Source organism: Paenibacillus sp. FSL M8-0212, from assembly GCF_038004645.1.
In the GTDB taxonomy this organism is placed as follows: Bacteria; Bacillota; Bacilli; order Paenibacillales; family Paenibacillaceae; genus Paenibacillus.
Genome location: NZ_JBBORP010000001.1, coordinates 230,686 through 346,028, shown reverse-complemented (window position 1 = coordinate 346,028; position 115,343 = coordinate 230,686). Strand labels below are relative to the sequence as shown.

Sequence of the window (115,343 nt, the reverse complement as noted above, 5' to 3'; positions counted from 1 at the left end):
TCCTTCGGCGTATCTGCGTCAGCTGTGCGAAGAAGGAATGGAGGAGCGTTACAAGCAGTCCACACGTTGGACAGACGCGGAGCTTCGAGCTGAACTTGAACAACGACTGGCGTATGAACTCGGTGTAATCGACAGCATGGGGTTCTCGGATTATTTCCTGATTGTTTGGGATTTTATCGCCTATGCGCATAAACAAGGCATTGTTACTGGACCGGGCCGGGGCTCCTCGGCAGGTAGTCTGGTAGCGTACACGTTGCACATTACCGATGTTGACCCGATGAAATATAATCTGCTCTTCGAACGATTCCTGAATCCCGAGCGGATCTCCATGCCGGATATAGATATTGACTTCAGCGATGAGCGGCGGGATGAGGTCATTGATTATGTCGCGCATAAATATGGCAAAGCCCATGTTGCCCAGATTATTACGTTTGGAACGATGGCTGCCCGTGCAGCCGTGCGTGATGTTGGACGGGCACTGAATGTGCCTTATGGCGAAGTGGACAAGGCTGCAAAGCTGATTCCGGCACAGCTCGGCATTAACATCGAGCGAGCCATGGAAGCTACACCTGAGCTGAAGACGCTGTATGAAACCAAACCCAAAACGCGTGAACTGCTGGATATGGCGATGAAGGTCGAAGGTATGCCACGTCATGCTTCAACACATGCGGCGGGAGTGGTCATCTCCCGTGACCCGCTGACTGATGCGGTGCCACTTCAGGAGGGCAGTGAAGGAACAGCGTTAACCCAGTATTCCATGGAAAACCTGGAGTCTATTGGGCTGCTTAAGATGGACTTTCTTGGTTTGCGTACCCTCTCAATCATTGAGCGGTGTATACGCTGGATTGGGGAACATGGAGAAATTCCGGATTTCCGCCTTATTCCCGATGATGATCCGTTAACGTACGAGATGCTTGGGAAAGGGGACACGATGGGCATATTCCAACTGGAATCTGCCGGGGTACGCCGTGTGCTGAAAGAGATGAAGCCAAGTAGTTTTGAAGATGTAATCTCGGTACTTGCCTTATACCGTCCGGGTCCGATGGAGTTCATATCCAAATACATTCAGGGCAAGCATGGACAGATTGAAGTGGATTACCCCCATGTGGATCTGGAGCCTATCCTGAAAGATACGTACGGGATCATCGTGTATCAGGAACAAATCATGCAGATTGCCTCCCGGATGGCGGGTTTCTCGCTGGGTGAGGCAGATTTGCTCCGCAGAGCGGTCTCCAAGAAGAAACGGGAAGTGCTGGATCTGGAGCGCGGACATTTTGTACAAGGCAGTCTGAAACAAGGGTATAGCGAGGAAGAGGCAGACCTGGTCTATGATATGATCGTCAAGTTTGCCAACTATGGCTTCCCGCGTGCTCATGCCGCGGCATACGGTGTGCTTGCATTCCAGACGGCTTATCTGAAGGCACATTATCCGGTTCATTTTATGGCATCCATGTTAACAGCCGTAATGGGCAGTCATCGGAAAGTGGCAGAGTACGTGGTGGAATGTCGACGTATGGACATGGAGGTGCTTCCGCCGGATGTGAATGAGAGCGGTATTCTGTTTACACCTGTATTTGTGCCGTCCGGCAGCGCAGGAGCCGGGGATCAGAGCAATGCATCGCAGCAGACTGCGGGAGCAGATGCAGAGAGTGACGCTGGAAGCCCGGCCGAAGAACATGCCGCGAACGGTAACGGGAGTTCCTTCAGGGAAGATCGCGTTCATGAGCATGATGGGCATTCGGGACAAGCCGAATATGGTGAAGCACCTCTGCCGGATGATCCTGGTCCTGAACCGGAAGAGGACAATGGCGGATATGAGTGGCAAGCAGCGACATCGATGCCTGAGGCATCCGACAACCGGAAGGAACCGGGATTGGTGACGGCTGTTTCAATGGAAAATGGTAATAAACAAGGGCAAGAAGCGTCTTCTTCGCGCGCGGAGCAAGGTGAACTGTCCTCTGTGAAGAAAAACGATGCAGTGTCTAATGCAAATGCGGATGAAGATAAGGAAAAATTAACGGGTGCAATACGATTTGGTCTTGCCGCTGTGAAAAATGTCGGTACCCAAGCAATGGAAAGCATTATGATCGTAAGGCAGGAGAGACCGTTCGACAGTCTGCTCGATTTTTGTCGTCGTGTGGATCTGCGTGTATGCAACAAACGGGTGATTGAATCGCTGATCCAGGCCGGAGCTTTTGATACATTACCTGGTCACCGGGCCCAATTGCTGGCGATGCTGGATGAAACTGTTGAGGCGGCGTTGAAATGGCGCAAGGAACGCGAGGATCTGCAGATTCAATTGTTCGACTTTGTTGAGACGCCAAACTGGGAGATTGAATACCCGGAAATTCCTCCTTATTCCTCAGGGCAGCAACTGGAGCTAGAGCGTGAGTTGTTAGGTTTGTATCTCTCCGGGCATCCGCTGGATGACTATGAAGATGTGTTGGAATCGAGTGGGGCTGACCGGATCATGGAGCTGACCGAGGCGGCAGACGACACGATGACCGTCGCCGCGGGTATGGTTGTGTCTGTGAAGTCGATCACGACGAAACAGGGCAAGGCTATGGCGTTCATGGAGCTGGAAGACCAGATCGAACGCTGTGAAGTCGTTCTCTTTCCCGAGGTATGGCGGCGTAGCCAGCAACATGTCGGGAAAGGTGAACTGCTCGTCGTGCGTGCCAAAGTACAGCAGCAGGACGAAGGGTTTAAGCTGCTGGCTGAGGAAGTGGTGCCGTTGTCACCGGCGGCACTGGAGCAGCAGCTGCGCAGCCGTGACCGGCGCGGCAAGCCCGGCAGCGGCAGCTCTTCACGCCCGGCGCAGGCGGCTTCGCCGCGGCGGCCAGCGGGCGCAGGAGCCGAAGCGCAGCGCAGCAGCGCAGGCGGGGATGCTTCCGGTGCGCGTAGCAGCGGGAGCCAAGGCTCGGCGGCGACGCGCAGCGATGCGGCGGGTACGGGCGCAGCCACGGCGGCGGCTTCCCGGCCTGGCGGTGCCGCTGAGGCGGCTGGCAGCCCGGCGCAGAGCCGCGAACCGCGGGCCGTGGAGCAGCGGGTGTTCGTGAAGATTGCCCCGCATGCGGAGAAGCCTGAGCTTCTGGCACGTTTGAAGCAGCTGCTTCAGGAGCATCCCGGACCTGTGGCGACAGTGCTCTTCTATGAGCAGCAGCAGAAGTTGCTTGCGCTGAGTGATACCTACCGGATTAAGCCATCACCAACCTTGTTCTCCGAGATGGAGAAAATGCTGGGTGAAGGCACGGTCAAAATTAAATAAGAGGCTGTCCCGTAAGTGATAGCACTTATCCATATTATGAAACCTGTTTGGCTCAATGCTGAACAGGTTTTTTGTGATTATTTCAGCGCGGTTTCCTGACGACAGGGTTTAAACAAACGAATTGCAGACTTGTTAGGGCCGCCGGAGCCTGAATGTACAATCCTGCAACATGTCCATGGTGTAATTGGTCTCAACCATCCGCACATTTTATGAACATTTTAACAGGTTGCTGCATACACTTGAGAACACCGAAGGACCTCGCGGTCCTCGGGGGATTGATGCGGGAGGTCGAGATATGTCATATGAAATCGTAGAAGCCATGCTGGCCCGGCGGGGTGTACGGATTGATGCAATCGCAGCAATTGTATACCGTCTGCAAAAAGGGTACCACCCCGAACTGACCTTGGACGACTGTGTAACCAGCGTGAAATCCGTTCTACAGAAACGAGAGGTGCAATATACGCTCTATACCGGTATTGCTCTCGACGAACTTGCGGAGAAAAAACTCTTGCCCCAACCGTTACAGGCTATTATGGAAGCGGATGAATCCCTGTATGGAGTGGACGAGACTCTGGCCCTCGGCATTACTCATGTGTATGGTATGATCGGCTTAACCAGCTTTGGTTATCTGGATAAAGAAAAAATAGGTGTAATTCATGATTTGAACGAACACACAACAGCCATTCATGTCTTTTTGGATGATCTGGTCGCAGGGGTGGCGGCTGCCGCATCTGCCCGGATTGCACACAAAAATATTAAAGCCAAAAAATACCCCTCAGACCTGTAACCCCCTGTATTTCCATGCTTATATGCTGTTGTCACTCCAATGGCTCGTATGAAGTCATCAAGGGCGGCCAAGGCTGCCCTGATAGGCTTGATGCTGCTTATCGATGGGTATCAACAAGAAGATTTCGTCAACCATATGAGTTATTCGTGGGGGACAAACGTCCCTCATGATCCCGAATTCTCCCCAAAGGTCCCGAACCCTTTCTTGCAGAAAAAAAGTGAGGTATGTTATCATTAGTCCAATATACGGGCTCTGAACATTAGCTTAGGGGGCGGACAAGGCATGTGGACGGTGATTTACATTGCGCCGACAGCAAAGGTTGCGGACAAGATCAAGACCAAGCTTTCGGAAGAAGGTTTTCTGGTACAGACCCGTCCCATCAGTTTATCCAAGCAGCAATTTGAGATTCGCGTCCCTTCTGGGGAATTGGAAGAGGTTCAGGAAGTGCTGAATTCCATTCTGCATTCCTGATTCGTTCGACATCGACGTGCCTTGGCAGATGAAGAAGTACCATCGGTACATAAGGGACTAATCGCGTAAGCGGAGAGAGGAATCGACTTGCATGTATTGTATGCTGCTGTCCTTCCTTCTTTTTTTGTTAGGACAAGGACCGATCTGGTTGCTCCCGGAGACCCTACCAAGATAGATTCAAACATCGGCGCAACAATCTTTCGGTTTTGCAGGTAACATCAATCGTGCTGACAGAAGCCGCTGATCCTTGCCCTGTACCGGCGGATTTTTTTGTTGTGAATGCTGGACAAGGCCCATGGCAGCGTGTGGGTCGTAAGCGGTTTACCGTAGCACGCGGATGAAGCTGCCACAAGCAGCGCTCTGCAGGTTGCGGCCATCAAATCAACGGCTGGAGAGGTGTAGTTGTGTTCAAAGATATATTCCAGAAGAAACGGAAGTACGCTACCATACCTTCCGAGCGTGCACTTCCCGGCGAAGGCCAGGAAGTCCTAGAACGCCCAAAACGTGAAATACCTGAAGGGCTTATGAACAAGTGCAGCAAATGCGGCACCATTCAATATAGCAAGGAATTGGAGAAAAATCTGAAAGTATGTCCTGCCTGCGGTTACCATATGCGTCTTAACGCTATGGAACGCATTGCTATGGTACTTGATGATCAAGGATTTGTTGAGTTTGACGCTGATATGATATCGGTTGATCCACTTGGCTTTCCTGGATATAGCAACAAATTGGAGCAACAACGTCTGAAATCGGGCCTTAAGGAAGCGGTAATTACAGGGGAAGGAACCATTGAGGGCCTGCCTGTAGTTGTGGCTGTCATGAGCTTTGATTTCTTCACAGGCAGCATGGGTTCTGTTGTAGGGGAGAAAATTACCCGTGCCATTGAGCATGCAACAGAGAAGCGCTTGCCAATGATTATTTTCTCCACATCAGGTGGTGCCCGGATGCAGGAGAGTATTCTCAGCCTCATGCAAATGGCCAAAACAAGCGCAGCTTTATCCCGTTTGGATGAACAGGGCGGGCTGTACATTTCGGTCATTACGGACCCAACGACAGGTGGAGTCTCGGCAAGTTTTGCGAGTCTGGGCGATATTAATATTGCCGAACCTGGCGCTGTATTTGGTTTTGCCGGCAGAATCGTTATCGAACAGACGATCCGTCAGAAGTTACCTGATGATTTCCAGACGGCTGAATTTAATATGCAGCATGGTCAGTTGGACATGGTTGTGCACCGGAAAGAACTTCGGGCCACTCTTGGCAAGCTTTTGGATATGCATAGTGAAAAAGGAGGGGTCTAAATGGCGGGTGAGTTGCCATATGAAGCGCCTCTGGTTGAGATGCGCAAAAAGATTGATGAACTCGTACAGTTTGGACAGGAAAAAGGCATCGACTTCACGGACGAGATTGCCCGCCTGGAAGAACGTTACCATAGACTTGAAGAAGAGATCTACACTGGCATAACAGCAGCTCAGAAGATGCATCTGGCGCGTCATCAGCAGCGCCCAACAGCGCTGGACCTGATCCAGCTGATCTTTACAGACTTCATTGAGCTGCATGGTGACCGCATGTTCGGAGACGATCTTGCGGTTGTTGGCGGACTTGCCAAGTTGAATGGAAAGACAGTAACGGTAATCGGACAACAGCGGGGGAAAGACACGAAGGATAATATCGCCCGCTTTTTCGGCAGCGCTCATCCAGAAGGTTTCCGAAAAGGACTTCGTCTGATGAAACAAGCGAACAAATTTGGCCGTCCTATTATTACGTTTATTGATACTAAAGGGGCGTATCCGGGTAATACTGCAGAAGAGAGAGGTCAATCGGAAGCGATTGCTCGCAACCTGATGGAAATGGCGAAGCTATCGGTTCCTGTTATTGTTGTGGTCATCGGCGAAGGTGGAAGCGGCGGTGCCCTCGCTATGGCTGTGGGTAATCGTGTGTTGATGCTGGAACATGCGATCTATTCGGCAATCTCTCCGAACGGCGCTGCTTCGATTCTCTGGAAGGATGCATCCAAGGCAGATCAGGCGGCTGAAGCGATGAAAATAACAGCCAAAGACCTGCTGGAGATGGAAGTCATTGAAGAGATCGTCCCTGAGCCACGCGGCGGTGCTCATCGAGATTATGAAGCGTCTGCTGCTTTCATCAGTGAAGCTTTGGTACGTCATCTCGACGAGATGAAGGGTTGGAGCGGGGATCAGCTGAAGCAAGATCGTTATGAGAAATTCCGTAAAATTGGATCGGTCACGTTTGAACCTCAAGCATCCATTGAAGCTCCTCAAGAGCTTGTAGAAGTCGATGTAGCGAGTAATTTGTCGGGAAATGCTGAATAATGTGACGAATTTCCTATACAAATGAGCAAAAGTATAGTAAATTTAATAGTTGGAAAAAGAAAAATAGATAAAGAGTAATACCTTTAAAATCGGAGGAAACCCAAAATGCGCAAAACGAAAATTGTATGTACCATTGGTCCATCCAGTGAATCTCTGGAGAACACCAAAAAATTGATTATGGCCGGTATGAATGTGGCCCGTCTGAACTTCTCCCACGGTGATTTCGATGAGCACGGCGGACGGATCATTGCGATTCGCCAAGCATGCGAAGAGTTGAACAAAACAGTAGCGATCCTGCTGGACACCAAAGGACCGGAAATTCGGACAGGTAAACTCGAAGTTGAACCGATCGAATTGGTTCAAGACGAGTACATCACTTTGACAACAGAAGAAATTCTGGGCACCAAAGAACGTCTTTCCATTACGTATACAGATCTTCCGAATGATGTTGAACCGGGATCTACAATTCTGATCGACGACGGTCTGATCGGACTGACTGTGGTGGAAGTGCAAGGCACCGAGATCAAATGCCGTATCGTTAACGGCGGATCGATCAAAAGCAAAAAAGGTGTTAACGTTCCGGGCGTTGCCATTTCTCTGCCGGGTATCACCGAAAAAGACGCTAACGATATCGTATTTGGTATCGAACAAGGTGTCGATTTCATCGCGGCTTCTTTTGTACGTAAAGCAAGTGACGTACTTGAGATTCGTGAATTGCTTGAAAAACACAATGCTGGACATATTCAAATCATCTCCAAAATCGAAAACCAACAAGGTGTCGATAACCTCGACGAAATCCTTGAAGTGTCTGACGGCCTGATGGTTGCTCGTGGAGACCTGGGTGTTGAGATTCCTGCGGAAGAAGTACCATTGGTACAAAAACGCATGATCCAAAAATGTAACGTTGCAGGTAAACCGGTTATCACAGCTACACAAATGCTGGATTCCATGCAGCGTAACCCGCGTCCAACACGTGCGGAAGCAAGTGACGTGGCGAATGCGATCTTCGACGGTACGGACGCAATCATGTTGTCCGGTGAGACAGCTGCGGGTAAATACCCAGTTGAATCTGTTCTGACCATGTCCCGTATTGCTGAAAAAGCAGAATCTGCTCTGCCTTACCAAGAGTTGTACCTGAAACAACGTGTTGCTCAACAAACAACAGTTACAGAAGCAATCAGCCAATCGGTTGCTCTTCAAGCTCAAGATTTGAACGCAAAAGCGATCATTACTTCGACTGAATCAGGACATACTGCACGCATGATTTCCAAGTATCGTCCAGAATCTCCAATCATCGCTGTGACAACGGAAGACAGAACTTCCCGTCGTTTGGCTCTGGCTTGGGGTGTAACTCCTGTCAAAGGAAGACTGGTTGATTCCACGGATGCTTTGTTCGAAAATGCAATTGAAGGCGGCGTAAAATCCGGACTTGTTAAAGAAGGAGACCTGGTTGTGATCACAGCAGGTGTACCTTTGGGTCGTTCCGGTTCTACCAACCTGATTAAAGTAAGCCAAATTCCAAACAACGCTTAATAGCGTCTTGGATGGAGAAGCAACAGGAAAGAAGCAATGGGGCTTTATTGTCCCGTTGCTTTTTTTCCATCTTATTGACACTTTACAGCGATGTGCCACGTATGAATGTTAGAGCGAAGGAGGCCGATAACGTGCGAGAACAGATCAACGGTAGCTGGTATGCGGCACGTCTTCGTGTACGCTATCAAGAAAGTGACCAGATGGGCGTGGTCTACCACGCGAACTATTTGAATTGGTTTGAAATCGGTCGAACTGAGATGATTCGCCAAATGGGGTATACATATCGTAAAATGGAGGAACAGGGGTTACTGCTTCCCGTAACCGGACTGGATGTGAAGTATCACAAGCCTGCCCGATATGATGATGAGATTATCATTTTCACCCGTATTGCTGCATTTAGTGGTCTGCGACTGAACTATGAGTATGACGTAAGACGCATGTCTGAAGAACCTGATGAGCACATGGCGATTGGAGAACGGGTATGGTCCACTGATGAATCACTCCCCGGTGAACGGCTAGTTACAGGTTCTACCCAGCATGTATGGGTGAATGGGGACTGGAAACCAGTTCGGCTGGATAAGGCAGCCTCTGAGTTATACAGCGCGCTTGAAAAGGTGTGGCTTTCGGGAAAGGGGTAATACGTCAATGCGAAAATGGATGTGGGCTTTACTCTTAATCATTCCGGTGATTGAATTATTTGGTTTTATTCTGATGAGTGACTGGATCGGAGCCGGAAAGACATTGCTTCTCATGATTCTCACGTCCTTGATTGGTATAGCAATGTTGCAGTTTGAAGGGCGAAAAGTACTTGTGGATGCCAAATCCGAGATGGAGCGTGGCAAGGTACCTGGAAGAAAAATGGTCGATGGTCTTTTTATTTTTGTCGGTGGTTTCCTGCTTTTGATTCCAGGTTTTGTAACGGATCTGATCGGGTTTACACTGGTATTTCCATTAACACGTCCGGTGTACCGTCTGTTCTTCCTGGGGTGGCTGGAGAAAAAAATGAAAAGTGGCAAAATTACGTTTTATCGCCGTCCGAAATGAAACACCAGTTGTTATGCATAATGGAAAAGGCTCCGCTCAGCAGATGATTTCTGTTGAACGAAGCCTTTTTCTATTTTACCTGTGTGCTCATAAGATGATGCCTCATCGGACACGTCCGTTAATGATATACGTTCTAAGGTCGCGTAATACGTTAGCCCGATTGAACGCATCGAGAATCACGAGACTTACAGGGCCAATAATTAAGCCCAGCACACCGAACAACTTCAAACCCACAAACATGCCAACCAGCGTGGCGAGTGGGTCGAGCCCTACACTGCTTGCGAGCACCTTCGGTTCAATAATCTGACGGGCGATCAGCAAAATAAGATAAATAACACTAATCCCAATCCCTAAATACAGATCTCCGTTCATAAAGAGGTATGCTGCCCAAGGCACCATGACCAGACCAACACCCAGATAAGGAAGCAGATCGACCAAACCAATCATCAGAGCGATGGTGAAGGCTGAATTGACTTGCAATATAAGCAGTCCAATCATGACGAATAGTGCTGTAATCGAGATCATGATCAATTGTGCTCTTGCGTATCCAAACAGTGCCTTCTTAAGGTCGGTCCATATGTCGGAGATCGGCTTGCGAATGGAAGAGGGTACCCATCCAGATACGGTGATGTTGTGCCTGGTCCAGCTTTTGCTAATAAAGAATGTAGACAACAGAACAACGATTAATACCGCGCCCATGTTCGGCAGGGAAGTCAGCAGACTCAGAATCATGTTGAAAAATCCGGTGACCAGATCGGTCACGGCTGTACCCACCGTTTCGGTCGTTTTACTGATATTGCTGTTGATGGTTTCCTGGTAGTTGGGATTCTCCTTGTAAAATTCATTGATCTGCGCAGTCAAACTCTGAATGGTGTCATTCTGGGTCCAGCGCACAAACGTGTCCTTGATCTCATCAACATGAAGATCAAAACTTGTCGTCAGTGAAATGACCTCTTTTACCATGCGGGTAATCGCCGCAGACAACACCACTGCAATGGCTCCAAAATAAAGGATCAATGAAAGAGTCACAGCCAGCCAGCGGGGGAATCGTGCTCGATGCTGAAGCAGTTTCACTAATGGATTCATGGCATAGGCGATAATCCAGGCAATCGCAAAAGGGTACAAAAGCGGGAACAGCAAGTATATGGAAACGGCGATCAGAACGGCCGCAATGATAACCCATAAGCCACGGAGCAGGCGTTTCATTATTATTCTATCCAAGCATCAACTCTCCTTAGTTCAATTAAGCCGACCTATGTATGATCCATGAAGCAGTATTAGAAATAGATGGCTATCTTAATTAATATAGAGCATTTACAAGGTTTTGAAACGCCGGGATGTTACCAGATCTTGTTCAAGAGCGGACTTTTGAACAAGATCTACGGGGATTCTTTCTTTTGCCTAGAGTATGCCTTAGTATTACAGAATATAGCAATAGAAAGTTCTTCATACGACAGGATTGGTTAAAAAACATTAAATGTCAACCTTGTTTTTGTAAAGGCTTTCAAAAATGCTTTATCGGTCCGATAAAGAAGTTTGATGTGCGAATGAACTCTCATCATGTTCACATAAACGACAAAATCCAGTATGATGTTATAAGTAAATACCGATTGACAGATAGGAAAACCGTAGTTTGAAATATTTGTTAATTTTAAAATGAAAATGTTTACAAAAAGAGAATAGGTGCATTTTGGCACTTATATGACACTCTGGAATGGTTCCTGATTTCGCTTATTAAAGGAGAGATGTAATATGACAGCTACCAAAGGTCTGGAAGGCATCGTTGCGACAACCTCTTCGATCAGTTCTATTGTAGACGGTGTGCTCACATACCGTGGTTACGATATCGACGATTTGGCTGAACATGCCAGCTTTGAAGAAGTTGCCTATTTGTTGTGGTTTGGTAAATTGCCAACAACGGATGAACTGAAATCCCTTCGTAAAAGCCTGAGCGATTACGCGCCGATTCCGAGCGAGTTGATTGCACAAATCCAATTGTATCCGAAAAACGTCAGTACCATGGCAGCACTTCGTTCCGCTGTCTCTGCACTTGCACTGTACGACGAGCAAGCAGATGAGATGACAACGGAAGCGAATGAGAACAAAGCGGTTAAGTTGCAAGCACAGTTGCCAACGATTGTGGCAGCCATCGCCCGTATCCGTCAGGGCAAAGAACCTGTGGCTCCAAAAGAAGGCGCTTCCATCGCAGAGAACTTTTTATATATGATGACTGGTGAAGAACCATCCGAGACCGCAGTGAAAGCATTGGATCAAGCTCTTGTCCTGCATGCGGATCATGAGTTAAACGCGTCGACATTTGCAGCCCGTGTAACGGTTGCTACGCTGTCAGATATCTATTCCGGTGTAACTTCCGCCATTGGCGCACTGAAGGGACCACTGCATGGCGGTGCTAATGAAGCCGTTATGAAAATGTTGAATGAGATCGGTACGCCTGATCGTCTTGAAGCGGCAATTCAGGAAAAACTGAATAATCGTGAAAAGATCATGGGCTTTGGACATCGGGTGTACAAAAACGGTGATCCACGCGCCAAACATCTACAGAAGATGTCCAAGGAACTTGGCGAGATGAACAATGATACGCGTTTGTATGATATGTCTGTGAAGATCGAGGAACTGGTAACAGGACAAAAAGGACTGAAGCCTAACGTAGACTTCTATTCTGCTTCTGTATACACCCAACTGGAGATTGAACAGGAATTGTTCACTCCGATCTTTGCCATCAGCCGGGTGTCTGGATGGACAGCGCATATTTTGGAACAACTTGCGGACAATCGCATCATTCGTCCACGTGCGGAGTACACTGGCCCTACAGAACAGAAATACGTTTCTATTGAACTTCGCTAATAGCCGCAAAAACAGTATAATAATATGGACGAGGTGAAGGGTTGGAAAGCAGAGGCTTATTGGCTTAAGCTCTCAGGACCCTTCTCTCAACAAGACTAGTGGTATGATGAATACTGCATATACGAAACCTAGGAGGAATTTTAACTATGAAATTAGAAAAATTTGCTCACCCAACTGAAGGCGAAAAAATCCAAATTGATAACGGTACACTTCAAGTACCTAGTAATCCGATCATTCCATTTATCGAAGGTGACGGTACAGGCCGTGATATCTGGAAAGCTTCCAAACGTGTATTGGATGCAGCTGTTGAAAAAGCTTATGATGGCAACAAAAAAATCGCATGGTATGAAGTGTTTGCTGGACAAAAAGCATTCGATACATACGGTGAGTGGTTGCCGAATGATACACTGGAAGCCATTCGTGAGTATATCGTAGCGATCAAAGGACCATTGACTACGCCAATCGGTGGCGGTATCCGTTCCCTGAACGTTGCCCTGCGTCAAGAGCTTGACCTGTACACTTGCTTGCGTCCTGTTCGTTATTTCGACGGTGTACCTTCTCCAGTTAAACGTCCTGAGTTGGTAGACATGGTCATTTTCCGTGAGAATACGGAAGATATCTATGCAGGAATCGAGTATGCTGAAGGTTCTGAAGAAGTGAAAAAAGTGATCCAGTTCTTGCAACAAGAGATGGGTGCTAACAAAATTCGTTTCCCTGAAACTTCCGGTATTGGTATCAAACCAGTATCTTCTGAAGGTTCGAAACGTTTGGTACGTGCAGCAATTCAATACGCAATTGATCATAACCGTAAGAGTGTTACCTTGGTACACAAAGGTAATATCATGAAATTTACCGAAGGTGCCTTCAAAAACTGGGGATACGAAGTGGCTGAAGAAGAATTCGCTGACAAAGTATTCACTTGGGCACAATATGATATCATCAAAGATAACGAAGGTACAGATGCAGCGAATGCAGCACAAAAAGCCGCTGAAGATGCTGGTAAAATCATCGTAAAAGATGCGATTGCCGATATCGCTCTGCAACAAGTATTGACTCGTCCAGGCGAATTTGATGTTATCGCAACATTGAACCTGAACGGTGACTATCTGTCCGATGCACTTGCAGCGCAAGTGGGCGGAATTGGTATCGCTCCTGGAGCAAACATCAACTATGTAACAGGACATGCCATCTTCGAAGCAACTCACGGTACTGCACCTAAATACGCGGACAAAGATGTCGTGAACCCTGGTTCCGTAATTCTGTCCGGAGTAATGTTGCTTGAGCACTTGGGATGGCAAGAAGCAGCTAACCTGATCTACAAAGGTATGGAAACATCCATTAACAATAAAACAGTAACGTATGACTTTGCACGTCTGATGGACGGCGCTACTGAAGTGAAATGTTCTGAATTCGCGGATCAAATCATTAAAAACCTGTAAGGGGAGATGTGAATCTTGACTATTCAGCGCAAAAAAATCACAGTAGTCGGCGCCGGTTTTACCGGTGCTACGACCGCATTAATGCTTGCCCAAAAAGAACTCGGGGATGTTGTGCTGGTTGATATTCCTCAACTGGAGAACCCGACGAAGGGGAAAGCACTCGATATGATGGAAGCAAGTCCTGTACAAGGATTTGACAGTCATATCGTCGGTACTTCCAACTACGAAGATACTGCAGGTTCTGAGATTGTAATTATCACGGCTGGTATCGCCCGTAAACCGGGTATGAGTCGCGACGATCTGGTCAATACGAATGCGGGTATCGTGAAGTCCGTTTGTGAAAATGTGAAAAAATATTGCCCTGATTCCATCGTCATTATTCTAAGCAACCCGGTGGATGCGATGACTTATGCTGCTTATCAGACCCTTGGTTTTCCTAAAAACCGTGTTATCGGTCAGTCAGGTGTTCTGGATACAGCACGTTATTGTACCTTCATTGCGCAAGAGTTGAACGTATCTGTTGAAGATGTTCGTGGATTCGTTCTTGGTGGTCACGGAGACGATATGGTGCCCCTCGTTCGTTATTCGAGCGTGGGAGGCATTCCGATCGATACGCTGATTCCGGCTGACCGGATCGAATCCATCGTTCAGCGTACACGTGTTGGCGGTGGTGAGATTGTGAATCTGCTTGGTAACGGCAGTGCATATTACGCACCGGCGGCTTCACTTGTTCAGATGACCGAAGCGATTTTGAAGGACAAGAAACGTATCATTCCAGTGATCGCTTATCTTGAAGGTGAATATGGCTATAATGATCTGTTCCTCGGTGTACCAACCATTTTGGGTGGTAACGGCATTGAGAAAATATTCGAACTTGACCTGACTGCGGAAGAAAAAGCAGGATTGGACAAATCTGCTGATTCGGTTCGCAACGTCATTTCGGTAGTAAACCTGTAAGTTTGAAAACTTTTTGAACAGAAGCTAAAAGAAAACCTCCGGTAAACCCGGAGGTTTTCTTTTCTTTGGATAAGTTCCCCAGTATAATGGGATGTGATGTATAGCACACCGAAAATGTTGAGGAGGATGAAAATTTTGACAATGATTATGTATCTGCTCCATATTGTTGGAGCACTGGCGATGGGATTCTATTTGATTCTGCCATTCGTGGTCGGTAAAATCCGTACCTTGAATGCTGCAGCACAAGAGGGAGCCTTTGCGTCGCTTCGTTCTTTGAACAAAGTTGCGCAGTATGGACTTGTAATCCAACTTCTTACTGGTGGTTACCTGATGACCAAAGGCGAGTATTCTCATGTCTGGATGGCTGTCGTTGTTGTTCTGCTCTTGGCTATTGCGGCTATTGGAGGAATTATGGGTAAACCGCTGCGACTCGCTGCAGAAGGTGTGAAGAACAAACGTGATGTGGGTCCTGAGCAAAGCAAGATCCGTATGTTCAGTACACTTCTGGCTGTATTCTTGCTAATCATGGTGTACCTGATGGTGAATAATCAGGTGATCTAAGTGCGTTGTGGACGGTTAACCCACCTTACTAAGATGTATTGTTAGTCGTTGGTTAAGCGTTTGCAGACGGAATTAGGACAAGCCGGATGATATGTAAGATGGTGTTTCGTTGAAACAAATGAAAAATAGACAGCCTCATTGGCTGTCTATTTTTTGTTTTTACCAAGATAAAAACAGCAGTCCTCAGTTTATTTGAACTGGAAGTATAGGGAGCACTACCATACATAACATCATGCATATTCCATCAGACACGGTCTACACTGATTAGGTTGTACTCACAGTATATGCACGCACTGCATTTCGACCATTGCGCTTGGAATCGTACAAGGCAGTATCAGCGTCGCGTAACAAGGACTCCAGTGAATCCGACCCTCCATTGTACTGGGCGATACCAAAGCTTGAGGTCAGCGTAATAGGTATTCCCTTAACATCCAGGGGGTCATTCAACAAGGCAACTCTAAGTTGTTCGGCAAGTTTCTCTGCTTCTTGAAGCGAGGTATTCGGAAGAGCGATGACAAACTCTTCTCCTCCATAACGGGCAAACAACATCTCAGGGCTTAAATATCGATTACAAACAGAGACCACATGAATGATGGCCTGATCGCCAACATCATGCCCGTAGGTATCGTTGATGCGTTTAAAGTGATCAATATCAAATAAAATAAATGATACAGGTTGCGTTTTAAGCTTAGCTTCACTCAAAATCTCCCGTCCTCTATGCAAAAATTGAGTGCGATTATAGATTTTGGTCAGACCATCGAAATAAGCCAGTTGTTTCAGCTGTTCTTGCAAGAAGCGTTGTTCCGTAATATCGATTAACATAATTAGACTGCCCACAGTCTGTGCATCCTTGTTATACACGTAAGATGTCCTGACCTGATAACAGACGGTCTCTCTATTTAACTGCCAGTACAGATCGGTTTGCAATCCTTCTCTTCCGTATTCAACGGGAAACGTCTTTCCAGCAAGATTAAGCCAGATATCATCCAAGGGTTGGCCAATCATGGTTGTATTAAGCTCTGGCAACATGTCACGTAGAGATCTGTTGTAATCGACCAGTCGATTGAAACTATCCAGTACAATAACACCTTCACGCATGCTCTCAAAAATACTGTCTTTGGCGATGGGGACGATGGTCAGTAGACGTGAGGATAGAATCGCCCAGATATACATGGCAGATGTGATACACATGAGTACGGGTACGGGGTCCATCCCGCCGGGAGTCAAACCAAGCAAATACAGAAAAGCTGCGACCATAGGAATAATCTGTGAAGTAATGAGAGTAAGTAATTGACGACGATACATCTTCTTGGTGTGTCTCCATTGTCCAATCAGAATGAGGCAGGCACATAACAGACAGGAGAAGGTGAATGCACCGTGTACAACATACCATTGACCCACTGCGATATCCATCAGAGGAACGGGACTATCTTCTCTCAGCCATACTTTTTTATAAAATAGATGATGAAAGTCATTGGTTGCAACCATACCTAGTGTAATGGAAGGGATTACAAACAAAGAGGCAGTTACCTTTTTGGATAACGTTTTTCCTGTGTACTTTATCATCAACATGAGGCCAAGAGATGCGGAGAAGGGCATGCCTATATACTCCACGGTGGTCCAAAACTTCATCTGTTCCAGCGTGTTGCTGGCCAGCTCAATCGCATAACCAAAAGTGTATATGGAGAGTGCAGCTGTGTAGAGAATGAATATTTTGGAACTGGGGATCTCGGATCTTCTGAAATAGGTATATAAACACAAAAAGACATTCAGCACGGCTGAAGTAGCTACGAGTGTTATATATGTATTAATATGCGATTCCATTGTCAGGTCTCCATGTTAGGTTAGAATGATTAAACCAATAAAAATGAGAGTTAAAGCACATCAGTATACTGTACATTGTACATCAGCCCAAGCAGCATAGGAATACACTTTGTATCATGAAACAGTCTAATTTCGAATAAATTTCGAATTTTGGCAAACCAGGCATTGAAGCAAATCGATTGTTTGATATCCAAAGAGAGTGGTAAATAACGATTAGAGACAGCGCGCTGAGGCTTAAGTTGCTGTTCATCGCAGAAGAATAATCTGAACTGTTCATGCCATCCTACAGAATGAGACTTTTTCAGAGAACGAAAGACAAGGAAGATTGCAGTTAGAGTCCATGTCTTCTGTAATCCAAACATGTTCACATTTTGAGAGGAGAATGTTAGATGTCAACCAATACACAACAAAATCAAAAAACAATGCCAGCACAGCATCAGGATCAACGCCCCGGTATTGAATCGGAGATGCATCCCAGACCGGAATTTGAGAAGCCTGAATACAAGGCAGCAGGTAAACTGACGGGTAAGGTGGCGCTTATTACAGGGGGTGACAGCGGAATTGGACGTGCTGTTGCTGTTACGTATGCCAAGGAAGGCGCGGATGTCGCGATTGTATACCTGAGTGAGCACGAAGATGCCAAGGAAACGAAGCGTCAGGTCGAACAAGAAGGACGCAAGTGCATCTTGATTGCAGGTGACATTGGTGATGATGCCTTTGCGAAGAAATCGGTTCAGCAGACAGTAGATGAACTGAGCAAACTGGACATTGTCGTGAATAACGCAGCAGAACAGCATCCACAGCAGAATCTGGAGGATATTACGCCAGAACAGCTGGAGCGTACATTCCGCACCAACATCTTTGGTATGTTCTATGTGACGCAGGCAGCCCTGCCACATCTGAAGAAGGGCAGTACGATTATTAATACAACCTCCATCACAGCCTATCGCGGAAGCCCGACCCTGCTTGACTATTCATCTACCAAAGGAGCAATCACTTCGTTCACTCGTTCGCTATCGATGAATGTGATTGAGAAGGGAATTCGTGTTAATGCCGTTGCACCAGGGCCGATCTGGACACCACTCATTCCATCCACATTTGATGAGAAAAAAGTAAGTGAGTTCGGCGCAACGCAGCCAATGAAGCGGCCAGGACAACCGGATGAACTGGCTCCCGCTTACGTATACCTTGCTTCGGATGACTCTTCGTATGTGAGCGGACAGGTGATGCATGTGAATGGTGGCGAAGTGGTGAACGGATAATACGTTAAGAACGTTTAGATTCAGGATAAGATTGATTATATAGAGAGACGTATCGCTTTCAGCATGGCTGAGCGGTGCGTCTTTTTTATATCAGGTGAATATGTATGTCAAAGATGCGGTTAGCACCTGTTTACAAAAGTCGGCATCTCTGTTGATACAATTATGATAATTTATTAATAGCCATGTCTGACTGGAAACTCCCTAATCTGTGATATGATAGATCGAGCAATTATACTCGGAGGGACAAGTCATATGAAAATGAGCAAACAGAATGCAGCACATTATATATGGGGTGCACAGTGCGACGGTTGGCATCTCGTTCAAAATGAAACACTCAGCATTATTCATGAGCGAATGCCCGCAGGAACGGCTGAAATACGACATGTTCATTCGGTAAGCCGTCAGTTTTTTTTCATCCTCAGCGGTGAAGCATGTATGGAACTTAATGGAGAGACGTTTGTGCTGGAAACTCATGAAGGAATAGAGATTGCACCCGGAATGCCGCATCAGATGATGAATCGGAGCGACGAAGAAGTGGAGTTTCTTGTGATTTCCAATCCGGGTACCCGTGGGGACCGAATTGAACTGGATTCAAAGTAGAGCAATTCATTAAATATTAATCTGATCATAAAGGAAGAGATAGATGAGACCGTTCCGAATTCGCCTTGCCATCATTATGATGGTGCTGATCGGCGTATCCGTCATTGTGGCTGGATATACGATGGGCAGAGTGTTTAAGACTACGCATATATCCGCATTGGAGCAAACCATGGTGCGCGAGATTAATTTGCTCAAAGCAACTTTTCCATTCCATGATGCAAGTGATCCAACTTCGGAAGCCACACGAAAGTATTATTCCGATCGGGCGCTCGAACTGGATCGTCTGACGGATTCCCGGGTAACCTTCATCAATAAAGACGGCATGGTCATTGGAGATTCCGAGAGTGATCCGGCATCGATGGATAATCACTTGAACCGTGAGGAGATTAAGGGTGCCGTCGGAGATGGATACGGGCAATCCATACGTTACAGTGAAACATTGGGACAGGACATGCTGTATGTAGCACTACCTGTGAATTCGGATCAAAGTGACATGATTGAGATACCTAGCGGCAAATTTGATGGCTACATTCGCCTTTCCATGAGTCTGCATGCGGTTGATCAGGGTCTTCAGCGTGGTTGGATGATTATGTTTGCTGCACTTGGGCTATTGTTCTTAATTGTCGCGTTTGTCAGTTATCGGGTTGCACGCGGATTAACCTCCCCGATTGAGCATATTACAAAAGTGGCCCATCGGATCACCAAGCTGGAATACGATGCGAGAGTTGATGTAACGCGAAGAGATGAGATCGGACAGCTGGGACTTGCGATAAACGGAATGGCAGACAGCTTGCAGTCCCAACTGAAGACGATTCGTGACAATGAAGCGTTGTTACAGAGTGTCCTCGCGAACATGACCGGAGGAATTGTCATGATCGACGCAGGGCAATCCATTGCACTGGTCAATCGCGAAGCGGAGCGTATGCTTGGTATTCAGGCAGGAAAGGTTACGAGTAAGCCTTATACTGAATTGAAAAGACACTACGAATTAACTCGTACCATTGAAGAGAGTGTTGCACTGAAAGAACGGATGCACGAAGAAGTGAGTGTGTTTAACCCGGAGGAAAAACTGATCCGTCTTGATGGAGTACCGATGTCCGAAGATGATGGTGGATATCGAGGCATGTTGTTCCTGTTGCAGGACGTGACGGCGATTCGCCGATTGGAGTCAATGCGCAGTGAGTTTGTTGCAAATGTCTCTCATGAGCTCAAGACACCAGTTGCTGCGGTCAAAGGCTTTGCCGAAACGTTGCTCAGTGGCGGGGTACAGGATAAGGAGACAGAGCGATCATTCCTGAAAATCATCTACGATGAAGGAGATCGACTGAACCGATTAATCGGGGATATTCTGGAGTTATCCAAAATTGAATCGAAACGCGCACCATTGCAATGCTCACCTGTTCATGTACACTCTTTCTTTGAAATGGTGCTGGGCACCTTGTCCAAGGTGGCGGAGAAAAAGCAGATTCGTCTGGAAATGCATGTTCCGGAGGAACTGTACATTGAAGCAGATGAGGACAAGATGAAGCAGATATTCATCAATCTGTTATCCAATGGTATCAACTATACCCCGGATGGTGGACGAGTGAAGTTACAGGTGACGATGGATAACGATGAAGAAGTGGTCTTTGCGGTGTCAGATACAGGCATTGGCATACCGAAAAAAGATTTGCCGCGAATCTTCGAACGGTTCTATCGTGTTGATAAAGGCAGATCCCGTAATTCAGGGGGCACAGGCCTTGGACTTTCCATCGTTAAACATCTGGTGGAATTGCATCATGGCAAATTGTCTGTAGAGAGTGAACTGGGCATGGGGACAACGTTCCGTGTGATCCTTCCATTCATTCAGGAAGAAGAGATGTAGGCGTCTGGTTAGGGCATGTCTCAAAATTCGCTGAAGTGCATCTTTTACCGCCTTTTCGCCCCCTGCTGCGTCACTTTCCCTTGACGTGCCCCGGCACGCCTGCGGAAAACTTCCTGGCTTGGAACGAAAATTCGGAAAAATCTGCTTCCTTCAGAATTTTCAGACACGCCCTATCAAAATGTAAAAAGTGTGTATTGTTTTACACCGCGTTAACAAATTAGTGCTATGATATAAAAAGTGTTGTGGCAACAGACAACCTATGAAGAGAGAAGGGGTATCATGGCACAGCGTTTACTAGTTATTGAAGATGAACCTACATTATCAAGATTACTCACGTATAACCTGACACAGGAAGGTTACGACGTTACGGCAGAGGATCATGGATCTGCAGGATATGATCGGGCCTTGTCCCAGGAATTTGATCTCATTTTGCTGGATTTGATGCTTCCGGGCATGAATGGTCTGGACATTCTGAACAAATTAAGAATACAGGGTGTCAGTACACCGGTTATCATTCTGACGGCCAAGAACGGTGAAGCCGAGGTTGTACAGGGACTGAAATCGGGTGCCGATGATTATATTACCAAACCATTTGGTGTATCTGAGTTATTAGCCCGAGTGGATGCGGTATTAAGACGTTATTCCAATGGCGAAGATTTACCACAGCTTGAGGACAAAGATGGCTCACGAATTATTCTGGGAGAGCTGGAGATCTATCCTTTGAAATATGAAGTGACACTGGGCGGACAATCCATCAGCCTTCGTCCAAAAGAGTTCGAAGTACTTCTATATTTGGCCAAAAAGCCGGGTGTGGTACTAACAAGGGATGATCTGATGAACGCTGTGTGGGGCTTTGATTATATTGGAGGTCAACGAACGGTGGACGTACACGTCAGCTCATTACGTAAAAAGCTGGAGCTGGACCCGGAATCGGTTCACATTGATTCCATTCGTGGTGTAGGTTATAAATTGGTTGTCAAAAGAAAAACTCCCCATCATTCAAGTTAGCAATGATCGGGGAGTTTTATTTTACGTTCGTTTAACATAAAGGAGGATTTTACCTTACGTAGAGGGAGTAGCATGGACTTATCTGGGTGATACTTTATACCTACATAATCTATCTCAAGACGGAGCTAATACGTAAAGGAGATTGCGCATTTATGCCCATGTTGCTCGAAGTGAAACCTGACCAGCCTCATGTTGTTTTACATAGTGAAGAATTAATAACATCCGAAATGAAGCATAGTGAAGTAACGGTTGTTGCTGAAGAACCAGTAATCCATTTGCAAGACTATTATCGTCAGGTACCTGTCGCGGGGGTCCATACGACCTGTGGAGAAGCTGCGACGATGATGAATCAAGATCAGGAGCACCCATGTATTGTACTGTGTGATGAGCAGATGAAACCTACTGGATTGTTAATGCGAGAGACGTTATATCGCATGTTAAATGGCCGTTTTGCCGCAGATCTATTCTACCGTAAGCCAGTCATACAAGTAGTGAATACATCTCCCGTTATAGCAGATATTCATATGGAAGCCTCAACGATTATTGATATCGCACTTGGACGGAATGAACAGCATTTTTACGATTGTCTGCTGGTTACGGACCAAGGCAGACTGCTTGGTGTGCTGACGATGCGTGATGTGATGTCCCTCTCCCGCAGATTGCAACAGGCTTCTTCAGCAGAACGGGTTCGTACGGTATCCGAGAGCAGACAGGAGATATCAAGAATCAATGATGCAGTCACCAAGCTGGTACATGCAGCAAATCAGACCGTTCATGAGGCCCGTGAGATCATGGCATTGTCCAAGCAGGGTGAAGAGAGTTTGAAACACGTTGATGCTTCCTATAACCGGGTACATCTGCATATGGGGAGTCAAGGACAACATGCGGATCACATGCTGAATTCGATCAAAACAGGTTCAGGCATGGCACATTCCATTCGCTCCCTGGCAGATCAAAGCGGTCTCCTCGCCCTGAATGCTTCCATCGAAGCAGCTCATGCCGGTGAATATGGACGAGGTTTTCAGATTGTTGCAGGCGAGATTCGAGCGCTCGCGAAACAGACCCGTGAGGTTGCAGGTAACATGTCTTCATTGCTAGAGAATATTGGTGAATTGACCCTTCAGACTGTTGAACTGGTTAAGGCAAGCGGAGCGGAGATTGACGACAGTTCGGTACATGTCACCGCAGGGGGAGCAACGTTCCGACAACTGAACAGTGCGGTGAGAGATTTGTCTCGTATAGCAGAGGAGATCGCCATGGAAGGCGGGAAAGCTGGAGAAGTGGCAGAGCACATTCGTACGAAGCTGGATGAGATGGTTTCGAATAGTGAGTAATATAAAGTAGTCAATAAGGCAGACATCAGGAATCAGATTGATCCATTAAGCAGATCATGAAGGTTAAGGATGTCTTTTTTACATTCCGTTAACATGAAAGTGATACTGTTTTTACAATGAAAGGGTAGGATATTAAAGATGGCCGAGCAGCGATAACAGATTATCAGTATCGGTCTCAACGTAAAGGGAGTTTCCGTGTCCCTGCAGCGAAGGAGAAGTGAACATCCATGAAGGACCTCATTCACATTGAAAATCTTAATTTATACTATGATACGCATCACGCGCTTAAAAATATATCGATGGATCTGCCGGAAAAAACCGTTACTGCGTTCATCGGGCCGTCAGGTTGTGGTAAATCGACATTGCTTCGAACGTTAAACCGGATGAATGACATGATTCCGGGTGTTCGTGTGGAAGGACAGGTTATGCTGAATGGCTCTGACATTTACAGTAATGAGATTGAAGTGGAGACACTGCGCAAACGAGTGGGCATGGTGTTCCAACAACCGAATCCTTTTCCAAAATCCATATACGATAACGTCGCTTATGGACCGCGCTTGCACGGGGTAACCCAAAAGGCTGAACTGGACCAGTTGGTGGAACAAAGTCTTGTCCATGCTGCACTGTGGGATGAAGTGAAGGATGTATTGAAAAAGTCGGCACTTAGTTTGTCCGGCGGACAACAACAGCGTCTCTGTATTGCACGGGCGCTGGCTGTACAGCCTGACGTTCTGCTGATGGATGAAGCAACGTCTGCACTCGACCCAATCTCCACATTGAAGATTGAGGAGTTAGTGAAGGAATTGCATCACAAGTACACGATCGTTATGGTTACCCACAATATGCACCAAGCGGCACGGGTATCTGGACGCACGGTATTTTTCCTGAATGGTGAAGTGGTGGAGGCAGCTGATACGGAGACGTTATTCTCCACACCGCAAGATTCCCGGACCGAGGATTATATATCTGGAAGGTTCGGTTAAGCGAGCTGAATTGGAATGACCCCGGCATACCCGGAGAAGATGGATAAGGAGGACATGAAATCTATGATTCGCAGAAAAGAATTTGATCAGGAGCTTGAAGAGCTGCGTACCTTGCTCAAACAAATGGGTGAACATGTAGGAGCAGCATTGGATGGTGCTATTGAGAGTTTACAAACGATGAACGCGGAGAAAGCTCAGGTCATCATCAAGAATGATGCGAATCTGAATGCCCTTGAAGACAAAATTATGGAACTTGGCTCCAAACTGATCATCACACAACAGCCGGTGGCAAAGGATCTCAGACGTATTATCGTGGCATTCAAAATCTCCAGTGATCTGGAGCGTATGGGAGATCTTGCGCTCGACGTGGCGAAGGTGACACTCCGGATGGATGGACAGAAACTGATTAAACCTCTGGTGGATATCCCGCAAATGGCAGAAATCGTGAAATCCATGATTGATGAATCCATCGAATCTTTCCTGAAAGAAAACACAGATCTGGCCTATAAAATGGCTCAAACTGACGATCAGGTCGATCAACTGTATAGCCACATGATCAGTGATCTCTACACGTTAATGACAGAGCACCCGAATCAGGCTTCTCAGGCTATGCTGTTAATGATGGTTGGACGTTACATTGAACGGATTGGCGATCATGCAACCAACATTGGTGAGAGCACGGTATACCTGGTGACAGGTAAACGTCCGGATCTGAATCAATAGGAAGAGTATTGATTTGGGGAATTGGGGAATCAGTACTGATTAAGTAATGCAATCATATGAATGGAAAAGGACTTTCTCTCAGGTAGGCTGTGTACAGCTGTCTGTGGAGAAGGTTCTTTTTTGCGATTAAATGTGAAGTGAAAGAGGCTATTCTTTTTGATGTGACAGGTGGGTATGGTATCATGAGAGTAGATGTAATTTGAAGAGGTTGACCATATAATACGCGAGGTGCTGGAATGGACAAGTTTATTCTCATAGATGGAAATAGCATTATTTACAGGGCGTTTTTTGCAATGCCGCCTCTGACCAACTCGAAAGGTCTGCATACCAATGCGGTATATGGCTTCACTACGATGCTGCTGAGACTGCTTGAAGAGCATAAGCCTACACATGTTATGGTTGCATTTGATGCAGGCAAAATCACGTTCCGCCACGAAGGGTACCAGGAATACAAGGGCGGACGGGAGAAAACACCACCAGAGTTGTCAGAGCAATTCCCTTTGCTCAAAGAACTGCTGAAAGGACTTGGCATCGCTCAGTTTGAGCTGGCTGGATTTGAAGCGGATGACATCATCGGAACGTTAACCAAACGCGCAGATGAAGCGGGCAGACAGGTGCTTGTTGTATCGGGTGACAAAGATATGCTCCAGCTCGCCTCCGAACATGTACATATCGGGCTGACGCGTAAAGGGGTAACCGATATTGAGCTGTATGATCCTGCTCAGATTAAAGAGCGTTATGGTCTGACGCCGCTGCAAATCATTGATCTCAAGGGTCTGATGGGTGATGCGTCCGATAACATTTCAGGGATTCCCGGGGTTGGAGAGAAGACAGCGTTAAAGCTGCTGCACCAGTTCGGATCGGTAGAGGATGTGCTGAACGGCACAAGTGAGCTGAAAGGCAAGATGAAGGAAAAGATTGAGGCCCATGCCGAAGATGCCCGGATGAGCAAACAACTCGCGACGATTCACCGGGAAGTTCCGCTGGAGCAGACGTGGGAGGATATGCAATTCGCTGGATTAAAAGAAGAACATGCTGGCCCTGCATTGGCGAAGCTGGAATTCAAATCCTTGCTCGAACGTCTGTCGTTCAGTGGCAGCATCGGTTCTGAACAGGAAGCGGTCCCTGCTGCCGAGGTGGAGTCTTCCATTGCAACAGAAGACAACATCAGTGAGCTGTTCAGTTCACTGGATTCCATTGATGTCCTCCACGTGGAGACACATGGGGATAACCCGCACCAAGCGAAATTGGTTGGACTAGCTCTAGGTTCCGCTGGAACGTATACGTTCATATCTCCCGAATTGCTTCATTCCGATGCTGCGGCTCCAGTGCGGGCATGGCTTGGTAATTCAGAGCAGCCCAAGCGCGGGTATGATCTTCATCGTGTAGATCTGGCCCTGCATGCGCATGGCATTGAATTCGCTGGTGCGTCATTTGATGTACAACTGGCAGCTTATTTGCTTGATCCAACGGAATCCAACCAGACGATTAGTGGACTCACGACCAAGTATGGTCTGCCATCACTTGTGGAGGATGACACGGTTATGGGCAAAGGGGCCAAGTACAAGGTGCCGGAAGTAGAGATCTTGGGTGATTTCCTATGCCGCAAAGCTGCTGCTGTCGCAGCCATTATTCCACTTCAGGAGCAGGTGTTGGAAACGGATGAGATGAATTCGCTGTTCCATGAACTGGAGATGCCGTTGTCACGCATATTGGCGGACATGGAGAAACAGGGCATCAAGGCCAATACAGCCGATCTTCAGGCTTTGGGTAGTGAGTTTGAAGAACAGATCAGCAGGTTGATGGCTGAGATCTACAAACTGTCAGGAACGGAATTTAATCTGAATTCACCGAAGCAACTGGGTGAGATTTTATTTGATAGACTGGGCTTGCCGGTAGTGAAGAAAACCAAAACGGGTTATTCCACAGATGCGGAAGTATTGGAGAAATTGGCTCCTTATAATGATGTGGTCAAGCATATTCTGCAATATCGTCAGCTTGCCAAGCTGCAATCCACTTATGTGGAAGGATTACTGAAAGAGATATCCGATCGGGATGGCAAGGTGCATACGTATTATCGTCAGACCATTGCTGCAACGGGACGACTTAGCAGTCAATTCCCGAACTTGCAGAACATTCCGATTCGGATGGAGGAAGGTCGCAAAATCCGGAAGGTATTTGTTCCTTCGGAACCCGGGTGGTCCATTTTGGCAGCAGACTATTCCCAGATTGAACTGCGTGTACTGGCACACATTTCGGACGATGAGCGCTTGAAGGAAGCGTTTGTCAACGATATGGATATTCATACAAAGACCGCTTCGGATGTATTTGGCGTGAAGCCTGAGGATGTGGATGGGGATATGCGTCGTTCCGCCAAGGCAGTTAACTTTGGTATCGTGTATGGCATAAGTGATTATGGTTTATCACAGAACCTGCACATTACACGTAAAGAGGCCGCGCAGTTTATTGATCAGTATTTTGAAGTGTTCCAGGGTGTCCGCCGATATATGGATGACATTGTGAAGGAAGCTCGTCAGGATGGTTACGTCAAAACGCTGTTGGAGCGACGTCGCTACCTGCCAGAGATTAATGCCAGTAACTTCAATCTGCGTTCCTTCGCAGAGCGTACGGCGATGAATACACCGATTCAGGGAACTGCGGCAGATATCATTAAGCTGGCCATGGTACAGATGGATGAAGCGCTGCGGGAACGCAAGTTGAAGAGCCGTATGTTGCTTCAGGTGCACGATGAACTTGTATTCGAAGTGCCTGCGGATGAATTGGAATTGATGAAGGAATTAGTGCCTTCTGTCATGGAAAAAGCATTGGAACTGTCGGTTCCGCTGAAAGCAGAAGTCAGCTTTGGTGATAACTGGTACGAAGCGAAATAAATCAAGTGTTGCGCGGTTTTTCCGGTATTTTACAATAGGCCCTTCCATGTTTGAGATATAAGAAAAGGGTCCCGCTGAGCGCCATCTTCCGTTATAATATAGGGGAGGTGAGAACATCATGCCGGAATTGCCGGAAGTCGAAACAGTCAGAAGAACATTGAATCAACTTATTGTGGGCAAAACGATTGATCATGTTACCGTTAGCTTGCCGCGGATTATTCAGCGGCCGGACGACATAGATGCATTTGCAATGGAACTCGCGGGACATACCGTCATTGGGGTGGAGCGCCGCGGCAAGTTTTTGCGTATTTTGCTGGACGGGCTGGTGCTTGTCTCCCATCTGCGGATGGAAGGAAGGTACGGTGTGTACGAGCAGCATGAAGATGTAGAGAAACATACACATGTGATCTTCCATTTTAATGATGGTACGGAATTGCGTTATAAGGACGTGCGTCAGTTCGGTACGATGCATTTGTTTAATGCAGGTGAGGAACTGGTGTCCAAACCTTTGCTGAAGCTGGGACTGGAGCCGCTTGATCCAGCCTTTACGGTAACTGCATTCCGCGAGGCGGTTGGCAAGCGTACAACCAAAATCAAGGCTGTGCTTTTAAATCAGGCATATGTGGTTGGTATCGGGAATATTTATGTGGACGAGGCTCTATTTCGCGCAGGTATCCATCCCGAGACCATCGCCAAGACACTGACCGAAGCTCAGTTAACGGTGCTGCATGAAGCGATTGTGGCTACGTTGCAAGATGCAGTGAATGCAGGTGGATCTTCCATCAAGTCCTATGTGAATGGACAGGGTGAGATGGGGATGTTCCAGCATCAACTGAAAATCTATGGACGCAAATCAGAACCTTGTACAACTTGTGGTACGTTAATTGAAAAAACGGTGGTTGGTGGCCGTGGCACGCATTTTTGTCCGAACTGTCAGCTGCTGTAACATGAACTGAATGAACGAAATGATGAAATCATAGCACCCTTGGATTCCTCCCTCCATATACTGATATGGCAGAAATAAGCGGGCGTATACCCATACTGGCATCTTCAGTTGGCACGAGTACCGCACAGAGGAGGAGTCCGGGGTGCTGCATCATTTTATTTCATTGCTGGCGCTTGCTTTGGCGCTTAGTTTAGATGGTTTTGGAGTCGGGATTACATATGGGTTACGGAGGACTAAGATTCCCCTGTTATCTATCGCTGTTATTTCGATCTGTTCGGGATTGGTTATTGCCTTGTCGATGCAAGTAGGTGTGTTGTTGTCCCATGTGGTGTCACCGGATATCGCTTCGATCGTGGGAGCCGTTATATTGATAGGTATTGGTGCATGGTCACTGTTGCAACTAATTCGAAAGCAAGGCAAAGAACAGCTGGAAACAGACACTGGAATGGGTGAGGCAGCAGAAGCAACGGTAACTGGAGTGGGAGAAGCACAAGAGAGACTGTCGGATTCAAAGGGCAGAAATCAGGTGCTTGCACTGGATTTGGAGCAGTCGGCTTCAAATGGATCACTGGAACGAATGGTATTTACACTGGAGCTGCGCAAGCTGGGCGTTGTCATTCAGATTCTTCGCAGTCCCTCCAAGGCGGATATGGATAACTCGGGGAGTATTTCTGCTCAAGAAGCGATGTGGCTAGGTATTGCCCTGTCTCTGGATGCGTTTGGAGCAGGTTTGGGAGCGGCACTTCTGGGATTCCCTACACTATGGACAGCACTCATTATTGCACTGTTTAGTGGGGCTTTTCTGTCACTCGGCATGAAGGTGGGATTACGATTCTCAGCTCTGCGCTGGATGCGAAGACTGTCTGTATTGCCAGCGCTATTGTTAATGATTATGGGAATAATGAAGTTGTTATGAGGTGAAACGATGAATATAGGCTTAACCGGCGGGATCGCGACAGGCAAAAGCAGTGTTTCCGCCTATCTCGCCAGTAAGGGAGCGTTGCTCATCGATGCAGACGTTATTGCCCGGGAAGTTATGATGCCCGGGCATCCCGTGTTGGCCGCCGCTGTTAAGCGGTTTGGACAAGCCATACTGAACGAAGATGGAACACTGGATCGGAAAAAGCTCGGAAGCATTGTTTTTCAACAACCTGAGGAACGAAAGGCATTGGAGGCTATTACACATCCGGCGATCCGAAGAGAGATGCGCGAACGGGCTGCTGCATACGAATTGCAACATCCGGATAAACTTGTGGTGTCTGATATTCCATTGCTCTACGAATCAGGTCTGGAGGACGGTTTCGAGGAAGTCATGGTCGTATATGTCCCGAGATCGGTGCAACGAGATCGCTTGATGAGTCGGGATGGAATGACTGCAGCACAGGCTGAGGCTCGAATGGATGTACAGATGGATATTGAGCGCAAAAAACAGCTGGCAGACATTGTCATCGATAACAGCGGCTTATGGTCTGCGACGGAGCAGCAAATTGACTCATATCTACAGCGTAAGGGTTTGTTATGAGAATATTGCGCAAGAAACGTGTACTGCTGTTGATGTTTGTGTCCTTTGTACTGGTGTTATTTCTGAATACAAACTGGATGGCATGGTTCTATCCCATTCATTATAAGGAAGAGATTCGTGCCCAATCTCAGAGTTATGAGGTTGATCCGTTTCTGATTGCTTCCATTATCAAGGTGGAGACCAATTTTAAGACAAGCAAAGAATCCAAACGAGGTGCCATTGGGCTCATGCAACTGATGCCGGACACGGCGAATTGGATACTGGAACAAGCCAAAATTCCCGACACTTCGCTGGAGGAATTAAAGCACGAGCCTGAACGAAATATTCAATTAGGCACATGGTATCTGCGGAATCTGTCCGATCAATTCGATGGCAATGAAGCAGTTATGATCGCTGCCTATAATGCGGGACCAGGCAAAGTAAACAGTTGGCTTAGAGATGGTGTATGGGATGGCTCGTTTGATACAGTGAAAGATATTCCGTTTGGTGAGACGCGTCACTATGTACAAAGAGTCATTTACTATTATAATCAGTATGTAAAGATCTATAATACGTTCTAAGTATATAAGTAGAAGCACAGAGCAGGCCGGTTGTTCACCGGCCGCTCCATGCTCCTCTGTGTAGCGTATTACGATGCAGATATTATTGGTATTGACCTGCCAATTGCTGTTCTGCAATTGTTACCAGACGCTTCGTGATGTATCCACCGATCGAACCGTTCTCGTAAGAAGTCATGTTACCTTGGTATCCGTCTTGTGGGATGCTGATTCCGAGTTCTTGAGCAACTTCATATTTCATTTGCTCGAGTGCTGCGGAAGCTTTAGTTACCACCAAGTTGTTGGAGTTACCATTGCTTTGTGCCATTGCTGTTCACCTCCTCGCGGGTTGGTAAAAGTATTATGTGTCGGCAATGCGTTTTTCATTACAAAATCAGTACAGGGAATATGTGGTAAAAAGTAAAACGTGGGAAGTGATCTGATTTGAAGTGTCCTTATTGCGGTTATATGGGTACCAAAGTGCTTGATTCGCGTCCGGCCAACGAAGCAAAATCCATTCGTCGTCGCCGTGAGTGTGAGCAGTGTGCCCGAAGATTTACAACGTTTGAGATGATTGAAGAGACTCCATTGATTGTCATCAAGAAAGATGGCAGCCGGGAAGAGTTTAGCCGGGACAAGATTCTTCGCGGGCTTATTCGTGCCTGTGAGAAACGTCCAGTCTCCGTTGAGACGCTGGAGATGATGGTATCTGAAGTGGAGAAATCTCTGCGTAATACAGCTGATGCTGAAGTTGAGAGTCGCCAGATTGGTGAGCTATTGATGGAACAGTTGTTTCCAGTTGATGAAGTGGCGTATGTCCGTTTTGCGTCGGTGTATCGTCAGTTCAAAGATATCAATATGTTCATGAAAGAACTGAAATCCCTGTTGTCCAAAGACAATCTGGAGGATTAGTGAAGTGGGGAAAGGGAGAAGAGCAGTCTGGAGTTCCAGTCCGTGTGTACCAGAGAAATCGGTTGTTCTTCTCCAATCACTTTGGATCTTAAAAAGTGATTGACAGCGAAAGCTGGATTTTATATGATATAGGAGTCGCCTGTGGAACGTTGCAGTGTTGGACTAGTTATCTATTTCATATCCTGGGGCCTTAGCTCAGCTGGGAGAGCGCATCGCTGGCAGCGATGAGGTCAGGGGTTCGATCCCCCTAGGCTCCATACCTTAAAATCGTTGAAACCCTTGTATAGCAAGGGTTTTTTTTGTTGCTTTATTAATCAGAAATTGTACTCTTCGAGCAGAATTTTTTGAACTTGGGAACGAAGTCTTAATTAATAAATTTCCATTCAATATTATATTACTGAACCTACACATGATAGGTTGTTCTCGCAAGAGTCGAATGAAATTGATGAGCATTCGACTCTTTTCTTTTTCCAAAATTAAATCAGGAAGATTCGTAACCATGCACCTAGGCGATGACCTCTCCTCCCTTGAATCGTGAAGTTTAAAGTTTTCTTTACATTTCATCTATGAGATAGCTTTTTTGATAAAATATAATGATGAATGTTGACGTAATTTTATCCTACAACAGACGAATTGGATCGGAAAAAGGCTTATTAAGGGTTATAGAGAGGACTCATTTAAAGCCGTATGACGCGATCAAAATTGCAGCATTTATGAGTCTTCGTTGGGATTACTGACAAGTCGGAGGTGGCGGTTAAAGATATAGATTCGAATATTTACAGTTTACTAGAATTTATTGTGCTCGTTTAATCGTTACTAGTTTTTTATTAATGGAGGGTGTTAGAGATGAGAGATACAAGACCCAATACCCAAGCATGGCGATTTAGTTCAATAAGCCAGATAGCAGCATGGAAGTTGTTCGTTCGGATATTATTAATTGTAACGTTGATCGTATCAATGCTTCCGTCGGCAGCATCGACCGTATCGGCGAGTACAGGGGTAACGTATTTAGACGAGAACGGCGTAGAACAAACGCAAGCTGATGTAACGATCATCGACAGCAACAATTTTGAGGATTATTCTACCCTTTCAAGCGGCTGGTATTTGTTCCGTGGTTCATGGACTAAGTCTAGCCCGATTATGGTAGGGGGCGGTGCCCATATTATCCTTGAAGATAACAGCGATGTAACGGTGTCCGGGACTGACTACGATGCCGGAATTTATGTTTCTGTTGGCAGCTTGAAGATTTTTGCACAATCTACTGGAGCAAGCATGGGCAAGCTGGAGGCTAATGGTAATCTGTATAGCGCGGGTATCGGAGGTAGTAGTGGGACGATTACGATAAATGGCGGCGTTATAACAGCCACTGGTGGTCAGAGTGGTGGCGCGGGTATCGGAGGAGGTAGTAGTGAGACGATTACGATAAATGGCGGCGTTATAACAGCCACTGGTGGTCTGTATAGTGCGGGTATCGGAGGTAGTAATGGGACGATTACGATAAATGGCGGTGTTATAACTGCCACTGGTAGTCAGGGTGGCGCAGGTATCGGCGGGACGATCATTGTGAGTGGAACTTACGAATATTGGACGAATACTGAAAATAGCGCGCCTAGTGCGATAACGGGGCGCGGCAGTTTCGACGGAGATACTAGCACATTCGTAGGATTTGCATACGTCAAATTACGTTCAGTCGAATTAATTAACAGCGCAACGATTACGGTGACAGCCCCTGTGACAGGAGCTATGCCAAGCCTGGCAGCAGATGTCGGCACAGCGAACTTTACGTCGGAAACTGTAGCGTGGAGTCCAGCTGCGACGACATTCGGCGGAAATACGTCCTACACGGCTTCCGTAACATTGACGGCGGAAAGTGGATATACATTTGCCACCACGCTAACGACGGCAACGATCAATGGCAACACGGCTACAGTGACGAATAACACAGGCACGACGGTGACCCTATCGTATGCATTTGCAGCAACAGCAGCGGAGATTAACAGCGCAGCGATTACGGTCACTGCACCTGTGACTGGAGCTACACCGAGTACGACAGCAAATGTAGGAACGGCGAAATTTACGGCTGGAACTGTAGCATGGAGTCCAGCTGCGACGACATTCGGCGGAAATACGTCCTACACGGCTTCCGTAACATTGACGGCGGAGAGTGGATATACATTTGCCACCACGCTAACGACGGCAACGATCAATGGCAACACGGCTACAGTGACGAATAACACAGGCACGACGGTGACCCTATCGTATGCATTTGCAGCGAAGGCAACTCCTGGCGGTGGAGGCACATGGGTACCACCTTTACCCCCTAAGGACTCATCATCGCAGCCTGAACCGAAGCCTGAACCTCAGCCTAAACCGACGACGGTAGATGTATTTAACAGCAACATTTTGAATAGCGCTAGCCTGGTCGAAAAACTTGATGCCCTAGCTGCAGCAGCAGAGAAAGAGAATACGATGGCGGATTTTGCGGATACTCATGGGCACTGGGCAAAACCAACGATCGATACTTTTTTGAAATTGCAGTTGATTCAAGGCTATGAGGATGGCACATTTAGACCTAATGCAACGATTACACGCGCAGAATTCACTACGATGCTGAGTCGCGCATTCAACATCCAAACTGATATCAGCGGTAATGTGGCGTTCAAAGACCTCGACAAACACTGGGCGAAAGATACGATCGTAAGTCTTGCCGCGTTAGGGGTAATCACAGGCTATGAGGATGGTACATTCATGCCAGAGCAGACGATTACACGTGAAGAAATGATTATCATGTTGTCTCGTATCATTAACCTGAATAACGTGGCGAAAGACACATCCAAAGGCTATTTCACTGATCTGAATCAGTCCTACGTAGCAAGTGAAATTAGAACAACAGCGCAAGCGGGCATCGTCAACGGCAAAGAAAAGGATCGCTTCGATCCTAAAGGCATGGCGACTCGTGCAGAAGCGCTCCAGATCATTTTGAACGCACTGAGACTTGATCCGCAGGTGAAGTCGTTGTTGGATTCACTAACTTAATGGATTGCAGTATGTCATACTCCGTTAGTGTGAATAGATCGGAAATGAAATGGAAAAAACCTAGTCAGGACAAGGCTTCCACGGTTTTAATCGAACCACGTCGGACAGCCGTTCCATTGCTGGCAGGGATGAGGTCAGGGGGTTCTATTTCCTTAGGCTCAATAAGAGTGTGACAAAAAAACGGCAGAGATGCCGTTTTTTTTGTTGGAATCAAATGTTTCTGATGTCACAGCAGGAAAATTTGTTTCTGTTTCTCTGTGGCTAATAACGAATGTAGGTAATTGACGCACAATGTTCTAGTGGAGTACCTATCATAGCCGAGACAGGTCGCTTTCACTTAGCCGAATATTCGACGAATCTTACAAAGATCGTGGCTACTTCGGCGCGGGTGGCGGTGGCTTTGGGAGCAAAAAAGTTGTCCGGCTTGCCTACTACAATGCCGATGTCCCGCAGTGTCTGAACGGCCTCCAACGCCCAGGAGCTGATCTCACTCTCGTCCGTGAAGGATTTAGAGTGGCTTTCAGGTATCTCATAGCCTTTGTACTTCATGTAGTTGTACAGTATTACCAGCATCTGCTCGCGCGTCATCGGTGAATTGGGGTCAAACAGGTCTGCGTTTGTACCGTTGATTATGCCTTTTTCGGCCGCCCACTCGGCTGCCGCGGTGTACCATTGTCCGTCCGTCACGTCGCTAAAGCGGGAACTCGTGTAGCTGGAGAGGTTTACGTTCTCAAGATTGGCCAGTACCTGCACGAACATTGCACGCGTCATTGCGTTGCCCGGTGAGAACGTTGTGGACGTCGTGCCGTTGAAAAGATCGTATGTGTAGGCGAAATTTATATCGTTGTAGAACCAGTCGTCCATGTTGACATCCCTGAAAGGATTGCCCGATATCACGAGGAAGCCCAGTGGGATGGCGTCATCAAACGCCAGCTCCGTACCCTCACGGATGTTCAGCGACATGCCGTTGTCTAAGCCAACTCTTGCGCCGCTTGATCCTACCACAACCGTTCCGCCGCTCCGTATCTTCGATCCGCCGTGGATAAGCACCTGGTTGCCGTTTGGCAGGTTCACATGCGCGTCTTTGCCGACTACTGTGATTGTACCGTCGCTCGCGATCGTCGAGCCGCCAGAAATGGTCACCGTGCTGTTGCTGGCGGGTAGTGTCACTTCGGCGCTCTTGTCTGCCGGAATGGTTACCTTACCGTTTGAGTCTATCGATGTGCCTTCGGGCACCTTGATCTCCGTCCCTCCCTTGGTCGTAATCGTGCCGCCGCCGGGCAGGGTGGTGTTGCCATTTTTGTCTGTGATAGCGGGTTTATCCTTCGGTGTATTCAATGTGTAGGTCGATTTCGACATTCCAGCGTCTGTCCCGGTGTTCGTATTGTTAGTGTTGTGTGTATTACCACTGTTGCTTGTATTACCGTTGTTGCCCGTAGTACCACCAGAACCAGGTACGGTAGGAGTCGTCGTCTTCATCGGCATGGCCGTCACACTGATCTCCGCGCCGTCGCCCTTCGCGTTCACTGCGATGATGGTGAAGTTGTAGTCTTGGCCGTTTGTCAGGTTCTTAAAGGTATATTGGGTCTCCGTCGCATCCAGTGTGACCGGCGTCACGTTGCCATACCTTACCTTGTAGCCTAATATCGGACTGCCACCGTCGTCAGCAGGGGCGGTCCAGCTCAATGTGACCTGTCCGTTACCGGCTGTCGCCTTGAAGCCGCTCGGTGCACCGGGTACGACCGGTTTTCTCTGCGCGAACATCCAATCAAAGACATCTGTGTAGTCATTGTTCCAAGCCGGCAAGTTAGAGGACTGCGCCGTAGGAACTATACTCCAAGTTCCCATAGTGATCTGATTGTAAAGAACCGCTGCTTCCACTTCATGCGCTATATAATCAGCCAGAACAGGTGTATTGGCAGGATTAGGCCTCAGATTCGGCTGATCAAATTGATTGTAGGGCCACGTAAGAGCCTCATTACTCTCAAAGCGTGAAGCCCTTGCGTTGATCATTTTCGGCATATTGTTATTGATGAAGTTATTGAGGTTAGTCTGGTAGCCTCCAACATTATGAGCATTTAAAAACATCCAATAGGCCAGGTTGTTGTGAGCGTCATTGTCCTTAGCGTTCGGTGATCCGCTTACCGGGGCCATAGGTGCAGCGGCAGCGAAGAAGCCAGGATAGCTGTTAACTAAGTTGTTTGTATACTGGCCGCCCCAGGAGAAGCCCGCCGCGTAAACACGATTAGGATCTACTTCACCGCTGGCAATCAGGGCGTCTATGACCTTCTTAACATTTTCTGTTGAGGGAACAGATACGCCATTATAGGAAATATTCAGTACATGACTGGCGTACTTATCGGGATTTTGCTCCATCTTTTTCATTAGAGCGACCGAGCCGTTGGCGGATTTCATGGCCGCTTTTTGGTCTGTCGCAGCATTTGTGCCGCCGCGTGACATGCCGTGAGTATAAACATACAGCGGCAATCCTTTGATCACTTTACCGTCTTCATCCTTGTGAAGGTAGAGCGAGCGATTGACCGAATTGTCCGTGAATGTTGTAAACTTGTCAAGGATCGGATTCACAACTTTTTCCTGTTCAAAAACCACGTTGCGAAGTGGACTCCCCTCTGTCAGTACGATTTCACCTTTTTGGACAATGGTGTAAACCTGCTTTGTCGAGTTACTGCTGCCATCCAGCGTTGTGTTGCCGCCGCTCTCTGAATAAAACTCGGACTCAACAACGATGTAACGACCGCTCGCCAGTCCGTCCTGATAATCTGGTGAATTGCTAACCTGCCCCACATAGCCGCGTACCTTTGGCTCGTCATTAGCGTATACCCTTGTGATCTTGCGCGTCCCTTCAAAGGTCACTGCTTCGCCGTTCAGGGTCGTGTTCCTAGCTGATAAGGCAAACAAGTCCGGATTAAGCGCGGAGCCTAACGCCGACTTCCCCTCGCCTAAATCAATGATAACAGCCGTTGTGTACTCGCCACTGGCGAAGTTGTCATTCCACACGATAAAGGGAAGTATCCCCGCGTCCGGATCATTTTTGAATGTCACATGAATGGTATGGTTAGCCTCAATATTCGAAAAGGTATACGTGCCAGCAGAGAGAGTCACGGTCTCGCCGTCTACTGTTACAGTATCTACAATTTTGCCGTAATCAGGGGTAAACGTAATGTCTTTGTTAGAGCCCCGATCAACTCTGAGAACATCGCCGGGTGGGTTGGACATGATAGAGCCGCCCGGTCCCGCAGTGGCGGTGATTGAAAATCTGGTGTCGACTTCATTGGCTGAAATGAGCTGCAGGCTGTCTGTAAATGAATCAGAGCTGGTATAAGCCGCGTCGGGAATTCCAAAAGAGGAAACGACTTCATAGCGATCAGCGCCTTGTTCTGTCGAGTTATTGATATAGACCTCAAAGGTAAGCATTCCCTCCTGTAAGATCAAATTTCTTTTGGGTATTCTCATCTCCACGATATATCCTGTTTCCGTGATCTGGGTCCATGCAGCTCTGCCTGGAGCGGCCTGCCCTGAAAACACACCCGTCGAGCTGACGCGCCATTGGTTAGAGCCGCTGGTTCCGGTGCCGACATAAAACTCTAGACTGTCATACCGGTGATCTGCGCCAGCTCCCTGATATAGATTACTGTCATTCACAACTACGCGGGCATATATGTAGTCATGATCCCAGAGGATTCTGGCTGTGCCCGTGGCATGGGGCCTTGGGTCGCTGGGCACAGTGCTTTTGTTGATGTGATGTTCCATGGTTTGGCTCCAGAGTGGGTCGTTTGACCCGAGTTCGGGAGTGCCAAAAATGGCAGTCGGTGATTCATTCGTTACTGCTGCGATCTCGATGTCTTCATTGTCGGCAGCATAGCTCGTAGGCATTAGCGACGCTGCCATTATGAAGCAACAGAGGAACGCGAGCATTCTACTAAATCGTTTTGGCATAAATGAAAATCCTCCTTATTTTTTGGTCGGTGCGCTCATGGTTTCACCTGCACCATATTTGGAAGCGTTTTACAAGCGCCCAACTATATATATTATGTTCGTCAGGGGTTCAATCCTTTAATTTAAACCTAGCGTATATTTACAAATGAAAACGATTACTTCGAAGTATAGGGATAGCGTTGCAGTCTGCATTAATTCAAATTGCAATAAAAAAGTGCACGTTATTGACAAGATAGTACATTGAATTGAAAGTCTTGAATACGTAATATGAGAAGAAATGTAAGCGCATTCTTTTTAAGGCGCTTCTCTATTTCCTTGAGCGAGGTGGTCTAGTTTTAAAGGTGAGAAGGGGTTGTATGCTTCTGAATATTAACCGAAGGGGAGAATGCTATGCGGAAGCGAATTTCAATCATAATGTTAGCTTTTCTTTTGACCTTTAGTAGCTGTTTTAGTCTTGTCCTGCCATTTAACAATCAAGCTTCAGCGGACACAATAACACCAACGATGTTGGCACATTATCCATTGCTTGAGGATGTACAGGATATATCAGGTAATGAAAAGCATGGAACGGCCGTAGGAAATATTACGTACACCGATGGTCTCACTCTACCTGGGGGAACAGATAGTAATACGAATTACGTGCAGCTTCCTACGGGCTTGTTTGATCATCAAGAAAATACAACGATTTCTGTATGGATCAAGAGTAACACGGGGAGTGGGAACTACTCTGCATTATTCTACGGTACGCCAGCAGCTGGCAATAACTTGCCAACAAATTACTGGATGTTGAATCCATCGAATCCAAGTGGTGATTTTAAGTCAGTATTTACGAATAGCAATAATGTTGACCAGCCTTGGACGACTGAGGTAGGGGTATCAGGCACTTCTACGTCACAGTACAAAGGTCAATGGGTTCACTATACAACGGTTATTACAGAACGCTCTATTACAGGTTACATTAACGGTGTAAGTATAGGCACGACCGCCAAAGAGAAAACAACAGCAAGTTTTGGTACGGATTTGCAAGCTTACATCGGTCGCTCCAATTATTTGGGGGATCCTACTTTTGCGGGCAGCTTTCAAGATTTAAGAATTTATGGAGAAGCACTCAATAGTGAGGATATCGCTGTAGTATATGAACAATCATTGAATGAAAAGCAAATACAACAAAGCAAAATAGAGCTAACGTTAGGTGATATATCGGCAGTTACTGAATCTCTTGAACTTCCTTCTACAGATAAGTATGGTGCATTGATATCATGGACTTCCAGTGATGAAAGTGCGATAAGTCCAACCGGGGAAGTTTTTTTACGAGAGATGGAGCAACAAGTGACGCTAACTGCAACCATTTCTTTGGGTGGAAGCCAAGCAACGAAGGAGTTCATTGTTACCTTACTACCTAAGGGTGACTCTATTGAGCAGATTACCGTTCAAGAAAAGATGCTAAAAGATGATCTTATTCTTCATTACAACATGAAAACGACCGAAGAAGTAGACGGTCAACTCGTACTGAAGGATGTTGCCAATAAGGCAGTTACATTTGACGGAATATTTAGAAATCCAAACAATGGACAATTCATTTCAAACAGTGAGGTTGGCTTTGTTTCCTTCAATGGTGGAAGCTCTACATCTAATAGTGGGCATGTTGAGATTCCTAAGGGCTCAAATGGACTAGATCTACTACACGGTCTGAATGAGATTACAGTATCTTCAATCGTGAACTGGACGAATGATGGTACGAATCGCTGGATCTTCGGTTTGGGTACGGTATTAACACCAGAAACGAACAAATATTTCTTCGTAACACCACGTCACGGTAGTGGATCAGGTAATATGATTGCTACAGGTATCTCCAAAAATGGCTGGCCAAACGAAGCATTAGTTACAGGTAGCGCAAACTCAAACCTGATCGGTGGGCAGTGGAAGCATGTAACGGTGTCCTTGTCCGAAGCTAGCAATAGGATAACGTTATTCGTGGATGGAGTTAAGGTTGCTTCAGGTAATGCGAAGGGACTAAAGCTGTCAGAAATTATTAACTCGGATGCTCCGTTCTCTGGTTTTATCGGTAAGTCAATCTTCTCAAACGATCCGTATCTTCAAGGTAGCGTAGCTGATTTTCGAGTATATGATCGCGCGTTGACGGAGCAAGAAGTAGGCGAGTTATATCAACAAGAGGGAGCAACTCACATCTCAAAAATACGTCAGCTCACTGTTGATGATGCAGCGAATCAACTTGACATCAGTCGTTACTTAGGTGAAGGCGATAAGAGCGCTGATATGATAACAAGAAACGTTACATTACCGACAAGCGGTAAAAACGGCGTGAGCATTACTTGGAGTTCTAGTCATCCTGATGTCATTTCTAACAGTGGCACTGTACAACGTCCAGCTGTTCAGGAAGGTAATGTTCAAGCAAAGCTTACGGCCACTTTAACGTATCAAGGCGTATCGACTACAGCTATATTCCCTGTTACGATCTTAAAGCAATTCGATGATCAGCAGAAGGTTGATCTGGACGCTGAACAAATAGAGATCTACAATGCGGACAACGTTAAAGGTAACTTACGTCTTGTCACTACAGGTGAACAAGGCTCCACAATTACATGGGTATCTAGCAGACCGGCAGTTGTTAAAGGAACGGCTGAAGCGGCTGGTAACGTTACACAGCTAGGCTGGGTAAGCCGTCAAGCTGCGGATACGCCCGTTACGCTAATAGCTACAATTACGAATGGTGCAGCTTCTAAACAGCTTACGTTTAACGTTACGATTAAACAAGCAATTGCGCCAGTTCAGCTTGATGCTTACTTCTTTGCGTACTTTACAGGTGAATATGAGGGTGGTGAAGAGATTTCCTTCGCTACAGCTGAAGATCCATTGTTCTGGAAAGCGCTGAATAATGGTAAGTCGATCCTTCAATCCGATATGGGTGAAAAAGGACTTCGTGATCCATTCGTTATTCGGTCACCAGAAGGTGATAAATTCTATATGCTGGCAACCGATTTGAAAATGGGTGAAAGTACAAATTTCGACCAAGCTCAAATTACGGGTAGTCATTACATGATGATTTGGGAGTCGGAGGATCTCGTTCATTGGAGCGAGCAGCGTATGATCGAGGTTGCTCCTAAGACTGGAGGAAATACATGGGCACCAGAAGCAATCTATGATCCAGTAACTGGAGAGTATATCGTATTCTGGGCATCATCGATGAAAAACACAGAGACATATGGTGACTATAACGGAAGACCGGAAGGTCAGTACAATGTGATGTACTACGCAACAACAAGAGACTTCTACAACTTCTCTGAGCCAAAGGTCATGATTGATGAGTCACTTCCGACCATTGATACAACGTTTATTGAGCATAATCAGATGTTGTACCGATTCACCAAATCAGAAGTGAATACCAAAGTGTATGTGGAGAAAGCATCAACTTTTTACTATGACAAGGACAATATTGCAGCAAACGGCCTTCAATACAACGCTGTTCCGGGTACACGTGATAATAAACTTGGCTTGATCGGAAATAATGGAAACAACGAAGGGCAAACGATTTTTAAGGATAATAATAAAGACAAATGGTATCTGTTCCTTGATTCATGGCCATATCATGTGCGATATACAACAGATCTGGATAGTAGCACGCAATATATGAACAATGTATTAAGTAGTGATCAATATGCACTTCCGCCAGGACCACGACACGGAACGGTAATTCCAATCTCACGTGCAGAGTATAATGCTTTGCAAGAGAAGTATGCATGGAAAGGTCCAGCACCATCAACAGACCCGGTTGTACATTACTCATTCGATGCAAATACAGTGAATGGTACAACGTTGAATGACATTTCTGGTAATGGTCATCACGCAACACTCGTAGGTGGAGCAACGATTAATGAAGAGGATCGTATCGGTAAAGCTGGTGGTGCACTAGAACTTAATGGATCAACAGGATATGTGAAGCTACCAGATAACTTGATTCAATCCTTGAATCTTGAGAAGGCTACGTTCTCTACATGGGTTCAAATGGACAGAAATCAAGCAAATCAAAGAATATTTGATTTTGCTTCCGAAACAGGCAGACAGGTTAACCGCAACACCATGTACTTGAGCACACAAGGGGATACAGGTAGTCTGGAGTTTGCTGTCGTAACACCTTTTACAGAGAAATTTAGCAGTGACAGCACGCGACTGGGATCAGAATATAAATATGCGGTGAGAAATTCCGGGCTATTACCAACAAAGACTTGGCAGCATGTTGCAATTACAATGGATGAATTTGATGCCGTATTGTATGTGAATGGTCAAGAGGTTAAACGTAGCTCGACATTTAACGTTGAGCCGAGAATGTTACTGGAAACAACGATGAATTATATTGGTAAATCGAGAAACAGCTCTCATAGTTTATTTGATGGTAAATTTGATGATTTCCATATTTATAATCGTGCATTATCCGTTGAAGAGATTGCAACATTAGCTGATGAAGACGTTACTCCTCCAGTAGAGCAGCCATCTGGGGCAGAGCTCATTCTTCACTACGATATGAATGATATCGATGGTGCGACGGTTATTGACCAAACAGGAAACTTCAACGGAAAATGGATGAATCCGTCTAAAGCAGAATGGATTCGTACACAAGATGCTGGTGTACTAAGCTTTACTGGTGGCACAACTAACTCTTATGTAGAACTGCCACAAGGAGTACTTGATGGATTAACGGATATGACCGTTTCATCCATTGTGAACTGGAGCGGTAAAAACGCTGCCGAGTGGTTATATGCATTAGGAAGACCAAACAATAATACGCACTATACGTACTTCACACCACGTTATAACGCTAACGGTCTAGCTCGCCTTGGTATCGCGACGAATGCTTGGAATAATGAGTCTTCAACTTCTACCACAGGCTTAAAGAATAATGAATGGAAAGTAGTTACGACTGTTGTTTCAGGCACGGATGGTACACTAACGCTTTATATTGATGGTGTTGCTGTTGCATCAGGCTCAACGAATGGAATGACACTAGAACAAATAAAAAATACCTTAGGTAGTAGTGGGTACATCGGTAAGTCATTCTATACAGCTGATCCATACTTCGGCGGTATGATTGCAGACTTCCAAATCTATGATGGTGCTATGACTGCGGCAGATATTACATCACTTAAGGCTCATGCAGATCAGAAGATTGCTTTGATGGAGGGCATGCTTGTATCAGCTGCGACAGAGAAATTAACGATTAATGATCTTCTTGCTTCTAATACATCAAAAGATGCGATTATAAGCAATGTCACATTGCCAACATCGGGTGCTTATGGCACAACAATAAGCTGGACTTCAGATAAGGGGAATGTCATCTCAACTACAGGTGCCGTAACCAGACCAGCTAACGCAAAAGGTGATCAAGTTGTAACGTTAACAGCAGTATTTACAGATGGTACAGAGACAGTTAACAAAACTTTTCAGTTGACGGTTAAGGCATTGCCAAACGATGTCACTTCTGTAGATGAAGCAAAAGCAACACTAGTCGTTCATAACATTAATGATGTAAGAGGTCATATAACACTACCAGCATCTGGACTATACGGAACAACAATTACTTGGGCTTCTGCTCAACCAAACGTCGTTTCAGTTACTGGAGAAGTAAAACGTCCGGCGCACGGCAGTGGAGATGTAGATGTGAAGCTTACAGCTACGATTAAGTTGAATTCAGCATCCACTACGAAGGAATTCATTGCAAAGGTGAAGGAACTGCCTGCTGATGAAAAATATGCGGGATACTTTTTCACATATTTCACTGGAGAAGGTACTGCAACAGGCGAGCAAGTTTACTTTGCACTAAGTAACGGCAATGATCCATTGAACTGGCGAGAATTGAATGACGGTAAACCTGTATTGACCTCTACCTTAGGGGAGAAAGGGGTACGTGATCCGTTCATTATTCGTTCGCCTGAAGGTGACAAGTTCTACATGATCGCTACCGATCTGAAAATTAACGGCAATGGTAACTGGGGCAGAGCACAGACATGGGGCAGTCGTTCCATTATGATTTGGGAATCGAATGATCTAGTCAACTGGACAGATCAACGCATGGTAGAGGTTGCACCGGAAGAAGCGGGTAATACATGGGCACCAGAAATTATGTACGACAAGACAACGGGTGAATATATCGTATTTTGGGCATCAAGAATGTTTGATGATGCATCCCATACAGGCAGTGCTTATCAAAAAATGATGTATAGCAAGACAAGAGATTTCTATACGTTTACGGAACCGCAAGTATATTTGGATTATGGATATTCCATCATTGACACAACGATGATTGAACATGAAGGAAAAGTGTATCGCTTTACGAAGGATGAGCAGGACAACGGAGCTGCTGCTCCATTTGGCAAGATGGTCTTCCAAGAGGTGGGTAACTCGATCTTAGATCCAACCTTCAAGATGATTAATCAAGGCGTTGGTAACATCAAATGGGTTGAGGGTCCAACGATCTTCAAATCAAATACAGATGAAAAATGGTATTTATTCGTAGATGAGTTTGGTGGAAGAGGTTATATTCCATTCGAGACAACCAATCTTGCATCAGGTGTCTGGACATTATCTTCTAACTACAATTTACCCGCGAGTCCGCGTCACGGAACGGTAATTCCCATTACACAACGTGAGTATGATGCACTTAGTGGGAAGAACGTACCCGTTAGAGGAATTAGCCTGGACCAAACGACGTTGTCCATCGTAGAAGGTAAATCAGGGCAATTGACAGCTACCGTATTACCAGCTAATGCAACGAAAAAAGCAGTAACATGGAGCTCTAGCAATCCAGCTGTAGCCACTGTAAGTGCGACGGGTCGAGTAACAGCGGTGGCAGCAGGAACAGCAAGTATTACAGTCACTACAGTAGATGGTGGGTTTTCATCCAGCGCTACAGTAACGGTAACACCATTGGTTGATGGAACACCACAAGCACCAGGCAGTGGTAATGGAAATGGTGGCGGTGACGGTAACATCCCTGCACCTACAGTACCAACAGCTCCAGGTGGAAGTGAGCCAGTGGTCATGGACAACGGCCAAATAAACATTAAACCAGTTGTAAATGAGAGCGGTACTTCTGAAGTGAAGTTAAGTGCGGATACAATGAAGCGTGCGCTTGATCAAACGACAGGCGGTAAGCTACACATGCGAGTTGAAGCTGATGCAAGCTTGAACGGGCTAACGATTGAATTAGCAGTAGATGCGCGTTTAACAAGTGGATCTTCTACGGTAGATCGCATCGAGATCAACACAGGCTCTGCAGTTGTAACCGTGGCAACCGAACTGCTTGGAACAGGAACAAGTGCGGGGAAAACGTTAGGATTGTCGATTAAGAAAATCGCAGCTAATCAACTGCCAGCTGGCGCACAAGCTCAGCTGAACGGTGAAGTCGTATACGATATCGAGCTAACGATGGATGGTAAGAAACTTACAGAGTTTGATGGCATAGATGATCTCGTGATTGCATTGCCATTTACACTAAAGGCTGGCGAAAATCCAAACAACGTCGTCGTATACGATGTGAAGGACAACAGAGCGCTAAGAGTGGTGACGAATGGTAAATACAATGCAGCGACAGGAAAAGTAGAGTTCAAGCCAACGTATCTAAGCAAGTATACGGTAGCGTATGTTGCAACGAGCTTTAAGGATGTGACCCAAGACTGGGCGAAGGATGCAATCTCAGCATTGGGAGCAAGAGGCATTGTGAAGGGTGTAGGCGACGGCGAGTTTAATCCGAATGGTCAAGTGACAAGAGCAGAATTCATCACCATGCTGATGAATATGTTTGAGCTATCGGATGAGAGCGCAACGACAAGTTTTAATGATGTGAAGCAAGGAGAATGGTACCATGGACATATCGCAACCGCGCAGAAGCTGGGGATTGTGAATGGGAAAGCAGATGGACGATTCGGAGTTCATGAGAACATTACACGAGAAGATATGGCGGTTATGGTATACAAGGCGATCCAGATGAAGCAACTTGCGTTAGCAAGTGTTGAAGCTACAGCCTTCAAGGATGAAGCACACATCGCAAGTTATGCAAAGCAAGCGGTAGAGGCAATACAGAGAGCAGGCATCATAAACGGTGTAGGTAATGATGAGTTTGCACCGAAGAAGAATGCTAGCCGTGCAGAAGCAGCAGTGATGATCTTTAATTTGTTGGGCTTGATGTAGACACGTTAAGTATGAGGTAGTTGCTATTGATTCACTCTGATAATAAAGTAGGGCGGAAGAACTTTTTCCGTCCACTTTATTGTCTGTTTAATCAGCGAGTAGGAAAAGCCGTTAGATCCTGGCTTAATGAAGTAGTTGTTAACTTTACCTTAATACGGGCTCAATTCTTCCCCTAAGATTATCGGTATAGGCCAGTTTTCCATCGGTCGTGATGACAGCCGCCTCAATATGTTTCATTGCATTTACTCTATGAATAATGGAGACAGCGTCGCACCCAAACAATTCTGTAGTATATATATCACAGTCAAGCGATTTATCCGCAATAATCGTTAAAGAAGCGATATTACTTTCGATTGGATAGCCTGTTCTGCTGTTAAATATATGATGGTACTGACTCCCTTCCTTTTCTAAAACTCTCTCGTATATTCCTGATGTAACAACGGATTGCTCGCGTATACTAACGAGTGCTGCTGCATTTCCTCTAGGTAAAAAGGGATTTTGGATTCCAACCTTCCAGTGACTGGACCCGGTGGGAGAATCGCCATGAACCAAAACATTGCCGCCCATATCGACCATAGCTGATGCAGCTCCGTTTTTTTTGAAAAATGACATAACTTGATCGGCAAAATAACCTTTAGCAATCGCTCCAAGGTCAATTTCCATGCCCTTTTTGAATAAATGAACCGTTTGCTGCTCATCGTCAAGCTGTATATGCTCCGGATTCAAGAGCTCCAGCACCGCTTTAATCTCTGTATCCTCCGGCACATGTGCCTCGCGGAAACCAATTCTCCACAATTTGATCAAAGGCCCTATCGCAATATTCAGAAAAGAATCCTTATTCAGGCTGTGTTCTTTGCCTATCTTAATAAGATCATACAGTTCCTTGTCTACTCTAAGCGGATGTGATGCGGCTTCTTTTTTTAGCATGGCAAGCTGCGATTGCTCACTGTTGGCACTAAACACTTGTTCATAACGGACGAGCATATTCACGGCTTCCTCGGCAAGCTCTTCAGCGTCTGTCCCCTCGATATAGAGGGATATGTTCGTTCCCATAAGCGGTATCGTTCTCGTAAAAGGTTTCATGATAGCCTCCTATATTGCACATTGTTGTCCGTGATTGAGAAAAGTATGGATGAGGTCATGATCCACGCTATTCAGCTTTTTTTCTCCATGATGGGCTATAAAATAATCCAGACTCATCTTCTCTATAGGGATTGGATAGATGTTGTATTCCGAAGGGCACTCCTTGATGTGGATACTTTCAGGCACAAAGGTCAGACCTAAATTATGCTTTGCCAGCTTCAGTACCGTGTAAATTTCTTTGCTCTCCATCACGATATTAGGCTGTATCTTGTAAACACTGAGCAATTGATCAATCTGTTTTCGGATTGCCGAACCCTTGGACGTTAGAATAAGCTGTTGATTCAAAATGGTGCTGATCTCAATCGTGCCCTCCGGGATGATTGCAACATTCTCTTGGTATAATTCGCAGCAACGCGGAATGATGGCCTGGTAACTATGCCTACCCCAGTTAAACGAGTTCAAGTTAGGGGAGATACTGCTTGAATTTTGCCCAATCCAGAAGTCCAACTCATTATTTTGGAGACGTTTCTCATTTTTTTCAGGTAAATCCTCGACAAGATTAATTTTATAAGCAGGATGAAGCTCCAGAAAAGCTGGTAAAAAAAGAGGCGTTAAGTACGCACCGAGGCTCGGAAGAATGCCGATCCGTAACACTTTATTGTCGAGATCCGATACATATGAGATTTCCCTCATAAGCTTGGCGTAGCTATGTTCGAGTGACGTTAGGTATTGATAATATATTTTCCCCTGCTCGGTTAATCGGTACGGAAGTTTGTTGCGACTGATTAGCTCACAGCCCAACTCACTTTCGATTTTCTTGATAACCTTAGTGAGGTAGGGCTGAGATATGTAAAGGGATTGGGCAGCTCTGCTATAGTTACTGTATTTCAATAGGCTGTCAATGTAACACAAGATATCTTGAGATTCTAACTTAGACATGTTTCTCACCCCTTGTGAAAAAAGTAACAAACTTTGAATTTGAGGTGATTATAACAAATTAGTTATCAAACTGCAATGAATAACTATTAGATCATTTGAGCTTTGAATGTTAGAGTTATGCCGAAAGAACGAGTCTGACATTTACGAACATCATCTCGAATGACAGAGAGGGGATTATGATGAACTATTTAGCTATCGTGGGCACAAATTCGGATGTGTCAACCAACCGGACGTTACTTCAATTTATGCAAAAGCATTTTGCTAGTGAAGCCCAGATTGACTTGTTTGAAATTAAGGATTTGCCTGCTTTTATTGAAAAAGATGAATTAGAGGATGCTGAAGTTGATATTCCTGTGAAGGTACAAGACTTATTAGATCAAATCTCTAAAGCGGAAGGTGTCATTATCGCTACTTCTGAGTATGACCATGCGATTCCTGCCGTTCTGAAAAGTGCGCTGGAATGGATCAGTTATACCAGTCAAACCTTGAAAGACAAGCCGGTTCTGATTGTGGGTGCTTCACATGGTGCACTCGGTTCTTCCAGGGCACAAGCGCACCTTAGACAAATCCTGGATTCGCCTGAGCTTGGTGCGAGAATGATGCCTAGCAGCGAGTTTCTTTTGGGAAAATCACAGAGTGCATTTGATAGTAGTGGTAATCTCATTGACGCTGACAAAGTAGCGGAGCTTGACGAAATCTTCAATGAGTTTGTTTTGTTTACGGAGATCACTACGGAACTGTTATCAAAAAGGACGTTGAAGAAAAAAACGAAAAAATTTTCCTGGCAAGAGTAGGGGGCTAATCACAATGAAAATCATAGCGATCGTTGGCACAAATGCAAAGAAATCGTATAATCGCAAGCTGCTTCAGTTCATACAAAAGCATTTTGAGTCCAGAGCAGCCATTGAGATCCTCGATATTACAGATGTTCCGATGTTTAATCAGTCTGATAACCAAACAAACAGTGCCATTATACAATCGTTTAATGAAAAAATTATGGCAAGTGATGGTGTCATTATTGCGACTCCAGAATATAACCATTCCATCCCTTCTTCCCTTAAAAGCCTGCTGGAATGGTTGAGCTTTGAAATCCATCCGCTGGCTGGCAAACCCGTGATGATCATAGGTGCGTCACAGGGAACACAAGGTTCCTCGCGTGCACAACTGCATCTTCGTCAAATCCTGGATGCACCGGGTGTCGAAGCTAATGTGATGCCAGGATATGAGTTTTTGCTTGGAACTGCACATAAAGCATTTGACGAATCAGGTAACCTGAACAATGAAGGAACGATCGATTTCCTGGAAACATGTTTCTTGCGGTTCCTTCGGTTTGCCAAAATTTCAAATCAGTTGAACGAAGAAGAAGAATTCACTTATCATCCCGGTGTGTATGAGGTCAATGCCATAGGTCATAGTGGCAATCTGCCGATGAAGGTATCCTTTAGTGAAAATCGGATCGAAAGCATCGATATTGATTCCACGGGAGAAACCGAAGGTATCGCGGATGTTGTTTTTGTAAGAATCCCGAATAAAATTATCGAGGGACAGACGCTGAATGTGGATGCTCTCTCCGGTGCTTCTGAAACGAGTAACGCTGTGATTAACGGTGTATCCAAAGCGGTTAAACTTGCCGGAGTTAACCCGGATATTCTGAAAAGACGTCCAAAACCTGCCAGCAGTCAGATGAAGAATGATGAGGAATATATTTGTGATGTAGTCGTTGTAGGAGGCGGCGGCGCTGGACTCAGTGCGGCTGCTACAGCTTTACAGTATGGAGCAAGTGCGATTGTGCTTGAGAAATATCCTGCTGTTGGGGGAAACACGATCCGCTCAGGTGGTCCTGTTAATGCTGCAGATCCTGTATGGCAACAACAGTTCACTGAGAATCCAGGGGAAAGACAGACGATTGAGAATTTATTAAGTACCGATGAGAGCTTGATCCATCCGGAATATATCGATGATTTTCATGCACTCAAAGAAGAGTTTACTGCGTATCAGGAACAGTTCGGCACAGAAAAGGCTTATTTATTTGATTCCCCGCTGCTTCACAGAATGCAAACGTATTTCGGGGGCAAACGAACGGACCTGAATGGAAACACGATCTATGGACAGTACGATCTGGTTAAAGTACTTACAGACCATGCCTTGGAAAGTGTGCAATGGCTTGAGGATATCGGTGTTGAATACGATAAGAGAATCGTGTTTGCTCCAGTGGGTGCCCTTTGGCGCCGTGGTCATAAACCTGTCAAAAGTTATGGCTCTGCCTTTATCATTGCACTTAGCAAATATGTAGAAGAGCATTCAGGAAAAATTATTACAGATAGCCCGGTCAAACAACTGATCATCGAAGATGGAAAAATAACAGGTGTTATCGCAACCGGAGTTAACGGACAGAAAATTACCATTCATGCAAAAGCAGTTGTTCTTGCTAGTGGTGGTTTTGGTGCAAATACACAGATGCTCAAGGAATATAACACGTACTGGAGCCATATTGACGATGATATCAAAACAACAAATTCCTATGCGATGACTGGTGATGGAATATCGCTTGGTAAGAGTGCAGGAGCAGCACTGACAGGCATGGGCTTCACTCAAATGATGCCGGTAGCCGATCCGGAAACGGGCGAACTCTTCAGTGGACTGCAAGTACCGCCTGAGAACTTTGTCATTGTGAACAAAAAGGGAGAACGATTTGTTAATGAATTCTCTGGACGAGATGTCTTAACAAAAGCGGCTATCGAGCAGGGAAGTTTATTTTACCTGATTGCGGATGACGAGATTAAGAAAACCGCAGCGAATACAAGCCAGGAAAAGATAGACCGTCAAGTCGAAGCAGGTACCTTGTTCAGAGCCGATACCATAGAAGAACTGGCAGTGAAAATCAATATGGAACCTGAAGTTCTTAGAAATACGATTGATAAGTATAACTCATATGTGGATGCGGGCTTTGATCCGGAGTTTCATAAGGATACGTTTAGCTTAAAAGTCGAGAAGTCTCCATTCTATGCCACACCTAGAAAACCGGCGGTTCACCATACCATGGGTGGTATCCGAATCGACACCCAAACTCGCATATTGGATGAAAACGGTCAGCCGATTGCACATCTGTATGCCGCTGGGGAAGTTGCAGGAGGTATACATGCGGGTAACCGTTTGGGCGGTAATGCCTTGACTGACATATTTACTTTTGGACGAATCGCTGGTAAGACTGCTGTTGATGAGATGAACTAAACGCCTCCCACTAAACACAAGGATTCTCGAGTGTTTAGTGGTTTTTTTATGATTCATAGCAGTGATACTTATTTATTTGAAAACGCTTTAAATTTACTGTGGACAACAGCCATGTCGGATGATATATTGTTTCTGTAAGAAACAATATTATTTTTGATTGAAATAATAATAAGCGTGTCCATGGTAGGGCGGAGGATATGATCTCTCGGTGCTTAAGCTTGGACATCACAAAAAGGACGGGGAAACGATGACTAAAATTGAGACAAGCATTCAATCCTTTGACGGTACACAGCTTTATTTCAGCAAGGATACAGTAGAAAATGCAAAAGCCGCTGTTGTTATTGTACACGGACTAGCTGAGCATGCAGGGCGCTACGATTATGTGACAGAGAAGCTGAGCCAGCGTAGGTTTAACGTATATCGCTTCGACCATCGCGGTCATGCCAGATCGGAAGGACAGCGAACGTTCTATAAAGAATTTGATCATCTTATTGAAGATGTTCGTGTCATTGTTGAGGCGGCATTGCAAGAGAGCGGTGACCTTCCACTGTTTGTGATCGGGCATAGTATGGGTGGTTTTGCAACCTCATCCTTTGGAACGAAATATCCTGGCAAGGTTAAAGGCATCGTGCTATCCGGAGCGCTCACTCGTTACAATACAAAAGTTGCCGGAGAACTGCCGATGGATCTTCCTACAGGCACGTATTTCCCGAATGAACTGGGCAGCGGTGTATGCAGCGATCCTGAAGTTGTATCCGCTTACGCAAATGACCCGCTGGTGGAAAAGCAGATCTCTGTAGATTTATTTAACAGTCTGGGAAATGGCATAACATGGCTCAAGGAGAACGCCAAACAGTTTACAGATCCCGTGCTTGTACTGCATGGAGCCAATGATGGACTGGTCAGCGAAAAGGATTCTCGTGACTTTTACGGGGATATCGCTTCAACGGATAAAACACTCAAAATATATGCTCATCTGATGCATGAGATATTTAATGAACCGACTCGTGATGATGTGATTGAAGAAGCCATTACATGGATTGAAAAACGGATCTGATTTCAGTAGAGTTAGAGAGAGAATCTGAATATGAAAGGGATTACTGATGAAGTTAGATTGGATGGGCGACCATCGGGCACTGATTGAGAAAATTATCAAATACGGTAATGCGTACTCAAACACCTATAAGCTGCAGCGAAGTTATGGTACAGATATGATGTTCTCGGCTTCACAGATTCAGACGCTGGAATACATTCTGGAAGCCGAGGACAAGGAAGAGAAGATGTCGGAAATGGCCGCACGCCTGGGCGTAAGCCGGAGTACATTTTCCAAGAACGTGAAGAATCTGACGGAAAAAGGTCTGCTCGAAAAATTTCATTTAAGCGGCAACCGCAAAGACATATACGTCAAACCTTCGGCAAAAGGTCGAGAGGTATATGCGAAGTACACCGAATTTGTAAGGGAGCTTTGTTTTAATGAGATTTTCAAGTATGCAGATCAGATTTCAGAAGCAGATAAGCAGAACTTTGTTCGCATCATGGATTTATTTGCCGACGTGCTCGTCTGGTATGGTGAAAAAGAACAGGAAGTGCGCAAGTTAATCAGAATTGATTCTGATTTGAGCAAAGACTAGTTCAACAACATGAAAGGGATTTTCCTCAAGGCTGTCTGTGGCCTGAAAGGGAAATTCCTTTTTGCTTGCTCTGAGACACTAACCTCGAAATTAAGGCACTAGCCCATTCCCTCCGCGAATGTCCGTCATACAGTATAAAGTGCTTGATGCAGCAGAGGCTGTAGGACAATTATTCAGCAGGGAGTGGGATGTGTGAAATCATCAACCAAGCTTACCGGACGGGTTATTTACAAAGGTGATCCAGGATATGAAGCGGCGCGGAAGAACTGGGACCCGCATACGGACAGATTTCCCAAAGTTTTTGTTTTTGCCCAACGGACGAAGGATGTATCCAACGCGATCCGATGGGCTCGTGAGAATAATGTTCCGATTCGTCCGCGGAGTGGCAGACACGCGCTGGAAGTGAATCTTTCCCAAGTGAATGGCGGTATCGTGATTGATGTGAGTGATCTGAATTCCATCAAACTTGATAAAAAAAATGGAACGGTTGTTGTTGGAACAGGAAACCGCGTGGGAAGAATTGCGAATACCCTTGCCAAACAAGGTTTCATAGCTCCTTTTGGTGACAGCCCTACTGTCGGGATCGGTGGAATTACATTGGGTGGGGGTATTGGGCCTCTCCAGCGTACCATTGGTCTCATCAGTGATAACCTGCTTGAGGTAGAGATGGTGGACGCCAAAGGAAAAGTGATTCGGGCCAATAAAAATCGTAATTCAGATCTCTTTTGGGCCTCGCGGGGAGGCGGTGGTGGTAACTTCGGAGTATACACTCGTTACAAATTCAAAGTGCGCCGTGCTCCAGCGAAGGCTACTGTATTTAAAATCACCTGGCCATGGTCTCAATTCGAAGAGGTACTTAAAGTATGGCAGAGGTGGGCTCCCTCAGTTGATACGAGACTGGGCAGCGAGTTGTCCATCGGACCGAAAAAGGGTGGCAACGTCCTTATGGAAGGTCTGTTCTTAGGCTCTAAAACAGAGGCTCTCCGTTTATTACAGCCAATTACGAGTGTTGGCAAACCGACGAGCTCCGTTGTTCGTTTGTTACCTTACACGGAAGTTGTGAAGTTCTTATTACAACCTGATCCGACCGAGACTCAACGGTATAGCAACCAGTTCTCGTCCGGTTTTGGACGAAAACCATTCCCCGACAAAGCCATCAAATCGATGCGCACATTTTTGGAGAACTTGGAAGAGGGGCCAGGCGGATTCTATTTCCTCAACTGGGGCGGAGCAGTAAGTCGCAAATCACCTAGATCAACCGCCTTCTTCTGGCGTAAAGAGAAGTTCTATGTGGAATGGACCAGTACGTGGCTCAAACCATCCCATGCCGCCAAAAATATCGCACTCGCTCGTAATACTCGCAAGAAATTGCAACCATACATTGTGGGTTCCTATATCAACGTTCCAGACCAAGGGATCAAGAATTCCGGTCCAGTGTACTACGGAGCCAACTATGCCAGACTGCGGAGAGTCAAAGCCAAGTATGACCCAAAAAATGTGTTTAACAATCCGCAAAGCATTACTCCTGCTCGGATCGTGTAGTCCATGTTCAGTTGTTCAATGCCTCTTCAATGAGTGAAGAAACACGCCTTAATTGGCGTGTTTTTTGTTGAAGTGAACTTATTTTCAAAAGAAAACTAAAAAGCCGCCCTCGGTCATATGACCAAGAGCGGCTTCTTCACATGTTAAATACGCATGGCAGTTAATGAACTATTAAGCTTTAACTTGTTCTCCAGCAAATACTTCAACGTTCATAGGAGCGGCCATGAATGCTGCTGCTTGTTGTACAAAAGCTTGGAAATGCGCGCTTGTGTTATGGGATGCTGTAGCAGCTTCATCTTTCCACAGTTCGATCATCGTGTATTGTTGTTCGCGTTCTGTGCTTTTTGCCAGGTCATAGCTGATGTTGCCTTCTTCTTGACGTGTTGCAGCAATCAGTTCTTTCGCAGCTGCGATGAATGCTTGCTCTTGATCCGGTTTAACTTGCAAATGAGCGTGAATGATAATCATAATGTAAAACCTCCATATTGTGTTTGTTTGGAATATGTTAAGAATGTATGCTTATTGACCAATATAACCGTAGCTTACAGGGAACCGTTCCTGTTATTATGCCCAAGTTGTGATGGTTTCTACAGGCAGACGGTAGGATGGGTGACCTTCTTTGGCTGATTTACCGATCGAGATCAGCATCACCGGTTGATAACGCTCTTTATCCATGCCGAATGTTTCAGCAATTTGATCTTTTTCGTAACCACCAATTGGATTGGTATCATAACCATGGGCACGTGCAGCGAGCATCAATTGCATGGAAGCAAGGCCAGCATCGATCAGGTTAACGTCGCGAAGATCAGAAGTAGCCATTTTTTCGTAATAAGGCATTACGGTTTTGAGTTGCATATCCTTAATGTCTTGTGGCATGTAACCAAGTTCTACAGCTTTACCAAAAATCTCGTCCATGTATTCAACGTTGTTCATGTCAATGAATACGCCAATGACTGCGGAGGAAGTCAACACTTGGTTTTGATTAAATCTTGCAAGTGGAGCAAGCTTTTCTTTACCTTCAGCCGTATCAACAACCAGAAAACGCCAAGGCTGCAAATTGATCGAAGATGGTGCACGGGAAGCTTCTGACAGAATTTCAGTCATTTCTTCACGGCTGATTTTCACTTCAGGATCGTAAAGTTTAACAGAACGGCGACCGTAGGTAATCTCGTTAAAATCATTGGTTTTTTGGAATTTGCTTTGAATTGTACTCATGCATGGATCTCTCCTCTATATATGGGTTTAGAAATTGTTCTGCATACGTTCCAGGAGATCGGCGAGTGACTGAACTTCGTCTTCACTGAAATCCTGTAAAATCTGGTTGATAAAATTGGTCTTCTCAGCTTTGTAGCCTTCAATCTGCTTCCGACCGTGGTCCGTCAAACGAACAAAAGTTACCCGATTATCATCAGGATTCTTACGTCTTGTAACCATCAGGTCCGCCTCAAGCTGTTTCAAGTGGCGTGTAATCGCAGCACTATCAATGTTAATGATTTTCTGCAGCATGGATTGGTTAATCTCATCTACCTGATCCAGCTCATGCAGAATTTCAAAGCGAGAGGAACTGATACCTGTACAGCGTTCGAACTTGGGACTGATTTTGTTACCCAACACGTTCAACAGATTGATGATTTGTTCTTCTTTGGAAACAATACGTGTCATGACTAGACCTCCCGGGTGAATCTGAATCATGAACAACGGCGTATGTTAACCAATGATTAATGTTGCAGTATACAATGCCATTGCCTAATGATTATTTGGATGCTCTCGATCATTGATGTATCAATATTTGATGCGTCAATCATTGATGGCTCAATTAATATATCATGCCTTTTATGATTTTGCAACAGGTTAGAAAATGTTGCTGATGCTGGCGTTATTATCCCGCTACGTATACATTGCAGTCCGTATATGTTGTCCAAATAGATAAGTTAATATTGATTGTGCATGTTATTGAGAATTGTTATCAATTAATTTATAATGAAATGAAATATACATAATGAGCAAAAATTACAGGCAGTTCATAAGAGCAGCAAGAAGGATGTCGATGTAATATGGCGGGAGGGAAAGTACAGCGGATATGAATTTGAATGATCACATCAGATTGTGGAATCATGTTTTTGTCAAAATACTGGATGTACGCCAAAACGCTTTGCATCCTGGGGAGAAGTTGAAGAATTATCAACTACCAGCAAGTACCTATCTATATATCACCGACGGAAGTGCACGGATACGAATGGATCAACACAGATACATCGTGGAGGGATTCCACATCATTCATGGAGGCAAGCAGGCGTATTTAAACATGGAGACGGATTCGGGCGTGGCGTATTATATGATTTTGTACAAAGCCATTCTAGCCTTGCCCTGTGGGATGGAAATTCAGTATCTGATGGACCATGAACGTCCGTTTCAGGACCAATATGCACTTGTACCAACCCGTCCGCTACACATGTATCAGTGTATGGAGGAATTGAAGCAGGAGTGGGAGCAGTCTACTAAGCTTGCAAAGTTACATGCCAAAATCTTATTTCATCAATGGGTATATCTTTTATTGACAGACTTACACGAACAATCCATTCAGCCACATAAACCGGATACGGTCACACAGGCTATTGAATATATGAATGCTCATCTCCATGAGCCCATAGCTCTTGATGTAATGGCAGAAGTAATGGAATGCAGTGTGGGGCACTTGTCGAGGCTGTTCAAACAAAAGTTAAACATCAGTCCCATCCAGTATCTTGGACAGATTCGAATGGAGAGGGCCGCACATCTTCTGGTGCATACCAGTGCTACGCTACAACAGATTGCAGAACAGATCGGCTATCCGGATGCACATTCACTGAGCCGCAGTTTCAAAAAAATAAAAGGGCTTTCTCCAATTCGCTACAAAAAAGGAGTAAGCCAACGGTTAAACAACTTGAAACAGCCATTGGTATTGAACAACAAGCAAGATTTGCCCAGCGTAATGCAAGAAAATGCCCTTCATTCGCTACATTCCCATCTATATAATGATATTGATTATCAATATCAAAAGAATGTTGGAGGGGAATTAATAATGCAAGGAAAATTCAAAATGACAGCACTAAGCATGATGTTGTGTTTCACGCTATTGCTCACGGCCTGTTCCAGCCCAGCACCGTCTGCAAGTGGTACGCAAACAGAGAGCAATGCGGCTACTACACAATCGGGTAACCAGGCAACGGAGGCAGGGAAATCGACTGCACAGCCGGAGACGCGGACCGTCTCTACAATGAGGGGAGATGTGGTAATCCCGGCCAATCCGCAGCGTGTTGCTTCAGATCAATATATGGGGTATCTGCTGAAACTGGGCATTGTACCGGTTGGTGTAAGAACATTTATGCTGAACGAAGGATGGATTGAAAAGTCTGGCATTGCTGCTGATGTTATAGCGGGTATTGAGGATTTGGGAGGAGAGTTCCCAATGAATCTGGAGAAGTTAGTGTCACTTGAGCCGGATCTCATCATCGGTTCCATTGATAAAAATATTGAGGATTACGAAAAAATTGCAACGACCGTCTTTTTACCTTATTGGGAAGGCGATAAAACTTCCGGCCCACTGGAAAAGCTGCGCCGGATTGCTGGTGTTTTTGGAAAAGAGAAGGAAGCAGAGCAATGGATCACGACATATGAAGAGAATATCGAAGAGACTAAGAAGCAGATTGATGGTGTAATTAAAGAAGGCGAGACCGTATCCATCATACAAATAGGGTACAAAGCGTTGTATGTACTTGGTGCAGAAGGCGGGAACTATGGTAGTTCCACGATCTATGAGATGCTGAAACTGCCTCCAACGCAGCAAGCACTCGAAATGAAGGATGGATTCGAGACGATCTCCCTTGAAGTACTGCCTGAGTATATGGGAGATCATATCTTCTTATATGGTTCGGGTAGTGAGGACGCCAAAGAGATCCTGAACAGCGAGGTTTGGAAACGTCTGCCTGCTGTGCAGAAAGGACAAGTCTACGCCTACGGTTCCTTGGATGGTACAGAGGATGAGTTCGTCATGGAAGATCCCTATTCACTGGAATTGCAGTTGGATAGTATAAAGAATTTACTATTGGGAGCTGAAAAATAGAGTGTAATCAGTTCACATAGAATCGGATCAGAACAGGGAGGGAACGTGAGCATGGAGGAAAATGATTGGATCAAACAACTGGAGCGACTACATTTCTCTGCTGTCCACGTCTGCCATTACTCTAGCAATCCGGGGGCTGTACAGCGTCGGATCTGGAAAAGGTTCGCCATTTGCAGGGTCATCGCGGGCAAGGGATCTTTGTCTATGGATAACATTGTACATACGGTATCTCAAGACGAATGGTTTTTGTTGAAGCCAGGAATACATGTGGAGTTTCAGACGGATATGGAAGCACCTGTCCGATATCAGATCATTTTATTTTCCTGTGTTACACTTACCCGGCGTAAGTATGCTTGGCATACCGAGGCATTTGATCTCCCTGTGACGGGCAAACTTAATGTTCCTTCCAATACACGTGAAATTCAGGAGATGATGGATACCCTGATGAGTGGACAACACTCGATTACGAGTCTGGAAAAGACGCGCAGGAAACATCTTTTGCATCAGTTGTTGATTCAGTTAATGATGCACGTGAATGAAGCAACACCCCCTGTAGCGGGGATGGATTTGGCACTTGATTATATGACGCATCAGTATAGGGAAGACATTCGAATTGATCAGATGGCCCGCATGGCAGGGCTTAGTGTGAATCATTTTATAAGAACATTCAAACGGCAATTAAATATGACCCCGATTGAATATATCCTGAAACTACGTATGGCAAAGGCCAAGCAGCTGTTATTTTCTTTAGATAAAATCAAGGAAATTGCGGAGCAAGTGGGTTATAAGGACGAGCACTATTTCAGCAGAGTTTTCAAGAAAAACGAAGGAATCGCCCCAACGTTGTATATGAAAAATAAAGTAAATCGCATTGCCACCTTATATTACGGGTTGGACGATTATGTGATAACGCTCGGTTTGAGGCCAGTATCCGCTTTATCCTATGGTCAGAGGGTGGCTCGTCATGTTGCCATACCTGCGCTTCAAGCACACAGTCATCAGGGACTTATCCTGGATAGCTTCAATCAGAACTATGATGATTTGAGGCGAGTCCAACCGGACCTGATTATTACAAGTGATCGTTTGGAGACAAATGATTCCCTGCATCGTATAGCGCCAACCGCCATGCTGGAGCATACTAACCATTTTGGCGAGAGGCTTCTGTACATGGCGGACATTATGGGTCGTAAGGAAAAGGCGGTACAGTGGATAGAACAACATGCTGAACTGAGCCGGGTTCTTCGAGGGCGCATTCAATCGAGGTGGGGGAAACAGAGTGCCATGTTCATCCGGGTGACTTCTCATTTCTACCGAATGTATGGATTGAACAACCAGACAGGGGCCCTGTTGTATGATGATCTGGGATTTTATTTGCCTCGTGATTTTCCGGAACAACAGTGGGCTGTAGAGAGTAAAGTTTGCGATTTGCAGTTATACGACGCGGATCATGTGTTTGTAATGGTCGATCCCACAGAAGAGGCACGTGCTCAACTGAGGCAATTACAGCAATCCGGTGAATGGTTGGCATTAAAGGCTGTTCAAGAAGGCCATGTCTATAATGCAGGAGATATTTTTTTCAAAACGCTGGGTCCCACCGGACGCATGTGGGCCATGCGATATGTGGCAGAGCAACTTGGAGTTACCTTACGGTGATATTGTGCAAGAGAAGAGAGTGGAATAATCCATGGTAAGCCTGTATGCTTTTCCCTACTATAGTGATAATGATTATTATTATTAAATAGTAGAGGGGATTTACTACAAATGGTAAGACAGAGAGCAACAACGATGATACTGTTGGCCCTGCTTGTGCTCGTTCTGACGGCATGTAGCAAGGCATCAGAAGTAACAGAAGCAACGCCTCCGCAACAGGATACACCTGTGGAAGAGAGTGGTACGCAAACGATCAAACATCTTAAAGGAACAACGGTTGTACCGCAAAAAATAGAGCGTATGGTGGTATTATCTGCTGCTTACATCGATCACATGTTGACGATTGGTGAGAAACCAGCAGGCGTTAATGTAGAAGTTCGTTACGGAGGAGATTATTTGCCTTACTTTGCAGATCAGCTTGCCGGCATTCCAACGGTAGGGTCTGCAGACAGTCCTAACCTGGAGGCTATCCTTCAGATTGATCCGGATGTCATCGTTATTGAGAGTCGAACTGCGGAGAGTACGTATGATCAGTTGGAGAAAATCGCTCCGACGATTGTACTGGGTACTGAATGGCTGGATTTTGTTGATGATTCAACATATTGGACACAGGATCTGTTGACTATTGCCGGGATGTACAACAAAGTGGATCTGGCAAAAGAAAAGATAGCCGAGGTAGAACAGCAGGCGAAGCAACTAAAAGCGAAGATCGAACAACTGGATCAAAAAAAGTTGGCTTATCTGCGTGTAAGAGAGAAGACCTTGCAAATATACGCGGCAAAAGGACATCCAACCAACACACTTTTGTATCATGATCTTGGATTTGTGCCCACTGCTGTGACACCTGCTGAACAACGTGAGGACCTGTCCATGGAGAAAATCGCGGATATTGATGCCAATTTCGTAGTTCTGGAGATTGACCCGAATGCCGATGAGTATTTAAACAACATCAATGCAAGCTCACTCTGGAAGGGAGTACCGGCTGTTGGTGCAGATCAGGTCTATACGACAGATTCCTTCTGGTTGTTTAAGGGCTGGGGAGCAATTGGGCGAAGCGAGATTATCAACGAAGTTGAAGACATGATTAATAGATGAGACGTTATCCAAGACATGATTATTCAGAGATGTCGGAAGCGTTACAGCAATTTTTTGTGACGACGATCCGGGTGGACTGCGATGATTCCAAGTATCCTTTCCGCGTGAAGGATCTGCTGAATGATGAGAAACGAAACTCGATATTGCATGAACAGGCTGTGCAGCAAGGGCTTCAACTGGGTGGCAAAGGAAGTGTGGCCGTTGGTACACTTTTTGCTAAGCGTTATTCAGTGTTCGTTATGTCTGTCATCTCAGCATTTAGTCTATACGACACTACACTTAGCATTGCGGACGATGATGTGTGGTTTGAATTGAATGGAGCAGGTGGCATGCGATATGAGACTTCGCTGGAGAGCACCTTTCTGGAGGGGGAAGATCCTGTTCAGCGCAGGTCAGAGAGCGGCTTGCTCAAAAAGAGAGTGTTGCTACATCTGGAACCTGTCCTGCGAGCGGTAGCCGTTGCTACAGGCGCGAGCGATAAGGTCATGTGGTCTCTGGTTGCCCATAATGTGCAACAATTGTATGCACGTATGATCAATGATCAGAGCATTTGGAAGACGGATCAACGGCTTGCACAGATTAAGGAAGATCAAAGCATATGGCTTGATCGGCAAAATGATAATGCATGTACATTTGCCAATGAGCAGCAGTGCTTCGAACATTCCGGGTGGCAGGGACCGCCGTTCCTGATACGCCGATATTGTTGTTTGGCATATCAGGTTGGGAGCGGAAGTCACGCACATGCATATTGTAATAGTTGTCCGAAGCTGGATTCGGAATCCCGATTGCGCAAACTTCTCCAGCAGTGAACAGACACTTTTGTACCGCACGGTTTGAATCTGTTTCAGACAATCCATGTTCTCTTCGGTTTCCAGTGGATAGAATCTATGATCGACAAGTTACACAACCTGCAGCGGCTTGAGCCAGCGTCTGCGGGTTTGTTGGCTTTGCACAGGGTCACAATACCTTTGCATTGAGGTATCGTATTCGTTATACTTCAAGCTATTGATCAATTAATTACTAACTATTGGAGGGCGGATTATCATGGCAAAGGATAAAGCAGCGTCGGTTAACCGGCGAAATGATATTATCTCTGCAGCAATTGACGTCTTCGCGGAAATTGGCTATTATCGTGCGACTACAGCCCAGGTGGCTGAACGGGCAAAGATCTCACAGCCGTATATATTTCGTTTTTTCAAAACAAAGGAAGCTTTATTATTAACTGCAATTGAGGTCTCATGGACACGGGTGATTGATTCGTTTCGAATTGTGGTGGAGACGGCGACGCCAGATCAGTTGGAAAATGATCTAATTGAAGCCTATGATAAGATTCTGGAATCGCACAAGAGCGAAATATTGCTTCAGATGCAGGCGCAAACGATCCGGGAAGAAGTCATTCGTCAGGCGATGCAAAAAGGCATTAGTGATGTACGAAGTATGGTACTGGAAGCTTTCACCGTTGCAGGAATTGCTAAACCGCTGAAAAGAACCATGATTTTTCTGGCAATCGGGATGTTGTGTAATGTATCTAATGCGCTCGATATGCCGGAGCTGAAGGAACGATAGAGAGGGAGGTAAAGTCCCTTCTTGAATTTTAGTTATTGATCAATCACTAAATGGTTAAGAGAGGTCGATCTACGATGAAAATAGTGGTGGTAATAGATGGAATCTACCCCTATGGCAGAAGACAAATGAACGAGGTAACAGAAGAACATCCAAAGCAGCCGCATACCCGCAAAGGCAAGACACGACTTGCATATGAACAAATGTTATTCAGCACAAGATGGAGCAGAGCTCAGGTGATGATCGTTCGCTTGCCAGATTATTATGGCCCAACGGCTAATCAGGCCTCTTATCTGGGTTCGACCCTTGAAGCGATAGCGAAAGGTAAGATGGCTTTTTTTATCGGAAATATGAAGGTGCCGAGAGAGTACATCTATTTACCGGATGCTGCAGTCATGGTAGTGGAGCTGGCAAGCAGAGAGACGACGTATGGACAGAACTGGAACATTCCTGGATCGGGGATCATCTCGGGTCATGACATCGTGCGATTGGCACAGAAGGCTGCGGGAAGAAGCAAACCTGTGATGGCGTTAGGAAAAGTAGGATTGTCGGTGATTGGACTAGGTGTACCCGTTATGAAAGAAATTGTAGAAATGTTATATCTGACCGAGGAACCCCTGATCTTGAGTAGACAGAAGTATGAGGAACGGATTGGCCCGGTTGTGGCAACATCTTTTGAAGAAGGAATTGCTTTGACGATTAAGGAGTTGAGTTGCAGGGAGAGTTTAGGGGAATATATTTTTTAGATAATAGTAATTGATTGATCACTAACTACCTTTGAAGGTTTCATAGGTATATTGAATAGGGGGCGCACAAAGCTAGTCCCGGGCATAGAGTGTACTATTGTAAAATGCGGAGATTGACGTGGTGTACAAGGGGGGGGATTTTCTTGTGAGCGGTATGTCCAAAAGGAAACGCAAAATTTCCTCAATCAGTACAGGTAAAAGGAAAGCCAAAAAATTAAAAAAGCACTCTATCCCAAAGAAGAAGAGTAAGTCTTGTAAGAAAAGCAGACGTAAATGCAAAAAAAAGAAAAGCCACAGGATTCCTTTCCTTCGCGGCCCACGGGGTTATCGGGGAATGAGAGGATTCACTGGAGCAACAGGTGCGACTGGGTTAACCGGAGATCCTGGGTATCCCGGCATATGGGGAGCAACCTATTTAACAGGACGGACCGGAGTAACTGGAACCACGGGAAGTACCGGAATAACTGGAGTCACAGGTGCAACAGGAGCTACCGGACTGATGGGTATCACAGGCGTAACTGGAAATACAGGATTTACAGGTCCGACCGGTCCAACGGGTGAGGCGGGAGCAACTGGATCTACAGGAGCTACAGGTGCGATTGGTACTGGATCAACTGGAGTCACAGGAACTACCGGCGCAACTGGAATTACCGGATTTGGTGTTACAGGCGTGACCGGTGCCACAGGAAATACTGGTACAACCGGCTTTACAGGTCCAACTGGAGTTGCTGGATTAGCTGGGGATACCGGATTCACTGGAGCAACGGGCTCAACAGGACCGACTGGAGTAACCGGTATTACTGGATTCACAGGGATCACGGGCGTGACTGGAGTGACGGGAATTACCGGTTCGACTGGTGTAACGGGACCGACAGGGACTACAGGAGAAACTGGGATTACAGGTACGACCGGCTCAACCGGTGAGACAGGTTTGACTGGAACTACTGGTGAGACAGGTATCACCGGAGTTACAGGCGCTACAGGATTTACTGGGGAAATAGGAGCAACGGGAAGTACGGGTCCAACTGGAAATACTGGCATAACCGGCACGACAGGGATAACAGGTGCGATCGGCGCAACTGGTGCCACTGGGGAAACGGGACTTACTGGTACGACAGGCCCCACTGGGGGGATCGGGTCTACGGGAGTTACTGGCGTTACGGGTACAGTAGGTACGACTGGACTAACTGGCGCAACTGGTACTACTGGAGAAACAGGCAACACAGGAACGACAGGAAGTACTGGTGCGACCGGAGCGACTGGCGTCACTGGAGAGATGGGTCTAACAGGTATTACGGGTGAGACTGGAGTTACAGGAAGCACTGGTACTTCTGGAACAACCGGAACTACAGGAAGTACTGGAATAACAGGTACGACTGGTGTGACAGGACTCACTGGGGCCACTGGTATAAGTGGTGTCACTGGTGAAACAGGACCAACAGGTACAACCGGATTAACTGGCGTTACTGGAATTGCGGGCACAACAGGAACGACTGGAGTAACCGGTGCAACAGGTATTACTGGATTTACAGGCACTACAGGTGCGATCGGAGCAACTGGTGTCACTGGTACGACTGGTGTGTCAGGACCCACCGGGGCTACTGGAGAAACGGGTACCACCGGAGTTACAGGTGCTACAGGATCTACTGGGGCGATAGGGGCAACGGGAAGTACAGGTACAACCGGCGTTACTGGCATAACCGGTACGACCGGTACTACCGGAGTTACAGGCATAACCGGCAATACTGGTGTAACAGGAGCCACAGGAATTACTGGAGCAACTGGAACTACTGGAGATACAGGTCAAACAGGGGTCACAGGAACGTCAGGTGTGACGGGATCAACTGGCGCAACTGGAGAAACGGGGATTACTGGTGCAACCGGAGTTAGTGGCACAACAGGAATTACCGGAGCTACCGGAATTACGGGTGCTACAGGAAACACGGGTACGACAGGTGTAACTGGAGAAACAGGGGTAACCGGAATCACCGGTGAGACCGGAGCCACAGGGATTACAGGTACAACTGGACTAACTGGCTTTACTGGAACCACGGGTATCACAGGCGTGACCGGAGCTACCGGACTGACTGGTGTCACTGGGGAAACGGGACTAACAGGATTCACAGGCACGACAGGAGCGACGGGACCGACGGGACCGACTGGGGCGACTGGAGCAACCGGAATTACAGGTATCTCGGGAGTGACTGGCGTAACCGGAACGACGGGAATTACGGGAGCGACCGGGGTCACTGGTGTCACTGGAGAGGCGGGTCTAACAGGAGGTATAGGTGCAACTGGTATTACCGGAAACACGGGTATCACAGGCGTGACCGGAGCCACTGGTGCGACTGGGATCACAGGAACCACGGGTACAGCTGGTGTAACTGGCCCAACAGGTGCGACTGGAGAGACGGGGCTAACAGGAGTCACAGGTGTCACCGGGGAAACGGGTCTAACTGGGGCAACAGGTGTAACGGGCTCAACCGGTTCGACTGGCCCAACAGGAGAGACAGGACTAACAGGTATAACTGGAGCTACTGGAAGTACGGGTGCGACGGGAACAACTGGTGTTACAGGTGCAACCGGAGTTAGTGGCCCAACAGGAATTGCTGGTGTAACAGGCGCGACAGGACTCTCTGGTTCTACTGGTAATACCGGAGCTACGGGCATAACGGGGGTCACCGGAGAAACAGGACCAACCGGCACGACTGGCTTAACTGGCGTTACGGGTACAATTGGTGTGACCGGAGCAACAGGAAATACTGGAGTTACCGGAACCGGAACTACGGGGGCTACAGGAAACACCGGAACGACAGGTGTAACTGGAGAAACAGGGTTCACAGGACCTACTGGAGCAACCGGCTCAATCGGAACTACTGGAGATACAGGTTCAACAGGGGGCACAGGTACGACTGGTGTAACGGGCCCAACAGGTACGACTGGTTTAACTGGCGTAACGGGAATTACTGGTGTGACCGGAACTACTGGCACTAGTGGCATGACGGGCACAACTGGTATTACGGGAGTAACCGGAGCAACAGGTGTCACTGGAGAGTCGGGTCTAACAGGAGTCACTGGGGCCACAGGTGTAACGGGCCCTACCGGTTCGACTGGCCCTACAGGAGAGACGGGGTTAACCGGGGTCACAGGTCCGACTGGTGTGACGGGACTGAACGGTGCAACTGGAGAAACTGGAATTACTGGAACCACGGGCATCACAGGCGTGACCGGAGCTACGGGACTGACTGGTGTCACTGGGGAAACGGGTCCAACAGGATTCACAGGCGCGACGGGACCGACTGGGGCGACAGGAGCAACCGGAATTACAGGTATCTCGGGAGTGACTGGCGTAACCGGAACGACTGGAGAAACAGGGTTCACAGGACTGACGGGAGCGACCGGGGCCACTGGTGTTACTGGGGAGACCGGTCTAACAGGGAACACAGGTGTAACGGGCCCTACCGGTTCGATTGGCCCAACTGGTGAAACAGGACCAACAGGCACGACTGGTTTAACTGGCATAACGGGAACAACTGGTATTACGGGAGTAACTGGAGCAACCGGTGTAACTGGAGAGACGGGTCTAACTGGAGTCACAGGTGTAACAGGCTCTACCGGTTCGACTGGTCCAACAGGAGAGATAGGACTAACAGGTATAACTGGAAGTACGGGCCCAACAGGAATTACTGGTATTACCGGAGCTACGGGCATAACCGGGGTCACCGGAGAAACAGGGCCAACCGGCACGACTGGCTTAACTGGTGTTACGGGCACAATTGGTGCGACCGGAGCAACAGGCGTCACTGGAGAGACGGGTCTAACTGGGAGCACAGGAGCCACAGGAATTACTGGTGCAACCGGAATTACTGGAGCTACAGGTCCAACAGGGGTCACAGGTACGACTGGTGTGACGGGACCGACCGGTGCAACTGGAGAAACAGGAAGTACAGGTGCCGCGGGAGTAACCGGCGCAACCGGAACAACTGGTGCAACTGGGCTAACAGGAGTCACTGGTGCCACCGGGGCTACAGGTGCAACGGGATCTACCGGTTTGACTGGCCCAACAGGAGAGACAGGATTAACAGGTATAACTGGAAGTACGGGTGCGACGGGAACAACTGGTGTTACAGGTGCAACCGGAGTTAGTGGCATAACCGGGATCACCGGTGAAACAGGATCAACCGGTACGATTGGTGCAACGGGTATCACGGGAGTTACTGGTGTAACAGGAGCCACAGGAATTACTGGTGCAACCGGAACTACTGGAGCTACAGGTCCAACAGGGGTGACCGGTACGACTGGAGCAACGGGAAGTACGGGTATTACGGGAGCTACTGGTGTAACGGGCCCAACTGGAATCACAGGTCTAACAGGAATTACTGGTCCAACTGGTGTTACGGGATTAACTGGAGCCACTGGTGCGACTGGCATAACCGGAGTCACAGGTACGACTGGAGTTACAGGAGCAACGGGGAGTACGGGTTCCACAGGAATAACTGGCGTAACCGGGCCGACTGGTGCTACTGGAATTACTGGCCAAACTGGTGTGACAGGATCAACCGGAGTTACTGGAGTTACGGGAGTAACTGGACTTACTGGATTAACTGGGGAGACGGGTCTAACCGGGATTACAGGTGCGACTGGTGCCACTGGAATTACTGGGGCAACCGGTCCAACGGGTATTACTGGTGAAACAGGAATAACCGGCACGACCGGGGTAACTGGCATTACGGGTGTGACTGGAGCTACTGGAATTACAGGCGCCACCGGCATAACTGGCCAAACTGGAGAGACGGGTGTAACAGGGGTCACAGGTACGACTGGTGTGACGGGACCCACCGGGGCTACTGGAGCAACAGGAACGACGGGAGTTACTGGTGTAACCGGCGCGACTGGTGCCACTGGCATAACTGGCACAACTGGCGTTACGGGTACAACAGGACCAACCGGAGCCACTGGTGCGACTGGCATAACCGGAGTCACAGGTACGACTGGAGTTACAGGAGCAACGGGGAGTACGGGTTCCACAGGAATAACTGGCGTAACCGGGCCGACTGGTGCTACTGGAATTACTGGCCAAACTGGTGTGACAGGATCAACCGGAGTTACTGGAGTTACGGGAGTAACTGGACTTACTGGATTAACTGGGGAGACGGGTCTAACCGGGATTACAGGTGCGACTGGTGCCACTGGAATTACTGGGGCAACCGGTCCAACGGGTATTACTGGTGAAACAGGAATAACCGGCACGACCGGGGTAACTGGCATTACGGGTGTGACTGGAGCTACTGGAATTACAGGCGCCACCGGCATAACTGGCCAAACTGGAGAGACGGGTGTAACAGGGGTCACAGGTACGACTGGTGTGACGGGACCCACCGGGGCTACTGGAGCAACAGGAACGACGGGAGTTACTGGTGTAACCGGCGCGACTGGTGCCACTGGCATAACTGGCACAACTGGCGTTACGGGTACAACAGGACCAACCGGAGCCACTGGTGCGACTGGCATAACCGGAGTCACAGGTACGACTGGAGTTACAGGAGCAACGGGGAGTACGGGTTCCACAGGAATAACTGGCGTAACCGGGCCGACTGGTGCTACTGGAATTACTGGCCAAACTGGTGTGACAGGATCAACCGGAGTTACTGGAGTTACGGGAGTAACTGGACTTACTGGATTAACTGGGGAGACGGGTCTAACCGGGATTACAGGTGCGACTGGTGCCACTGGAATTACTGGGGCAACCGGTCCAACGGGTATTACTGGTGAAACAGGAATAACCGGCACGACCGGGGTAACTGGCATTACGGGTGTGACTGGAGCTACTGGAATTACAGGCGCCACCGGCATAACTGGCCAAACTGGAGAGACGGGTGTAACAGGGGTCACAGGTACGACTGGTGTGACGGGACCCACCGGGGCTACTGGAGCAACAGGAACGACGGGAGTTACTGGTGTAACCGGCGCGACTGGTGCCACTGGCATAACTGGCACAACTGGCGTTACGGGTACAACAGGACCAACCGGAGCCACTGGTGCGACTGGCATAACCGGAGTTACAGGTACGACTGGTGCTACTGGAATTACTGGGGCAACCGGTCCAACGGGTATTACTGGTGAAACAGGAATAACCGGCACGACCGGGGTAACTGGCATTACGGGTGTGACTGGGGCTACTGGAATTACAGGCGCCACCGGCATAACTGGCCAAACTGGAGAGACGGGTGTAACAGGGGGCACAGGTACGACTGGTGTGACGGGACCCACTGGTGCTACTGGAGCAACGGGAACTACGGGAGTTACTGGCGTAACCGGCGCGACTGGTGCCACTGGCATAACCGGCACAACTGGCGTAACTGGTGTTACGGGTACAACAGGTACGACTGGAGCAACAGGAACCACGGGTATTACTGGCGCGACCGGAGCAGCTGGGGCTACAGGGCTTACAGGTGTATCAGGAGCCACAGGCACAACGGGTGTAACAGGAGCCACCGGAAGTACTGGTTCAGCAGGAGTTACGGGTATTACTGGCGCGACCGGAGCAGCTGGGGCTACAGGGCTCACAGGTGTATCAGGAGCCACAGGCACAACGGGTGTAACAGGAGCCACCGGAAGTACTGGTTCAGCAGGAGTTACAGGTATAACTGGCGCGACTGGAGCAACTGGAGAAACAGGAATATCGGGAGCTACAGGACTAACTGGTGTAACTGGGACAACAGGAACTACAGGTGCAACTGGGGTCACTGGGGCTACCGGAGCTACTGGAACTACTGGAGCAACAGGAATCACAGGAACAACAGGTGCAACCGGAGCCACGGGCTTGACCGGAGCCACTGGACCAACCGGCCCCAATTTTGCAACACAAGGGTTCTCGGCATTCCTGGCTACACTTTCGACAGCAACCAGCACTCAGTTAACCAACTGGACGACCACGGCTCCTTATTACGGTAATGCCAACTTCAATGCAACCACAGGAAACTATACCGTCCCGGTAACTGGACGATATTCGATTGTGGCCACAATCAATTATGCAACGACCGCAGCGATCGCCTTATCACTGGGTGCTGGAGTGAACCCTGCTTTTCTTGTCCAGAGGACATCACCTACGGTTACAACACTGGTTAGTGGTTTATTGCCCGTACTGAATATAGCCGTTACACTACTGACACTGCGGGCAGTGCTGGGAAGCGGTACAGTTACTTTGGCGGTGGAAGTGGCATTGAATGCTGGAGATGTGATTGGACTGTTCTATGCCGCAAACGGGCTGACGATTACATTGAACCTGGGCAGTGGTGCTACAAATGGCATTGTGTGGTCTGTGCATGAGATCACCTGAAAAATTCTTAACGAATTGCGCCTATGGACAAATTCGTAAAGTTGTAATAAGTTAGTTTGAAGATATTCGAAATATCTTTTGGAAAGTGGACTAACAAGTGAGGTGGATTTCATGATTCCTATTTTGGGACGCATTAACGAATTAAGTCGAAAACAACGCAGCAGCGTTGGTTTGACAAAAGCAGAAAAAAACGAGCAGCAGGAGCTTAGAAAACAATATTTGCAGGCTATTCGAGGTCAGGTGCTGACTACCATGCTGGCAGTATCCGTTGTAGACCCACTGGGTCATGATGTGACCCCTGAGAAATTAACCAATGAAAAATTGCAGCGCCGTGAACAAACCGGCCAATAGCATTCCCTTTTTGAAGACAGACCAAGGTTACATCTTGGTCTGTCTTTTTTTTATTTTCTGCAAATCATCCGTTCAGCAGGAACTGCATCAATAATCCAGTTAGGATTTCGTGCGAATTAACAAGCATGTCAGTTATTTTTAGTGTTGATGACAATAAAGCTACCGCGAACTTCAAAACATCCCCAATAACTCATATAATAACGCTAATATATTTCAGAAATACAAAGAAAAAGTACATTATTCTCAATATAACTGACAACAAACTTCCATCAAATAATCAAAGAAAGAATAGTTCATATATGTATCTCGAAAGGGTTGATGAATCATGAGCCTGGAAGCTTTGAATGAACGTGTGAAAAATGATCTAGCTTATTTGTCAATTGGTGGCGCGAACTGGGTACGTCCAAGAGAACATGCGGATGGTCATGTCTATGATGTCGTCATTGTGGGCGGGGGACAAAGTGGATTAGGGGCAGCATTTGGACTTCTTCGTGAACGGATCTCCAATATTGTCGTCATTGACGAGAATACATCAGGGCTGGAAGGACCTTGGGAGACTTATGCGCGTATGGTTACTCTGCGTACACCCAAGCATCTGACTTCCATCGATCTGGGTATCCCCTCGTTAACCTTTCGCTCATGGTGGGAAGCACAGGTTGGGCCCGAAGGTTGGGAAGAGGTAGATAAAATCCCGCGTGGGGACTGGATGAATTATTTACGCTGGTATCGGAAAGTGCTGAATCTGCCTGTGCTTAATGAGGTGAAATTGACACTGGTTGAGCCAATAGAGGACGGTATACATCGACTTCATGTGAATAAGGCAGGAGCTCAGATGGATGTGATACTTGCTCGTAAAGTAGTGTTTGCTACGGGAATACAAGGGGGCGGAGAGTGGCATGTACCTTCCATGATTGCGGATAGATTACCTCGGGATCGGTATGCCCATACGTCGGAAGCGATTGATTTTGATCAATTAAAAGGTAAACGGGTTGCAGTGCTTGGCGGCGGCGCTTCGGCTTTTGATAATGCCAGTTATGCGCTTGCCACTGGTGTGGCGGAAGCTCATGTATTTGTACGGCGGGAACAGCTGCCTAGTGTTAATCCTATTCGTCAGATGGAACAATCCGGTATGATCGAGCGATACCACGCTCTTCCGGTTGCTGATAAATATGAAGTGATCTCTCATTTCTTCAAATTCAATCAACCGCCAACCAACGATACGTTTAATCGTGCGGCAGCCTGGGCTGGATTCGAACTGCATTTGAACTCGCCTTGGCTCAGTGTAGAAGCGACGGACCAAGGCGCGATTGTGCACACGGCAAAGGGAGCATTTACGTTTGATTTTCTAATTATTAGCACAGGTCTGCTTAGTGATCCGGCACTCCGTCCTGAACTGAAGCTTGTAGAGCCATACATCGCGCGCTGGGAGGACTGTTATCAGGCACCGCCAGAGCATCGCAATGCATTGCTGGATGCACATCCGTATCTGAGTTCGGGGTTTGCAATGACCAGCAGAAGTGAACAGGGTGAGAAACCGTTGCACGGACTGTTTGTATTTAACTACTCTGCACTTGCCAGCTGCGGTCTGTCGGCATCGGCCATATCTGGGACCAAGAGTGCGGTGCCCAAACTGGTCACTGCCATAGCGGATCAATTGTTCCTCGATGATCGGGAGGTTATTTTGCAACAATTCTATGCGTATGGAGAACAGGAATTTACGGCTACGTGGGTGAAAAGTGGTGCCCTCGCTGAGTAACCGCACTCTATAATATTGTGAACGTGTGGCATCTGATGCTGCACGTTTTTTTGTTTTTCATATGATGAAGGTTACACTTGCCTTTAATTTGTTGTAAAATGTCGGTTGGAACATGTTAAAGGCAGGGATAATAGATGAATGAAATGAACTATGAACAATTTAGAGCCCATTTGAAGAAAGCGTCGCGTAAACGAAATGTACCTTTGATTAAGATCGTTGCATTTCAAGAGAAATACATGAAGATTGAAGAAGTTCAATTTTACGATGTGGAACAAAATCATATGAGTGTTCAGGCCTGCAATACGTTGTGGATGCATCTGGAGAATAAATCTTTCCGTAATATGGTGTCCCAACATTTGCAGTTTTATAGAGACATGGAGAACCTGGGTCGGCATTCCTTTGAGAATCTGATCAAAGAACTATATGATACGTCTGTTCCTGTGCTGCTCGATTACAATCCCGCTCATTATTATACCTCTGGGCAGCTCGCTGAGATTCTGGTCATGGATGAGGAGAGGCTGATTGAACAATTGGAGATGGGCCGCTTCAAGGGGGCGTTTATTAATGAGGATGGCAAATGGCTTAAACCCAAACCGGATGTAATGCTTGTAGAGTCATAAACGTCATGAGATTCCCATGAAAAGCAAAATCCTGCAACGCCGCGCATCAAGCGCTGGAGGCTGCAGGATTTTTAATGGAGATTCGAAAGGTTGCGCGTTCAGGAGTCAGAGAAAGAGACGATTGGACAAGGAAATAAGTCGAAAGATGCGGGTTTTTGAATGTTTTTAAATTATTTTGAATGAAAGTGGTTGTTTTTTGAGGAGTTTATGATACTATAGAAGCAGTTGGAGGAATGAAGATGCTGACTGAAGAACGATATGCTGCAATTATAGAGCGCTTACATTTACAGGGAATTGTGAAATTGCAAGAGCTTGTTGATGTGTTAGGTGCTTCTGAATCAACGATTAGACGTGACTTGATCGATCTGGAGAGTCGTCAGATGCTCAAACGCATCCATGGCGGTGCCGCCCTGGTGAATGAAAAAACGCTGGAACCGGGTATGGAAGAAAAAACGTTCAAAAACATTCAACAGAAAACAACGATTGCCCGTTTGGCTGCACAGGAGATCGAAAATGGCGAATGCATTTATCTGGATGCAGGAACGACAACGTTAGCCATGATTCCCTTCATTGAAGCTAAGGACGTAACGGTAGTTACTAATGGACTTTCTCATGTTGAAGCTTTGGTAAGCAAACGTATTCGCAGTTACTTGCTCGGAGGTATGATGAAAATTCATACGAAAGCAGTCATTGGCAGTATCGCATTACAGAACATGGATAACTTCCGTTTTGATAAATGTTTTCTTGGAAGCAACGGAGTTGACCCCGAAATGGGGTATACAACACCTGATCCGGAGGAAGCCTTGATTAAAAGGCGTGCACATCAATTGTCGGGAAAATCTTATGTGCTGGCTGATTCCAGCAAAATAGGGGAAATTACTTTTGCCAAATTGTTTGATTTGGAGGAGGCCGATTTGATTACCGAGCAGATGCCAGAACATTGGCGGCCTGGAATCGCCCAGAAAACTAAAATAATTGAGGGATAACGATGATATATACGATAACACTTAACCCGTCCATTGATTACATCGTGGAAGTGGATGAGCTGAAGCTTGGCGGATTGAATCGAATGAATCGGGATTTGAAGCTCCCTGGAGGCAAGGGCATTAATGTCTCTCGCATACTGAATCAACTTGGAGCAGATAACACGGCTATTGGTTTCCTTGGTGGATTCACAGGACGTTTCATTAATGACAAGTTGCAAGAAGATAACATCCGGACAGACTTTGTCACAATTGCAGACGATACTCGCATTAACATCAAGCTGAAGCATGGAGAAGAGACAGAGATTAATGGTCTTGGACCTGCAATAAGTGCAGAAGAGGCAGAACAGCTGCTTCACAAATTGTCTTCATTGCACAAAGGAGATATTGTCATTCTCTCCGGAAGCGTACCGCCTTCACTTGGAACGGATTTTTATGATCGTCTCATTAAAGTCTGCAAGCATACGGGTGCCGAATTTGTAATTGATACAACGGGCCCTGCGTTAATGGAAGCTCTTGAACATGCACCATTGCTGGTGAAGCCAAATCATCATGAACTGGCTGAACTGTTCGGTGTAACGATTGATACTCGCGAGGAACTGGTGTTATACGGGCGTAAGTTGCTGGAAGCCGGTGCTAAACATGTGTTGATCTCCATGGCAGGAGAGGGTGCACTATTCATTACCAAAGCGGAAGTTCATCATGCAAATGTGCCAAAAGGCACTGTGAAAAACTCGGTTGGTGCCGGTGACTCCATGATTGGCGGATTCGTAGGTACCTATGTACAGAGCGGAGATTTGCTGGAAGCTTTCCGCACAGGCGTTGCATCTGGAAGCGCGACTGCGTTCTCGGATGACCTGGCAACACGTGAATTGATTGATGAATTGCGCAATCAAGTAACCATTACGACGATCTAGTCTATCGGTCATATAAAAGGTTTTCATTGTAATTGTATTGTAGTGAGGCCTGCCTATGCAGGCCGACTGAACTTAAGGGAGTGTACCAAGATGAGAATAACAGACTTGATGATCCAGGAAACGATGATCATGGACCTGCAAGCCACAACCAAAGATGAGGCTATTGATGAACTAATTGCAAGTCTGAACCGAAGCGGACGAATTAATGATCCGGTCCTGTTCAAGGAAATGATCTATAAAAGAGAAGCTGAATCCAGCACGGGTATCGGTGGCGGAATTGCGATGCCACATGCCAAAACAACAGCGGTGAACGAACCAACGGTTGTATTTGCCAAGAGTAGAAAAGGGCTTGATTTTGAAGCGTTGGATGATCAGCCAGCTCATGTGTTCTTCATGATTGCGGCTCCAGAAGGCGCAGGTAATACCCATCTGCGTACGCTTGCAGCTCTTTCCAGGTTGTTGATTGATAGCGATTTCATCTCACAATTGATGAGTACAGATACACCTGCGGAAGTTAGTGCATTGTTTGATGCCAAACAGGCTGAAGCAGCTGAGAAGGAAGCAGCGAAAGAAAAAGCAAAAGCTGAAAAAGAAGCAAATGCCGCATCCACTTCTACTAGTGGTCAGCAACAAAACACTTCTGGTGTGATTGTAGGTAATGCCAATTCGGAGGATTTTGTTGTTGCGGTTACAGCCTGTCCAACAGGGATAGCGCATACGTTTATGGCTGAAGATGCACTTAAAAAGAAAGCTCAGGAAATGGGCATCAATATTCGCGTAGAGACGAACGGTTCCGAAGGAGCACAGAATGTCCTTACGGCTGATGAGATCGCTCGTGCTAAAGGGGTTATCGTTGCCGCAGACAAAAATGTAGAGATGGCACGTTTCGATGGCAAACCGGTATTGCAAAGACCGGTGAGTGATGGAATCCGTAAACCCGAAGAGCTGATTCGCAAAGCTGTTAACGGCGATGCACCGATCTATCGCAGCCAAGGCGGAAATGCCAAGGAAGAGGGAGCAAGCGCTGGTAAGATCAGTGTAGGTAGCAAAATCTATAAAGATCTGATGAATGGTATCTCACATATGCTGCCATTTGTTGTAGGTGGCGGTATCCTGCTTGCAATCTCCTTCTTGTTTGAGCAGATTGCTAGTCCTGAAAATCCGATTGTACAGCTGCTTCAAACGATTGGTGGCGGAACAGGTGCATTCCACTTCCTGATTCCCGTACTTGCCGGATTTATCGCGATGAGTATTGGTGATCGCCCAGCCCTGATGCCTGGTATGGTCGGTGGATTGATGGCGGTTAACTCAAACGCCGGTTTCCTTGGTGGTTTGGCTGCCGGTTTCCTGGCGGGTTATGTAGTTATTGGTCTTCGTAAGTTGTTCAAAGGATTGCCAAAAGCAATTGATGGTTTGAAACCAATCTTGCTGTATCCGGTATTTGGTTTGCTGATCGTGGGTGCCATCAGTTTCTATGTCTTTGATCCAATCTTTGGTTCCCTGAACACATGGCTTGTAGATGCGCTTGGTAATCTGGGAACAGGTAATGCGGTATTGCTGGGCTTGCTGCTTGGCGGTATGATGTCCATCGATATGGGTGGACCGTTCAACAAAGCGGCTTACACGTTCGCTATCGGCGTATTCACATCCAGTGGTAACACAGACGGTGCATGGATGGCAGCGGTAATGGCAGGCGGTATGGTGCCTCCTCTGGCGATTGCACTTGCAACAACGTTCTTCAAATCCAAATTTACAGAGCAAGAACGCAAATCAGGCCTGACTAACTATGTACTTGGATTCTCGTTCATTACAGAAGGTGCAATTCCATTTGCTGCGGCTGATCCATTGCGTGTATTAACTTCTTGTATTCTGGGTTCCGCTGTTGCTGGCGGATTGACACAACTGTGGCACATTAATGTACCAGCTCCGCATGGCGGGATCTTTGTTGCAGCACTGGCGAACCACGCAGTATTGTTCCTACTCGCTGTTGCGATTGGTTCTGTGATCTCCGGTCTGATTCTTGGACTGTGGAAGAAGTCACCAACGCTCGTGAAGTAACAAATATAAGTAACATCTCCTGGGTGAAATTCGCTCGGGGGATGTTTTTTTATTTGAGTTTTTTCGTCGCGTAGTGGAAAGTTGCCTCCGGATTTGTGTAAAATGCTTATTTAGCTTTTACATTCATATGTGGTAAAATAAATATAGTTATATTTTGAAACAATGTTTCGTCTAATGAAACTTGTGCAGGAGGAATTGGAATGTCTGATGTAATCAAAAGTCAGGTGCAGAAGCAGTTTGCGGAAAATGCAGGAAAATACGTGACGAGTGCGGGGCATGCCAAAGGTGAGGATCTCGCGTTGCTCGTGGCTTCATCTCAAGCCACTCCGGATATGAACGTGCTGGATATCGCCACTGGGGGAGGGCATGTTGCAAATGCTTTGGCTCCACTTGTTCAGCGGGTGACAGCTCTCGATCTAACGGAGGAAATGCTTCAGGCAGCTGAAGCATTTATCCAGGGGAATGGTTACGGTAATGTAGATTTTGTAGCCGGGGATGCAGAGAAGCTGCCATTCAATGATGATGTCTTTGACCTGGTGACCTGCCGAATCGCTGCCCACCATTTTCCGGACGTTTCTTCATTTGTTCATGAGGCATTACGAGTTATGAAGCCCGGTGGAAGGTTGTTATTTATTGACAACGTGGCACCTGAACGTGATGAGAATGACCAGTTTTACAATGAAGTGGAGAAGTGCCGAGATGCCAGCCATGTTCGAGCATGGCGCAAAACGGAATGGATTCATATGCTGGAGTATGCCGGCTTCCGAATGGAAACGATGGTTTCCTTCCAGAAGCGCTTTAAGTTTGAAGAGTGGTGTAACCGTGCAGCACTGCCGGAACAGGAGAAAGGGGAACTTGAAGCAAGCATGTTGAGTGCACCGTCCATCATCAGAAAATTTTTTAATTTTGAAGTAACAACGAACGGAAAGCTCGACAGCTTCGAAGGAGAAAGTGTGTATATCCAAGCGATTAAACCCACTTATGCCTGATTAGGTGTCGATAAAATAAAACAAGCAGAATACCTTGAACAGGTAGATCTGCTTGTTTTATTTTGCATATTTATATTCAAAGCGACAGTTCAGGGTTTTAGTATAACTTTGGTACATTCGTCTTCATGATCGTTGAAAATGCGGTATGCATCGCTTGCATTCTCCAGTGAAATTCGATGGGAGATGATCTCCGTTGGATCAAATTCACCAGCAGTGATTTTGCGGAATAATTCAGGCATGTAATGTATAACAGGAGCTTGTCCCATTTTGAGATTGATATTGCGTTCAAACAGATTACCTAACGGGAACATGTTGTAGGAAGAGCCATATACACCCGTAAGTTGAAGAGTACCGAATTTGCGAATGGCCTTCATGCCGATTTCGATCGCGCTCAGTGAACCGCCATGAAGTTTCAGTTTCTGTCCGATTTCTTCCAGCATGTTCTTTTTACCATCCATACCTACACAGTCGATAACAACGTCGGTCCCGCCTTGTGTAATCTCACGAATGTGCTCACCCATATCATCGTAATCTTCGAAATTAAAGATCTCTGCATCATTCAAACGTTTGGCTTTTTCCAGTCGATAGGGCAGGCGATCCACAGCAATAACGCGTTTGGCACCTTTCATCCAGGCGAACTTCTGCGTCATCAGCCCAATGGGTCCACTACCGAGTACAGTGATTGTATCTCCCGGTTTAACTCCGGCATTCTCCACGCTCCAATATGCGGTTGGAAGAACATCGGACAGGAACAATAAGGCTTCATCTTCAAGTTCACAGGATTCCGGAATCACAAACGGAGTAAAGTTTCCGTAGGGAACACGCAATAATTCTGCCTGACCTCCGGGGTGATTTCCGTAGCGTTCGGTGAACCCAAAATAACCACCTGTATGAATATCCGGATTGCCATTGGAATTATCGCACTGGCTCTCCATGTCATGATTGCAATAGAAGCATTCACCACAAGCGATGTTAAAAGGCAGGACCACGCGGTCCCCCTTCTTCACACGTGTCACTTCCGGACCTACTTCTTCTACAATGCCCATCGGTTCATGACCGATAACGTAATCTTTGGCAGCTGGCAGAGCTCCCTGATAAATATGCAAATCTGATCCACATATAGCCGTGGAAGTAATACGAACGATAATGTCATCCTTCTGTTGCAGTTTGGGGTCTTCAACCTCTTTGACTTGAATATCCTTGATTCCCTGAAACGTAACAGCTCTCATCTTCATATTTCTCCTTATAGTGGGATTCTCTGACAATTACCCCATTTCAGCACAAATGATAGAGGTGCATACTAAATTAAACAACAGGCCATTTCACTTTACGCAAAGCATCGAGCAACTCAGGCGGTGCATTTAGATTGTCACGGACCAAATCCCGAGGGGTTAATGCCATCCACTGATTCAACGAGACATCCTCAAAGCGATCGCTTCGGAATATCTCCAAAAACCATAAAGTGTCTGTGCCGGTATTCTGTATATAATGTCCCATTGCTACAGGAACATATCCGACATCTCCAGCCCGATAATCAAATGTGCGAGCAATGCCATTGCCTCCAAAGACAGTCATTCTTCCTTGTCCTGTCAGATAGTATTGCCATTCATCCGCATTGGGGTGCCAGTGCAGTTCACGCATGGCGCCAGGTCGAATCTCAACGAGGGCGGCTGCAACGGTAGTTGAGATGGGGAAGTTGGTGGAGTCTACGATCCGGACACTTCCGCCGGGAGTAATGAGTGGTTCCTGGGCCAGCAATCGGTGTTTGAATGTGAGAGGAACGGTACCGTATGGGGATTGAACTTTCTGGCTCTCGATGGAACCCGGGACAGTATCTTGGAAAATGTACACCTGTTCTTTCGGCATTGACTGAAAAGCGGATTCGGGTACGCCGAAATTGACAGACAATACCTCTGGTGGTGTGTGTGCAAACCAATCGGATATGGATAACGTATTCAGATCGGAGAAGGACCCGTCATCAAACACAAGCAGAAATTCACAACCGTCCTCCAGTCCTTGAATGGAATGGGGCAGACCTTTGGGGAAAAACCAGAGATCACCAGGCCCGACATCGGCAATAAAATTACGTCCATTCTGATCTACAGAGGTGATTCTTGCCGTTCCCCAGATCATATAGGCCCATTCGGATTGCTGATGCCAATGCAACTCCCGTACACCTCCGGGTGTCAGGCTCATGTTCACACCAGCAAGTGTAGTGGCAATAGGGAGATCCCGTACGGTGATCTCACGTGACCAACCCCCATGGTTCAATTGCATATGGGTATCGGAAAAAGACATTCTCAGATTGGGCAATAACCCATTATCGGTTGCTGGAGGTACCAGCATATCGGGGTTCTGTCTATCTCTCATAACATCTCTGGGTCCCAGATCAGGTCCACCGGCGCCATCACTACGAATGGGTTGCGGGATAAGCATTGGTTTTTCGTTTGGTTGTTGTCCTTTGGTCATGAAGTAATCCCTCCAGATTCAGTAACATGTCACACGCGACATTGTATCGTTATGTTTACACCTATGAATCAGGGCCTGGATAATATGAAGGACAAACGACAAAAAAAGACGTGACTACATGCGGTCACGTCTTTATACGTATGTGAGATAGTCGAACAATCCTTGAATCCGGTCGGTTATCGAATCAGATGAAGGCAGAATTCTAGATCGGATTGTAAATGCTCTTTCATGAGTCGTTCAGCCGTCTGGCCGTCATGTGCCTTGATCGCTTCGCAAATCTGATGATGCTCTTCAATGAGGAAGGGACGCTGATAGTATACAACCGTCTGACGGAATAGATAAATGACGGATTGCATTTTGTCGAACAGATCAATCATCAATGCGTTATTACTCGCGCGCATAATGATTTCGTGAAACTCTTTATTGGCTTCCATAATCTCTTCTTTGCTTCCGGTATGTCCCACGTGCACGCAATGCTCAAGAGCCGTCACTTCCTGTGCAGATAAGAAGGCAGCAGCGCATTGTGCCGCATGTCCCTCCAGTAACTTCCGCAATTCAAACGTATTTCTCAGATCCGTCTCGGTTAGCTTGACGACCCGTTTGTTCACGACTAATCCTTCCTGTTCCAGGCGGCGGATGGATTCACGGATCGGGGTCCGGCTGACGTTCAGATCGGTCGCCAGCTTCTCTTCCACAAGTTTGGTTCCGGGGGAAAGGGTGCCTTGCAAAATCATGTCCCGCAGCACTTCATAGGCCTGCTGATAGGCTGGGCGGGACTTGTCCGTACTTGGTTGCATTGTATTTCACCTCTACCTTTACTTTAGCGAAAATGAAGGCAATAAACAACCAGATAAAAAACCGAATTTTAAATTTCGGATACATAAATAATAAAATTGTATACAAAAATTAAAATGTTGTGTACAATAACGAATGTGAACAGCAATGATAGCGATTACATGAGTGAAAAGCGAAGAATTTAGGCTGGAGGGATTGCAAGATGAAGAAACGAATTGGATTTATTGGACTCGGTATTATGGGACGTCCTATGTCATTGAACCTGATCCGGGCGGGATATGATGTAAGCGTATACGATATTAATCAGACGGCTGTGATGTCATTGGCTGATGCGGGAGCGCGAGGCGCAGCATCTCCAAAAGAGGTAGCTGAACATAGTGATGTCATCTTCACAATGCTGCCCAATTCAGAGCATGTTCGCAGCGTAATCACAAGTGAACAAGGTGTGCTTGCAGGAGCCAATAAGGGAAGTATCATTATCGATATGAGCTCCATCTCACCGGTCGTTTCCAAAGAGCTGGCTCAGCTTGTATCCCAATCGGGATTATATATGTTGGATGCACCTGTAAGTGGTGGGGAACCCAAAGCTATAGATGGTACACTCGCTATCATGGTGGGTGGCAATGAAATGATTTTTGAATCTGTGAAAGAAGTTCTGCAAGTGGTCGGACAGGATGTAACACGAGTGGGGGATAATGGCTCCGGTGCAACCGCCAAGCTGGCGAATCAGATTATCGTGAACTTGAATATTGCCGCCATGTCCGAAGCGCTTGTATTTGCAGCGAAGGCTGGTATCGATGTGGAGAAGATGTATCAGGCGATTCGCAGCGGGCTTGCTGGAAGTGCGGTACTGGATGCAAAAGTACCACTCATTCTGGATCGTAACTTTGTCGCTGGAGGACGGATTGATATTAACCTCAAAGACATGACCAATGTGATGGAAACGGCACATGATATCGGGGTTCCTTTACCGCTCAGCAGTCAGTTGCTGGAGATCTTCCATGCACTGAAGATTGATGGGAAAGCCGCAGATGACCATGGCGGAATTGTTCAATATTTTGAGAAACTCGCAGGTGTAGAAGTGAGCCGCACCCAATAAAAAATTTAAAAAAGAAAAATAATTTTAATAGATATAGATATGAGGTGGAGAGACATGACCTATCAAACGTTATCGGATATCCCCGCAGCTCTTCGGATGGACAACTCTTCTGAAGGTTTGCGAGGACAGATTAAACAATTGCAGGATGCGAGGGCACGCAAAATTATCGTGCTGGATGATGACCCAACTGGTGTACAGACAGTTCATGATATTGATGTGTTGACGCAGTGGGACAAGCCACTGTTGCAGGAGGCATTTCGATCCTCTGAATCGTTATTCTATATTTTGACCAATACACGAGGGCTGGATGCAGATTCAGCGGAACGTATTAATCGGGAGATTGCCCGCAATGTGCAAGAGGTTGCAGCAGAGGAAGGAACGAGCTTCACCTTTGTCAGTCGTAGTGACTCCATGCTGCGTGGGTATTATCCGCTGGAGACGGATGTACTGGCCGAAGAAGTGGCGCGTGTCAGCGGACGTGCATATGACGGACAACTAATCATTCCGGCATTCTTTGAGGCAGGACGGGTTACGATCGGCAACACGCATTATATGGTCGAAGGTGAACAGTTGATTCCAGTTCATGAGACGGAATTTGCCAAGGATAAAGTATTCGGGTATGAGCATGGAGATCTGCCATCATGGGTCGAGGAGAAGACTTCAGGCCGCATTCAGGCTAGTCGCTGCCTTACCATTTCACTGGAGGAGATTCGTCAAGGTGTCGATATGGTCAAAGCAATTTTGCTGAAAGCCGAAGGCAATGTACCGATCATTGTGAATGCGCTCTCTTATGCAGACATGGACGTACTTTCTCTGGCTTTGCTGCAAGCGGAGGATGAGGGTAAAGCTTTTATTTTCCGGACGGCGGCTTCCTTTGTCAAATCGTATGCAGGCATCTCGGATCAGGCATTTCTGCCAAAAGAACAGCTGATCGCAAGCGGACAGGAACAGCATGGAGGTATTGTTGTTGTTGGTTCCTATGTACAGAAGACGACACGTCAACTGGAACAACTGCTTACGTTTCCAGGCATCATAAGTCTGGAGATCGATGTGGAGCGTGTATTAACGCCGGATGGATATACCGAGGAGATTGGACGAGTTATTGGGGAAGCGAACAGGCAGCTTGCGGAGGGGAACAATGTTGTTGTATACAGCAGCCGTAAGCTCATCACAGTTGAAGGACATGAGGGGAATTTCAAGATCAGTCAGACGGTATCGTCAGCTTTGGTTGAGATTGTGCAATCCCTTGAAGTCGTGCCTAAGTTCATCATTGCCAAAGGTGGCATTACATCCAGTGATGTGGCAACAAAAGGTCTGGCCATACGCAAAGCAAGGGTACTCGGTCAGGTGGCTGCGGGTATTCCGGTATGGTTGACAGGGGAAGAAGCCAAATTCAGTGGTATCCCATATATCGTGTTTCCGGGAAATGTTGGCGGAGAAAAAGCCCTTCTGGAAACGGTTGAGAAGATCGAAGCTTAAGCTTATTACGAAGGCACGTAGTGTTCAGGTCGTTTGGGCCAGAGTAAAACCGTGCTGACACAACATAACAACTTGGGGGAGGCTATTCGGATGTATTCCGTATTCGGTCTTAGTCATGATGCAAGTCTGCTGCTCTACGCACTGATATCTATTCTTGGTTTGATTTTGTTGATTGCCAAATTTAAAATGAATCCGTTTGTTGCCCTGATTGTGGGCGCTGTCTTTATGGGATTGATCTCGGGTATGCCGTTCACAGATATCGTGAAGTCTTATCAGGAAGGTGTTGCAAGCGTTCTCGGATTTATCGCGATTGTTCTGGGACTTGGAACGATGCTCGGTAAACTTATGGCCGAGTCTGGTGGTGCCGAACGAATAGCCCAGACGCTCGTACGTGTCTTCGGGGAGAAGAACGTACACTGGGCGATGATGGTTGTTGCGCTGATCTGTGGTATTCCGGTATTTATCCAGGTCGGGATCGTGCTGCTCTTCCCGCTGGTGTTTGTTATTGCCAAACATACAGGGACATCACTCATCAAAATCGGACTCTCACTTGTCGCGGGTCTTGCTGTGGTGCACAGTCTGATTCCACCTCACCCGGCGGCAATGCTTGCTGTAGGAATCTTCAATGCGGATATCGGTAAAACGATCTTCCTGGCCCTGATAGTATCTCTTCCAGCCGCAGCCATTGCAGGTCCGCTCTATGGAACTTGGATTTCCAAGCGAATCAAAGTTGAGACCTCAAGTGAGCTGATGGAACAGTTCACCGAGACCAAAGATCGGGAATTGCCTGGTTTCGGTATCACGCTCTTTACGATTTTGCTTCCGGTAATCCTGATGTTGCTGGCAACGATTGTAGATCTGATGCTGCCAGAGACGAACGGGTTCCGTCAGGTCGTTGATTTCATCGGTAGTCCAATTATTGCACTGCTGCTGGCTTTGCTCTTTGCCTTCTATTCCTTTGGATATGCACGTGGTTTCAGCAAGCAGCAGATATTGAAATATACAAACGATTGCTTGGGTCCAGTTGCTTCTATCATCTTGCTGATTGGTGCAGGGGGCGGATTCAACCGCATCCTGACAGCCAGTGGTGTAGGTGATGCGATCGCAGGATTTGCCCAAAGTGCGCATTTGTCGCCACTCGTGTTAGCCTTTGTCATTGCCGGATTGATTCGTGCGGCGGTAGGTTCAGCTACGGTGGCGATGACAACAGCGGCAGGTATTGTGGCTCCAATCGCCATGACGATGCCCGGAGTAAGCCCTGAGTTGCTGGTGCTTGCAACGGGAGCGGGTTCGATTATTTTGTCCCATGTCAATGATTCGGGCTTCTGGATTGTCAAAGAGTATCTGAACCTGTCTGTGCCTCAGACGCTCAAGACATGGACGGTTATGGAGACCATTCTTGGATTTGCCGCCTTTGGCATGGTGTTATTGTTGAGTGTATTTATCTAACGGGAAAAAACGTTATGTGGACTTTACGATAATGAAGAAATACCCATAATACTAATAAAGCTCATAAAGCTTATAATACCCATAAAACTCATAATGCCATAAACCTAAAAACACGCCGCTTTGGCGTGTTTTTGTTATATTTAGTACTCACGATCTATCATGGTTATGATGGGTTGGATACAGGTTTTCCAGACTACGTTGTACGAAAACGCTGCTCATAAATCTCGTGTACTCGATGGAGAACGGCAGGGCCCTGCTCTGTAAAACAAAGCGCTGCCGCTTTATTTTTCATCAGAAATGTACCGGATTCATGTCTGGTGGGTGATAAAGCCGCACTGTAGAGCAATGAAGCGCCGTGGCTTGGATGAGGGAAGAACCATTTCATAATGGGTTTGATATAAAAGGGCAGGCCGGATGTTTTGTTGCCCCGTAGCGTATTATTTCCACCAGGATCTACGCTAAGTAGTTGTATGCCATCCACATTGGCAGATTTGGCAACCTCGCGTGTCCATAGAGATAAGCCAAGCTTGGAAATGGCATAGGGACCAAACAGCTTTTTGAATTTAGCTGGACGTTCCAGGATGTTCAGATCAAATTGTTTGACCATGTTGAACGCGCTGGTGGAAGTATTGACGACTGTTTTCATCTGTCCTTTGAGCAATAGCTCAACTAATTCCATGTAGATGATGTAAGGGACTACCGTCTGAAGTTCGAAGTGAAGTTCATACCCCTGATCAGAGAAACGAAGTTCGGAAGCACTGCCTCCGGCATTGTTAAACAAAACATCGATCGAATCGGTATCGGATTTGATCTGATTCAGTGCAGTTCTCAGACTGTCGTAGTTGGTCAGATTAGCCTGAACCCAACGAAGCTCTCCTGAACGTAAGGCGTTCTGAATATCGGGTTCCTCGGATGGGAAAGCCGAACGGTTGAGGCCGATTACCTGCCATCCTTCAGCCAGTAACTTGCGTGTCAGTTCAAGACCTATTCCTGACGTTGAACCTGTGATGAGAGCGGTGCGAACCTGATTTTGTATATTCATATATACCTCCAGATAGAATGGGATTACAGAACGAATCTGTATGCTGCGCTCATTCTATAACTTGGAGTCGACTCCAAGTCAAGAGGTGTTGGGATTGAATGGATCATGCTTGACTTGGAGTCAGCTCCAAGTTGTAATATGGAAAGAAATGAATGTGGAGGAGGCCCATATGATGAGCGAGAAAGAAGTATTCTCCATTAAAGAAACATCAGAACAGGCCGGATTATCGGAAGATACCATTCGTTATTATGAGAAGATTGGACTGCTTCCCCAAGCGGAACGCAAAGCCAATCGCCATCGGGTATATCGCTCGGAGGATATCCATACGATGAAGTTGATCACTTGCCTGAAAAAAACAGGAATGTCTCTGGAGGAAATGAAGCCTTATTTACAAATGTCCATGGATTCCGATCTCGCAGATTTCCCGGATGAACGGGAGATGCTGGTGAATCACCGGAAGAAAGTTGAAGCACAGATTGCTTCGCTACAGCAAGTCGTTGATTTTATCGATGAGAAGTTGGAGAAACGAAGTATGTATCCTGATGAATGTCCTATTACCAGGGAGAACGAGTTGTCTGTTTTTGAAAAACAGAACATATTCTCTTGATGGCGCTGCTGCCTATTTAAAACTGAAAACCCACGTCATGATGACGCGGGTCTTTTTGTTGTTTCTAGTTTTAAATATCGAGTGTATGACGAAGTCGTTTGATATCGCTTTTGGGAGGGAGACCATACATGCGGGCATACTCCCGGCTGAATTGAGACGGACTTTCATAGCCAACCTGGAACGCAGCGTCGGCGGCATCGGTTGAACCTGCAAGCAACATTCGCCGGGCTTCATGCAATCGAATTTGTTTCTGGAATTGCAAAGGGCTCATGGCGGTAATGGCTTTGAAATGATGATGTAATGAGGAAGAACTCATGTTGATCATGGCAGCAAGTTGCTCAATCCGAAGTGGCTTGGCGTAATCGGATTGGATGACTTCGATCACCTCGGCGATGTGCTGTGCATGACTGTCTTGAATAGCAAACTGTTTTATGGAATGTCCATGTTCATCCTGAATAATACGATATAGAATCTCGCGGATAAACATAGGGGCAAGGACGGGAATGTCTTCAGGTGTATCCAGCAGCCGAACCAATCGGATCACAGCTTCAAGAAGGGAAGGTTTGGTTGAGCTAACAAACAGTCCTCTTCGTGTTGAATGGTCAGGTTTGGGTTGTGCAGAAGGCGTATCCTGAATCAGATCGAAAATCTGCCCTGAATCAAAATCGAGTCGAATACATAGATAGGGATGTTTGGTTGTAGCCTTTACAACCTGCCCTGAAATAGGCAAGTTTACGGAAGCTACCAAGTATTGTGACAAGTCGTAGGTGTAGCTCTCGCGGCCGAGTATAACTAATTTGGAACCTTGGGCGACAATGCAGAGGGCAGGCTGATGAACGGAATATATGGGGTGTGAGATCTCGGAGGCACGGATTAAGGCAAGGGATGTAATTGCTGTTGTATGTATCCCATCATTTGGGGTGAAATGCTCAATAAGTTGAGCCGATTGTTGCTGCTGCTCCGTGATGCCCGTATCCGTTTCATTTGTTTTGATAAGCATGAATGGTAGCCCCCCTTGTAAACCACTATTACTATTATTTTAAAATGCTCTGGAGGAATAGGCAAGAATACTGTGGGATTTTTCTATCGTACAATGACTGATCCTCTACATAATGGAGATAAGCAACGGAATCTTTTGAAGCAGAGAGGAGTGAGAAACGATGGGACGCAATTCAATGGGTGACCAACAAGAACCAAAACATCCGTATGTGGGGATGTGGGTCACGAAGGATGGATATATCAGACACGAACTTCTTCCTTGCGGTAGATATGATGAAGCGAGAGGAGATCGGCAAAGTGCATATCAGGGTCGCTATGTTGTTCATGGGAAACATATAGAATACGTGGATGATACGGGATTTACAGCGGATGGAGACTTCAGGAACGGCGTTTTGTATCATGCAGGCATGGTTTTGTATAGAGAAAATGTACGATAACAACCAAATAAGGAGCGATATAATATGTCCAATGTAAAAGGGAAAGTTGTTGTCATTACCGGTGCGAGTAGTGGAATTGGTGAGTCAACAGCTCGATTGCTTGCACAGCATGGAGCACATGTAGTTATTGGAGCTAGACGTATGGAACGTTTGGAGGCATTGGCCTCCTCGATTCGTATGGAAGGCGGATCGGTGGAGTATCATTCGCTCGATGTTACCAGATTGGAAGAGATGCAAACGATCGTTGACCTCGCTCAAACTCGCTATGGACGTATCGATGTTATTTTAAATAACGCTGGAGTCATGCCGCTATCTCCCCTTGAATCGTTAAGAGTAGATGAGTGGAATCGCATGATCGATGTTAACATTCGTGGTGTTCTGCATGGCATTGCGGCTGGACTGCCCGTCATGAAAAAGCAGGGTTTCGGCCAGTTTATTAATATTGCCTCTATTGGAGCCTATGCCGTGTCACCAACGGCAGCGGTGTATTGTGCAACCAAATACGCGGTCCGCGCCATCTCGGAGGGGTTGCGACAGGAAGTAGGCGGAGATATCCGTGTAACCCTTGTATCACCGGGCGTGACGGAATCAGAACTCGCGGATACGATCTCTGATGAAGAAGCACGTGATCTCATGAAAGAGTATCGACGCATATCCATTCCCGCCTCGGCGATTGCGCAAAGTATCTTGTTTGCCATTAGCCAGCCGACAGAGGTGGACGTAAATGAGATTGTAGTGAGACCGACAGCAAGCATGGCTTAAGTTCGGATCCTCTTTTGGTATATAATAGGTTCAATTGATACGAAAAGAGGAATAGTGCAGTGACATTACAACAACTAAAATATGTGATCGAAGTTGCCACGCGCGGTTCCATGAATGAAGCAGCCAAAAGGTTGTTTATCTCGCAACCCAGCCTTTCGAATGCCATTCGGGATCTGGAGCAGGAGTTGCGAATTACCATTTTTGAACGTACCAATAAGGGAATATCGCTGTCTAAAGAAGGCGTTGAGTTTCTGAGTTATGCACGTCAGGTGGTGGAGCAAGCTGAACTGCTGGAGAATCGTTATCTGAACGCGAAGCCATCCCCGCAGCACTTCTCCGTATCGACGCAGCATTATGCGTTTGCGGTGAATGCCTTTGTTCGTCTGGTACAGCAGTATGGTCAGGATGAATACGAGTTGGCGCTTCGGGAGACAAAGACCTACGAGATTATTCAGGACGTGAAAAGCCTGCGCAGTGAAATTGGCATCCTGTATCTGAATGAGTTCAATGCCAAGGTAATTAACAAATTGTTAAAAGATGCAGGTTTGGTTTTCACGAGTTTGTTCATAGCCAAGCCCCATATCTTTATCAGTGTGAAGAACCCGCTGGCGAAGCAGGAGTCGGTTGCAATCGAGCAACTGCAGGATTATCCATACTTGTCATTTGATCAGGGAGAGTACAATTCCTTTCATTTTTCCGAAGAGATCCTGAGTACGTTATCTCACCCCAAAAGCATACAGGTCAATGACCGTGCAACATTGTTTAACCTGTTGATTGGTCTGAATGGTTATACGATCTCTACGGGCGTACTTAGCGCTGATCTGAACGGAAACGAGATTATTCCTGTACCGCTGGAATGTGAGGAAACCATTAATGTGGGCTGGATAAGCCACAAGAGTACATCTCTCTCCAATCTGGGCGTAGCATATGTCCAGGCTCTGCATGAGGCTATAGGGTCTTAGTGGTGTTGTATGGTTCATCAAAAGGCCGTTTCCGAATGATCGGAACGGTTTTTTTGTTGTACTGCGATCTTTCAAGTATAGGGTGGTATGTTGTCATCCCGTGTAATAGAATGAAGGTATATGTCGAATAGGTGTGAAAGCACGAAGGGAGAACGGTTAGTGAGAGTTCTGTATCGAAATAAAAGTGAACAGCATGAGCTGACGGTATATGATACCAAAAAGCTTTATGGAGAGAAGGGGCGATTTCGTGTATTAGAGTTCTCCAACGCAGCTGTGCAGGGCGCAATGGATCTGGATGAGCCTGCCCGGATGGTGTTGGAGTATCCAAGAGCGATGGTACATCTAATGGAACAGAATGATCCTGCATTTGATAAGGTATTTGTGGTAGGACATGGTATTGGCACATTGCCCACCTACTTGTCTGATCGTCAGGTTAAGGTGGCTGAACTGGATGCAGAGGTCGCGGAGTTGAGCCAAACCTTTTTTGGATATAAGGGAAGTCCTGTACTCATTGGGGATGGTCGTGAATTATTAGGGCAGGAACCTGCAGGGACGTATGATTATATTATTATTGATGCCTTTACGGCAACGGGTACACCCGAGCAGTTTATATCCAGTGATTTTTTTGCCATGGTCAAGGACAAGCTGGACTCGGATGGATCTGTGCTCCTTAATGTGTTCGGGAGTGCTGGCAACGACCGGCTTGTAAGTGCCATTTACACGACACTTCAGACACAGTTTGCTTATACACGTGCATTCGCATTGCCAACAGAAACAGCGGATGAAGTTCAAAATCGCATTTTAATGGGCAGTCATCACCCAATCGAATTTCAGGTTCGTCAGATGGCAGAGTTTGTAGAACAAGAGCCAGAAGAAGGATATATCATTGTCGATTAGGGCGATCCTGAACAGTGATTCTTCCAGGAAAGTAAAATGTCATTAAATCGTCAATCTTACGATGTAATTGTTAAGATTTCTCAAACTCTTTATTTGATCTTAACAACTTTCGTATAAGATAGAAGGAATATGCCTTTTCATGAAAATCCGGGGGAAGTAAACGATGATTGCACAGATCAAGAGATCTAGATTACGAAGAAAAATAAAAAACATCAAGAAGATCAGCCTCACGGCTTTACTAGGCGGGTTGGTCACTATTTCAGTTATAATGACATTGACCCTCATGGTCATCTCATCTTATACATCTCAGAAACAGTCACTCATTGATAACACCCTTTCGCTAAACTATGCAAGCGCTGTGCAAATGAGCCAAACGCTGGATTCGCTTTTTTATTCCATGCAGGAGAGCTTGAAATATGCAGCCAAATATTTCCCTGATATGGATCACTCCAATACAAAAGAGTTGAATTCCACATTGGATTTGGTTCGCAATAGCAGTAATTTTTTTAATTCCGTTTCTTTGGTAGATAAAGCGGGAGTAATCAGGTCTACCTCACCTTACTCACAGGCTAGTGTAGGTCACCATGTTAGTTCCAATGCAGCAAAAGAAGCGGTTAAATTGAGGACTTCGTATATCTCCGAAGCGTACCAGACACCCAGAACCAAACGCAGAATTGTATTTGTCAGTGAACCGATCTTTGATTCGGCAGGGGAGTACCAAGGAACAATCGGTGGAAATATCTTTTTGCAGGAAAATAATATATTGAGTCTGTCTTTTGGCAGTCAGCTCAAGACAAGTAATGGTTCCTACTTTTTTATTGTGGATAAGAAGGGCACTTTGTTATTTCACCCAAACACCAACCGAATTGGTGAAAATGTCAGTAAAAATGAAGTGGTGCAAAAGCTGCTAATAAACGAGAACGGTAAAGAACAATACAAAAACCTGGCAGGTGTGGATTCACTTGCAGGTTATTACAAAGTTCCATCAACAGATTGGGGCATCGTAATCGTGTCTCCAACCCAAACGGTGTACGATCAGTTGAATCATCATATCCGTATGTTGTTGCTGTACACCTCAGTGCCTTTCCTGATCCTGACCCTTATTGTAGTTCGGGTTGCACGCAAGCTGGCCAGTCCTTTTGCTATGTTGGCTGATCTGGTGAATCAGGTCGATAAGGGTCAAGTGGATCTGCCGGTGATGAAGCCTCACTGGAATAGAGAGGCAGACCTTCTCACAAGAGCGGTTGTTGGCGCATTGGCGAACTTTAGGAAACAGACAAACCAGCTTGTCTATGATGCCAGAACAGATGTTTTAACAGGCATGAACAATCGCAGAACCTTCGAAGAAGTCATCCAGGAATGGATTCAGGATGAGGTGCCATTCTCCATTATTGTTCTGGATATTGACCGCTTCAAATCCATTAATGATACATTCGGGCATCATGCTGGGGATGAAGTACTGAAACACATTGCCAATATCATTCAATTGTCTGTTCGACCAGAAGATGTCTGTGCCCGGTTTGGTGGAGAGGAATTTGTAGTCTTGTTAAGAAATTCCGAGTCTAACGTAGCTTTTGAGATTGCTGAACGTATCCGAATAACGGTCGAAGAAAGCATATTGCCCATAGAACGTTCCGTCACCATCTCGGCTGGAATTGCTGAATATCCGAAGCACTCCACATCATCCACAGAACTGTTTCACTTGGCGGATAATGCATTGTATCAAGCGAAAGAAGAGGGGCGTAACCGTACGGTTACGATCCAGACGGTTATTAAATAAGCAGCAAAGAAGCTGTTCCCTAAAAACAGGGGACAGCTTCTTTTATGTTTTATACCTCTTGTGAGGATCTGGCCAGAACCTCATTTGTATACGTTTCTCCCCAATCTCGCATGCTGAAGATGATCGGCCGTAATGTTTCACCAAAAGGTGTGAGGGAATACTCCACTTTAGGTGGGATCTGGGGGTATATTTCACGATGAACAATTCCACTGCCTTCCAACTCTCGAAGTTGCAGTGTGAGCATACGCTGGGTGATGTCAGGAAACAATTTTCGGAGCTCGTTAAATCTCAAAGGACCAGAGAATAAATGATACAAAATGGCACCTTTCCATTTGCCTCCGATTACACTAAGGGTAACTTCCACGGAACAGCCGTATGGCGTGGGACATGGCTTGGTTGCGTCCTTTTTCATTATAAGTGCACCTCCACTTTACGGTGATTTCTATAGTATCCATTTGAGTGGTTACATTACATAAAGTACGTATAGTTCATGAAAGAGCATATCACTTATTATGCAGATTATAAACCCTAATTCTAGGCTCAGGCAGATGCGATGATGTCTATAAGAAAAAAAAGAGCCCCGGTTTCGTCTTGCGAAACATTGAGGCTCCATGTGATGAATTTTGTACATTATATCAGGGCTTCGAGGGAATATGCACCAGCTCCAGCGAGAGCAACACCAAGTAATGATCCGATCATCACAAGGTTATATTCGAATCCTCCGTTCAGATTCCATAGACCTTTATCGGCATGCACCTTGGCTATGGCTACAATCATCGGAAGAATGAGCAGAACGGCACCAACGATAATCCATAGACCGACTCCAAACAGGAACCCACCGATCAGTTCAGCAAGTCCGGCACACATTGCCAAGGCTCTAGCCGGTTTCAGGCCAATCGCTCCGAAGAATTCAGCCGTCCCTGATATACCCTCGCCTCCAAACCAGCCAAACAGTTTCTTACATGCATGTCCAATCATAATGAAACCAATCACGAGACGAATGATAAGTAGACCTGTGTCCAACATGAGTTTAGTTCCTCTTCTCTGGATGTATAAAATATGATGATGAACGTATATACGCTACTTCAATGACGATAGAATGGAGTCACATAGAGCCATCGTTGCAATATTATCCTTGGCGCTGGAATATGGGACGGTCTGATTCTGGCAACACTTGATGAAGTGCAACATTTCACCAACAAACCCGCGTAGATAAAGGTCGCGATAAGCTCCTGACATGGGAGACCCGGAAGGTGTATATACGGTATCTTGTTCCTCGAGAGATTTCCAGGGAAGGCTGGTCGAGCTTCGGGATTGATGAACAGTAAGTGTGTTGATCTCTTCAGCTGACGCAAATCCGTTGTCAAAAGTGACGAGTACACTTTCACTCTCCCGTGACCAAGCACTCATGCCGGTAAAATAAGCACTACCTACTACGTTATTCTCAAATACAAGGGAAATGCTTTGATTAATGTGTTCCCCATCTTTCACGGCTGTGCCTGTAACTCGTATTGCTTCTCCGAATAAGTAACGCATCAGATCGACCATATGAATGGCAGCGAGCTTCATGAATTGTTCCTCATCCTTGCAAAATGGGGTACTGTCTACAGCGAATTTCATCTGGAATGAACGTACTTTACCTAGCGAACCAGTATCAATGAGCTCCTTGAGCTTCATATATACCGGAGCATAACGTTTCATAAAACCGACCATGACAACGACGCCAGCCTGCTCGGCAGCTTCTGCTACAGTGGTGGCTTCGGCTGCGTTCCATCCGAGCGGCTTATCCACGTATACATTCTTGCCAGCCCGAATACATTCGAGAACAAGAGCGGTCTGATCTATAGGCTGGGCGACCACAACGACTCCGTCACAAGTTTCCTGCTGTAACATAAGCCCAGCGTTATCATATGCTTTTCCGTTGCTGCCAAATCGCAGCAGAGCTGCTTCAGAGCGTTCCATACTGCGAGTAGCAATGGCCTGGATCTGCGCTCCGGCTTCAATAACAGAAGGGTAAATATTCGTGGATGCATGAAACCCGGCACCGATAAAGCACAGATTGGTTTTTTCCAAAGTGGATCTCTCCTTCATTTTTGCATTCTTATGGATGGTACATTTGTTTAATACTACGATAGGGTGTTTGAAGTTGAGAAAAAAGGACATATGTCCTATTCTTAAATGAATAAAAAGAAGTTGCATTTTTATTTTGGAGCATGTATACTCTGAATTACGGTAAAACAAGGAATTGCTTCACCGGAACGCTTTTCATCGATGGATGAGGAGATACATATTATGCGGTCGTGGCGGAATTGGCAGACGCGCACGGTTCAGGTCCGTGTGGGCTAACCCCCCGTGGAGGTTCGAGTCCTCTCGACCGCATCTAACAAAAAAGGTTCGTGAGTTGCTCTAGGGCAATTCACGAACCTTTTTTTATTTTGTGGATCATTTGTGTGGAGCCTACATTTTGCTACTGGCATGCTTGCTAATGCTAATGTTGCCGCTGGCGCAGAATGACTGCCGTGATGATCCCGGCAATGGCTCCTGCAATACCGAATAGCGTAACACTGGCAACCACTTCAACCGACTGGAGACGAAACAAAAAAGCGATACCACTGCCGAAAGTGGTTCCAGCGAGAAATCCGAGCGAAATTCCTAATTCTTTCGTTAATTTCATTGTTTCACCTACTTGGAAATGTGAGATATGGATTTGCAAATATTGGGTACAGGCAGTAAAGTGTGATCAGGAAAATCATCACATTTTATTTCCTTTTTTATCTTGTGGTTTTAACCCGTTAATTATGCATGATATCTCATATGGGAGGGTAAGAGCGAATGAATATCAACGAACGAATTGCAGCATGGAATGAGGAAGCACAGCAGTGTGCTTGCGGTCATCAACACCGGGTTGTGGATATGCTGATTCATCTGGAAGCTGGGGCCATTCAGAGGTTACCGGGTTATTTGTCTGAGCAAGGATATCGTCAGGTGACGGTTGTTTATGATCGACATACGTTTCAGGCGGCCGGATCTGATGTGCTGAGTAGTATTCGCGAAGCGGGAAAGCATGCGGATGAGATCGCTCTACCGGAGAATCTGACGGGTGATATCATTGCGGACGAAGCAGCTATTGTACAGGTTGTGTTGGGTGTGAGACTCGAAAGTCAGGCTGTAATTGCGGTGGGTTCAGGTACCATTCATGATCTGGTGAGATTTGTTTGTTCCAAAATGAACAAGCCCTTTTTGTCGATACCTACAGCGGCTTCAGTGGATGGGTTTACCTCTGCGGGTGCGCCCTTAATTGTAAGCGGCGTCAAACAAACATTTCAGGCTGTTCCGCCGGAGGCTATCTTTGCCGATCTGGATATTCTGGAGCAAGCCCCACAAGTGATGACGGCTGCCGGATTCGGAGATATGCTTGGTAAATATACTTCGCTTGCAGACTGGATTGTTTCCCGTGAACTGGGCGGAGAACCGTTCTGTCCAGTTGCTTATCGGATGACAGAAGAAGCGCTGAATACCTGCATAGATCATGTACAAGCGATTGCGGAGGGGCGAGCAGAGGGAGTAGCTGTATTAATGGACGCATTAATTGTTTCCGGTATCTCTATGCTGATCATTGACCATTCCCGTCCGGCATCCGGAGGTGAGCATCATCTGTCCCACATCCTGGAGATGGATCTGATGCAAGCGGGAGAAAGACCGGTTCTGCATGGTGCCAAAGTTGGCGTAGCTTGTGCATTGCTTACGGTGAAATATAAAGAACTTGCACAGACATCGGGTGAACCGGTGTTTGGGATATATGACCAATTGCCGGAGGCTTCTCAGCTCATCGCATGGTTGGAACAAGTAGGTGGACCTGTGACTACTGAGCAACTCGGTGTAACCCCGGAGATGGTGGAACATGCATTCAACACAGCGCATACACTTCGTCCTCGATATACGGGGTTGAGATACATCAATGAAGTGTTAAACACAAGGTTAGGATGACCTTTTAGAGAGAATGGTCTCGATGAAATGCATAAACTTAGCTTGTAGCGGGCTGTGATGGCTCTCCTTGGGAGCAAAAGGCGAAAAAGGGTAGGTTATCTGACATTTCTGATGGAATAGCCAGAACAGTGCTTCAAGTCCGAGAGAGAAGGCATGCATTTTATTTTAAAAAAGGCTCTGACCTCCCTATGGGGAGATCAGAGCCTTTTGGCTGTTCGCTTATTTAGTTGTTGCGACGATCTTTCAAGATGACATCTGCGAACAAAATAGTTTTCGGGATACGGAAAAATTGCTCCGCTTGTTCCTGAAACGCAGCAGAAGGCAGTGTTCCCTGATGCAGCCATTTGCGGAAAGTGCCGGGATGAACCCCGATCCAGTGGCTGACATCTGTCACCGACAAATCATGGACCATACACAAGCCTGTCAAAATACGGTTACTCACCGGAGAACGGGTCACCGTACGCTTCATGAAGCGAGATGACTCGGGTTGACATATGACAGGGCTATTACGCACAACTTCTTCATTGAAGAGAATATGACGCGGGTAGCCGAGTAATTGGCAAGTCTTGTCCAAATTGGTACTGCCGGGTATCCGTCCTTCATATACCCACGCACTGACACTGCGTGAAGAGATGGAGAGGTCTTCAGCAAGCTGGGACAATTTGATATCATTGGCCATCAGCACGGCAAGAAGAACCCGATTGCGGATTTGACAGCGTGTCGGTTTTCGGAATCGTTTAACACGGACGCCTTTTCCCAAGTATTTACGGTTGATCAGAGACCACGCCTGGATGGAATGTTGTTCTGGTTGATTAGGCATATTTCCTCCGATTTTTTTTAACCAAATACTACAATAAACAACGGGGTACTTTCAAGTGCCGGGTTTACCGGTTACAAATGCGTCAATGCGTCAATTCACGATAAAGAGGGAACTACGAACTAGACCATGCGCAATTCACATCCTAGTATATTCCTAGATTACAATGTTTCACTAAAAATGAGGGAAGAAATTGAACCGGAATAAAAATAATATAGTTCTAATTACTTATTATTAGGTCTAAAGAACTTTTATCTGTTTTTTGTTGATATGATGCGGTTTATTTCCCTGAATTCCCCAAAAGCATGTGATTTTCGTTCTCCTGTTGCGAAGAGGATGTGCACAAATCTGAAATGATAAATCCGCATGTTCAGCATGACATGTGACCTGTCAAATCTCTTACTTTTACATATATTGTATGATACTCAAGTGTAAGGGAGAGGTGAGGGACGTGAATCTATCTGTGAATACCTTTGCTGCCATCTCGGGAGCATTTGTTACGTTTGCTTTTGGCGGATGGGATCAGTTACTTAGCCTGCTCGCGGTCGCGATGGCTGTGGATTATATAACAGGTTTGGCAGCGGCGGTAAGAACAGGTACCGGGTTGAATAGCAACATTGGATTTTGGGGGATTGCTCGCAAAGGGCTCATGCTGACCGTTGTTTTGCTTGCTCATCGAATTGATCTGATCATGGGAACCGATTTTATCAAAGGCGGAGCTATTTATTTCTATCTGGTGAATGAACTCATTTCGATAACCGAGAATTATGCCAAAATCGGTCTTCCATTGCCTGCAAAGCTCAGACAGGCCATTGCAGTGTTGAAGAAACAGGAAGATCAGGAGTATCTGATGAATCGTGAATGGGCCAAACCGCAGCAAACTCCAGACAACATTAAGCAGCAGGCTGAAACAGGACAAACTTTGCAGGATGACTCAGCAAAACAGACGGAGGATGGATCTCAAAAGAAATCCGAATCGAAAGGAAACGGTTCGGATTAGTTTTTCTTATCAAGAGAACGTTTCCAAGTATCCTTTCGTAATAGAGAACGTTATGATATATTTTGGATACATGAAAATTCATTCATTTCTACTATTATATTAAATGAGGTGCTTGCCCAGATGATAAAACATATTGTCCTGTTCAAAATGAAAGATCGCTCAGCAGAAAGTATTGAAGCTGCAGCCCAGGTGCTTCGCAATCTGGAAGGTAAAATTGATGTCCTAGTTTCACTTGAAATCGGGATTGATGTGCTTCGCTCGGAGAGATCGTTCGACATTTCACTCACGGCGGAGTTTGCGTCACTGGAGGATCTCCAGGCGTATCAGGTACACCCGCTTCATCAGGAAGTTATCAAGTACATGAACGAAGTCAGAGAACAGTCAATTGCAGTGGACTACGAAATCTGATCTGTCATTCAAACTACGTTGAGATAAAGGGGACTCTGCATGAGCGATTTAAGAGACGTTATGGAATTTCTATATATTTTTGTTGTGTTTCTAATCGCTTGTCCTGTGATGATATTCTGGCTTAAGCGAAGAGGGAAACGGAACCGATAACTCACTGAACGGGAAGTGAACGAATGTATTATGTGAACAGAGAACAGATTGCCCGCCGGCTTGCTGCTGTACCGGAAGTAGCTGAAGGGCTTCGCGGGGCGGCAGAAGCTTGGGATGGCAGTCTCATGCTGGGGATGGTACAGGAACGTTGTCTTCACCTGGCGATCGAGATTGTTACCGATGTGGGAAGTTATCTGATCGACGGCTTCATCATGAGAGATGCGAGCAGTTATGATGATATTATTCAGATTAATTATGAAGAAAAGGTTTTTGATCATTCGACCTATGAGATATTGCGTCAGCTTGTCACGTTACGCAAGCCACTGGTGCAGGATTATTACAGTTGGGAGCGGTCAGAGCTCCATCCGCTTAGCGTAGAGTTGCCAAGCATACTTGAACATTTTACTACTCAGGTTAGCGCCTACGTGGAAACAGAACTTGGTCCTTTCAATGCGGCACAGACTGAGGGACAGCGTAAGGAATGAGGGAAATCGCATGAAAAATGAATCAAAAGAATTCAATGAAGTAAATACTGAAAGTAACGAAACGAATGAAACACCTTCCGGATTCCATCCGGTGTATATGGTTGAACTCTTGTTCCGGGAACGTCCAGAGGTAGATCGCCTGCGTTTGCAGGAAGCGATGATTCGTCATACAGGACAAGTCCGACTGGATGTGAAACAAGAGAGCGGAGGGCAAAAGCATGAGATGCTCGTCTTCTATCATCTGGACCATAAGGTATCCTTTCAGGAAGGGGATATCCCTGCTCAGACCTGCATGCTTCCTGTGAATGAAATCGCAGATCGTGCACGTTTTGGCGGGGCTCTGCAACAAGCATGGCATTGGCCGGAAGTGGGACAAGTTGTAGAAGCTTCGCGGTACTCCATCCGGATACATGATATGTTCACGGCTGCCATGCCTCGTAAACAGCGCCTGGAGCTGTTTCAGAAGACTGTACTGGCAATCATGGAGAGTCTGACCTGTGATGCGCTGTATTGGTATGGCAGTGATAAGCTGGTTGAACCGGAAGCATATACACAAGCTCAGGAACGTGAGGAACATCTGTATGCAGCCATGAACGTTCGAATGTATCAAGCCGGAGGTACAGAGGAACAGCGCGGGTTGGTCATGGATACCGTGGGATTGTCTGCACTGGGTGTACCTGATGTCCAGTGTCACTTCGTCGGTCTTGATCCAGATACGGTGGCTCAGACCTTACTGGGTGCAGCGTATTACATATTTGATCAGGGGGATGTTCTGCAAGATGGACAGACGCTGGGTTCTTCAGGTGGACGTCGCTGGCGTTGTGAACATCAGGCGGCATTGATTGCACCTGGACGATATGTTATTGATTTGGACCCGGGGGATGAGCATGCCGTGGCTGATCTCGAGCCGGCTCGTCAGAACTGAGTTTAAGCCAAGTCATTTGCATCCATTCAAAAAGGGCGTTCAGATTATTTTTAACATCTGGAGTGTCAAGTCAAGCCTGTGCTGCTTATAATGCATCAACAGAGTAGGCATTCGCCCGGATGGCTGAGCGACAGACCGTTGCTTCTGATCCGGTACTTAAACAATAGTTAAGGGAGAGATGTGACGTGAAGGATTCTAACAAAAGTTTGTTGTTGGGAGCTCTTATTGGCTCCGTGGTTGGTTCAGTAACGGCATTATTGCTGGCGCCGAAATCGGGACGTGAACTTCGTCAGGATATTTCAGAAGGTGCTCGTCAGGTATCGGAGAAAGGTCAGGAACTGGCTGGTATCGTGGGAGAACAAAGTTCGCAGATCGTATCCAAAGTTAAAGAGACCGCAGATGTCGTGATTCAGGATATTCAATCCTGGCGCAATTGCGCTGAAGGGAAAGAAATTCGCATATCGGCAGCCATTGTTGATAACGATATCGATAAAGCAGTGGATGAACCCGGAATTGACATCGTTGCGAAGCTTCCTGCGGATGAGTCCAAGGACGACAACTAAGTAAAAGCTTGATAAGCAGGCTTTCCTCTAATTAGAGGAGAGCCTGCTTTGTTGCGTGTCCACACATAGATGACGTAGCGCGTGGATTTAATTTGAACCCTGCGATGAAATCGGGTAAGATGTAGGTACCTTTTTGCCGGAATGTTCATACGGTAGGAAGAAAGCTCTGAGAAACAATCGTTATGAGAACCAATTCAATGAAGAAGGAAGCGGTGTGTTCGTGCAGCAAGCAATCGCTATATTAGACTCCGGTGTGGGGGGATTGACCGTCGCCAAGGAAGTGATGCGTCAGCTCCCGCGGGAAAAGATCATTTATTTTGGGGATACTGCCCGGACACCGTACGGACCCCGTTCGTCCGAACAAGTAAAACAATTTACGGAACAAATCGTTGATTTCTTGATCCAATTCGATCCGAAGGTTATCGTTATCGCCTGTAACACAGCAACAGCAGCCGCGTTGGAGTATATCCGTGCCAAGGTGAATATGCCTGTCATTGGTGTTATACATCCGGGTGCGCGGGCCGCAATCACAGCGACACGTACAGGACGTATTGGTGTGATTGGTACCACGGGTACAATAGGTAGTGGGGCGTATACATCGGCACTCAAGCAGTTGTCCCCCTATATTGATGTGGTTAGTCAGGCTTGTCCGGCGCTGGTGCCGTTGGTGGAACAAGGTGAATTTCGTTCCGAGCACACGACACATACGGTGGAACAATCATTGGGCGAGATCAAACAACAGCCAATCGATTGTCTTATTCTGGGTTGTACGCATTATCCCTTTCTCATGGACACGATTCAGGAAGTTATGGGACAGGAAGTGAAGTTAATCAGTTCAGCAGATGAAACGGCACGTGAAATCAGTACGATTTTATATGATAAACGAAAGCTAGCCAGTGGGGATGAGACTCCGGTACATCAATTTTTCTGTACGGGGGACCCGCGAATGTTCCAGAATATCACCCGTCGATGGTTGGGGGAGCAGATCTCCAAGACCCCTGTTGTCTGGCAGGTTACGCAATTATCATAGTTATACTCAAAATATGCATGGATAAGACTTTTAATTAATGTATTTTGGTTATGGACTATCCCGGAACTGTGAAGTTTCGGGATTTTTTGTTGTCATTATGCATTAACCGAAGATAAACATGATTCATGTCACATGACGGACAACCCGACCTGCATACATATGTTACAGACACGAGATTGGTCAGAACTGGACAGGGGACCTGTCTTTTCCTGTGGAAAGGAGAACAACATGGATCTGCAGTGGATTATCGTTCAGCGGGGAGATACGTTGCCGCGAATTGCGTCAGCACACCATATGACCAAAGAGTTCCTTGCTGCACTGAACCCGGAAGTGGCTTCCCAGCCATACTTGCTGGCAGGTCAGATGCTGCGTATTGTCCCCGGGACAGGTCGCAGATACGCTGTACCGCCTGGAGAAAGTGTAGGGGAGATTGCAGGGAGATTTGGTCTGGATGAAGAGGTGTTGCGCCAGGCCAATCCCGAAATTACCAACATAACCGACTGGGTTGGTCGCTGTATTCATATTCCGGCTTCGAATGGAAAAACTATTGTAAAGATTCAGGGAGAGTATGGTTATCGAGAATTAATCAGGGATATAGACAAGCTGGAGAATCGATACCCGTTTATTGAGACGGGGTCCATTGGAACAAGTGTCATGGGGAAGTCGCTTCCTTATTTGCGTATTGGGCAAGGGTCGAGACATATCCATGTTAATGCTTCCGTTCATGCGAATGAGTGGTTGACAACAGCAGTTCTGATGAAGTTTATTGAAGAGTATGCCGAGGCGTATAGTACACATGGGGCATGGCATCAATACCAGACAGAACGCTGGATGCAAGAGACGACACTCTGGGCAGTTCCGATGGTTAATCCGGACGGGGTCGAACTGGTTCAGGAAGGTGTGGTCAATCAGCACCCCCATGCACAGCAGTTGTTAGCCTGGAATGCCGACAGATCACATTTCACCCATTGGAAGGCCAACATCAGAGGGGTGGATCTGAATGATCAATTTCCAGCCCATTGGGATGAAGAGGCAGCGAGAAGAGGTATGACCTCACCTGGCCCCAGGGATTATGCAGGGATAGCCCCATTGACAGAACCGGAGGCACAGGCCCTTGCGCAGTGGACGCAGCAACATACATTTGATGTGGTTGTATCCCTGCATAGTCAGGGCCAGGAGATCTATTGGAACTACCGTGATCTGGAACCCAGGGAGAGTGGACCGCTGTCGCGTAGACTCGCCAAAGCTTCCGGGTACAAGGCGGTGAAGCTCGGTGGCAGTGATGCCGGATACAAGGACTGGTTTATTCAAGATTTCGGTAGACCGGGCTTCACGGTAGAAGTTGGATTGGGTGTTAATCCGCTTCCTGTAGAACAGTTTGATGATATCTGTATAGAAGTGGGAATGTTGCTGGCTGAACTGTTATCCAATGGACAATGAGGCAAGACCCCGAATTATGAAGGTGTGAAACTTAACAGCAGATCATTCGTATAACAGGAACGGACGCCATGAGCGACGTTCCGTTTTTATTATTTTTTATAATGGCATGTTACGTCATTCGTTCTGGATGGTTTTCGAACGGGTAATGATGGATATGCCGTTTCGGCGACATATATAATGTTACGGAGGGATTCGAAATGAAGTGGAGAAGACTGCTATCGTTCAAACGATGGACACAAGTTTTCAAAAGGCTCCCCCGGCTGCTCCGGGCTCCGCAGATTCCTTTGGGAGAAAAGCTGTTGTTTATTATTCCGGCGCTGTTGTACTGGGTACTTCCTGACGTAATGCCGTTTATGCCCATTGATGATATCGGGGTCACTTTGATTCTAATGAATTGGTTTGTGAGCCGGGCAGAACGTAAATATCCTGTGCTTCAGGAGGGGACACCTTCTTAATTTGCGACCTAATGGATCATTTTAACATTGAATTCGCATCAATGTTATTGCGAAGAGCGGTAACTTTCTTTACAATAGATGCTGTAGTTTAAGAATGCTGAAATTGTTGAACCCAGCAATTACAATATAGGAGATGAAGAGAATGAACTGCAAAATTACGCGTAATGCTGCTAAAGTATTGAAGCTTGAATTGGACAAGCCGGAGAACGAAGGAAAAAAACTGCGCGTTGTCATCACTCATGCACATGGTGACCATGCTCACTACGGGCTTGATCTCGACACACCAAAAGAAAATGATACGGTTGTATCTACGGATAAAGAGATTGATGTCATTCTTGCGAATGATCAGCCTTTGTTGAACGGTGTTAAAATTGACTACCTCTACTTCCCGGAAGAGGGATTTGTTATTACGAATCCGTCCCAAGGTAATCACGGCGACCACTAAGGGCGCGAAGAAGGGGAAATCATGGCTAACGATATCCGTGTATGCGAAAAGTGTAATCATGTCCGACTGAAATCGATTGTACCCAAGTTGCAAAAAATGGCTCCAGACACGGAGATCAAGATTGGGTGCAAATCCTATTGCGGTCCTTGCGCGAAACGTGCGTTTGTCTTTATCAACGGTCGGTACATCAGTGCGCCGACAGAAGAAGAAGTGCTCGTCAAAGTCGCAAAGTTCGTGAAGTAACAGGATATAACAAGGTGAGTGGAGAAAACTGTCCACACATCAGAAAGGAGGGGCTACGTGCCTCTCCTTTTTTTGCGTTTGGGTAGCAGTGAAAGGATGTGTTACTCCATAGCAGCTTTGACCATTTCAGTAATTTGGAAGGTATCTTCTCGAATTTCAATAGCAATGACCGTATTATCCTTTTTCAGAAAATGTACATGCCCCAGTCGTTCTTCCTCCAATTCGACCCAACCTGTATCCGCTAACTTCTGAAAATAATCCATTGGTGGGTAGAGTCCTTGTTCACCCCCAATATGTTTCAGTTCATACTTAGCCCCTTTTTTAAGATTGGGATCATCGGAATAAGCTATGTTTTCAATGAGCTTTGCATTGGTTGGAACCGGGATGTCTGGGTTCATGGATGACGCTGTATATCCTTCTATCTCGTATGTTGCAGGAGCGCAGCCTTGTACCCAAATGAGCAAGGGCAACATGCAGAGTGTCAATATTATTTTCTTCAAATGAATTCCTCCTGATTCGGCATGATTATCTAATAAACGTAGCCAAATCAACTAAAGTTACGATAAAAACACAAAAGAAGAATAAGGAAGGCTTGTGTTATCCATCCTAAAGGGGTAACAGGAACATGATAATCCCAAGGAGGAATACTCATGCCGAAGCGTTATGATTCCAGTTTGCAAGCCGATACCACTGTATCTCAGGCGCAAAATGCGGTGAACAAGCTTCATTATGCTGTATCTCAGGCCATGTCTCATCCGACGGCACAGACCATTGTACAGGCGGAACGACGTCTGGCACACACGGAGCAGGCGATGCGACAAGCAGAGCTTTCACTCGGAGGGCAAGGTGTTGAGTTGGCAGAGGAAATGTTCATCGAGGAGAAGAGAAGATTGAATTCAATCCAGAGTCAGCACGGTCAAGGGGATTTATAACGTTCCTGTCACATCAGAACCCGCAGGGCAGCAATGCTTTGCGGGTTTTTCATATCTTTTGCAAAGACTCTGGGTCCATGGGTTAACTCCGACAGTATGTCGAATGGTCGCTTAAAATTCTGTGAGAAGGTTAATAGAACAAGAGCAGGCAAAATTCCATACGGGAGGTACAGAATGACAAAACATATTACAGATTGTACGATTCTGAACAACGGAGTAACGATGCCATGGCTAGGATTTGGAACATATAAAGCAAAAGGTAAGGAAGTACAACAGGCGGTTGAGACCGCTTTGGAGGTTGGATATCGCAGTATTGATACCGCGTCCATCTATGGCAATGAGGAAGAAGTGGGACAAGCTATTGCAAGCAGTGGTGTTGCCCGTAACGAACTGTTTGTGACGACCAAGCTCTGGAACGAGGATCAGGGATTTGATTCAACGTTGAGAGCATTTGAAGCTAGTCAGAAGGCACTTGGACTGAATGTAATTGATCTTTACTTAATTCACTGGCCTGGCAGAGACCAGTATAAGGAGACGTGGAGAGCATTCGAACGTCTATATAGTGAAGGAAGCATCCGTGCGATTGGTGTGAGTAACTTTCAAGTACATCATTTGCAAGATATCATAGATGAGGGCGGAACGGTGCCTGCGGTAAATCAGGTAGAGCTGCATCCGGGTCTGATCCAGCAGGAACTTCAGGATTTCTGCGGGGCGCAGGGAATTCAACTGGAGGCTTGGAGCCCGATCATGAAAGGCAAGCTGAACCAAGAGTCCACCCTCAAAGCGCTGGCCCAGAAATATGGGAAAACGCCGGCACAGATTATTCTGCGCTGGGACATTCAGAATCAGATTGTAACGATTCCGAAGTCGGTTACCCCGGATCGTATTCGTGAGAATGCGGACATCTTTGACTTTGAATTGACACCGGATGAGTTGAGACAGATTGATGCGCTGGATTCAGATAAGCGGACGGGTCCACATCCGGATCAACTGTTCTGGGATTAAGTGGGTGGCGCTAATTGAATATAAGTGTTTGATGAACTACTTGTGTTTGTTCTGGTTACGGAATCGTTCTTTTGATCGCTGTTGTCTCCAAATTTTTTTTGAATCCTCTTTTCAGAGGATAAAATTTGGATACAAAGGCGCACGCTTCGCTTCTTCAGAATCGATTCCGTCCCCTCCACAGTAACTGTTCATCAAACACAAATATATACAATGAGCTAGAGTCGTGTGTAGCATATAAAAAAAGCAGCAGGATCGGGGGATATCCCCTGATCCTGCTGCTTTTTGTGTGTGAAGTGGCTTAATTTTTTTTCGGGACTTCGCATCCGTCATCTGTGCAGACACCGCTGCCGTCTGTTTCTGTTGTGTTGGATTCAACCATGGTGAATGGGGAACGGTCGTCCCATGCTTTTTGAATGGCATCCAGGAACACCTCGTCAGGCTGAGCACCTGATACGGCGAACTTGCGGTCGAATACAAAGAACGGTACACCGCGGATGCCGAGTTGCTCGCCTTCTGCTTGGTCAGCGCGGACATTGTCGGTGAATTGGTCACTGGACAGCACTGCCGTAGCTGCCTCTCGATCCAGGCCGACTTCCTCTGCTAACTGAGCCAACACTTCAGGGTCTCCCGAATGTTTACCTTCGATAAAGACAGCTTGGAATATCCGTTCACTCAGTTCGAGCGCTTTGCCTTGTGTATCTGCCCAGTGTGTCAAGCGGTGAGCTGAGAAGGAGTTCGTAGGGATCATGGCATCAATATTGTATTCCAGTCCTGCCGTACGAGCATTGGCATTCATCTGGACATTCATACCTTTGGCCTGTTCCACGCTCATATTATATTTGGCAGCCAGATATTCCGAATTGGTTTTGCCTGGGTTCAATGTAGCGTTTGGATCAAGCTCGAAGCTTTTGAATTGCAGTTTCACTTCATCGCGGTGTGGAAACTGTTGTAGTACATTCTCCAGGCGGCGTTTGCCGATATAACAGAATGGGCACAGAAAATCAGACCATATCTCAATATTCATTATGTGAAAACCTCCATCATCCATATAGTTGAAACTGATATAGTTACAATTATAAAACCACTTTCTATAATTCGCAAGGAGATTACTATTTACTCCGATATGCTTTGGACCAATGGTAAGGTTGAATCTCATCCAGTCTCTTGAAGACCAGTTGACCAGAAGGATCGTATACGGCAGCTTTGACGTCTTCGCCCCAGTAAAATAATCGTTCCTGGCATACGCCGCAAGGTGTAAGGACCTTGAATTCTGAATGCTCATCATCACGAGCGATACAGAGGGAGTGGGTGACGCGTTCGTTCAATTTGTGGGCTTCCAGATAAGCTCCTGTTTCCATACATAGATGCGTGGCATCGTTGATGACCTCTGGAGCTACACTAATCAGCAGGGAACCAGCTTCGGTATAGACGGCACCCGCACCGCCCCATCCCTGAGGATAACGTTGCTTCACAAATTCTGCGGCTGCATCGAACAATTTCTGTTCCATATTAAGTGGTTCAGTGTGTAATGTCATGTAATACAAGTTCCCCTTTTTAAATGCAAATACAAATTCAATTCATTTCGTGTATTGTTTAGTTTGTCATTACGATATTAATCATTGAGATGTTGCGGCTCCACTGTCTTCCTCTCGAAAGCGCTGAATCAAATCATAGGTAATTACGGTGTCTGAGACATGTAATCGCTTGGCTGCTTCATCATGACCTGGACGGCAAGCATTGATATCTGTTTTGTCACGTGTTGACAGGTCATAACAAGCGCCATTCTCGTAGATATAATCATCCGATGGAATATAGAATACAGAACCATCCGAAAATGCACCATTACGCAGCACAACTGTACGTGCAGACCCGTCATATACGTCGTTACCCATATGATAATAGGACTGGTCGGACACGCCGAGCAGATGCAATACGGATGGCGTGATGTCCAGTTGTCCCGAAGGTTCGTCGATGGTTCCGGCATCTGCTCCGTCCGGTAAATGCACGAGCAGGGGAACCTCGTTCATGATCTGTGCCATATCCAGTTCGTTCAGCGAACGTCCCAGGAACTGTTCGTATTGTGATTGTTCCTTGATCGAGTTGTCGTGGTCTCCGTAGAACATAAAAATGGTATTTTCCCATAATCCCCGATTTTTCAGATCTTCCACCATCTTACCGAGTGCTGAATCCACGTAATGAACGGATTGCAGATAATCACCGAACATCGTTCCCTGGAACTCGCCTACATCCAGTTGCTGCTTCTCTTTTGGCAGGGCGTATGGGTGGTGACTGCTGAGTGTAATGAGGAAGGAATAGAACGGTTCGGTCACCTCACTACTCATTTGCTCAACGGATTGCCGGAAAAAGGATTCATCAGACAGGGACCAGCCAAGCGGGTCATCCTGTGCAAAATCATTTTTACTATAAAACTTGTCGTACTTCATGTTCTGATACATCGTATACCGATTCCAGAAGCCACTCTCATAAGCGTGAAATACGTTGGTGCTGTACCCGTTGTCCTTCAGAATGGAAGGAAGGGAATCATACGTATGGTCCGCATAGCGTACAAACGCTGATCCAACCGGAAGTGGATGTAGGGAAATATTTGCGCCAAAATCGGCATCTGACGTTCTGCCCTGACCGGTCTGGTGATAAAAGTGACTATAATACTGACTTTCCTTCATCAGTTCATTAAAATGGGGCGTGATCTCCTGACCGCCAATGCTCTGGCCAATCATGAAGTTCATAAAAGCCTCACCCTGGACAATGATCACATTGCTGTCTTTATATTTGCCAAACAAGGCATCCTGCGGGGCAGTTCCTTGCCTTTCAGCGAAGAATGCCTTTGCTTGCTCAACATCAGCGGGTTCAGCCTGCGGCCCGGAGCCGATGTGGTCTTTGGCATAGTTGTACAGATCATAACCGTGAAAAGCGAGCAGTCCGGTCACATTGTACATGGATACATTCCACCAGTTGTTATCAAACAGGCCTTTTGCCCATGTTTTGCTGTAAAAATAAATTGGGCCGACGGCGAGTCCCATTCCCAGCACAAGGGCAATGCTGCCAGCCGTGAGACGGCGGCGCAACCGTGCCTTGCGATCGTTATACGAATAACCCCCGTAGCCAGTAACAGATGTACTAGAGTGCTTCGAACGGTAACTTCTGCTGAACAGTACGATAGCTGCGAACGGAATGACGACAAGCCAGTCGGCAAAGAACCAGAGATCACTTGTGTAGATCAGTGTAGCGATGCTGTCACCCAATGCGTCAACTTGTCTCGCCTGCAACAATACCGGGATGGTCAAGAAATCCTGGAAATAGCGATAATACACCATATCGGCGTAGATTAGTGCGGTAAGCAGCAGGTTAAGCGCGGCGAGAGACACGATCATGCCTCTACGTGGCAGCAACCAGGTCCAGAAGGACAAGAGTAGTAAAGATCCAATGGCAATGACTTTATCCAGCAGTCCCATCGTAATGTTATAAGCGTGAAGATTGTGATGGAGCCACATGAGTTTGAGCAGCATGAGCACAAGAAAAATAAGATATAACGTTAGTGGATGGTTTAGAAGCCCGCGTGGCATAGAGCTGCGCGAAGGCCGAGTGACAACCATATGTATGTCCTCCTTGCTTTTGTTGTTTTGTTATCGGAATGTAAAATAGGGCTCCATCCATTATAGCGTGGCCTCATGTGTTTTCAACTATGCCTCAGAAGAATTGATTTCTGCGGAATCGAAGAGCGAAGTCGGTGAATTCATATGACCAGATTAGCGCACAAAAAAGTGCCCGAGCCATGGATGGCAGGAGCACTTTGTATTTGCATTGATTATGAAGATTGTGGTGCTTTATTTCGTGGGGGCAATGGGCCCAAATACTGATAGTACTGGGTTTCAATTCGTCCGTTGAACAACTTGCGACGTTTGTCTGCCTTATGACCGAAATACTCCTCGAAAGCTTTGGTCGACGTGATTGCGAAAAAGGACCATGTTGGCATGTCGAGGTAACTGCGCCCTAATGAGCGGAGCAACTTCTGAACTTCTTTTTCTTCACTCAAACGTTCACCATATGGGGGATTGGTAATGATGACACCATATTCACCCTGTGGTCTTGCCCGATGAGCGGGCAGGACGCTGACTTCAATATCTTTGGCGAACCCAGCACTCTTGATTGCTGCCATAGCAACTTCAATTGCTTCCGGATCAATATCGCTACCTGAAATCTGTAACGGGACATCGTCTCGCACAGCATCGAATGCTTCTTCGCGCGCCTGTTCCCACAATTCTTCAGGAATGACAGCCCAGTCCTCAGAGTTGAAGGTCCGACGAAGTCCTGGTGCAATGTTCCAGCCGATCATAGCGGCTTCGATCAGCATTGTGCCTGATCCACAGCATGGATCATAGAATGGACGGGATACATTCCAGCGGCTGAGCTGAATAAGAGCGGCAGCAAGTGTTTCTTTGAGTGGCGCTTCGGTGACGAGTTTACGATAACCCCGTTTATGCAGACCTGGTCCCGTTGTATCCAAAGTAAGCAGGGCGCGATCGTTCAGCAGAATGACCTCAATCACATAACGAGACCCATCCTCTGGGAACCACTCCGTGTCATAAGTTAGCTTCAGTTTCTCTACGATTGCTTTTTTCACGATCCCTTGTGATGCAGGTACACTGCTTAACTGGGATTTTTGGGAGCGACCCTCTACAGGGAATTCGCCGTCGGCTGGAATCCACTCTTCCCAAGGCAGTGCTTTGGTGCCTTCAAACAATTCGTCGAATGTTGTAGCAGGGAATTCACCCATTTTCACCAATACACGATCCGAACTTCTCAGCCACAGATTACAACGGCAAATATCAATATAATCTCCTGTAAAGAAAACCCGGCCGTTGTCGATCGTAACATCTTCATACCCCAGTTGTTTCAGTTCCCGGGCAACAACAGCCTCGAGTCCCATCGCCGAGGTTGCAATCAATTGCAATTGAGCCATGTGATTCATTTCAACTCCATTTCAAGCTGGAGAAGGGAAATCCTTCTCTCTGCTGTATAGTAACGGTGCGGCCTTGCCGCTTTCCGTGAAAAAACTTACAATGAGAAATGCGGTGAACGTATGCACTCCTCTTTCGAGGTGATGCATCAGTCAACCGCCTGTGTTGATAACAAACATTTATTATAGAACATTGGCATCCATATGGAAAGCAGTCCAAGTGTCCAAGGAGGATTTTAGTGGTGAATCTGACCCCTGATGAATATGTAAATCAATTATTTCAAGAGGATGACCTTTTGCTTAAAGTGAAAGAGGCCATCCATTCGAACGGCATGCCTGAGGTTTCGGTTGCGGCGGCGTATGGACGTTTGCTCACGTTTCTAGCCAAGACATCCAAAGCAGAAGCTGCGCTCGAAATCGGCGTGCTGGGCGGTTACAGTGGGATCTGCATTGCGCGCGGTTTGCGTGAGAATGGAACCCTGACTTCGCTGGAACTAAAAGAGGAATATGCGGCAATGGCGCGTGGTCATCTGGAAGAAGGCGGTTTTGGCGAAAAGGTCGAGTATCGGATTGGCCCGGCGGCAGACAGCCTGGAGCAATTGGAGCAGGAAGGTCGCACATTCGATTTTTTCTTTATTGACGCAGACAAGGAGAATTATCCGGTATATCTTGACTATGCCATTAAGCTGGCCCGGCCAGGTGCTGTCATTGTAGGTGATAATTGTTTCCTGCGTGGTCGTACGCTGAATCCGGACAAGCAGGGCCCGGCCGTGCTAGCTGTTCGCCGTTTCAATGAACAGATGGCAAGCGACCCGCGTCTGGTGACGACGATGTTGCCGGATTACGATGGGCTGGTACTTGCCTGGGTGAAGTGAAAGTGAAAATTTCCTAAAGATAAAACTCCGATGAAACACGAGCTCACGCTCTTATGTTTGTGATGGTGATCGTGATTTTGTACGGAGTTTTCTAAAAACACACAAAGAAAGAGATGACAACATTTTGAATGATCAAAAATGTGTCGTCTCTTTCTTTGTATTTACAGATATCGTTGTAGTCGTTCTATTTATACTTCAGGTGTCCCGTACGTTTCAAACCATTTTTTGATGGTGTCAAAATCATCACTGAAGGACAAGCCTAACATCAATAATACACGAGCTTGTTGTGGACTCAGGTTGTCGCCTGCAATGATACCTTTGCCACCGCCGTATACACTTCCTGAACCCGTCCGAGTGGTGGTCACAAAGATAACACCTTCTTCAATGGCTTTGGTACGGGCTTGTCCCATAGCTCTGGAGATGCCGCCAGCTCCGGTGCCGGAAGTCACGATTCCTTTGGCACCACTGCTCACGAATCCTTCAATGGCTCCACCGCCAGCTTCCTGATACGAGATCGCAATTTCTACTTTGGCCAGATCTGCCTTTGTGATTTTACTTAGATCAAATACGGGCTTTGCTGTACCCTCAGGTTTCAAGGCACGTGCAGGAGCACGGTAGATTCTGATATTTTCTTCATCAATATATCCTACAGCGCCAAGCATCGGCGTTTCAAACGTATCTGTTCGATAATCATTTGTCTTGGTTACACCACGAGCAAGCTGGATTGTGTCATTCAACATGAGTACTGTGCCAAATGAAGTGGTACGACCACTACCTGCAAGTTTGATTGCGTTGTACAGATTGGCTTGAGCGTCAGAACCGATGACAGTCCATGGACGCATGGAGCCTGTGATCACGACAGGTTTGTCACTCTGAACCGTCATATCGAGGAAATACGCGATTTCTTCCATTGTATCTGTACCCGTGGTAACGACAACACTGTCATACATTGCCAGAGCTTTGTCTACCGTCTGCGACAAGTCATAGAGGTCGGTCATGCTATAGGAACCTGAACCTGAGTTTCCGAATTGGAGTGTGCTAACATCAGCAATCTTCTGTTTATCCGGTAATGCGTCTACCATCTCTCCAATGGGAAGTGTACCTGCCTTGTAATTCTGGAAGCTGGTGGCATCCTCGGATTGACCGGCAATCGTTCCGCCAGTTCCGATCACCAATACATTAGGGAGTGCAGATTGCTTGGAAGAGTCTGGTATTGCAGGGATGGAAGTATTGCGAGCTGGAGTAGTGGTTGCTGTCTGAACAGCGCCTGTTGTGCCTTTCACCTCTACCGTAGCCGCGTGCGCAGCGTAGGTTCCAATGGGGGACAATGAGATGGTCAGTGCTGTTAAAGCTGCGGTACTCCATACGGCCCAGGGAC

At 46.6% G+C, this 115,343-nt stretch carries 92 protein-coding genes, 2 tRNA genes and 2 pseudogenes (2 of these 96 only partly in view); 71 read left to right on the top strand and 25 right to left on the bottom strand.

The annotated features are described in order from the left end of the window. The 8 genes from MKX68_RS01465 to MKX68_RS01430 form a co-directional block, all read left to right on the top strand. Nucleotides 1–3,268: the 3' portion of a DNA polymerase III subunit alpha gene (locus tag MKX68_RS01465; protein ID WP_340908557.1), read on the top strand. The gene continues 878 nt to the left of window position 1, outside the view; the window shows 3,268 of its 4,146 coding nt (coding positions 879–4,146); the start codon falls outside the window, past its left edge; it ends in the stop codon at nt 3,266–3,268. Nucleotides 3,269–3,563: 295 nt separating this feature from the next. After that, nucleotides 3,564–4,055 carry a phosphatidylglycerophosphatase A family protein gene (locus tag MKX68_RS01460; protein WP_036609851.1) on the top strand — a complete coding sequence of 164 codons (492 nt, stop codon included), beginning with the start codon at nt 3,564–3,566 and terminating at the stop codon, nt 4,053–4,055. A 282-nt stretch (nt 4,056–4,337) separates the two neighbouring features. After that, nucleotides 4,338–4,526, top strand: coding sequence for a hypothetical protein (locus MKX68_RS01455; protein WP_017689496.1), 189 nt, complete (start codon nt 4,338–4,340; stop codon nt 4,524–4,526). A gap of 404 nt (nt 4,527–4,930) precedes the next feature. Continuing rightward, on the top strand, nt 4,931–5,824 hold the full coding sequence (accD, locus tag MKX68_RS01450) for an acetyl-CoA carboxylase, carboxyltransferase subunit beta (RefSeq protein WP_339240998.1): 894 nt from the start codon (nt 4,931–4,933) through the stop codon (nt 5,822–5,824). After that, nucleotides 5,825–6,856, top strand: coding sequence for an acetyl-CoA carboxylase carboxyltransferase subunit alpha (locus MKX68_RS01445; RefSeq protein ID WP_315936561.1), 1,032 nt, complete (start codon nt 5,825–5,827; stop codon nt 6,854–6,856). A gap of 105 nt (nt 6,857–6,961) precedes the next feature. Next, nucleotides 6,962–8,389 carry a pyruvate kinase gene (gene pyk, locus MKX68_RS01440; RefSeq protein WP_017689492.1) on the top strand — a complete coding sequence of 476 codons (1,428 nt, stop codon included), beginning with the start codon at nt 6,962–6,964 and terminating at the stop codon, nt 8,387–8,389. A 101-nt stretch (nt 8,390–8,490) separates the two neighbouring features. Further along, nucleotides 8,491–9,027, top strand: a complete 537-nt coding sequence (locus MKX68_RS01435; RefSeq protein WP_338593352.1) for an acyl-CoA thioesterase — start codon at nt 8,491–8,493, stop codon at nt 9,025–9,027. 7 nt (nt 9,028–9,034) lie between these two features. Further along, a complete protein-coding gene (locus tag MKX68_RS01430; RefSeq protein WP_036609835.1) occupies nt 9,035–9,433 on the top strand; it encodes an FxsA family protein in 399 nt (132 codons plus the stop codon). 102 nt (nt 9,434–9,535) lie between these two features. On the opposite strand, the gene ytvI is transcribed toward MKX68_RS01430, so the two are convergent. Next, nucleotides 9,536–10,654: a sporulation integral membrane protein YtvI gene (gene ytvI / locus MKX68_RS01425; RefSeq protein WP_340908551.1), complete on the bottom strand. Its 1,119-nt coding sequence runs from the start codon at nt 10,652–10,654 to the stop codon at nt 9,536–9,538. Nucleotides 10,655–11,185: 531 nt separating this feature from the next. Between ytvI and citZ the strand changes: the two genes are divergently transcribed. From citZ to MKX68_RS01405, 4 genes are all read left to right on the top strand, one after another. Beyond that, the gene (gene citZ, locus MKX68_RS01420) at nt 11,186–12,298 is read left to right on the top strand and encodes a citrate synthase (protein ID WP_017689488.1); all 1,113 of its coding nucleotides are present in this window, start codon (nt 11,186–11,188) and stop codon (nt 12,296–12,298) included. A 146-nt stretch (nt 12,299–12,444) separates the two neighbouring features. Then, the gene (gene icd, locus MKX68_RS01415; protein WP_076330335.1) at nt 12,445–13,737 is read left to right on the top strand and encodes an NADP-dependent isocitrate dehydrogenase; all 1,293 of its coding nucleotides are present in this window, start codon (nt 12,445–12,447) and stop codon (nt 13,735–13,737) included. A 15-nt stretch (nt 13,738–13,752) separates the two neighbouring features. Beyond that, nucleotides 13,753–14,694, top strand: a complete 942-nt coding sequence (mdh, locus tag MKX68_RS01410; RefSeq protein ID WP_036609827.1) for a malate dehydrogenase — start codon at nt 13,753–13,755, stop codon at nt 14,692–14,694. Between the two features lie 135 nt (nt 14,695–14,829). Next, complete coding sequence (locus MKX68_RS01405; RefSeq protein WP_017689485.1) at nt 14,830–15,255, top strand: hypothetical protein; 426 nt, start codon at nt 14,830–14,832, stop codon at nt 15,253–15,255. Nucleotides 15,256–15,519: 264 nt separating this feature from the next. On the opposite strand, the gene MKX68_RS01400 is transcribed toward MKX68_RS01405, so the two are convergent. Then, entirely contained in the window at nt 15,520–17,079 is a 1,560-nt protein-coding gene (locus MKX68_RS01400) for a histidine kinase N-terminal 7TM domain-containing diguanylate cyclase (protein WP_338593365.1), read from the bottom strand. A gap of 389 nt (nt 17,080–17,468) precedes the next feature. On the opposite strand from MKX68_RS01400, the gene MKX68_RS01395 reads away from it, so the two are divergent. From MKX68_RS01395 to MKX68_RS01340, 12 genes are all read left to right on the top strand, one after another. After that, nucleotides 17,469–18,341 carry an SDR family oxidoreductase gene (locus MKX68_RS01395; RefSeq protein ID WP_338593368.1) on the top strand — a complete coding sequence of 291 codons (873 nt, stop codon included), beginning with the start codon at nt 17,469–17,471 and terminating at the stop codon, nt 18,339–18,341. A 252-nt stretch (nt 18,342–18,593) separates the two neighbouring features. Continuing rightward, nucleotides 18,594–18,941 carry a cupin domain-containing protein gene (locus tag MKX68_RS01390; protein ID WP_338593370.1) on the top strand — a complete coding sequence of 116 codons (348 nt, stop codon included), beginning with the start codon at nt 18,594–18,596 and terminating at the stop codon, nt 18,939–18,941. Between the two features lie 43 nt (nt 18,942–18,984). Further along, on the top strand, nt 18,985–20,805 hold the full coding sequence (pnpS, locus tag MKX68_RS01385; protein ID WP_340908547.1) for a two-component system histidine kinase PnpS: 1,821 nt from the start codon (nt 18,985–18,987) through the stop codon (nt 20,803–20,805). 279 nt (nt 20,806–21,084) lie between these two features. Beyond that, a complete protein-coding gene (locus tag MKX68_RS01380) occupies nt 21,085–21,813 on the top strand; it encodes a response regulator transcription factor (RefSeq protein WP_091032528.1) in 729 nt (242 codons plus the stop codon). A 152-nt stretch (nt 21,814–21,965) separates the two neighbouring features. Further along, on the top strand, nt 21,966–23,147 hold the full coding sequence (locus tag MKX68_RS01375) for a methyl-accepting chemotaxis protein (RefSeq protein WP_340908544.1): 1,182 nt from the start codon (nt 21,966–21,968) through the stop codon (nt 23,145–23,147). Nucleotides 23,148–23,374: 227 nt separating this feature from the next. Continuing rightward, nucleotides 23,375–24,130, top strand: a complete 756-nt coding sequence (gene pstB / locus MKX68_RS01370; RefSeq protein WP_036609821.1) for a phosphate ABC transporter ATP-binding protein PstB — start codon at nt 23,375–23,377, stop codon at nt 24,128–24,130. A gap of 63 nt (nt 24,131–24,193) precedes the next feature. After that, nucleotides 24,194–24,853: a phosphate signaling complex protein PhoU gene (gene phoU, locus MKX68_RS01365; RefSeq protein WP_017689478.1), complete on the top strand. Its 660-nt coding sequence runs from the start codon at nt 24,194–24,196 to the stop codon at nt 24,851–24,853. Nucleotides 24,854–25,089: 236 nt separating this feature from the next. Next, on the top strand, nt 25,090–27,744 hold the full coding sequence (gene polA, locus MKX68_RS01360) for a DNA polymerase I (RefSeq protein WP_340908540.1): 2,655 nt from the start codon (nt 25,090–25,092) through the stop codon (nt 27,742–27,744). A gap of 118 nt (nt 27,745–27,862) precedes the next feature. Continuing rightward, nucleotides 27,863–28,690, top strand: coding sequence for a DNA-formamidopyrimidine glycosylase (gene mutM / locus MKX68_RS01355; RefSeq protein WP_036669994.1), 828 nt, complete (start codon nt 27,863–27,865; stop codon nt 28,688–28,690). Nucleotides 28,691–28,832: 142 nt separating this feature from the next. Continuing rightward, complete coding sequence (locus tag MKX68_RS01350) at nt 28,833–29,606, top strand: manganese efflux pump (protein ID WP_244898316.1); 774 nt, start codon at nt 28,833–28,835, stop codon at nt 29,604–29,606. A 9-nt stretch (nt 29,607–29,615) separates the two neighbouring features. Then, entirely contained in the window at nt 29,616–30,212 is a 597-nt protein-coding gene (coaE, locus tag MKX68_RS01345) for a dephospho-CoA kinase (protein WP_036670004.1), read from the top strand. Further along, nucleotides 30,209–30,772 carry a lytic transglycosylase domain-containing protein gene (locus tag MKX68_RS01340; RefSeq protein ID WP_036609809.1) on the top strand — a complete coding sequence of 188 codons (564 nt, stop codon included), beginning with the start codon at nt 30,209–30,211 and terminating at the stop codon, nt 30,770–30,772. The genes coaE and MKX68_RS01340 overlap by 4 nt, the downstream gene beginning before the upstream one ends. Nucleotides 30,773–30,854: 82 nt before the next feature. On the opposite strand, the gene MKX68_RS01335 is transcribed toward MKX68_RS01340, so the two are convergent. Beyond that, a complete protein-coding gene (locus MKX68_RS01335; RefSeq protein WP_017689472.1) occupies nt 30,855–31,076 on the bottom strand; it encodes an alpha/beta-type small acid-soluble spore protein in 222 nt (73 codons plus the stop codon). 116 nt (nt 31,077–31,192) lie between these two features. Here MKX68_RS01335 and nrdR point away from each other — a divergent pair, with 116 nt between their 5' ends. The 3 genes from nrdR to MKX68_RS01320 all read left to right on the top strand — a co-directional run bounded on the left by nrdR (nt 31,193) and on the right by MKX68_RS01320 (nt 34,696). Further along, entirely contained in the window at nt 31,193–31,660 is a 468-nt protein-coding gene (gene nrdR / locus MKX68_RS01330; protein ID WP_026081166.1) for a transcriptional regulator NrdR, read from the top strand. Between the two features lie 184 nt (nt 31,661–31,844). Then, nucleotides 31,845–31,917: transfer RNA gene (locus MKX68_RS01325), tRNA-Ala, on the top strand. A 688-nt stretch (nt 31,918–32,605) separates the two neighbouring features. Beyond that, a complete protein-coding gene (locus tag MKX68_RS01320; RefSeq protein WP_340908535.1) occupies nt 32,606–34,696 on the top strand; it encodes an S-layer homology domain-containing protein in 2,091 nt (696 codons plus the stop codon). A 333-nt stretch (nt 34,697–35,029) separates the two neighbouring features. Here the strand turns inward: MKX68_RS01320 and MKX68_RS01315 are convergent, their stop codons facing one another. Further along, the gene (locus MKX68_RS01315) at nt 35,030–38,653 is read right to left on the bottom strand and encodes an S-layer homology domain-containing protein (RefSeq protein WP_340908533.1); all 3,624 of its coding nucleotides are present in this window, start codon (nt 38,651–38,653) and stop codon (nt 35,030–35,032) included. Nucleotides 38,654–39,067: 414 nt separating this feature from the next. Between MKX68_RS01315 and MKX68_RS01310 the strand changes: the two genes are divergently transcribed. Beyond that, the gene (locus MKX68_RS01310) at nt 39,068–46,855 is read left to right on the top strand and encodes an immunoglobulin-like domain-containing protein (protein WP_340908530.1); all 7,788 of its coding nucleotides are present in this window, start codon (nt 39,068–39,070) and stop codon (nt 46,853–46,855) included. A 144-nt stretch (nt 46,856–46,999) separates the two neighbouring features. Here MKX68_RS01310 and MKX68_RS01305 read toward each other — a convergent pair whose 3' ends face one another. Further along, a complete protein-coding gene (locus tag MKX68_RS01305) occupies nt 47,000–47,938 on the bottom strand; it encodes an FAD:protein FMN transferase (RefSeq protein WP_340908527.1) in 939 nt (312 codons plus the stop codon). Between the two features lie 9 nt (nt 47,939–47,947). Further along, nucleotides 47,948–48,877 (bottom strand): LysR family transcriptional regulator, encoded by a 930-nt coding sequence (locus MKX68_RS01300; RefSeq protein WP_340908525.1) that lies wholly within the window; start codon nt 48,875–48,877, stop codon nt 47,948–47,950. 179 nt (nt 48,878–49,056) lie between these two features. Between MKX68_RS01300 and MKX68_RS01295 the strand changes: the two genes are divergently transcribed. The 5 genes from MKX68_RS01295 to MKX68_RS01275 all read left to right on the top strand — a co-directional run bounded on the left by MKX68_RS01295 (nt 49,057) and on the right by MKX68_RS01275 (nt 55,281). Beyond that, on the top strand, nt 49,057–49,671 hold the full coding sequence (locus tag MKX68_RS01295; RefSeq protein WP_340908522.1) for an NADPH-dependent FMN reductase: 615 nt from the start codon (nt 49,057–49,059) through the stop codon (nt 49,669–49,671). A gap of 13 nt (nt 49,672–49,684) precedes the next feature. Then, entirely contained in the window at nt 49,685–52,108 is a 2,424-nt protein-coding gene (locus MKX68_RS01290) for a flavocytochrome c (protein ID WP_340908520.1), read from the top strand. A 247-nt stretch (nt 52,109–52,355) separates the two neighbouring features. Continuing rightward, nucleotides 52,356–53,165 carry an alpha/beta hydrolase gene (locus MKX68_RS01285; protein WP_338593406.1) on the top strand — a complete coding sequence of 270 codons (810 nt, stop codon included), beginning with the start codon at nt 52,356–52,358 and terminating at the stop codon, nt 53,163–53,165. Between the two features lie 46 nt (nt 53,166–53,211). After that, nucleotides 53,212–53,739, top strand: a complete 528-nt coding sequence (locus MKX68_RS01280) for a MarR family winged helix-turn-helix transcriptional regulator (RefSeq protein ID WP_340908515.1) — start codon at nt 53,212–53,214, stop codon at nt 53,737–53,739. A gap of 192 nt (nt 53,740–53,931) precedes the next feature. Then, nucleotides 53,932–55,281, top strand: a complete 1,350-nt coding sequence (locus MKX68_RS01275) for an FAD-binding oxidoreductase (protein WP_338593412.1) — start codon at nt 53,932–53,934, stop codon at nt 55,279–55,281. Nucleotides 55,282–55,452: 171 nt separating this feature from the next. Here MKX68_RS01275 and MKX68_RS01270 read toward each other — a convergent pair whose 3' ends face one another. From MKX68_RS01270 to MKX68_RS01260, 3 genes are all read right to left on the bottom strand, one after another. Beyond that, nucleotides 55,453–55,749, bottom strand: coding sequence for a putative quinol monooxygenase (locus MKX68_RS01270; protein ID WP_338593415.1), 297 nt, complete (start codon nt 55,747–55,749; stop codon nt 55,453–55,455). Nucleotides 55,750–55,845: 96 nt separating this feature from the next. Then, nucleotides 55,846–56,496 carry a nitroreductase family protein gene (locus MKX68_RS01265; protein WP_338593418.1) on the bottom strand — a complete coding sequence of 217 codons (651 nt, stop codon included), beginning with the start codon at nt 56,494–56,496 and terminating at the stop codon, nt 55,846–55,848. A gap of 27 nt (nt 56,497–56,523) precedes the next feature. Then, complete coding sequence (locus MKX68_RS01260; protein ID WP_340908512.1) at nt 56,524–56,943, bottom strand: MarR family winged helix-turn-helix transcriptional regulator; 420 nt, start codon at nt 56,941–56,943, stop codon at nt 56,524–56,526. A gap of 442 nt (nt 56,944–57,385) precedes the next feature. Here MKX68_RS01260 and MKX68_RS01255 point away from each other — a divergent pair, with 442 nt between their 5' ends. From MKX68_RS01255 to MKX68_RS01190, 14 genes and pseudogenes are all read left to right on the top strand, one after another. Next, entirely contained in the window at nt 57,386–59,383 is a 1,998-nt protein-coding gene (locus MKX68_RS01255; RefSeq protein WP_340908509.1) for an AraC family transcriptional regulator, read from the top strand. 51 nt (nt 59,384–59,434) lie between these two features. Next, nucleotides 59,435–61,036 carry an AraC family transcriptional regulator gene (locus tag MKX68_RS01250; protein WP_338593423.1) on the top strand — a complete coding sequence of 534 codons (1,602 nt, stop codon included), beginning with the start codon at nt 59,435–59,437 and terminating at the stop codon, nt 61,034–61,036. A 108-nt stretch (nt 61,037–61,144) separates the two neighbouring features. After that, nucleotides 61,145–62,128, top strand: coding sequence for an ABC transporter substrate-binding protein (locus tag MKX68_RS01245; RefSeq protein ID WP_340908506.1), 984 nt, complete (start codon nt 61,145–61,147; stop codon nt 62,126–62,128). Further along, nucleotides 62,125–62,937, top strand: coding sequence for a hypothetical protein (locus MKX68_RS01240; RefSeq protein ID WP_340908505.1), 813 nt, complete (start codon nt 62,125–62,127; stop codon nt 62,935–62,937). The genes MKX68_RS01245 and MKX68_RS01240 overlap by 4 nt, the downstream gene beginning before the upstream one ends. Before the next feature lie 235 nt (nt 62,938–63,172). Beyond that, the gene (locus tag MKX68_RS01235) at nt 63,173–63,694 is read left to right on the top strand and encodes a TetR/AcrR family transcriptional regulator (protein WP_340908503.1); all 522 of its coding nucleotides are present in this window, start codon (nt 63,173–63,175) and stop codon (nt 63,692–63,694) included. 83 nt (nt 63,695–63,777) lie between these two features. Continuing rightward, nucleotides 63,778–64,437: pseudogene (locus MKX68_RS01230) on the top strand (NAD-dependent epimerase/dehydratase family protein); the annotation flags it as partial. A 334-nt stretch (nt 64,438–64,771) separates the two neighbouring features. Further along, the gene (locus MKX68_RS01225; protein WP_340908500.1) at nt 64,772–71,776 is read left to right on the top strand and encodes a beta strand repeat-containing protein; all 7,005 of its coding nucleotides are present in this window, start codon (nt 64,772–64,774) and stop codon (nt 71,774–71,776) included. A gap of 111 nt (nt 71,777–71,887) precedes the next feature. Further along, nucleotides 71,888–72,127 (top strand): DUF896 domain-containing protein, encoded by a 240-nt coding sequence (locus tag MKX68_RS01220; RefSeq protein ID WP_340908497.1) that lies wholly within the window; start codon nt 71,888–71,890, stop codon nt 72,125–72,127. Nucleotides 72,128–72,452: 325 nt separating this feature from the next. Continuing rightward, nucleotides 72,453–73,883 carry an NAD(P)-binding domain-containing protein gene (locus tag MKX68_RS01215; RefSeq protein ID WP_340908495.1) on the top strand — a complete coding sequence of 477 codons (1,431 nt, stop codon included), beginning with the start codon at nt 72,453–72,455 and terminating at the stop codon, nt 73,881–73,883. Between the two features lie 143 nt (nt 73,884–74,026). After that, a complete protein-coding gene (locus MKX68_RS01210) occupies nt 74,027–74,503 on the top strand; it encodes a hypothetical protein (protein WP_340908493.1) in 477 nt (158 codons plus the stop codon). Between the two features lie 239 nt (nt 74,504–74,742). Further along, nucleotides 74,743–75,489 carry a DeoR/GlpR family DNA-binding transcription regulator gene (locus MKX68_RS01205; protein WP_017689448.1) on the top strand — a complete coding sequence of 249 codons (747 nt, stop codon included), beginning with the start codon at nt 74,743–74,745 and terminating at the stop codon, nt 75,487–75,489. A 2-nt stretch (nt 75,490–75,491) separates the two neighbouring features. After that, nucleotides 75,492–76,403, top strand: a complete 912-nt coding sequence (gene pfkB / locus MKX68_RS01200) for a 1-phosphofructokinase (protein WP_074094411.1) — start codon at nt 75,492–75,494, stop codon at nt 76,401–76,403. Nucleotides 76,404–76,493: 90 nt separating this feature from the next. Beyond that, entirely contained in the window at nt 76,494–78,461 is a 1,968-nt protein-coding gene (locus MKX68_RS01195; protein WP_074094412.1) for a PTS fructose transporter subunit IIABC, read from the top strand. Nucleotides 78,462–78,661: 200 nt separating this feature from the next. Next, nucleotides 78,662–79,450, top strand: coding sequence for a class I SAM-dependent methyltransferase (locus tag MKX68_RS01190; protein WP_340908491.1), 789 nt, complete (start codon nt 78,662–78,664; stop codon nt 79,448–79,450). A gap of 89 nt (nt 79,451–79,539) precedes the next feature. Here the strand turns inward: MKX68_RS01190 and MKX68_RS01185 are convergent, their stop codons facing one another. From MKX68_RS01185 to MKX68_RS01175, 3 genes are all read right to left on the bottom strand, one after another. Beyond that, complete coding sequence (locus tag MKX68_RS01185; RefSeq protein ID WP_340908488.1) at nt 79,540–80,679, bottom strand: zinc-dependent alcohol dehydrogenase; 1,140 nt, start codon at nt 80,677–80,679, stop codon at nt 79,540–79,542. Nucleotides 80,680–80,755: 76 nt separating this feature from the next. Further along, nucleotides 80,756–81,919, bottom strand: a complete 1,164-nt coding sequence (locus MKX68_RS01180; protein ID WP_340908486.1) for an oxalate decarboxylase family bicupin — start codon at nt 81,917–81,919, stop codon at nt 80,756–80,758. A gap of 176 nt (nt 81,920–82,095) precedes the next feature. Then, entirely contained in the window at nt 82,096–82,716 is a 621-nt protein-coding gene (locus MKX68_RS01175; protein WP_338593451.1) for a GntR family transcriptional regulator, read from the bottom strand. A 200-nt stretch (nt 82,717–82,916) separates the two neighbouring features. Here MKX68_RS01175 and garR point away from each other — a divergent pair, with 200 nt between their 5' ends. The 3 genes from garR to MKX68_RS01160 all read left to right on the top strand — a co-directional run bounded on the left by garR (nt 82,917) and on the right by MKX68_RS01160 (nt 86,741). Next, on the top strand, nt 82,917–83,813 hold the full coding sequence (gene garR, locus MKX68_RS01170; RefSeq protein ID WP_339784802.1) for a 2-hydroxy-3-oxopropionate reductase: 897 nt from the start codon (nt 82,917–82,919) through the stop codon (nt 83,811–83,813). Between the two features lie 54 nt (nt 83,814–83,867). Then, a complete protein-coding gene (locus MKX68_RS01165) occupies nt 83,868–85,292 on the top strand; it encodes a four-carbon acid sugar kinase family protein (RefSeq protein WP_340908482.1) in 1,425 nt (474 codons plus the stop codon). Nucleotides 85,293–85,382: 90 nt separating this feature from the next. Beyond that, a complete protein-coding gene (locus MKX68_RS01160; protein ID WP_338593459.1) occupies nt 85,383–86,741 on the top strand; it encodes a GntP family permease in 1,359 nt (452 codons plus the stop codon). Nucleotides 86,742–86,934: 193 nt separating this feature from the next. Here MKX68_RS01160 and MKX68_RS01155 read toward each other — a convergent pair whose 3' ends face one another. Beyond that, nucleotides 86,935–87,783 (bottom strand): SDR family NAD(P)-dependent oxidoreductase, encoded by an 849-nt coding sequence (locus MKX68_RS01155; RefSeq protein ID WP_338593462.1) that lies wholly within the window; start codon nt 87,781–87,783, stop codon nt 86,935–86,937. A 172-nt stretch (nt 87,784–87,955) separates the two neighbouring features. Between MKX68_RS01155 and MKX68_RS01150 the strand changes: the two genes are divergently transcribed. After that, entirely contained in the window at nt 87,956–88,390 is a 435-nt protein-coding gene (locus MKX68_RS01150) for a MerR family transcriptional regulator (protein WP_340908479.1), read from the top strand. Nucleotides 88,391–88,460: 70 nt separating this feature from the next. Here MKX68_RS01150 and MKX68_RS01145 read toward each other — a convergent pair whose 3' ends face one another. Next, nucleotides 88,461–89,390: an AraC family transcriptional regulator gene (locus MKX68_RS01145; RefSeq protein WP_340908476.1), complete on the bottom strand. Its 930-nt coding sequence runs from the start codon at nt 89,388–89,390 to the stop codon at nt 88,461–88,463. 160 nt (nt 89,391–89,550) lie between these two features. On the opposite strand from MKX68_RS01145, the gene MKX68_RS01140 reads away from it, so the two are divergent. The 5 genes from MKX68_RS01140 to MKX68_RS01120 all read left to right on the top strand — a co-directional run bounded on the left by MKX68_RS01140 (nt 89,551) and on the right by MKX68_RS01120 (nt 94,227). Further along, the gene (locus tag MKX68_RS01140) at nt 89,551–89,826 is read left to right on the top strand and encodes an Atu4866 domain-containing protein (RefSeq protein ID WP_340908473.1); all 276 of its coding nucleotides are present in this window, start codon (nt 89,551–89,553) and stop codon (nt 89,824–89,826) included. Between the two features lie 24 nt (nt 89,827–89,850). Further along, a complete protein-coding gene (locus MKX68_RS01135; protein WP_340908471.1) occupies nt 89,851–90,588 on the top strand; it encodes an SDR family oxidoreductase in 738 nt (245 codons plus the stop codon). 59 nt (nt 90,589–90,647) lie between these two features. Next, entirely contained in the window at nt 90,648–91,550 is a 903-nt protein-coding gene (locus MKX68_RS01130; RefSeq protein WP_074094418.1) for a LysR family transcriptional regulator, read from the top strand. Between the two features lie 159 nt (nt 91,551–91,709). Next, on the top strand, nt 91,710–92,447 hold the full coding sequence (locus MKX68_RS01125) for a spermidine synthase (RefSeq protein ID WP_338593477.1): 738 nt from the start codon (nt 91,710–91,712) through the stop codon (nt 92,445–92,447). Between the two features lie 268 nt (nt 92,448–92,715). Beyond that, nucleotides 92,716–94,227: a sensor domain-containing diguanylate cyclase gene (locus MKX68_RS01120; protein ID WP_339784782.1), complete on the top strand. Its 1,512-nt coding sequence runs from the start codon at nt 92,716–92,718 to the stop codon at nt 94,225–94,227. Between the two features lie 49 nt (nt 94,228–94,276). Here the strand turns inward: MKX68_RS01120 and MKX68_RS01115 are convergent, their stop codons facing one another. The 3 genes from MKX68_RS01115 to MKX68_RS01105 all read right to left on the bottom strand — a co-directional run bounded on the left by MKX68_RS01115 (nt 94,277) and on the right by MKX68_RS01105 (nt 96,300). Then, nucleotides 94,277–94,639, bottom strand: a complete 363-nt coding sequence (locus tag MKX68_RS01115) for a winged helix-turn-helix transcriptional regulator (protein ID WP_339784780.1) — start codon at nt 94,637–94,639, stop codon at nt 94,277–94,279. 218 nt (nt 94,640–94,857) lie between these two features. Beyond that, complete coding sequence (locus MKX68_RS01110; RefSeq protein ID WP_339784778.1) at nt 94,858–95,253, bottom strand: DoxX family protein; 396 nt, start codon at nt 95,251–95,253, stop codon at nt 94,858–94,860. Between the two features lie 54 nt (nt 95,254–95,307). Continuing rightward, nucleotides 95,308–96,300, bottom strand: coding sequence for a Gfo/Idh/MocA family protein (locus MKX68_RS01105; protein WP_340908464.1), 993 nt, complete (start codon nt 96,298–96,300; stop codon nt 95,308–95,310). A 221-nt stretch (nt 96,301–96,521) separates the two neighbouring features. Between MKX68_RS01105 and MKX68_RS01100 the strand changes: the two genes are divergently transcribed. Beyond that, a tRNA-Leu gene (locus tag MKX68_RS01100) sits at nt 96,522–96,606 on the top strand. A 109-nt stretch (nt 96,607–96,715) separates the two neighbouring features. Here MKX68_RS01100 and MKX68_RS01095 read toward each other — a convergent pair. Next, on the bottom strand, nt 96,716–96,901 hold the full coding sequence (locus tag MKX68_RS01095; protein ID WP_036609735.1) for a hypothetical protein: 186 nt from the start codon (nt 96,899–96,901) through the stop codon (nt 96,716–96,718). 158 nt (nt 96,902–97,059) lie between these two features. Here MKX68_RS01095 and MKX68_RS01090 point away from each other — a divergent pair, with 158 nt between their 5' ends. Next, nucleotides 97,060–98,214: a sn-glycerol-1-phosphate dehydrogenase gene (locus MKX68_RS01090; RefSeq protein ID WP_340908462.1), complete on the top strand. Its 1,155-nt coding sequence runs from the start codon at nt 97,060–97,062 to the stop codon at nt 98,212–98,214. A 223-nt stretch (nt 98,215–98,437) separates the two neighbouring features. Here MKX68_RS01090 and MKX68_RS01085 read toward each other — a convergent pair whose 3' ends face one another. Then, nucleotides 98,438–99,034: a helix-turn-helix domain-containing protein gene (locus MKX68_RS01085; RefSeq protein ID WP_017689431.1), complete on the bottom strand. Its 597-nt coding sequence runs from the start codon at nt 99,032–99,034 to the stop codon at nt 98,438–98,440. Between the two features lie 415 nt (nt 99,035–99,449). On the opposite strand from MKX68_RS01085, the pseudogene MKX68_RS01080 reads away from it, so the two are divergent. The 10 genes and pseudogenes from MKX68_RS01080 to MKX68_RS01035 all read left to right on the top strand — a co-directional run. After that, nucleotides 99,450–99,866 (top strand): annotated as a pseudogene (locus MKX68_RS01080) (phage holin family protein); the annotation flags it as partial. A 285-nt stretch (nt 99,867–100,151) separates the two neighbouring features. Continuing rightward, a complete protein-coding gene (locus MKX68_RS01075; protein ID WP_017689429.1) occupies nt 100,152–100,439 on the top strand; it encodes a Dabb family protein in 288 nt (95 codons plus the stop codon). Nucleotides 100,440–100,612: 173 nt separating this feature from the next. Beyond that, entirely contained in the window at nt 100,613–101,074 is a 462-nt protein-coding gene (locus MKX68_RS01070; protein ID WP_340908460.1) for a DUF86 domain-containing protein, read from the top strand. Between the two features lie 10 nt (nt 101,075–101,084). Further along, the gene (locus MKX68_RS01065) at nt 101,085–101,999 is read left to right on the top strand and encodes a DUF4261 domain-containing protein (RefSeq protein WP_338593500.1); all 915 of its coding nucleotides are present in this window, start codon (nt 101,085–101,087) and stop codon (nt 101,997–101,999) included. A gap of 185 nt (nt 102,000–102,184) precedes the next feature. Beyond that, on the top strand, nt 102,185–102,562 hold the full coding sequence (locus MKX68_RS01060) for a YtxH domain-containing protein (RefSeq protein WP_340908455.1): 378 nt from the start codon (nt 102,185–102,187) through the stop codon (nt 102,560–102,562). A 220-nt stretch (nt 102,563–102,782) separates the two neighbouring features. After that, on the top strand, nt 102,783–103,592 hold the full coding sequence (gene racE / locus MKX68_RS01055; RefSeq protein WP_036610949.1) for a glutamate racemase: 810 nt from the start codon (nt 102,783–102,785) through the stop codon (nt 103,590–103,592). Nucleotides 103,593–103,820: 228 nt separating this feature from the next. After that, entirely contained in the window at nt 103,821–105,032 is a 1,212-nt protein-coding gene (locus tag MKX68_RS01050; RefSeq protein ID WP_445259514.1) for a M14 family zinc carboxypeptidase, read from the top strand. A 197-nt stretch (nt 105,033–105,229) separates the two neighbouring features. Continuing rightward, complete coding sequence (locus MKX68_RS01045; RefSeq protein WP_036670081.1) at nt 105,230–105,487, top strand: hypothetical protein; 258 nt, start codon at nt 105,230–105,232, stop codon at nt 105,485–105,487. A 142-nt stretch (nt 105,488–105,629) separates the two neighbouring features. Beyond that, entirely contained in the window at nt 105,630–105,932 is a 303-nt protein-coding gene (locus MKX68_RS01040) for a heme biosynthesis protein HemY (protein ID WP_036670085.1), read from the top strand. A gap of 21 nt (nt 105,933–105,953) precedes the next feature. Next, nucleotides 105,954–106,175 (top strand): DUF1450 domain-containing protein, encoded by a 222-nt coding sequence (locus tag MKX68_RS01035; protein WP_091032287.1) that lies wholly within the window; start codon nt 105,954–105,956, stop codon nt 106,173–106,175. A gap of 101 nt (nt 106,176–106,276) precedes the next feature. Here MKX68_RS01035 and MKX68_RS01030 read toward each other — a convergent pair whose 3' ends face one another. Continuing rightward, complete coding sequence (locus tag MKX68_RS01030; RefSeq protein ID WP_340908448.1) at nt 106,277–106,675, bottom strand: hypothetical protein; 399 nt, start codon at nt 106,673–106,675, stop codon at nt 106,277–106,279. Nucleotides 106,676–106,825: 150 nt separating this feature from the next. On the opposite strand from MKX68_RS01030, the gene MKX68_RS01025 reads away from it, so the two are divergent. Both MKX68_RS01025 and MKX68_RS01020 read left to right on the top strand, forming a co-directional pair. Beyond that, nucleotides 106,826–107,107 (top strand): hypothetical protein, encoded by a 282-nt coding sequence (locus MKX68_RS01025; RefSeq protein WP_036609724.1) that lies wholly within the window; start codon nt 106,826–106,828, stop codon nt 107,105–107,107. A gap of 174 nt (nt 107,108–107,281) precedes the next feature. After that, complete coding sequence (locus MKX68_RS01020; RefSeq protein ID WP_339784769.1) at nt 107,282–108,112, top strand: aldo/keto reductase; 831 nt, start codon at nt 107,282–107,284, stop codon at nt 108,110–108,112. 298 nt (nt 108,113–108,410) lie between these two features. On the opposite strand, the gene MKX68_RS01015 is transcribed toward MKX68_RS01020, so the two are convergent. From MKX68_RS01015 to MKX68_RS01000, 4 genes are all read right to left on the bottom strand, one after another. Further along, complete coding sequence (locus MKX68_RS01015) at nt 108,411–109,136, bottom strand: DsbA family oxidoreductase (RefSeq protein WP_340908445.1); 726 nt, start codon at nt 109,134–109,136, stop codon at nt 108,411–108,413. 85 nt (nt 109,137–109,221) lie between these two features. Further along, nucleotides 109,222–109,647, bottom strand: a complete 426-nt coding sequence (locus tag MKX68_RS01010) for a cytidine deaminase (RefSeq protein WP_338593515.1) — start codon at nt 109,645–109,647, stop codon at nt 109,222–109,224. A gap of 81 nt (nt 109,648–109,728) precedes the next feature. Continuing rightward, nucleotides 109,729–111,726: an LTA synthase family protein gene (locus MKX68_RS01005; protein ID WP_340908442.1), complete on the bottom strand. Its 1,998-nt coding sequence runs from the start codon at nt 111,724–111,726 to the stop codon at nt 109,729–109,731. 212 nt (nt 111,727–111,938) lie between these two features. Continuing rightward, complete coding sequence (locus MKX68_RS01000) at nt 111,939–113,093, bottom strand: THUMP domain-containing class I SAM-dependent RNA methyltransferase (protein ID WP_074094429.1); 1,155 nt, start codon at nt 113,091–113,093, stop codon at nt 111,939–111,941. A gap of 239 nt (nt 113,094–113,332) precedes the next feature. On the opposite strand from MKX68_RS01000, the gene MKX68_RS00995 reads away from it, so the two are divergent. Then, complete coding sequence (locus tag MKX68_RS00995; RefSeq protein ID WP_340908436.1) at nt 113,333–113,965, top strand: O-methyltransferase; 633 nt, start codon at nt 113,333–113,335, stop codon at nt 113,963–113,965. Nucleotides 113,966–114,153: 188 nt separating this feature from the next. On the opposite strand, the gene MKX68_RS00990 is transcribed toward MKX68_RS00995, so the two are convergent. Beyond that, a protein-coding gene (locus tag MKX68_RS00990) for an asparaginase (protein WP_338593520.1) crosses the window boundary here: on the bottom strand, nt 114,154–115,343 show its 3' portion. The gene runs 22 nt beyond the window's last position; 1,190 of the gene's 1,212 nt are visible here — the last part of the coding sequence; the start codon falls outside the window, past its right edge; it ends in the stop codon at nt 114,154–114,156.

Excerpts from the sequence above, each read along its gene's own strand:
- pstB (WP_036609821.1), top strand. The coding sequence starts at position 23,375 with ATGAAGGACCTCATTCACATTGAAAATCTTAATTTATACTATGATACG.
- MKX68_RS01050 (WP_445259514.1), top strand. The coding sequence starts at position 103,821 with ATGGATCTGCAGTGGATTATCGTTCAGCGGGGAGATACGTTGCCGCGA.
- MKX68_RS01035 (WP_091032287.1), top strand. The coding sequence starts at position 105,954 with ATGGCTAACGATATCCGTGTATGCGAAAAGTGTAATCATGTCCGACTG.
- MKX68_RS01285 (WP_338593406.1), top strand. The coding sequence starts at position 52,356 with ATGACTAAAATTGAGACAAGCATTCAATCCTTTGACGGTACACAGCTT.
- MKX68_RS01210 (WP_340908493.1), top strand. The coding sequence starts at position 74,027 with ATGAACTATGAACAATTTAGAGCCCATTTGAAGAAAGCGTCGCGTAAA.
- MKX68_RS01155 (WP_338593462.1), bottom strand. The coding sequence starts at position 87,783 with ATGAATATACAAAATCAGGTTCGCACCGCTCTCATCACAGGTTCAACG.
- MKX68_RS01375 (WP_340908544.1), top strand. The coding sequence starts at position 21,966 with ATGCCCATGTTGCTCGAAGTGAAACCTGACCAGCCTCATGTTGTTTTA.
- MKX68_RS01290 (WP_340908520.1), top strand. The coding sequence starts at position 49,685 with ATGAAAATCATAGCGATCGTTGGCACAAATGCAAAGAAATCGTATAAT.
- MKX68_RS01335 (WP_017689472.1), bottom strand. The coding sequence starts at position 31,076 with ATGGCACAAAGCAATGGTAACTCCAACAACTTGGTGGTAACTAAAGCT.
- phoU (WP_017689478.1), top strand. The coding sequence starts at position 24,194 with ATGATTCGCAGAAAAGAATTTGATCAGGAGCTTGAAGAGCTGCGTACC.
- MKX68_RS01225 (WP_340908500.1), top strand. The coding sequence starts at position 64,772 with ATGAGAGGATTCACTGGAGCAACAGGTGCGACTGGGTTAACCGGAGAT.
- MKX68_RS01040 (WP_036670085.1), top strand. The coding sequence starts at position 105,630 with ATGAACTGCAAAATTACGCGTAATGCTGCTAAAGTATTGAAGCTTGAA.
- MKX68_RS01145 (WP_340908476.1), bottom strand. The coding sequence starts at position 89,390 with ATGCTTATCAAAACAAATGAAACGGATACGGGCATCACGGAGCAGCAG.
- pfkB (WP_074094411.1), top strand. The coding sequence starts at position 75,492 with ATGATATATACGATAACACTTAACCCGTCCATTGATTACATCGTGGAA.
- MKX68_RS01185 (WP_340908488.1), bottom strand. The coding sequence starts at position 80,679 with ATGAGAGCTGTTACGTTTCAGGGAATCAAGGATATTCAAGTCAAAGAG.
- MKX68_RS01260 (WP_340908512.1), bottom strand. The coding sequence starts at position 56,943 with ATGACACGTATTGTTTCCAAAGAAGAACAAATCATCAATCTGTTGAAC.
- MKX68_RS01115 (WP_339784780.1), bottom strand. The coding sequence starts at position 94,639 with ATGAAAAAGGACGCAACCAAGCCATGTCCCACGCCATACGGCTGTTCC.
- MKX68_RS01160 (WP_338593459.1), top strand. The coding sequence starts at position 85,383 with ATGTATTCCGTATTCGGTCTTAGTCATGATGCAAGTCTGCTGCTCTAC.
- MKX68_RS01395 (WP_338593368.1), top strand. The coding sequence starts at position 17,469 with ATGTCAACCAATACACAACAAAATCAAAAAACAATGCCAGCACAGCAT.
- MKX68_RS01215 (WP_340908495.1), top strand. The coding sequence starts at position 72,453 with ATGAGCCTGGAAGCTTTGAATGAACGTGTGAAAAATGATCTAGCTTAT.
- MKX68_RS01280 (WP_340908515.1), top strand. The coding sequence starts at position 53,212 with ATGAAGTTAGATTGGATGGGCGACCATCGGGCACTGATTGAGAAAATT.
- MKX68_RS01390 (WP_338593370.1), top strand. The coding sequence starts at position 18,594 with ATGAAAATGAGCAAACAGAATGCAGCACATTATATATGGGGTGCACAG.
- MKX68_RS01070 (WP_340908460.1), top strand. The coding sequence starts at position 100,613 with ATGTATTATGTGAACAGAGAACAGATTGCCCGCCGGCTTGCTGCTGTA.
- MKX68_RS01015 (WP_340908445.1), bottom strand. The coding sequence starts at position 109,136 with ATGAATATTGAGATATGGTCTGATTTTCTGTGCCCATTCTGTTATATC.
- citZ (WP_017689488.1), top strand. The coding sequence starts at position 11,186 with ATGACAGCTACCAAAGGTCTGGAAGGCATCGTTGCGACAACCTCTTCG.
- MKX68_RS01245 (WP_340908506.1), top strand. The coding sequence starts at position 61,145 with ATGGTAAGACAGAGAGCAACAACGATGATACTGTTGGCCCTGCTTGTG.
- MKX68_RS01025 (WP_036609724.1), top strand. The coding sequence starts at position 106,826 with ATGCCGAAGCGTTATGATTCCAGTTTGCAAGCCGATACCACTGTATCT.
- MKX68_RS01445 (WP_315936561.1), top strand. The coding sequence starts at position 5,825 with ATGGCGGGTGAGTTGCCATATGAAGCGCCTCTGGTTGAGATGCGCAAA.
- MKX68_RS01165 (WP_340908482.1), top strand. The coding sequence starts at position 83,868 with ATGACCTATCAAACGTTATCGGATATCCCCGCAGCTCTTCGGATGGAC.
- MKX68_RS01005 (WP_340908442.1), bottom strand. The coding sequence starts at position 111,726 with ATGGTTGTCACTCGGCCTTCGCGCAGCTCTATGCCACGCGGGCTTCTA.
- garR (WP_339784802.1), top strand. The coding sequence starts at position 82,917 with ATGAAGAAACGAATTGGATTTATTGGACTCGGTATTATGGGACGTCCT.
- MKX68_RS01380 (WP_091032528.1), top strand. The coding sequence starts at position 21,085 with ATGGCACAGCGTTTACTAGTTATTGAAGATGAACCTACATTATCAAGA.
- MKX68_RS01195 (WP_074094412.1), top strand. The coding sequence starts at position 76,494 with ATGAGAATAACAGACTTGATGATCCAGGAAACGATGATCATGGACCTG.
- MKX68_RS01045 (WP_036670081.1), top strand. The coding sequence starts at position 105,230 with ATGAAGTGGAGAAGACTGCTATCGTTCAAACGATGGACACAAGTTTTC.
- MKX68_RS01075 (WP_017689429.1), top strand. The coding sequence starts at position 100,152 with ATGATAAAACATATTGTCCTGTTCAAAATGAAAGATCGCTCAGCAGAA.
- pnpS (WP_340908547.1), top strand. The coding sequence starts at position 18,985 with ATGAGACCGTTCCGAATTCGCCTTGCCATCATTATGATGGTGCTGATC.
- polA (WP_340908540.1), top strand. The coding sequence starts at position 25,090 with ATGGACAAGTTTATTCTCATAGATGGAAATAGCATTATTTACAGGGCG.
- MKX68_RS01305 (WP_340908527.1), bottom strand. The coding sequence starts at position 47,938 with ATGAAACCTTTTACGAGAACGATACCGCTTATGGGAACGAACATATCC.
- mutM (WP_036669994.1), top strand. The coding sequence starts at position 27,863 with ATGCCGGAATTGCCGGAAGTCGAAACAGTCAGAAGAACATTGAATCAA.
- MKX68_RS01205 (WP_017689448.1), top strand. The coding sequence starts at position 74,743 with ATGCTGACTGAAGAACGATATGCTGCAATTATAGAGCGCTTACATTTA.
- MKX68_RS01295 (WP_340908522.1), top strand. The coding sequence starts at position 49,057 with ATGAACTATTTAGCTATCGTGGGCACAAATTCGGATGTGTCAACCAAC.
- MKX68_RS01090 (WP_340908462.1), top strand. The coding sequence starts at position 97,060 with ATGAATATCAACGAACGAATTGCAGCATGGAATGAGGAAGCACAGCAG.
- MKX68_RS01310 (WP_340908530.1), top strand. The coding sequence starts at position 39,068 with ATGTTAGCTTTTCTTTTGACCTTTAGTAGCTGTTTTAGTCTTGTCCTG.
- MKX68_RS01340 (WP_036609809.1), top strand. The coding sequence starts at position 30,209 with ATGAGAATATTGCGCAAGAAACGTGTACTGCTGTTGATGTTTGTGTCC.
- pyk (WP_017689492.1), top strand. The coding sequence starts at position 6,962 with ATGCGCAAAACGAAAATTGTATGTACCATTGGTCCATCCAGTGAATCT.
- MKX68_RS01220 (WP_340908497.1), top strand. The coding sequence starts at position 71,888 with ATGATTCCTATTTTGGGACGCATTAACGAATTAAGTCGAAAACAACGC.
- MKX68_RS01250 (WP_338593423.1), top strand. The coding sequence starts at position 59,435 with ATGGAGGAAAATGATTGGATCAAACAACTGGAGCGACTACATTTCTCT.
- MKX68_RS01455 (WP_017689496.1), top strand. The coding sequence starts at position 4,338 with ATGTGGACGGTGATTTACATTGCGCCGACAGCAAAGGTTGCGGACAAG.
- MKX68_RS01180 (WP_340908486.1), bottom strand. The coding sequence starts at position 81,919 with ATGACCAAAGGACAACAACCAAACGAAAAACCAATGCTTATCCCGCAA.
- MKX68_RS01190 (WP_340908491.1), top strand. The coding sequence starts at position 78,662 with ATGTCTGATGTAATCAAAAGTCAGGTGCAGAAGCAGTTTGCGGAAAAT.
- MKX68_RS01435 (WP_338593352.1), top strand. The coding sequence starts at position 8,491 with ATGAATGTTAGAGCGAAGGAGGCCGATAACGTGCGAGAACAGATCAAC.
- MKX68_RS01235 (WP_340908503.1), top strand. The coding sequence starts at position 63,173 with ATGGCAAAGGATAAAGCAGCGTCGGTTAACCGGCGAAATGATATTATC.
- MKX68_RS01000 (WP_074094429.1), bottom strand. The coding sequence starts at position 113,093 with ATGGCTCAATTGCAATTGATTGCAACCTCGGCGATGGGACTCGAGGCT.
- MKX68_RS01150 (WP_340908479.1), top strand. The coding sequence starts at position 87,956 with ATGAGCGAGAAAGAAGTATTCTCCATTAAAGAAACATCAGAACAGGCC.
- MKX68_RS01400 (WP_338593365.1), bottom strand. The coding sequence starts at position 17,079 with ATGGAATCGCATATTAATACATATATAACACTCGTAGCTACTTCAGCC.
- icd (WP_076330335.1), top strand. The coding sequence starts at position 12,445 with ATGAAATTAGAAAAATTTGCTCACCCAACTGAAGGCGAAAAAATCCAA.
- MKX68_RS01240 (WP_340908505.1), top strand. The coding sequence starts at position 62,125 with ATGAGACGTTATCCAAGACATGATTATTCAGAGATGTCGGAAGCGTTA.
- MKX68_RS01300 (WP_340908525.1), bottom strand. The coding sequence starts at position 48,877 with ATGTCTAAGTTAGAATCTCAAGATATCTTGTGTTACATTGACAGCCTA.
- MKX68_RS01110 (WP_339784778.1), bottom strand. The coding sequence starts at position 95,253 with ATGTTGGACACAGGTCTACTTATCATTCGTCTCGTGATTGGTTTCATT.
- MKX68_RS01085 (WP_017689431.1), bottom strand. The coding sequence starts at position 99,034 with ATGCCTAATCAACCAGAACAACATTCCATCCAGGCGTGGTCTCTGATC.
- MKX68_RS01175 (WP_338593451.1), bottom strand. The coding sequence starts at position 82,716 with ATGCAACCAAGTACGGACAAGTCCCGCCCAGCCTATCAGCAGGCCTAT.
- MKX68_RS01065 (WP_338593500.1), top strand. The coding sequence starts at position 101,085 with ATGAAAAATGAATCAAAAGAATTCAATGAAGTAAATACTGAAAGTAAC.
- MKX68_RS01265 (WP_338593418.1), bottom strand. The coding sequence starts at position 56,496 with ATGAGTACAATTCAAAGCAAATTCCAAAAAACCAATGATTTTAACGAG.
- MKX68_RS01010 (WP_338593515.1), bottom strand. The coding sequence starts at position 109,647 with ATGACATTACACACTGAACCACTTAATATGGAACAGAAATTGTTCGAT.
- MKX68_RS01135 (WP_340908471.1), top strand. The coding sequence starts at position 89,851 with ATGTCCAATGTAAAAGGGAAAGTTGTTGTCATTACCGGTGCGAGTAGT.
- MKX68_RS01315 (WP_340908533.1), bottom strand. The coding sequence starts at position 38,653 with ATGCCAAAACGATTTAGTAGAATGCTCGCGTTCCTCTGTTGCTTCATA.
- MKX68_RS01020 (WP_339784769.1), top strand. The coding sequence starts at position 107,282 with ATGACAAAACATATTACAGATTGTACGATTCTGAACAACGGAGTAACG.
- MKX68_RS01140 (WP_340908473.1), top strand. The coding sequence starts at position 89,551 with ATGGGACGCAATTCAATGGGTGACCAACAAGAACCAAAACATCCGTAT.
- MKX68_RS01460 (WP_036609851.1), top strand. The coding sequence starts at position 3,564 with ATGTCATATGAAATCGTAGAAGCCATGCTGGCCCGGCGGGGTGTACGG.
- MKX68_RS01270 (WP_338593415.1), bottom strand. The coding sequence starts at position 55,749 with ATGATTATCATTCACGCTCATTTGCAAGTTAAACCGGATCAAGAGCAA.
- MKX68_RS01430 (WP_036609835.1), top strand. The coding sequence starts at position 9,035 with ATGCGAAAATGGATGTGGGCTTTACTCTTAATCATTCCGGTGATTGAA.
- MKX68_RS01095 (WP_036609735.1), bottom strand. The coding sequence starts at position 96,901 with ATGAAATTAACGAAAGAATTAGGAATTTCGCTCGGATTTCTCGCTGGA.
- coaE (WP_036670004.1), top strand. The coding sequence starts at position 29,616 with ATGAATATAGGCTTAACCGGCGGGATCGCGACAGGCAAAAGCAGTGTT.
- MKX68_RS01120 (WP_339784782.1), top strand. The coding sequence starts at position 92,716 with ATGACATTGACCCTCATGGTCATCTCATCTTATACATCTCAGAAACAG.